Source organism: Variovorax sp. UMC13, assembly GCF_014170375.1.
Classification (GTDB): domain Bacteria; phylum Pseudomonadota; class Gammaproteobacteria; order Burkholderiales; family Burkholderiaceae_C; genus Variovorax.
Map to the genome: position 1 here is coordinate 67,501 of NZ_LZZW01000029.1, position 112,948 is coordinate 180,448.

At 68.8% G+C, this 112,948-nt stretch carries 100 protein-coding genes, 1 tRNA gene, 2 rRNA genes and 1 riboswitch (2 of these 104 running past the window's edge); of the genes, 59 read left to right on the plus strand and 44 right to left on the minus strand.

The genetic code is table 11. The features are described 5' to 3' along the window. Together A9977_RS22770 and rrf are read left to right on the plus strand one after the other, a co-directional pair. Nucleotides 1-1,691 (plus strand): 23S ribosomal RNA (locus A9977_RS22770); it begins 1,185 nt to the left of the window's first position. A gap of 146 nt (nt 1,692-1,837) precedes the next feature. Continuing rightward, nucleotides 1,838-1,950: ribosomal RNA gene (rrf, locus tag A9977_RS22775) — 5S ribosomal RNA — on the plus strand. A 129-nt stretch (nt 1,951-2,079) separates the two neighbouring features. On the opposite strand, the gene A9977_RS22780 is transcribed toward rrf, so the two are convergent. The 6 genes from A9977_RS22780 to A9977_RS22805 all read right to left on the minus strand — a co-directional run bounded on the left by A9977_RS22780 (nt 2,080) and on the right by A9977_RS22805 (nt 6,933). After that, on the minus strand, nt 2,080-2,835 hold the full coding sequence (locus A9977_RS22780) for a YafY family protein (RefSeq protein WP_183027125.1): 756 nt from the start codon (nt 2,833-2,835) through the stop codon (nt 2,080-2,082). A gap of 19 nt (nt 2,836-2,854) precedes the next feature. Beyond that, nucleotides 2,855-3,304 (minus strand): GyrI-like domain-containing protein, encoded by a 450-nt coding sequence (locus A9977_RS22785; protein ID WP_183027126.1) that lies wholly within the window; start codon nt 3,302-3,304, stop codon nt 2,855-2,857. 86 nt (nt 3,305-3,390) lie between these two features. Beyond that, a complete protein-coding gene (locus A9977_RS22790) occupies nt 3,391-3,768 on the minus strand; it encodes a VOC family protein (protein ID WP_183027127.1) in 378 nt (125 codons plus the stop codon). Between the two features lie 147 nt (nt 3,769-3,915). After that, nucleotides 3,916-5,742, minus strand: coding sequence for a PhoH family protein (locus tag A9977_RS22795; protein WP_183027128.1), 1,827 nt, complete (start codon nt 5,740-5,742; stop codon nt 3,916-3,918). 189 nt (nt 5,743-5,931) lie between these two features. Continuing rightward, a complete protein-coding gene (locus tag A9977_RS22800; RefSeq protein WP_183027129.1) occupies nt 5,932-6,408 on the minus strand; it encodes a peroxiredoxin in 477 nt (158 codons plus the stop codon). A gap of 138 nt (nt 6,409-6,546) precedes the next feature. Further along, nucleotides 6,547-6,933, minus strand: coding sequence for an Mth938-like domain-containing protein (locus A9977_RS22805; RefSeq protein WP_183027130.1), 387 nt, complete (start codon nt 6,931-6,933; stop codon nt 6,547-6,549). 67 nt (nt 6,934-7,000) lie between these two features. On the opposite strand from A9977_RS22805, the gene A9977_RS22810 reads away from it, so the two are divergent. The 6 genes from A9977_RS22810 to moaD are packed head-to-tail and all read left to right on the plus strand — an operon-like array spanning nt 7,001 to nt 13,063. Then, entirely contained in the window at nt 7,001-8,224 is a 1,224-nt protein-coding gene (locus tag A9977_RS22810) for a pyridoxal phosphate-dependent aminotransferase (protein ID WP_183027131.1), read from the plus strand. 52 nt (nt 8,225-8,276) lie between these two features. After that, nucleotides 8,277-9,602 carry a homoserine dehydrogenase gene (locus A9977_RS22815; RefSeq protein ID WP_183027132.1) on the plus strand — a complete coding sequence of 442 codons (1,326 nt, stop codon included), beginning with the start codon at nt 8,277-8,279 and terminating at the stop codon, nt 9,600-9,602. After that, complete coding sequence (thrC, locus tag A9977_RS22820) at nt 9,602-11,017, plus strand: threonine synthase (protein WP_183027133.1); 1,416 nt, start codon at nt 9,602-9,604, stop codon at nt 11,015-11,017. The genes A9977_RS22815 and thrC overlap by 1 nt, the downstream gene beginning before the upstream one ends. Nucleotides 11,018-11,021: 4 nt before the next feature. After that, nucleotides 11,022-11,579, plus strand: a complete 558-nt coding sequence (gene mobB, locus A9977_RS22825; protein WP_183027134.1) for a molybdopterin-guanine dinucleotide biosynthesis protein B — start codon at nt 11,022-11,024, stop codon at nt 11,577-11,579. Further along, on the plus strand, nt 11,560-12,807 hold the full coding sequence (gene glp, locus A9977_RS22830; protein ID WP_259652102.1) for a gephyrin-like molybdotransferase Glp: 1,248 nt from the start codon (nt 11,560-11,562) through the stop codon (nt 12,805-12,807). Before mobB ends, glp begins: the two co-directional genes overlap by 20 nt. Nucleotides 12,808-12,814: 7 nt before the next feature. After that, the gene (moaD, locus tag A9977_RS22835) at nt 12,815-13,063 is read left to right on the plus strand and encodes a molybdopterin converting factor subunit 1 (protein ID WP_183027136.1); all 249 of its coding nucleotides are present in this window, start codon (nt 12,815-12,817) and stop codon (nt 13,061-13,063) included. Here the strand turns inward: moaD and dapA are convergent. Next, the gene (gene dapA / locus A9977_RS22840) at nt 13,060-13,938 is read right to left on the minus strand and encodes a 4-hydroxy-tetrahydrodipicolinate synthase (RefSeq protein WP_310936182.1); all 879 of its coding nucleotides are present in this window, start codon (nt 13,936-13,938) and stop codon (nt 13,060-13,062) included. The genes moaD and dapA overlap by 4 nt on opposite strands. Before the next feature lie 254 nt (nt 13,939-14,192). Between dapA and A9977_RS22845 the strand changes: the two genes are divergently transcribed. Beyond that, nucleotides 14,193-14,663, plus strand: coding sequence for a molybdenum cofactor biosynthesis protein MoaE (locus A9977_RS22845; RefSeq protein ID WP_183027138.1), 471 nt, complete (start codon nt 14,193-14,195; stop codon nt 14,661-14,663). A gap of 135 nt (nt 14,664-14,798) precedes the next feature. Here the strand turns inward: A9977_RS22845 and A9977_RS22850 are convergent, their stop codons facing one another. Beyond that, nucleotides 14,799-15,788, minus strand: a complete 990-nt coding sequence (locus tag A9977_RS22850; RefSeq protein ID WP_183027139.1) for a Bug family tripartite tricarboxylate transporter substrate binding protein — start codon at nt 15,786-15,788, stop codon at nt 14,799-14,801. A 115-nt stretch (nt 15,789-15,903) separates the two neighbouring features. On the opposite strand from A9977_RS22850, the gene clpB reads away from it, so the two are divergent. Genes clpB through A9977_RS22865 form a run of 3 tightly spaced genes read left to right on the plus strand, consistent with a single transcriptional unit; the run spans nt 15,904 to nt 19,518 of the window. After that, nucleotides 15,904-18,525 carry an ATP-dependent chaperone ClpB gene (clpB, locus tag A9977_RS22855; protein ID WP_183027140.1) on the plus strand — a complete coding sequence of 874 codons (2,622 nt, stop codon included), beginning with the start codon at nt 15,904-15,906 and terminating at the stop codon, nt 18,523-18,525. A 5-nt stretch (nt 18,526-18,530) separates the two neighbouring features. Beyond that, entirely contained in the window at nt 18,531-18,863 is a 333-nt protein-coding gene (locus A9977_RS22860) for a hypothetical protein (RefSeq protein ID WP_183027141.1), read from the plus strand. A gap of 49 nt (nt 18,864-18,912) precedes the next feature. Continuing rightward, on the plus strand, nt 18,913-19,518 hold the full coding sequence (locus A9977_RS22865) for a class I SAM-dependent methyltransferase (RefSeq protein ID WP_183027142.1): 606 nt from the start codon (nt 18,913-18,915) through the stop codon (nt 19,516-19,518). A gap of 43 nt (nt 19,519-19,561) precedes the next feature. On the opposite strand, the gene A9977_RS22870 is transcribed toward A9977_RS22865, so the two are convergent. The 6 genes from A9977_RS22870 to A9977_RS22895 form a co-directional block, all read right to left on the minus strand. Beyond that, entirely contained in the window at nt 19,562-21,346 is a 1,785-nt protein-coding gene (locus A9977_RS22870) for a long-chain fatty acid--CoA ligase (RefSeq protein WP_183027264.1), read from the minus strand. Nucleotides 21,347-21,378: 32 nt separating this feature from the next. Continuing rightward, the gene (locus A9977_RS22875; RefSeq protein WP_259652104.1) at nt 21,379-22,206 is read right to left on the minus strand and encodes an ABC transporter ATP-binding protein; all 828 of its coding nucleotides are present in this window, start codon (nt 22,204-22,206) and stop codon (nt 21,379-21,381) included. Nucleotides 22,207-22,213: 7 nt separating this feature from the next. After that, a complete protein-coding gene (locus A9977_RS22880) occupies nt 22,214-23,401 on the minus strand; it encodes an ABC transporter substrate-binding protein (protein WP_183027143.1) in 1,188 nt (395 codons plus the stop codon). A 23-nt stretch (nt 23,402-23,424) separates the two neighbouring features. Continuing rightward, nucleotides 23,425-24,462: a branched-chain amino acid ABC transporter permease gene (locus tag A9977_RS22885; RefSeq protein WP_183027144.1), complete on the minus strand. Its 1,038-nt coding sequence runs from the start codon at nt 24,460-24,462 to the stop codon at nt 23,425-23,427. Between the two features lie 186 nt (nt 24,463-24,648). Then, on the minus strand, nt 24,649-25,527 hold the full coding sequence (locus A9977_RS22890; protein WP_183027145.1) for a branched-chain amino acid ABC transporter permease: 879 nt from the start codon (nt 25,525-25,527) through the stop codon (nt 24,649-24,651). Further along, nucleotides 25,527-26,381 carry an ABC transporter ATP-binding protein gene (locus tag A9977_RS22895; protein WP_183027146.1) on the minus strand — a complete coding sequence of 285 codons (855 nt, stop codon included), beginning with the start codon at nt 26,379-26,381 and terminating at the stop codon, nt 25,527-25,529. The genes A9977_RS22890 and A9977_RS22895 overlap by 1 nt, the downstream gene beginning before the upstream one ends. Before the next feature lie 149 nt (nt 26,382-26,530). Between A9977_RS22895 and A9977_RS22900 the strand changes: the two genes are divergently transcribed. From A9977_RS22900 to arfB, 4 genes are all read left to right on the plus strand, one after another. After that, complete coding sequence (locus A9977_RS22900) at nt 26,531-27,247, plus strand: TetR/AcrR family transcriptional regulator (protein WP_183027147.1); 717 nt, start codon at nt 26,531-26,533, stop codon at nt 27,245-27,247. Beyond that, nucleotides 27,244-28,026 carry an enoyl-CoA hydratase/isomerase family protein gene (locus A9977_RS22905; protein ID WP_183027148.1) on the plus strand — a complete coding sequence of 261 codons (783 nt, stop codon included), beginning with the start codon at nt 27,244-27,246 and terminating at the stop codon, nt 28,024-28,026. Before A9977_RS22900 ends, A9977_RS22905 begins: the two co-directional genes overlap by 4 nt. A 32-nt stretch (nt 28,027-28,058) precedes the next feature. Continuing rightward, nucleotides 28,059-29,243 carry an acetyl-CoA C-acyltransferase family protein gene (locus tag A9977_RS22910; RefSeq protein WP_183027149.1) on the plus strand — a complete coding sequence of 395 codons (1,185 nt, stop codon included), beginning with the start codon at nt 28,059-28,061 and terminating at the stop codon, nt 29,241-29,243. Nucleotides 29,244-29,352: 109 nt separating this feature from the next. Next, nucleotides 29,353-29,766 (plus strand): alternative ribosome rescue aminoacyl-tRNA hydrolase ArfB, encoded by a 414-nt coding sequence (gene arfB, locus A9977_RS22915; protein WP_259652105.1) that lies wholly within the window; start codon nt 29,353-29,355, stop codon nt 29,764-29,766. Nucleotides 29,767-29,772: 6 nt separating this feature from the next. Here the strand turns inward: arfB and A9977_RS22920 are convergent, their stop codons facing one another. Together A9977_RS22920 and A9977_RS22925 are read right to left on the minus strand one after the other, a co-directional pair. After that, nucleotides 29,773-31,449 carry a SulP family inorganic anion transporter gene (locus A9977_RS22920; protein WP_183027150.1) on the minus strand — a complete coding sequence of 559 codons (1,677 nt, stop codon included), beginning with the start codon at nt 31,447-31,449 and terminating at the stop codon, nt 29,773-29,775. An 88-nt stretch (nt 31,450-31,537) separates the two neighbouring features. Beyond that, the gene (locus tag A9977_RS22925; protein WP_183027151.1) at nt 31,538-32,365 is read right to left on the minus strand and encodes a helix-turn-helix domain-containing protein; all 828 of its coding nucleotides are present in this window, start codon (nt 32,363-32,365) and stop codon (nt 31,538-31,540) included. 84 nt (nt 32,366-32,449) lie between these two features. On the opposite strand from A9977_RS22925, the gene A9977_RS22930 reads away from it, so the two are divergent. Continuing rightward, a complete protein-coding gene (locus tag A9977_RS22930; protein WP_183027152.1) occupies nt 32,450-33,697 on the plus strand; it encodes an MFS transporter in 1,248 nt (415 codons plus the stop codon). Between the two features lie 37 nt (nt 33,698-33,734). Here the strand turns inward: A9977_RS22930 and A9977_RS22935 are convergent, their stop codons facing one another. The 11 genes from A9977_RS22935 to A9977_RS22985 form a co-directional block, all read right to left on the minus strand. Next, nucleotides 33,735-34,748 (minus strand): metal-dependent hydrolase, encoded by a 1,014-nt coding sequence (locus A9977_RS22935; protein ID WP_183027153.1) that lies wholly within the window; start codon nt 34,746-34,748, stop codon nt 33,735-33,737. An 88-nt stretch (nt 34,749-34,836) separates the two neighbouring features. Further along, entirely contained in the window at nt 34,837-35,349 is a 513-nt protein-coding gene (locus tag A9977_RS22940; protein WP_183027154.1) for a 6,7-dimethyl-8-ribityllumazine synthase, read from the minus strand. 93 nt (nt 35,350-35,442) lie between these two features. Then, a riboswitch (FMN riboswitch) is annotated at nt 35,443-35,601 on the minus strand. Nucleotides 35,602-35,708: 107 nt separating this feature from the next. Further along, complete coding sequence (locus A9977_RS22945; RefSeq protein ID WP_183027155.1) at nt 35,709-36,803, minus strand: DNA glycosylase AlkZ-like family protein; 1,095 nt, start codon at nt 36,801-36,803, stop codon at nt 35,709-35,711. A gap of 64 nt (nt 36,804-36,867) precedes the next feature. Beyond that, nucleotides 36,868-37,587, minus strand: a complete 720-nt coding sequence (locus tag A9977_RS22950; protein WP_183027156.1) for an aspartate/glutamate racemase family protein — start codon at nt 37,585-37,587, stop codon at nt 36,868-36,870. Beyond that, nucleotides 37,584-38,273 carry an aspartate/glutamate racemase family protein gene (locus A9977_RS22955; RefSeq protein ID WP_183027157.1) on the minus strand — a complete coding sequence of 230 codons (690 nt, stop codon included), beginning with the start codon at nt 38,271-38,273 and terminating at the stop codon, nt 37,584-37,586. The genes A9977_RS22950 and A9977_RS22955 overlap by 4 nt, the downstream gene beginning before the upstream one ends. Continuing rightward, nucleotides 38,270-39,781, minus strand: coding sequence for a dihydropyrimidinase (hydA, locus tag A9977_RS22960; protein WP_183027158.1), 1,512 nt, complete (start codon nt 39,779-39,781; stop codon nt 38,270-38,272). The genes A9977_RS22955 and hydA overlap by 4 nt, the downstream gene beginning before the upstream one ends. Before the next feature lie 20 nt (nt 39,782-39,801). Continuing rightward, nucleotides 39,802-40,737 (minus strand): N-carbamoyl-D-amino-acid hydrolase, encoded by a 936-nt coding sequence (locus tag A9977_RS22965; RefSeq protein ID WP_183027159.1) that lies wholly within the window; start codon nt 40,735-40,737, stop codon nt 39,802-39,804. Between the two features lie 51 nt (nt 40,738-40,788). Then, a complete protein-coding gene (locus A9977_RS22970) occupies nt 40,789-41,475 on the minus strand; it encodes an amino acid ABC transporter permease (protein WP_183027160.1) in 687 nt (228 codons plus the stop codon). A 24-nt stretch (nt 41,476-41,499) separates the two neighbouring features. Next, entirely contained in the window at nt 41,500-42,180 is a 681-nt protein-coding gene (locus tag A9977_RS22975) for an amino acid ABC transporter permease (RefSeq protein ID WP_183027161.1), read from the minus strand. 21 nt (nt 42,181-42,201) lie between these two features. Then, nucleotides 42,202-42,960 (minus strand): amino acid ABC transporter ATP-binding protein, encoded by a 759-nt coding sequence (locus A9977_RS22980; RefSeq protein ID WP_183027162.1) that lies wholly within the window; start codon nt 42,958-42,960, stop codon nt 42,202-42,204. 35 nt (nt 42,961-42,995) lie between these two features. After that, on the minus strand, nt 42,996-43,838 hold the full coding sequence (locus tag A9977_RS22985) for a transporter substrate-binding domain-containing protein (RefSeq protein WP_259652106.1): 843 nt from the start codon (nt 43,836-43,838) through the stop codon (nt 42,996-42,998). On the opposite strand from A9977_RS22985, the gene A9977_RS22990 reads away from it, so the two are divergent. Next, entirely contained in the window at nt 43,837-43,992 is a 156-nt protein-coding gene (locus tag A9977_RS22990) for a hypothetical protein (protein WP_183027164.1), read from the plus strand. The two genes, A9977_RS22985 and A9977_RS22990, sit on opposite strands and share 2 nt — an antisense overlap. Before the next feature lie 101 nt (nt 43,993-44,093). Here A9977_RS22990 and A9977_RS22995 read toward each other — a convergent pair whose 3' ends face one another. The 10 genes from A9977_RS22995 to A9977_RS23040 form a co-directional block, all read right to left on the minus strand. Then, the gene (locus tag A9977_RS22995; RefSeq protein WP_183027165.1) at nt 44,094-45,008 is read right to left on the minus strand and encodes a LysR family transcriptional regulator; all 915 of its coding nucleotides are present in this window, start codon (nt 45,006-45,008) and stop codon (nt 44,094-44,096) included. A gap of 61 nt (nt 45,009-45,069) precedes the next feature. After that, nucleotides 45,070-45,948, minus strand: coding sequence for a sugar phosphate isomerase/epimerase (locus A9977_RS23000; protein ID WP_183027267.1), 879 nt, complete (start codon nt 45,946-45,948; stop codon nt 45,070-45,072). A gap of 8 nt (nt 45,949-45,956) precedes the next feature. Then, nucleotides 45,957-47,141 carry a dihydrodipicolinate synthase family protein gene (locus A9977_RS23005; protein ID WP_183027166.1) on the minus strand — a complete coding sequence of 395 codons (1,185 nt, stop codon included), beginning with the start codon at nt 47,139-47,141 and terminating at the stop codon, nt 45,957-45,959. A gap of 10 nt (nt 47,142-47,151) precedes the next feature. Beyond that, nucleotides 47,152-48,315, minus strand: a complete 1,164-nt coding sequence (locus A9977_RS23010) for a Gfo/Idh/MocA family protein (protein WP_183027167.1) — start codon at nt 48,313-48,315, stop codon at nt 47,152-47,154. A gap of 47 nt (nt 48,316-48,362) precedes the next feature. Next, nucleotides 48,363-49,343 carry a tripartite tricarboxylate transporter substrate binding protein gene (locus tag A9977_RS23015; protein WP_183027168.1) on the minus strand — a complete coding sequence of 327 codons (981 nt, stop codon included), beginning with the start codon at nt 49,341-49,343 and terminating at the stop codon, nt 48,363-48,365. A gap of 164 nt (nt 49,344-49,507) precedes the next feature. Next, complete coding sequence (locus A9977_RS23020) at nt 49,508-50,935, minus strand: enolase C-terminal domain-like protein (protein ID WP_183027169.1); 1,428 nt, start codon at nt 50,933-50,935, stop codon at nt 49,508-49,510. Between the two features lie 54 nt (nt 50,936-50,989). Next, on the minus strand, nt 50,990-51,769 hold the full coding sequence (locus A9977_RS23025) for an ABC transporter ATP-binding protein (RefSeq protein ID WP_183027170.1): 780 nt from the start codon (nt 51,767-51,769) through the stop codon (nt 50,990-50,992). Nucleotides 51,770-51,905: 136 nt separating this feature from the next. Further along, nucleotides 51,906-52,913, minus strand: coding sequence for an ABC transporter substrate-binding protein (locus A9977_RS23030; RefSeq protein ID WP_220812019.1), 1,008 nt, complete (start codon nt 52,911-52,913; stop codon nt 51,906-51,908). 43 nt (nt 52,914-52,956) lie between these two features. Continuing rightward, a complete protein-coding gene (locus tag A9977_RS23035; RefSeq protein ID WP_183027171.1) occupies nt 52,957-53,730 on the minus strand; it encodes an ABC transporter permease in 774 nt (257 codons plus the stop codon). A 131-nt stretch (nt 53,731-53,861) separates the two neighbouring features. After that, a complete protein-coding gene (locus A9977_RS23040) occupies nt 53,862-54,521 on the minus strand; it encodes a TetR/AcrR family transcriptional regulator (protein ID WP_183027172.1) in 660 nt (219 codons plus the stop codon). Between the two features lie 121 nt (nt 54,522-54,642). Here A9977_RS23040 and A9977_RS23045 point away from each other — a divergent pair, with 121 nt between their 5' ends. Next, nucleotides 54,643-56,358, plus strand: a complete 1,716-nt coding sequence (locus tag A9977_RS23045; RefSeq protein ID WP_183027173.1) for a thiamine pyrophosphate-binding protein — start codon at nt 54,643-54,645, stop codon at nt 56,356-56,358. Nucleotides 56,359-56,429: 71 nt separating this feature from the next. On the opposite strand, the gene A9977_RS23050 is transcribed toward A9977_RS23045, so the two are convergent. Together A9977_RS23050 and A9977_RS23055 are read right to left on the minus strand one after the other, a co-directional pair. Beyond that, the gene (locus tag A9977_RS23050) at nt 56,430-56,873 is read right to left on the minus strand and encodes an SWIB/MDM2 domain-containing protein (protein WP_183027269.1); all 444 of its coding nucleotides are present in this window, start codon (nt 56,871-56,873) and stop codon (nt 56,430-56,432) included. 182 nt (nt 56,874-57,055) lie between these two features. After that, the gene (locus A9977_RS23055; protein WP_183027270.1) at nt 57,056-57,934 is read right to left on the minus strand and encodes a DMT family transporter; all 879 of its coding nucleotides are present in this window, start codon (nt 57,932-57,934) and stop codon (nt 57,056-57,058) included. A 102-nt stretch (nt 57,935-58,036) separates the two neighbouring features. Between A9977_RS23055 and A9977_RS23060 the strand changes: the two genes are divergently transcribed. The 18 genes from A9977_RS23060 to A9977_RS23145 all read left to right on the plus strand — a co-directional run bounded on the left by A9977_RS23060 (nt 58,037) and on the right by A9977_RS23145 (nt 84,961). Next, nucleotides 58,037-58,468, plus strand: coding sequence for a gamma-glutamylcyclotransferase (locus tag A9977_RS23060; RefSeq protein WP_183027174.1), 432 nt, complete (start codon nt 58,037-58,039; stop codon nt 58,466-58,468). A 215-nt stretch (nt 58,469-58,683) separates the two neighbouring features. Continuing rightward, nucleotides 58,684-60,015 carry an isocitrate lyase gene (gene aceA, locus A9977_RS23065; RefSeq protein ID WP_183027175.1) on the plus strand — a complete coding sequence of 444 codons (1,332 nt, stop codon included), beginning with the start codon at nt 58,684-58,686 and terminating at the stop codon, nt 60,013-60,015. Nucleotides 60,016-60,277: 262 nt separating this feature from the next. Next, the gene (gene thrS / locus A9977_RS23070; RefSeq protein WP_183027176.1) at nt 60,278-62,185 is read left to right on the plus strand and encodes a threonine--tRNA ligase; all 1,908 of its coding nucleotides are present in this window, start codon (nt 60,278-60,280) and stop codon (nt 62,183-62,185) included. A 76-nt stretch (nt 62,186-62,261) separates the two neighbouring features. Then, nucleotides 62,262-62,882, plus strand: a complete 621-nt coding sequence (gene infC, locus A9977_RS23075) for a translation initiation factor IF-3 (RefSeq protein ID WP_183027271.1) — start codon at nt 62,262-62,264, stop codon at nt 62,880-62,882. Nucleotides 62,883-63,019: 137 nt separating this feature from the next. Further along, nucleotides 63,020-63,223, plus strand: coding sequence for a 50S ribosomal protein L35 (gene rpmI, locus A9977_RS23080; protein WP_007832497.1), 204 nt, complete (start codon nt 63,020-63,022; stop codon nt 63,221-63,223). Between the two features lie 24 nt (nt 63,224-63,247). Further along, a complete protein-coding gene (gene rplT / locus A9977_RS23085; RefSeq protein WP_007832499.1) occupies nt 63,248-63,607 on the plus strand; it encodes a 50S ribosomal protein L20 in 360 nt (119 codons plus the stop codon). A 111-nt stretch (nt 63,608-63,718) separates the two neighbouring features. Next, on the plus strand, nt 63,719-64,795 hold the full coding sequence (pheS, locus tag A9977_RS23090; RefSeq protein ID WP_183027177.1) for a phenylalanine--tRNA ligase subunit alpha: 1,077 nt from the start codon (nt 63,719-63,721) through the stop codon (nt 64,793-64,795). 36 nt (nt 64,796-64,831) lie between these two features. Beyond that, nucleotides 64,832-67,252, plus strand: a complete 2,421-nt coding sequence (pheT, locus tag A9977_RS23095; RefSeq protein ID WP_183027178.1) for a phenylalanine--tRNA ligase subunit beta — start codon at nt 64,832-64,834, stop codon at nt 67,250-67,252. Between the two features lie 5 nt (nt 67,253-67,257). Continuing rightward, complete coding sequence (locus tag A9977_RS23100) at nt 67,258-67,641, plus strand: integration host factor subunit alpha (protein WP_183027179.1); 384 nt, start codon at nt 67,258-67,260, stop codon at nt 67,639-67,641. 65 nt (nt 67,642-67,706) lie between these two features. After that, nucleotides 67,707-68,189, plus strand: a complete 483-nt coding sequence (locus A9977_RS23105; protein WP_183027180.1) for a MerR family transcriptional regulator — start codon at nt 67,707-67,709, stop codon at nt 68,187-68,189. A 25-nt stretch (nt 68,190-68,214) separates the two neighbouring features. After that, nucleotides 68,215-68,291 (plus strand) — tRNA-Pro (locus tag A9977_RS23110). A 199-nt stretch (nt 68,292-68,490) separates the two neighbouring features. Next, on the plus strand, nt 68,491-69,531 hold the full coding sequence (locus A9977_RS23115; RefSeq protein ID WP_183027181.1) for an endonuclease/exonuclease/phosphatase family protein: 1,041 nt from the start codon (nt 68,491-68,493) through the stop codon (nt 69,529-69,531). Nucleotides 69,532-69,687: 156 nt separating this feature from the next. Continuing rightward, the gene (locus tag A9977_RS23120) at nt 69,688-70,182 is read left to right on the plus strand and encodes a protein tyrosine phosphatase (protein WP_183027182.1); all 495 of its coding nucleotides are present in this window, start codon (nt 69,688-69,690) and stop codon (nt 70,180-70,182) included. A gap of 297 nt (nt 70,183-70,479) precedes the next feature. Continuing rightward, nucleotides 70,480-71,250 (plus strand): TonB family protein, encoded by a 771-nt coding sequence (locus A9977_RS23125; protein ID WP_183027183.1) that lies wholly within the window; start codon nt 70,480-70,482, stop codon nt 71,248-71,250. Continuing rightward, on the plus strand, nt 71,243-71,755 hold the full coding sequence (locus tag A9977_RS23130; RefSeq protein ID WP_183027184.1) for an RNA polymerase sigma factor: 513 nt from the start codon (nt 71,243-71,245) through the stop codon (nt 71,753-71,755). The genes A9977_RS23125 and A9977_RS23130 overlap by 8 nt, the downstream gene beginning before the upstream one ends. Nucleotides 71,756-71,881: 126 nt before the next feature. Then, complete coding sequence (locus A9977_RS23135) at nt 71,882-72,886, plus strand: FecR domain-containing protein (protein ID WP_183027185.1); 1,005 nt, start codon at nt 71,882-71,884, stop codon at nt 72,884-72,886. Nucleotides 72,887-73,083: 197 nt separating this feature from the next. After that, entirely contained in the window at nt 73,084-84,258 is an 11,175-nt protein-coding gene (locus tag A9977_RS23140) for a filamentous haemagglutinin family protein (RefSeq protein WP_183027186.1), read from the plus strand. Between the two features lie 76 nt (nt 84,259-84,334). Continuing rightward, nucleotides 84,335-84,961, plus strand: a complete 627-nt coding sequence (locus A9977_RS23145; RefSeq protein ID WP_183027187.1) for an RNA polymerase sigma factor — start codon at nt 84,335-84,337, stop codon at nt 84,959-84,961. A 30-nt stretch (nt 84,962-84,991) separates the two neighbouring features. Here the strand turns inward: A9977_RS23145 and A9977_RS23150 are convergent, their stop codons facing one another. From A9977_RS23150 to A9977_RS23170, 5 genes are all read right to left on the minus strand, one after another. Then, nucleotides 84,992-85,768 (minus strand): DeoR/GlpR family DNA-binding transcription regulator, encoded by a 777-nt coding sequence (locus A9977_RS23150; protein WP_183027188.1) that lies wholly within the window; start codon nt 85,766-85,768, stop codon nt 84,992-84,994. Nucleotides 85,769-85,845: 77 nt separating this feature from the next. Continuing rightward, the gene (locus A9977_RS23155) at nt 85,846-86,208 is read right to left on the minus strand and encodes a DUF1937 family protein (protein ID WP_183027189.1); all 363 of its coding nucleotides are present in this window, start codon (nt 86,206-86,208) and stop codon (nt 85,846-85,848) included. Nucleotides 86,209-86,252: 44 nt separating this feature from the next. After that, nucleotides 86,253-87,647 carry an FGGY family carbohydrate kinase gene (locus A9977_RS23160; protein WP_183027190.1) on the minus strand — a complete coding sequence of 465 codons (1,395 nt, stop codon included), beginning with the start codon at nt 87,645-87,647 and terminating at the stop codon, nt 86,253-86,255. Then, complete coding sequence (locus A9977_RS23165; RefSeq protein WP_183027191.1) at nt 87,648-88,874, minus strand: NAD(P)/FAD-dependent oxidoreductase; 1,227 nt, start codon at nt 88,872-88,874, stop codon at nt 87,648-87,650. Next, entirely contained in the window at nt 88,871-90,316 is a 1,446-nt protein-coding gene (locus tag A9977_RS23170; RefSeq protein ID WP_183027192.1) for an NAD(P)/FAD-dependent oxidoreductase, read from the minus strand. Before A9977_RS23170 ends, A9977_RS23165 begins: the two co-directional genes overlap by 4 nt. A gap of 425 nt (nt 90,317-90,741) precedes the next feature. Between A9977_RS23170 and A9977_RS23175 the strand changes: the two genes are divergently transcribed. From A9977_RS23175 to A9977_RS23280, 22 genes are all read left to right on the plus strand, one after another. Next, nucleotides 90,742-92,178, plus strand: a complete 1,437-nt coding sequence (locus A9977_RS23175; RefSeq protein ID WP_183027193.1) for an amidase — start codon at nt 90,742-90,744, stop codon at nt 92,176-92,178. 17 nt (nt 92,179-92,195) lie between these two features. Then, the gene (locus A9977_RS23180) at nt 92,196-93,776 is read left to right on the plus strand and encodes an ABC transporter substrate-binding protein (protein WP_183027194.1); all 1,581 of its coding nucleotides are present in this window, start codon (nt 92,196-92,198) and stop codon (nt 93,774-93,776) included. A 15-nt stretch (nt 93,777-93,791) separates the two neighbouring features. Beyond that, nucleotides 93,792-94,733, plus strand: coding sequence for an ABC transporter permease (locus tag A9977_RS23185; protein WP_183027195.1), 942 nt, complete (start codon nt 93,792-93,794; stop codon nt 94,731-94,733). Further along, a complete protein-coding gene (locus A9977_RS23190; protein WP_183027196.1) occupies nt 94,730-95,548 on the plus strand; it encodes an ABC transporter permease in 819 nt (272 codons plus the stop codon). Before A9977_RS23185 ends, A9977_RS23190 begins: the two co-directional genes overlap by 4 nt. Beyond that, nucleotides 95,548-96,411 (plus strand): ABC transporter ATP-binding protein, encoded by an 864-nt coding sequence (locus tag A9977_RS23195; RefSeq protein WP_183027197.1) that lies wholly within the window; start codon nt 95,548-95,550, stop codon nt 96,409-96,411. The genes A9977_RS23190 and A9977_RS23195 overlap by 1 nt, the downstream gene beginning before the upstream one ends. Then, nucleotides 96,411-97,238, plus strand: a complete 828-nt coding sequence (locus A9977_RS23200) for an ATP-binding cassette domain-containing protein (protein WP_259652107.1) — start codon at nt 96,411-96,413, stop codon at nt 97,236-97,238. The genes A9977_RS23195 and A9977_RS23200 overlap by 1 nt, the downstream gene beginning before the upstream one ends. A 305-nt stretch (nt 97,239-97,543) precedes the next feature. Next, nucleotides 97,544-97,786 carry a hypothetical protein gene (locus A9977_RS23205; protein WP_183027198.1) on the plus strand — a complete coding sequence of 81 codons (243 nt, stop codon included), beginning with the start codon at nt 97,544-97,546 and terminating at the stop codon, nt 97,784-97,786. A 182-nt stretch (nt 97,787-97,968) separates the two neighbouring features. Next, the gene (locus A9977_RS23210; RefSeq protein ID WP_183027199.1) at nt 97,969-98,520 is read left to right on the plus strand and encodes an OsmC family protein; all 552 of its coding nucleotides are present in this window, start codon (nt 97,969-97,971) and stop codon (nt 98,518-98,520) included. 15 nt (nt 98,521-98,535) lie between these two features. Then, nucleotides 98,536-99,345: a VOC family protein gene (locus tag A9977_RS23215; protein ID WP_183027200.1), complete on the plus strand. Its 810-nt coding sequence runs from the start codon at nt 98,536-98,538 to the stop codon at nt 99,343-99,345. A gap of 220 nt (nt 99,346-99,565) precedes the next feature. Continuing rightward, nucleotides 99,566-101,191, plus strand: a complete 1,626-nt coding sequence (locus A9977_RS23220; protein WP_405054702.1) for a TIGR04028 family ABC transporter substrate-binding protein — start codon at nt 99,566-99,568, stop codon at nt 101,189-101,191. An 8-nt stretch (nt 101,192-101,199) separates the two neighbouring features. Then, a complete protein-coding gene (locus A9977_RS23225) occupies nt 101,200-102,138 on the plus strand; it encodes an ABC transporter permease (protein WP_183027202.1) in 939 nt (312 codons plus the stop codon). Between the two features lie 4 nt (nt 102,139-102,142). Further along, nucleotides 102,143-103,087, plus strand: coding sequence for an ABC transporter permease (locus A9977_RS23230; protein ID WP_183027203.1), 945 nt, complete (start codon nt 102,143-102,145; stop codon nt 103,085-103,087). An 8-nt stretch (nt 103,088-103,095) separates the two neighbouring features. Further along, entirely contained in the window at nt 103,096-104,757 is a 1,662-nt protein-coding gene (locus tag A9977_RS23235) for an ABC transporter ATP-binding protein (RefSeq protein ID WP_183027273.1), read from the plus strand. Then, nucleotides 104,711-105,760, plus strand: coding sequence for a putative FMN-dependent luciferase-like monooxygenase (locus A9977_RS23240; RefSeq protein WP_220812024.1), 1,050 nt, complete (start codon nt 104,711-104,713; stop codon nt 105,758-105,760). Before A9977_RS23235 ends, A9977_RS23240 begins: the two co-directional genes overlap by 47 nt. Further along, nucleotides 105,757-106,383: a CMD domain protein gene (locus tag A9977_RS23245; RefSeq protein ID WP_183027204.1), complete on the plus strand. Its 627-nt coding sequence runs from the start codon at nt 105,757-105,759 to the stop codon at nt 106,381-106,383. Before A9977_RS23240 ends, A9977_RS23245 begins: the two co-directional genes overlap by 4 nt. An 18-nt stretch (nt 106,384-106,401) precedes the next feature. After that, nucleotides 106,402-107,007 (plus strand): alkylhydroperoxidase domain protein, encoded by a 606-nt coding sequence (locus tag A9977_RS23250; protein ID WP_183027205.1) that lies wholly within the window; start codon nt 106,402-106,404, stop codon nt 107,005-107,007. A 164-nt stretch (nt 107,008-107,171) separates the two neighbouring features. Beyond that, on the plus strand, nt 107,172-107,972 hold the full coding sequence (locus A9977_RS23255; protein ID WP_183027206.1) for an IclR family transcriptional regulator: 801 nt from the start codon (nt 107,172-107,174) through the stop codon (nt 107,970-107,972). A 222-nt stretch (nt 107,973-108,194) separates the two neighbouring features. Next, nucleotides 108,195-109,037 carry an alpha/beta fold hydrolase gene (locus A9977_RS23260; RefSeq protein WP_183027207.1) on the plus strand — a complete coding sequence of 281 codons (843 nt, stop codon included), beginning with the start codon at nt 108,195-108,197 and terminating at the stop codon, nt 109,035-109,037. Nucleotides 109,038-109,042: 5 nt separating this feature from the next. Continuing rightward, entirely contained in the window at nt 109,043-110,407 is a 1,365-nt protein-coding gene (locus A9977_RS23265; protein WP_183027208.1) for an amidohydrolase family protein, read from the plus strand. A gap of 37 nt (nt 110,408-110,444) precedes the next feature. Beyond that, entirely contained in the window at nt 110,445-111,416 is a 972-nt protein-coding gene (locus A9977_RS23270; protein ID WP_183027209.1) for a tripartite tricarboxylate transporter substrate binding protein, read from the plus strand. Nucleotides 111,417-111,494: 78 nt separating this feature from the next. Next, the gene (locus A9977_RS23275) at nt 111,495-112,331 is read left to right on the plus strand and encodes a fumarylacetoacetate hydrolase family protein (RefSeq protein WP_183027210.1); all 837 of its coding nucleotides are present in this window, start codon (nt 111,495-111,497) and stop codon (nt 112,329-112,331) included. A gap of 8 nt (nt 112,332-112,339) precedes the next feature. Further along, nucleotides 112,340-112,948, plus strand: the 5' portion of a protein-coding gene (locus tag A9977_RS23280) for an SDR family oxidoreductase (protein ID WP_183027211.1). The gene runs 189 nt beyond the window's last position; only the first 609 of its 798 coding nucleotides appear in the window; the start codon lies at nt 112,340-112,342; its stop codon lies beyond the right edge, outside the window.

The window sequence follows — 112,948 nt, forward strand, 5'->3', positions numbered from 1 at the left end:
GTTCTGTAAGCCTGTGAAGGTGCGTTGTAAAGCGTGCTGGAGGTATCAGAAGTGCGAATGCTGACATGAGTAGCGTTAAAGGGGGTGAAAAGCCCCCTCGCCGTAAGCGCAAGGTTTTCTACGCAACGTTCATCGGCGTAGAGTGAGTCGGCCCCTAAGGCGAGGCAGAGATGCGTAGCTGATGGGAAACAGGTCAATATTCCTGTACCGATATATAGTGCGATGTGGGGACGGATCTTAATAGGTCATCCAGTTATTGGATTATTCTGGTTTAGTTGGATGTAGGCGTGCATTAGGCAAATCCGGTGCACATATACCGAGGCCAACGATCGAGCGGACTTGTCCGTGAAGTGACTGAACGAGGTTCCAGGAAAAGCCACTAAGCTTCAGCTATATACGACCGTACCGCAAACCGACACTGGTGCGCGAGATGAGTATTCTAAGGCGCTTGAGAGAACTCAGGAGAAGGAACTCGGCAAATTGACACCGTAACTTCGGAAGAAGGTGTGCCCTATTAGTGTGTAGTGAACAACGAAGCATGAATGGGTTGCAAAAAATCGGTGGCTGCGACTGTTTATTAAAAACACAGCACTCTGCAAACACGAAAGTGGACGTATAGGGTGTGACGCCTGCCCGGTGCTGGAAGATTAAATGATGGGGTGCAAGCTCTTGATTGAAGTCCCAGTAAACGGCGGCCGTAACTATAACGGTCCTAAGGTAGCGAAATTCCTTGTCGGGTAAGTTCCGACCTGCACGAATGGCGTAACGATGGCCACACTGTCTCCTCCTGAGACTCAGCGAAGTTGAAATGTTTGTGATGATGCAATCTCCCCGCGGAAAGACGGAAAGACCCCATGAACCTTTACTGTAGCTTTGTATTGGACTTTGAACAGATCTGTGTAGGATAGGTGGGAGGCTTTGAAGCAGGGTCGCTAGATCTTGTGGAGCCAACGTTGAAATACCACCCTGGTGTGTTTGAGGTTCTAACCTAGGTCCATTATCTGGATCGGGGACAGTGCATGGTAGGCAGTTTGACTGGGGCGGTCTCCTCCCAAAGCGTAACGGAGGAGTTCGAAGGTACGCTAGTTACGGTCGGACATCGTGACGATAGTGCAATGGCATAAGCGTGCTTAACTGCGAGACTGACAAGTCGAGCAGATGCGAAAGCAGGACATAGTGATCCGGTGGTTCTGTATGGAAGGGCCATCGCTCAACGGATAAAAGGTACTCTGGGGATAACAGGCTGATACCGCCCAAGAGTTCATATCGACGGCGGTGTTTGGCACCTCGATGTCGGCTCATCTCATCCTGGGGCTGTAGCCGGTCCCAAGGGTATGGCTGTTCGCCATTTAAAGAGGTACGTGAGCTGGGTTTAAAACGTCGTGAGACAGTTTGGTCCCTATCTTCCGTGGGCGCTGCAGATTTGAGGAAGCCTGCTCCTAGTACGAGAGGACCGGAGTGGACACACCTCTGGTGTATCGGTTGTCACGCCAGTGGCATTGCCGAGTAGCTAAGTGTGGAAGAGATAACCGCTGAAAGCATCTAAGCGGGAAACTCGTTTCAAGATGAGATCTGCCGGGGCCTTGAGCCCCCTGAAGAGTCGTTCGAGACCAGGACGTTGATAGGTCAGGTGTGGAAGCGCAGTAATGCGTTAAGCTAACTGATACTAATTGCTCGTGAGGCTTGACCCTATAACTTTGATCAGACCGAAAGGTCGCGAATACATGATCAAGGTGTTATGCCAAGTTGACGCATTCAAAATAATTCGCCAAAAGCTGATTCCAAACTCTATGAATTCGTTTGATTGATCGTGTGATCAGTCAGACAACAAGTTATGCCTGATGACCATAGCGACGTGGTACCACTCCTTCCCATCCCGAACAGGACAGTGAAACGCGTCAGCGCCGATGATAGTGCGGGTTCCCGTGTGAAAGTAGGTCATCGTCAGGCTCTTACAGCCCTAGACAAGCCCCAACCGACCGGTTGGGGCTTTTCTTTTTGGGGAAATGGAATCGCTCTGGATCCCGGGTTCCATTCGGATTCGATGGCGCGATGCATCAACCCCGAGATCCGGCGAATTCAGCCGGTACTCGTCTCGGCATTCACCCACGGAGGTGTATCGCCCGGCTGCTGCGGCACGATCTTTCCCTCGGCCTTTTTCGCCTTGAGCTGCCGCAGCATGTCGGCCAGCGTCTTGCCCGGTTCGTCGCGGAAACGCTCTGGCAGCACAGCGATGGCGTCCATCCGGTCCACGCGAAAGCCGCGGAAATCATCGCGCAGTTCGCACCAGGTCGACAGGGTCCAGACCTTGCCCCAATAGAAGCAGCCCAGCGGTCGCACGGTGCGTTCGCTGGCGTCGCCGGACACGTCGCGGTAGCTCAGCCGGAGCTTGTGGTGCGACTGCACGCTCTCGCGCAGGGTCTGCAGCCGCATGCGCAAGGTTTCGTCCAGGCCCATGGCGGGCGCATAAAGTGCCAGCGCCTCCGCGGAGACCCGCGCCGCCGGCGGCAGCACCGAGAGGATCTTGCCCAGGCTGCTCTCGATGTCGCGCGCCAGCGCCGGGTCGACCCAGCTCTGGGCCATCCGCGCTGCCGCCACCAGTGCAGAGGCTTCGTCCTGGGTGAACATCAGCGGGGGCAGCTCGAAGCCCGCGCCCAGCCGATAGCCGACGCCGGCCTCGCCCTCGATCGGCACGCCCTGGTGCTGCAGGTCCGCCACGTCGCGGTAGACGGTGCGTTCCGACACCTCGAGCCGTTGCGCGAGAAAGGCCGCCGTGGTGAGACGGCGGCCGCGGATGAGCTGCACCAGCTGGAAGAGGCGGTCGGCGCGGCGCATCGCTGTGTCTTCTTCAGGATCAGCGCACGCCGATGTGGATCGATACCTTGTCCGGTCCCTCATAGGCTTCGAAGTCGCTGCGGTAGCTGCGTGCGACTTCCGGGTGCGCCTCGAAGTACTGCCAGATATGCTGCCAGGTGGCGATCACCACTTGCGGCATCGGGCCCTGGGCAGTGAACACGAGGTAGTCGCCGGCTTCGATGGCCACGCTGTCCGCACCACCCGAGACGGCCACGCCGGCCGTCAGGTCGAAGGCGCCATGGGCGTCGGACGCGTAGCCCGAGTAGACGCCGAAGATCCGTGCGTCGCCGGTGCGCCGCGGTGTCGATGCCGCGATCTGTTCGCTGAAGAAGCGGTTCCACAGCGCGCCGATCCGGGCGTTGTCCGGCGACGCTTCGTCGCGGCTGGTGGTGCGGACCGCAATGCCTGCGACCCGGAAGGCGCCCTGCTGTTGGCGGGTGGGTTCCATCCTGTTCTCCTGCTCAAAGAAAGTGCGAACATTGTCGGTGCGGTTGATGTGGCCGCTGCGATGCAGCGGCGCCGAATCATTGCGGGTCAGGCCAAGGCGTGCAGGCCGACTTCGTTGCCCTCGGTGTCGCGCATGTGGGCGATGAAGCCCATGCCGGGCGGCAGGGCCGACTTGGGCGCGACGACCTGGCCGCCGGCCGGCTCGATGCGCGCGAGCACGGCGTCGATGCTGGGCGTGCAGTCCAGGTAGATGCGGATGCTGCTGCCGGTGCGTGCGGCGGCGCTGGCACCCGCCTGCAGGGCGCCGCCGGTGGCGGGCCTGTCATAGGGGAACACCGCCAGCGCGTCGCCGCCGAGGCTTTCGCGGCGCAGCTTGCGGGCCAGCACGGTCTCATAGAAGGCCTGGGCGCGGTCGAGGTCGGCGACCGGGATCTCGAACCAGCTGATGACGTTCTGTGTGGACATGGAGGGCTCTCTTTCGTGTCTGTTGAAGGAGCCTCGATGGTGCGGACCGCCTCCTGACAACGTCTTGTCAGGAGCCTGTCGCACCGGGCGAAAAAAAGCCCGCAGCTTCGAAAAGCATGCGGGCTTCATGGGGGGCGTGAACCTGGCTTAGAGCACTTCGCTCGCGAAGTCCGCCAGCCGCGAACGCTCGCCGCGCGCCAGCGTGATGTGCCCGCTGTGCGGCCAGCCCTTGAACTTGTCGACCGCGAAGGTCAGACCCGACGAGCCCTCCGTGAGGTAGGGCGTGTCGATCTGCGCCAGGTTGCCCATGCAGATGATCTTGGTGCCCGGGCCGGCCCGGGTAATCAGCGTCTTCATCTGCTTGGGCGTGAGGTTCTGCGCCTCGTCGATGATCACGTACTTGTTGAGGAAGGTCCGGCCGCGCATGAAGTTCATGCTCTTGATCTTGATGCGGCTACGGATCAGCTCGTTGGTGGCCGCGCGGCCCCATTCGCCGGCCCCGCCGCCATCGCCCTTGGCCAGGAACTCGAGGTTGTCGTCGAGCGCCCCCATCCACGGGCCCATCTTCTCTTCCTCGGTGCCGGGCAGGAAACCGATGTCCTCGCCCACGCTCACGGTGGCGCGGGTCATGATGATCTCGGTGTAGCGGCGGTCGTCGAGCACCTGCGTCAGGCCCGAGGCCAGCGCCATCAGCGTCTTGCCGGTGCCGGCGGTGCCGGTCAGCGTGACGAAGTCGATGTCCGGGTCCATCAGCAGGTTCATCGCGAAGTTCTGCTCGCGGTTGCGGGTGCTCACGCCCCACACGGCATTCTTGCCCGACGCGTAGTCCTTGAGCGTCTTGAGCACCGCGGTCTTGTCGCGGATCTCGGTCACGCGCGCGTACATGCTCGGCTCGCCGGGGGCCTCGAAGAAGACGAACTGGTTGATGTAGAGGTTCGGCACGATCGGCCCGCTGATGCGGTAGAAGGTGCTGCTGCCGCTCTGCCAGCTCTCGACGGTCTTGCTCTGGCGGGTCCAGAAGTCGGCCGGCAGCGCGTAGGAGCCGGCGTAGAGCAGGTCGCCGTCTTCCAGCGTCTTGTCGTTCTGGTAGTCGTCGGCCGCCAGGCCCAGCGCGCGCGCCTTGACGCGCATGTTGATGTCCTTGGACACCAGCACGACTTCCTGCTTGGGCTGACCCGGGCGGTCCTGCGCATACAGATTGCGCAGGGCCTGCACCACGCCCAGGATCTGGTTGTCGGCCTTGCCCTGGGGCAGGCTGGTGGGCAGCGTGTAGTCGAGCGGTGAGGTCTGGAAGAACAGCTTGCCGCCGGCCTCGCGATGGCCGGTGGTGTCGAGCTTCAAGCCCTTGGCAATGTCGGCGTCCTTGGCACCGGCCAGCGCATCCAGCGTGCGGCTGGTCTGGCGTCCGTTGCGCGCGACCTCGGTCGTGCCCTTCTTGTGGCCATCGAGTTCTTCCAGCACGATCATCGGCAGGAAGACGTCGTGCTCCTCGAAGCGGAACAGGCACATCGGGTCGTGCAGCAGCACGTTGGTGTCGAGCACGAACAACTTGGTCGGGCCGGTCGACTTGGCGCGCCGCGGGCGGGCGCTTTCCTGGGCGCCGTTGCGTGCGCGCGGCGCCGGGCTGGCCGCGACGGGCGCGGGTGCCGGCGGCGTCGTCGGCACGGGCGCGCGTTCCGGGGCGCGCTCGGCACGTGCCTGCGGCGCGGCGGGCGCCACCTCGGGTTGGGGGACCGGCCGCGGCTTGGTCTCGATCTGGCGGGCCACCTCGGGCGCGGGGGGCGTGGCCACGCGCGGGGCGGCGGCGCCCTGGCTGTGGTCGTCGAACAGTTCCAGTGCGCGGGGGCCGTTGCCGCGTGCGTTCTCCGTGGTCCGGCTGCCGCGGCGCGGCGCCTTGGTGGACGCGGCCGGTGCGTCGATCGCGTCAGGCGAGAGAAGGGCGGCGCGTTTCGTGGGAGCGGGAGGCAAGGGCATGGGGCAGTGTGCTCGCAAAAATGAAGCCGGAAAACGAAAAAGCCGCCTGAAGACCAGGGCGGCTTTGTTCGGGGGATGCGGTCGTGGAGCTCAACGGCATGAAGCCATTATGCACACCGTGCGTGCCGCATCGGTGTCACGTGGTGCGCCGCCAACAGGATCGCGGAAGACACACGTGACGAAGTGCAATCAAGCGGCCTTCTTGAGGGCCTTGACCGCCTTGAGGACGTCGTCGACATGGCCCGGCACCTTGAGGCCGCGCCATTCGGCCTTGAGGATGCCGTCGGCGCCGATCAGGAAGGTGCTGCGCTCGATGCCCTTGACCTTCTTGCCGTACATGATCTTGTTCTTGACCACGCCGAACATGTGGCACATCTTCTCTTCGGTGTCGGCGATGAGTTCGAAGGGCAGCTCGAGCTTGGCCTTGAATTCGTCGTGTGACTTCATGTTGTCACGCGAAACACCGAAAACAGTGGCGCCGGCCTTCACGAAATCCTTGTAGCGGTCCCGGAACTGCATGGCTTCGGTGGTGCAGCCTGGCGTGTTGTCCTTGGGATAGAAATACATCACCAGAACGTGCCCGAGGTGCGAGGTGTTCGACACCTTGAGCCCGCCGGTGGCATTGGACTCGAATTCGGGGATGGGTTTGTTGACAACGATCGCCATGAAACTTGTTTTCTCCGTTGGTTTCCATTCGTGCGGCTGCAAGGCCGAAAACGATGGAAGATTGGTCGTTGCTTGACTGAGAGGGGATCTGAGGGCGGATCGCCGTTCGCAACCCGGGATTTTAGCTCGAAATGCCCCCTAATTGCCAGCTTTTGGCTGCTCGACCAGCAGGGCCGCCACCACGTGGCGCCCCTCGCTCGCCAGGATGTTGTAGGTGCGGCAGGCGGCCGCGGTGTCCATGGTTTCGACGCCGGTGCGCTGCGCAATGAGCGCGCGAAGCCAGGCCGGTTGCGGAAAACGGATGCGCTGGCCGCTGCCGAAGATCACCAGCTCGGCGCCCAGGGCCGCGAGCTGGGCGAAGTGTTCCGGGCCCAGACCCTCGAAGTTCGCGCATTCCCAGGCGAAGCGCTCGCCGCGCGAGCCCAGCACCACGCTGTGCTCCACCCGCTCGTTGTTGATCGCCACCCAGCCCGGACCGTGTGCGGTGAGGGTCTGGGTGTCGGATTTGTCGGGTTGAAGCTTCATCTATAAGGCCGGGGAACTGTGGTCAAATTATAGGTTTTCCCCTGTGCAGGCACCCTCTGGAGGGACTTTGAAGCAGCTCAAGAAGTCGGCCAAACTGGCCAATGTTCTCTACGACGTCCGCGGCCCCATCGTCGATGCGGCGCGGCAGATGGAAGAGGATGGTCAGAAGATCATCAAGCTCAACATCGGCAACATGGCGCCGTTCGGCTTCGATGCGCCCGAAGAGATCCAGCAGGACATGATCCGCAACCTGCCGGATTCGGCGGGCTACTCGGACAGCAAGGGCATCTTCGCCGCGCGCAAGGCGGTGATGCACTACACGCAGCAGCAGGGCATCGAGGGTGTCACGCTCGACGACATCTACCTGGGCAACGGTGCCAGCGAGCTGATCGTGATGGCCACCAATGCGCTGCTGGACGACGGCGACGAGCTGCTGGTGCCCATGCCCGACTACCCGCTGTGGACCGCGGCCGTGTCGCTGTCCGGCGGCAAGCCGGTGCACTACCTGTGCGAGGAAGACAACCACTGGATGCCGAGCCTGGCCGACATCCGCGCCAAGATCACGCCGCGCACCCGCGGCATCGTGGTGATCAACCCCAACAACCCCACCGGCGTGCTCTATTCCGACGAGCTGCTGCGCGGCATGGTGGCGATCGCGCGCGAACACGGCCTGGTGCTGCTGGTCGACGAGGTCTACGACAAGGTGCTCTACGAGGACGCCAAACACACGGCCATGGCCAGCCTGTCGACCGACGTGCTGACGATCACCTTCAACTCGCTGTCCAAGGCCTACCGCTCCTGCGGCTACCGCGCCGGCTGGATGATCGTGTCGGGCCCGAAGGCCAACGCCACCGACTACATCGAAGGCCTGAACATGCTGGCCAACCTCAAGCTCGGCTCCAACGTGCCGGGCCAGTGGGCGATCCAGACCGCGCTCGGCGGCTACCAGAGCATCAAGGACCTGGTGAAGCCCGGTGGCCGCCTGCGCCGCCAGCGCGACCTGGCCTACGAACTGATCACGGCCATTCCCGGCGTGAGCTGCGTCAAGCCCGAGGCCGCGCTCTACATGTTCCCGAAGCTGGACCCGGTGATGTACCCGATCGCGGACGACCGCGAGTTCTTCATGCAGGTGCTGCGCGAGACGCGCGTGATGCTGGTGCAGGGATCGGGCTTCAACTTCCCGGACAACCAGCATTTCCGCATCGTGTTCCTGCCCCACGAGGAAGACCTGCGCGAGGCCATCAACCGCATCGCCAAGTTCCTCGAGCGCTACCGCGCCCGCTTCGCCTGAGTGCGCACCGCGCGGCCCTCCGTCCCCTTTCGTTTTGACTGAAGTTGTATCCATGAAACCCATCCAGGTCGGCCTGCTCGGCATCGGCACCGTCGGTAGCGGCACGTTCAACGTGCTCCAGCGCAATCAGGAAGAAATCAAGCGCCGCGCCGGCCGCGGCATCGAGATCACCATGGTGGCCGACCTCGACACCGACCGGGCCCGCGCGGCCGTCGGCGAAGGCGTGCAGGTGGTGGCCGACGCGCGCGCCGTGATCGCCAACCCGGACATCGACATCGTGATCGAGCTGATCGGCGGCTACGGCATCGCCAAGCAGCTGGTGCTCGAGGCCATCGCGGCCGGCAAGCATGTGGTCACGGCCAACAAGGCGCTGCTCGCGGTGCACGGCACCGAGATCTTCGCCGCGGCCCAGCAGAAGGGCGTGATGGTCGCGTTCGAAGCGGCCGTGGCCGGCGGCATCCCGATCATCAAGGCGCTGCGCGAAGGCCTGACCGCCAACAGCATCCAGTGGATCGCCGGCATCATCAACGGCACCACCAACTTCATCCTGTCCGAGATGCGCGACAAGGGCCTGGACTTCGCCACCGTGCTCAAGGAGGCGCAGCGCTTGGGCTACGCCGAAGCCGACCCGACCTTCGACATCGAAGGCGTGGATGCCGCGCACAAGGTCACGCTGATGAGCGCGATCGCCTTCGGCATCCCGGTGCAGTTCGACAAGGCGCACGTCGAGGGCATCACCAAGCTGGCCGCGCAGGACATCAAGTACGCCGAACAGCTGGGCTACCGCATCAAGCTCTTGGGCATCACGCGCCGCGCCGCCGGCGGCATCGAGCTGCGGGTGCACCCCAGCCTGGTGCCGGCCAAGCGCCTGCTGGCCAACGTCGAGGGCGCGATGAACGCGGTGGTGGTGCACGGCGACGCCGTGGGCACCACGCTCTACTACGGCAAGGGCGCGGGCAGCGAGCCCACCGCCAGCGCGGTCATCGCCGACCTGGTCGACATCACGCGCCTGCACACGGCCGACGCCGCGCAGCGCGTGCCGCACCTGGCCTTCCACCCCAACGCGATGAGCGACGACCTGAAGATCGTGCCCATGCGCGAGGTGGTCACCAGCTACTACCTGCGCCTGCGCGTGGCCGACGAGGCCGGCGTGCTGGCCAAGGTCACGGGCCTGCTGGCCAGCGCGGGCATCAGCATCGACGCGGTGCTGCAACGCGAAGCCGACGAAGTGGGCGGTGAGGGCTCGACCCAGACCGACCTGATCATCCTCACGCACGACACGCGCGAAGGCACGCTCGACGACGCGATGGTCGAGCTGCAGGCGTTGCCGACCGTGCTGGCGCCGATCGTGCGCCTGCGCAAGGAAGAGCTGTCCTGATGCGCTACCTCTCGACCCGCGGCGACGTCGAGCGCCGCCAGTTCTGCGACATCCTGCTCGAGGGCCTGGCGCCCGACGGCGGCCTGTACCTGCCCGAGCACTACCCGCAGGTCGATGCGGCCACGCTGGCGAAGTGGCGCGGGCTGCCCTATGCCGAGCTGGCCTACGAGATCCTCTCGCTCTACATCGACGACATCCCGGCCGAGGAACTGAAGGCGCTGTGCGCGAAGACGTACACGGCCGAGGTCTTCGGCTCCGAAGAGATCGTGCCGCTGCGCGAGCTCGAGGACGGCGTGTATCTCGAAGGTTTGTCCAATGGCCCCACGCTGGCCTTCAAGGACATGGCGATGCAGCTCCTGGGCAACCTGTTCGAGTACGAACTGGGCCGCCGCGGCGCGCAGCTCAACATCCTGGGCGCGACCAGCGGCGACACCGGCAGCGCGGCCGAGTACGCGATGCGCGGCAAGAAGGGCGTGCGCGTGTTCATGACCTCGCCCGACGGCCGCATGAGCCCCTTCCAGCAGGCCCAGATGTTCAGCCTGCAGGACGCGAACATCCACAACATCGCCATCGAAGGCGTGTTCGACGACTGCCAGGACATCGTCAAGGCCGTGTCGAACGACCTGGGCTTCAAGCGCAAGTACCGCATCGGCACCGTCAACTCGATCAACTGGGCGCGGCTGCTGGCGCAGGTCGTCTACTACTTCGCCGGCTACTTCCAGGCCACGGGCAGCGACGACAAGCCGGTGAGCTTCACCGTGCCCTCGGGCAACTTCGGCAATGTCTGCGCGGGCCATGTGGCGCGCATGATGGGCCTGCCGATCCGCACGCTGGTGGTCGCCACCAACGAGAACGACGTGCTCGACGAGTTCTTCCGCACCGGCGTCTACCGCGTGCGCGCGGCCGCCGACACGCACGAAACCTCGAGCCCCTCGATGGACATCTCCAAGGCCAGCAACTTCGAGCGCTTCGTGTTCGACCTGCTGGGCCGCGACGGCGCCAAGACCCGGGCGCTGTTCGAAGGCGAACTCGGCCGCACCGGCCGCTTCGACCTGAGCGCCGACCCGGTGTTCGCGCAGGCGGCCGAGCGCTTCGGCTTCGTCAGCAGCCGCAGCACGCATGCCGACCGGCTGGCCACGATCCGCGACACCGACAAGCGCTTCGCCGTGCTGATCGACACCCACACCGCCGACGGCGTGAAGGCCGCGCGCGAACACCTGACGCCCGGCGTGCCGATGATCATTCTCGAGACCGCGCTGCCGATCAAGTTCGCCGAGACCATCGTCGAGGCGCTGGGCCACGAGCCCGCGCGGCCGGCCCGCTTCGAGGGCATCGAGGACCTGCCCAAGCGCGTGGTCAAGCTGCCCGCCGACGCCGAGGCCGTGAAGGCCTACATCGCGGAACACTGCGACTAGCGGCATGCACGTCATCGGCTTCGCGGGGTACTCGGGCGCCGGCAAGACCACGCTGGTCGAGCGGCTGATCCCCGTGCTGAAGCGGCAGGGTCAGCGGGTGTCGGTGGTCAAGCATGCGCACCACAAGTTCGACGTCGACCATCCGGGCAAGGACAGCTACCGCCACCGCGAGGCCGGTGCCTTCGAGGTGGTGGTCGCCTCCGACCAGCGGCTCGCGCTGATGCGCGAGTTCGAGCAGCCCGCGCAGCTGTCGGTGCACCACCTGATCGCCGAGCTCTACGAGGGCGTCGACTGGGTGCTGGTCGAGGGCTTCAAGCACGCCGACCTGTGGAAGATCGAGGTGCTGCGCCAGAGCGGCCCCGACGAGGACGCACGGCCGGCGCAGTACCCCGACGACACCTTCGTGGCCGCGCTCGCCACCGACCGGCCCGACGCGCTGCCCGAGCCGACCCTGCGGCCGGTGTTCCATCTCGACGACGTCGAAGGCATCGCGCGGTGGTTGCTCGACAATGCGCATCGCTTCGACTACAAGGCCGAGAACCATGAGCTCTCCTTCCGCTGAACGCCCCCGGCTCACGCCCCTCGACGAAGCGCTGGCGAGCCTGCTCGCCCGGGCCCGTCCGCTGGAGGCGCAGAGCGTTTCGACCTTCGAGGCCGATGGCCGCGTGCTGGCGCAGGACGTGGTGTCCGGCCTCACGGTGCCGCCGCGCGACAACAGTTCAATGGACGGCTACGCGGTGCGCGCGGCCGACTGCACCAGTGCGGGCGCGGTGCTCACGGTCGCGCAGCGCATCCCGGCCGGCAGCGTGGGCACGCCGCTCGCGGCCGGCACCGCGGCGCGCATCTTCACCGGCGCGCAGATCCCCGAGGGCGCCGACGCGGTCGTGATGCAGGAAGAGGCTGCCGCGCTGCCCGAAGAGGGCACGCTGGGACGCGTGCGCATCGACACCGTGCCGGCCGCGGGCCAATGGATCCGCCGTGCCGGCGAGGACGTGGCGCGCGGCGACGTGGTGCTCGCGCGCGGCGCGCGGCTGGGCCCGGCGGCGCTGGGCCTGGCGGCCAGCGTGGGTTTCGACCGCCTGCAGGTCGCGCGGCGGCCGCGGGTGGCGCTGCTGTCGACCGGCGACGAACTCGTGATGCCCGGCGAGGTCGCGCCCGAGGCCATGAAGCCCGGCGCGATCTACAACTCCAACCGCTTCTTCATGCGTGCGCTGCTGCAGCGCCTGGGCTGCGAGGTGAGCGACCTGGGCCTGGTGCCCGACCGGCGCGACGCGACCATCGAGGCGCTGCGCAGCGCGGCCGAAGACAACGACCTGATCATCACCACCGGCGGCGTGTCGGTGGGCGAAGAGGACCACATCAAGGGCGCGGTCGAGGCGCTGGGCGAACTGCAGCTGTGGTCGCTGGCGATCAAGCCGGGCAAGCCCTTTGCCTATGGCCGCATCGGCCAGGCGCACCTCACGGGCCTGCCGGGCAACCCGGTCTCCAGCTTCATGACCTTCGTGCTGCTGGTGCGCCCCTTCCTGCTGGCGCTGCAGGACGCGACGCAGGTGGCGCCGCAGCCGGTGGCTCTGCGCGCCGACTTCGACTGGCCGCGCGCCGACCGCCGGCGCGAGTTCCTGCGCGCGCGCCGCAATGCAGAAGGCGGGCTCGACCTGTTCCCCAACCAGAGCTCGGGCGTGCTGACCTCCGCGGTGTGGGGCGACGGCGTGGTCGACAACCCGGCGGGTCAGTCGATCCACAGGGGCGACACGGTGCAGTTCATCTCCTTCGCCACGCTGCTGGGCTGAGGCGGCCATGAGGATCGCGATCCGCTATTTCGCCTCGGTGCGCGAGGCCCTGGGCGGCGGCGAAACCGTCGACACCCAGGCCGCCACGCTGGCCGAACTGCGCGACGAACTCATCGCACGCGGCGCGCCGCATGCCACGGCCCTGGCCCGAGGCAAGGCCGTGCGCATGGCGCTGGACCAGGCCATGAGCGTCGAATCGGCCTCGCTGCACGAGGGCTGCGAGGTCGCCTTCTTTCCGCCTGTGACGGGCGGCTAGCGCAAGGCGAGCAGCCGTTCGCGCAGCGCATCGCTGACCGGCGTCATCGGCGCGCGCAGGTGGTCGTCGCCGATCACGCCCGCATCGGCCAGCCAGGCCTTGAGCGGCGCCGGGTTGGGTTCGGCGAAGAGCAGCGCGATCAGCGGCTGCAGCGCCTGCCAGAGCGGCCGCGCCTCGGCCAGCCGGCCCTCGCCGACCAGCCGCAGCAGCTGCACGAACTTTTCCGTCTCCACATGCGTGCTGGCCGCGATCGCGCCGGCGCCGCCCTCGGCCACGGTCGAGAAGATCTGCGCGTCCTCGCCCGCCAGCACCTGCAGCGCGCCATCGGCGATCAGCGCGCGGGTCTTGGCCATGTCGCCGCCGCAGTCCTTGAGCGCCTGGATCTTCGGATGGGCCGCCAGCGTGCGCAGCGTGTCCAGCGACAGCGTGGCGCCGGTGCGGTAGGGGATGTCGTAGACGATCAGCGGCACGCTGCTCGCATCGGCGATCGCGCTGAACCAGCCGACCAGGCCCTGCTGCGAGGGGCGGATGTAGCTGGGCGCGGGCACCAGCAGCCCGTGGAGGCCATTGTCGGCAAGCCGGCGCACCCAGCCCAGCGTCTGGCCCAGGTGATAGCCGGAGATCCCCATCACGCGCGGCAGCGCGGGCGCCGCCGCAGCCACGGTGGCCAGCACCGCCAGCTGTTCGTCTTCGTCGAGCGCGGCGGCCTCGCCGGTCGAGCCGCAGACCACGAAGCCGGCGATGCCCTTGGGCGCGAGCCGGCGCACGAGCGCCGCGAGCGAGGGATGGTCGACCATGCCGTCGTGACGGAAGGGTGTGATCAGGGGAACCCAGAGGCCCGAGAAATCGGAGGGGGCGACAGAAGAAGAGGACACGCAATGCTCCTTGGTGCAGGAAGCGACCGATGGGAAAACCATCGTCGGTTGTGCGCGTGCCATGGGCTGCAGCCTGAGCCTTGCCGGTCCCGTCGCTCATCCGACGACGGAACCGCAGCTCCGGTCAGACGAGCTGTGGTTTTTTGGCTTTGCCGTTGCAGCGTGCGCACGCCCGGCCTTCGGACGAAGGCTGGTGGGGGTGCGCGGCGCGGCAGGGCATGGTGGCGAGTCTACCGCGATGCCACAATCCGCCGATGACCCGCGTTGCCATCCAGACCCATGATTTCGACCTGGCGCAGGAGATCGCGACGCTGCGTGCCGAAGATCCGCGTGTCGGCGCCGTCTGCAGCTTCGTCGGCACGGTGCGCGACCGGAACGATGGCAGTGCGGTCGCATCGATGGAACTCGAGCACTACCCCGGCATGACCGAGAAGGCCATCGAGGCCATGATCGACGCGGCGCAGCGCCGCTTCGACATCCTGGGCGCGCGCATCGTGCACCGCGTGGGCCTGCTGCAGCCGCTGGACCAGATCATGATGGTGGCGGTGGTGTCGGCCCACCGCGGCCAGAGCTTCCAGGCCTGCGAGTTCCTGATGGACTACCTCAAGACCCAGGCGCCGTTCTGGAAAAAGGAACAGACGCCCGAGGGCGCGCGCTGGGTCGATGCGCGCGTGGCGGACGATGAGGCGCTGGCGCGCTGGGGCATTCAGGCCCCCAACGCCTGATTCGTCCGGGCCCCGTTTTTTCCCTCTCCCTCCGGGAGAGGGCAGGGTGAGGGCGACGGCCGTCGTTTGACCACGCGCTTCAGCAAAGGCTGCATGCCCTCACCCCACCCTCTCACAGAGGGAGAGGGCAAGACCTCACTGGGGCTTGAAGCCGCTGGCTTTGATGATGCGTTCCCAAGTCTGCGTGTACGTCCGCACGCGCCCCGCGAACTGCCCCTGCGGCTCATAGGCCACGTTGAGGCCCATGGCCGTGAGCTTCTGCTTCACGTCCGGCATCGCCAGCACCTTCTGCAGCGCGGTGCCGAAGCGGTCGATCACCGGCTGCGGCGTGCCCACGGGCGCGAAGATGCCGTAGTAGGGGTAGTCGTCGAGGTTCGCGAAGCCCAGTTCGGTGAAGGTCGGCACCTGCGGCAGCAGCGGCTGGCGCTTGGCGCCGATCACGGCCACGATGCGCACCTTGCCGGCCTTGTGGTTCTCGATGAAGTCGGGCACCGAGGCGATGCCGGCAGTGATCTGGTTGCCCAGCATGTCGGCGGTCAGCGGCGCGCTGCCGCGGTAGGGCGCGGCCTGCAGGTCCAGCTTGTACTTGTCGGAGATCAGCTTGACCAGGAACTCGGGGATCGAGCCCGGCGCGGGCACGCCGATGGTCTCCTTGCCGTCCTTCTGGGTGCGCACCCACTTCACGTACTCGTCCATGGTCTTGGCCGGCGTGCCGCCCGAGACCGCCAGCACGTTGGCGAAGGTGGCGAAGCCGGCCACCGGCACGAAGTCGGCCGAGGGGTTGAAGCCCGGGTTCTTGACCACCTGCGGCAGGATGGAGATGCTGTGGTCGTGCGTGAGGAACAGCGTGTGGCCGTCGGCGGGGGCCGATTTCAGTGCTTGCGCCGCGATCTGGCCGCCCGCGCCCGCACGGTTCTCGACCACCACCGGGGCACCCAGCTCGTCCTTGAGTTTTTCGCCCAGAGCGCGTGCAATGGCATCGCTGCCGGCACCGGCGGGGAAGCCCACCAGCAGCCGGATCGGCGTCTGTGCCTGGGCCAGGCCCGACAGTCCCAGGGCCGCGGCGAAAAGGCCGAGCGTCAGCGCCCGGCGGGCCGGCTGAACACGCTGCGTTGAAAAAACCATGATCGACTCCAATCCATTGTGGTGAGAGGCTCCGGCAGCAATAGCCGTGCCTGAATTCGCCCGCGCTCTTGAATGGCGCGCGAACAGCCCTATTTTGAATGCAGGAAACACCACCATGCGCCAAGACAAACTCACCACCAAATTCCAGGAAGCGCTCGGCGATGCACAGTCGCTGGCGCTGGGCAACGACAACGCCTACATCGAACCGGTCCACCTGCTCGCGGCCATGCTGCGCCAGGACGACGGCCCGCGCGCGCTGCTCGAGCGCGCCGGCGTCAATGTGAGCGCGCTGGGCCAGGCCGCCGAGGCCGCGATCAAGAAGCTGCCGCAGGTGCAGGGCCACGATGCGGTGCAGGTCGGCCCCGAGCTCAACAAGCTGCTGCAGGCGACCGAGAAGGAAGCCCTCAAGCGCAACGACCAGTTCATCGCGGGCGAGCTCTTCCTGCTGGCGCTGGCCGACAGCAAGGCCGACGTCGGCCAGCTCGCGCGCAGCAACGGCCTGACGCGCAAGAGCCTGGAATCGGCCATCGATGCGGTGCGCGGCGGCCAGGGTGTGAACAGCGCCGACGCCGAAGGCCAGCGTGAAGCGCTCAAGAAATACTGCATGGACCTGACCGAGCGCGCACGCCTGGGCAAGCTCGATCCGGTCATCGGCCGCGACGAGGAGATCCGCCGCGCGATCCAGGTGCTGCAGCGCCGCACCAAGAACAACCCCGTGCTGATCGGCGAACCCGGCGTGGGCAAGACCGCCATCGTCGAAGGCCTGGCCCAGCGCATCGTCGCGGGCGAGGTGCCCGAATCGCTCAAGGGCAAGCGCGTGCTGTCGCTCGACATGGCCGCGCTCTTGGCCGGCGCCAAGTTCCGCGGCGAGTTCGAGGAACGCCTGAAGACCGTGCTCAACGAACTCGCGAAGGACGAAGGCCAGACCATCGTCTTCATCGACGAGCTGCACACCATGGTCGGTGCCGGCAAGGCCGAGGGCGCGATGGACGCGGGCAACATGCTCAAGCCCGCGCTCGCGCGCGGCGAACTGCATTGCGTGGGCGCGACCACGCTCGACGAGTACCGCAAGTACATCGAGAAAGATGCGGCTCTGGAGCGCCGCTTCCAGAAGATCATCGTTGGCGAACCCTCGGTCGAGGCCACCATCGCGATCCTGCGCGGGCTGCAGGAGAAGTACGAGGTGCACCACGGCGTCGACATCACCGACCCCGCGATCGTCGCGGCGGCCGAGCTGGCCGACCGCTACATCACCGACCGCTTCCTGCCCGACAAGGCCATCGACCTGATCGACGAGGCCGCGGCCAAGATCAAGATCGAGATGGACTCCAAGCCCGAGGTGATGGACCGCCTGGACCGCCGCCTGATCCAGCTGCAGATCGAGCGCGAAGCCGTGCGGCGCGAGAAGGACGAGTCCTCGCAGAAGCGCTTCGGCCTGATCGAGGACGAGATCGCCAAGCTGCAGAAGGAGATCGCCGACTACGACGAGATCTGGCAGGCCGAGAAGGCCCAGGCCCAGGGCAGCGCGACCGTGCGCGAGGACATCGACAAGATCAAGTTCCAGATCGAGGAGTGGAAGCGCAAGGGCGACTTCAACAAGGTCGCGGAGCTGCAGTACGGCCAGCTGCCGGCGCTCGAGAAGCGGCTCAAGGAAGCGCAGGAGAACGAGACCAGCAAGGGCAAGTCCAGCGCCCCCACGCTGCTGCGCACCCAGGTCGGCGCGGAAGAGATCGCCGAGGTCGTGGCGCGCGCCACCGGCATCCCGGTCGCCAAGCTGATGCAGGGCGAGCGCGACAAGCTGCTGGTGATGGAAGACAAGCTGCACGAACGCGTGGTCGGCCAGGACGAGGCCATCGGTGCGGTCGCCAACGCGATCCGCCGCTCGCGCTCGGGCCTGTCGGACCCGAACCGCCCTACGGGCTCCTTCCTGTTCCTCGGCCCCACGGGCGTGGGCAAGACCGAACTCTGCAAGGCGCTCGCGGGTTTCCTGTTCGACAGCGAAGACCACCTGATCCGCATCGACATGAGCGAGTTCATGGAGAAGCATTCGGTGGCCCGCCTGATCGGCGCGCCGCCGGGCTACGTGGGCTACGAGGAGGGCGGCTACCTGACCGAAGCCGTGCGCCGCAAGCCCTACAGCGTGGTGCTGCTCGACGAGGTGGAGAAGGCGCATCCGGACGTGTTCAACGTGCTGCTGCAGGTGCTCGACGACGGCCGCCTGACCGACGGCCAGGGCCGCACCGTGGACTTCAAGAACACCGTGATCGTGATGACCAGCAACATCGGCTCGCCGATCATCCAGGCGATGGTGGGCCGGCCCGGCGAGGAGATCAAGGACGCGGTCTGGGACGAGCTGAAGAACTACTTCCGGCCCGAGTTCCTGAACCGGATCGACGAGACGGTGGTGTTCCATGCGCTCGACGCGAAGAACATCGAATCGATCGCCGCCATCCAGCTCAAGGTGCTGCAGGCGCGGCTCGCGAAGATGGACCTGTTCCTCGACGTGTCGCACGCGGCGCTGGCCGAGATCGCCAAGGTCGGCTTCGACCCGGTGTTCGGCGCGCGGCCGCTCAAGCGGGCGATCCAGCAGCGCATCGAGAACCCCTTGTCGAAGCTGCTGCTCGACGGCAGCTTCGGGCCCAAGGACACGATCCGGGTCGAAACCGACCCGATCCAGTCCCCCGGGCAGTTCTCGTTCAGCCACGGTGGGGAACCATCGGCCGAGGCTCTGGCCTAATGGCGATGATGAATTTCGTCCTTCGCTTCATCCTCTTCTGCCTGGGCCTGATCTTCGCAGTCAGCCTGGCGGTGGCCGTGCTGCTGCTGGCGGCGGTCTGGGGCCTGCGCTACGGCTGGGCCCGGCTCACCGGCAAGCCCGTGACGCCCTGGGTCATGCGCTTCAACCCGCGCAGCGGCTTCGACCGCTTCCGCGCCGCGCAGGCGCCAGCCGAGCCCACCGCGGCCGACGTGGTGAGCGCGCGCGCCCGCGGCGAGTCGACGCGCAGCCCGATCGCCCTGGGCGACGCGGGCGAGGTGACCGACGTGTCGGCCCGGCCCGCGACGCGCGGCAACTAGCCCTCCGGCATCACCCAGGACGTGCGGCACGTACAGGTACGATCCGCGCATGGAATCCGCTGATGCCGCCCTCTTCGATGCGTCGTACTACGCGCGCTACTACTTCGACAAGAAGACCAAGGTGGCGGACCGGCAGCATGTCGAACGGCTGGGTGCCTTCGTCAGCTCCTACCTGAAGTACCTGCGCGTGCCCGTGCGGCGCGTCCTGGATGTCGGTTGCGGCATCGGGATCTGGCGCGACATCACGACGCAGCACTTTCCGCAGGCGACCTACCAGGGCGTCGAGATCAGCGAATACCTGTGCGGTCGTTACGGATGGGAGCACGGCTCGGTCGTGGACTACCGGGCCCGGGAGCCCTTCGACCTGGTCATCTGCCAGGGCGTTCTGGCCTACCTGAGCCCGACCGACCTCAAGCGTGCCCTGCGCAACCTCGGGGTGCTGAGCCAGGGCGCGCTCTACATCGAAGCCGTGACGCTCGAGGACTACGAGAACGACGTGGTGGACGAGGACCTCACCGATCCGCTGCTGTTCCGGCACCGCGCCGAGATGTACCGACGCGGACTGACGCGGAAGTTCAAGGAACTGGGCGGCGGGGTCTGGCTCAGCCGAAGCGCCGAGGTGCCGCTCTTCTCGCTGGAAAGCGCCGCGGAGTGAAGCCGCACCGGGTCGCGGTTGCGCGTCGCGAAAGATCCGGACCTCAACGGCTGTAGAGCCGCTCGATCTCGTTCGCGTAATTCTTGTAGATGCTCGAGCGCCGCACCTTCATGGTCGCGGTGACGTCGCCGTCGTCGTGGTCCAGTTCCTTGGCCAGCAGGTGGAACTGCCGGATCTGCGAGACCTGCGCCAGCCTTCCGTTGCCGCGCGCCACCTCGTCGCCGATCAGCCGCAGCACTTCGGGGTGCTCGGTGAGCGAGCGGAAGTTGGTGAAGGGGATGCGCTGCGCCTCGGCCCACTTGCCGACCGTCTCGTAGTCGATCTGGATCAGCGCGCCGACGAACTTGCGGCCCTCGGCCACGATCACGCATTCCTTGATGTAGGGGCTGCCCTTCATCGTGTTCTCGATCTCCGAGGGCGTGAGGTTCTTGCCGCCCGCGGTGATCATGATGTCCTTGAGCCGGTCGACGATGCGCAGCTGGCCGCCGGCCTCTTCGCGCACCACGTCGCCGGTGTGCAGCCAGCCGTCGCGGATCGACTGGGCCGTGGCCTCGTCGTTCTTGTAGTAGCCGGCGAACACCATCTCGCCCTTGAGCAGCAGCTCGCCGTTGTCGCCGATGCGGTGCGCCGTGCCCAGCGTGGGCGGGCCGACCGTGCCGGGCATCACCGCGTCGAGCCGGTGGCCCGTGACCATGCCGCTCGATTCGGTCAGGCCATAGACCTCGACCAGCGGCACGCCCAGCGTGCGGAAGAAGCGCACCACGTCGGGCGCGATCGGCGCGGCGCCGGTCAGCGCCACCCGCACGCGGCGCAGGCCGATGAAATTCTGCAGCGCGCGCAGCACCAGCCAGTAGCTCGCGGCATGGGCCAGGCGGTCGGCCACCGACCATTGCGCGCGCGGCTTTGCAAGCAGCGCCTCGCAGCGCGCCCAGGCGCGCGAGAACAGTGCGCGCTGCAGCCGGCCGGTCTCCTGCAGCTTGATGCTGATCGAGGCGTGCAGCTTCTCCCAGATGCGCGGCACGCCCAGGAAGATGCTGGGCGCCACCTCGCGCAGGTCTTCCTGCACCGTGCGTATCGATTCGCCGAAGTGCACCTGGGAGCCCAGGTAGGGCGGTGCGAAGGCGGTGAGCATCTGTTCGGCCACGTGGCACAGCGGCAGGTACGACAGGTGCGTGGTGTCGCCGTCGAGGCCCAGCCGGTCGACGATGCCCGGCACCACGCCGCGGATGTTGCGGTACGACAGCATCGCCCCCTTGGGCTTGCCGGTGGAGCCCGAGGTGTAGATCATCAGGCCGATGTGGTCGAGCGTCTGGGCGGCCAGCGCGGCGTCGACCACCGAGGCGCCGCCCTGCGCGGCCGATTCGGCGCCCAGGCGCTCGAGTTCGGCGAAGGTCGTGACCTTGTCGCGGTGCGCGGCGTCGAGGTTGCGCAGGCCCTTGGTCTCGATCACCACGATCCGGCGCAGCCGCGGCAGCAGGGCCAGCGATTCGATCACCTTGTCGGTCTGCTCCTGGTCCTCGCAGACGATCAGCTCGATGTCCGCATGGCCGACCACGTAGGCCACCTCGCTGGCCGGGCTGGTCGGGTAGACGCCGACCGTCACGCCGCCCACCATGCCCGTGCCCATCTGCGCCAGCACCCACTCGGTGCGGTTCTCCGACAGCACGCCCACGTGGCCGCCTGGCGTGAGGCCCAGCGCGCGCAGGCCCAGGCCCACATGCTCGGCGCGTTGCGCATAGGCCTGCCAGGTCAGCGGCTTCCAGATGCCGAAGTCTTTTTGCCGAAGCGCGACCTTGGCGGGCTGCAGGCGCGCCTGTTCGCGCAGCATCTGCGGCAGGGTGAGTTCGGGCAGCGTTGTGCTCACGAGAGCCACCTTTTCCTGCGCTTGTAGTGCTTGATGTCGCGGAAGCTGCGCGCCTCGCCGCTGCCGCCCACGCCGAGGTAGAACTCGCGCACGTCGGGGTCGGAGGCCAGGCGCTCGGCGCTGCCGTCGATCACGATCTTGCCGTTCTCCATGATGTAGCCGCGGTGCGCCACGGCCAGCGCCACCGTGGCGTTTTGCTCGACCAGCAGCATCGACACGCCGCGCTCGGCGTTGATGCGCGCGATGATGGTGAAGATGTCCTCGACCAGCTTGGGCGACAGGCCCAGCGAAGGCTCGTCGAGCAGGATCAATTGGGGCTGCGCGACCAGCGCGCGGCCGATGGCCAGCATCTGCTGCTCGCCGCCCGAGAGGTAGCCGGCCAGGCCCTTGCGGCGCTCGTGCAGCCGCGGGAAGTAGCTGTAGACCGCGTCGAAGTCAGGCCTGGCATCGGGGCGGCCGGTGAGCGCGTAGGTGGCGGCGACCAGGTTCTCCTCGATCGTCAGGTCCTCGAACACGCGTCGGCCCTCCATCACATGGCACAGGCCGTCGCGCACCAGCTGCTGCGGTGCGCGCTCGGCCGTGCCGTGGCCGTTGAACTCGATGCGGCCGGCCTCGAGCGCGCCGTCTTCCAGCGCGAGCAGGCCCGAGATGGCCTTGAGCGTGGTCGACTTGCCCGCGCCGTTGCTGCCCAGCAGCGCGACGATCTCGCCGCGCGGCACGGCCAGCGACAGGCCGCGCAGCACCTGCACCACCTTGTTGTAGACGACCTCGATGTTGTTGACATTCAGGACCGTCTCGCCCGCCATGACCGCGCCCGCTTGCATCGTCGGCTTACTTGCTCAAGGAGATCCAGTCGGACGCGGGCACCATCTTCTGCGCCTTCATGTCCGCCTTGTAGACGCGGCCCACCGGGATCGAGTTGCCGCTGATGGTGATCGGCGTGCCGATCAGGCCGCCGGTGTCGAAGTCCTTGATCGTGTTGAGCGCGGCCTTGAGGTTCTTGCCGTCGAGCGGCTTGCCGGCCTCGAGCGTGCGCTTGGCGGCTTCGGTGAACAGCATGGCCGTGAGGAAGCCCTGGGTGTAGGCCGTGCTCTGGTACTCGGGGCGCAGCGCGCGGATCTTGTCGAGCATCGGCGCCTTGGCCGAGGTGTCGTAGTAGTAGCGGTAGGGCATCACGCCCATGAAGCCGTCGGCGCCTTCGCCCATCTTCATGACGGTGGAGCTGTCCATGGTCCAGAAGGTGCCCATCCACTTGCTGGTCATGCCCATCTGCTTGCCCTGCTGCACGAACTCGGGAATGGGCGCGAGGATGTAGCCGTGGAAGATGGTGTAGTCGGGCGCGGCGCGGCGCAGCTTGATGACCTCGGTCGACACGTCGACGCTGCCGGCCGGTGTCATGAGCTTGACCGGCACCGTGAGGCCCAGCTTCTTCGCGGCGGCTTCGCTGGCCTCGATCGGGTCGCGGCCGAACTCGGAGTCGGAGTACACGAAGGCCACCTTGGCGCCCGGCTTCTCCTTGGCAATGTGCCTGAGCAGGATGCCGATCTGTTCGGTGTAGTCGGGCCCGACCAGGAACTGGTTGGGGAACTTGACGGGGTCGTTGAGTTCGGTCGCGAAGGAGGCGCCCGCCATCAGGATCTGGCCGCTGCGGTCGAGTTCGGGGTTGATGGTCTTGGCGAAGCCGGTCGAGTCGCCGTAGTAGAGATTCACCTTGTTCTGGCTGGTGATCTTCTTGTAGGCCGCGACCGAGACGTCGACCTTGTAGCCCGTGTCTTCGGGCACGTAGCGCAGCTTGCGGCCCTTGATGCCGCCTGCGTCGTTGACCATCTTCACGTAGTCGGCCATGCCGGCGTTGATGCCCACGCCCGCGAAGGCGAACACGCCGGTCATGGGGATCGAGCCGCCGATCACGATGTCCTCGTTGGACTGGGCCTGTGCCGCGAAGGGGGCGGCGAGCGCGGCCGAAGCGGCGAGCACGAGCGCACGGCGGCGCAGAGAGGGCTGAAGTGTCTTGTGCATGCTTGTCTCCTGTGAGGGGTGGCTCAATTCCTGAAAGGCCACAGATGGAAAAAGCGGCGCGTGCGCCGCCACACTTCTGCGAGCCCGTGCGGCTCGAACACCAGAAATCCGACGATCAGCAGGCCGAACACCACGGTGCGCACCGGCGAGAGGAACACCGTCATCTCGGTGCCGCCCGGCAGCAGGTCGACGATCAGCTTGAGCAGCTCGGGCACCATGGTCATGAAGATCGCGCCCAGGATGCCGCCGAGGATCGAGCCCATGCCGCCGACGATGATCGCGGCCAGGAAGAAGATCGACATCAGCAGCGGGAAGCTCTCGGGCGTGACCACGCGGAAGAAGTAGGCCCAGAGCCCGCCCGCCACGCCCGCATAGAAGGACGAGAGCCCGAAGGACAGCAGCTTGTAGCGCAGCAGCGGGATGCCCAGCACCTCGGCCGAGATGTCGCGGTCGCGGATCGCGATGAAGGCCCGGCCCACGCGGGTGCGGAACAGGTTGGCCGCGCCCAGCACCATCAGCAGCATCACCGGCACGATCACCCAATAGAGGCGGAAGGAGGTGTCGAGCGGCAGGCCGAAGAACTGCGCCGGCGGCACCGACAGGCCGGTGGTGCCGCCCGTGAGCTTGAGGTTGGCGAACAGGAAGTGGGTGATGAAGGAGGCCGCGATGGTCGCGATCGCCAGGTACAGGCCCTTCACCCGCAGCGACGGGATGCCGACGATCAGTCCCCCCAGCATCGCGACCGTGCCGCCGGCCAGCAGGTTCAGCAGGAAGTGCGTGCCCAGCCGCGTCTCGAGGATCGCGACCGTGTACGCACCCAGGCCCATGAACGCGGCCTGGCCCAGGCTCACCAGCCCGGTGTAGCCGGTGAGGATGTTGAGCCCGCTCGCGCTCGCCACGTTGATCGCGACCAGGCAGGCGAGGTAGAGCCAGTAGTCGCTGGCGATGAAGGGGAAGAGCAGCAGCAGCGCCGCGCCGATCGCGAGCCAGGTCTTCTGCGTGCGCGAGTCGAACAGCGCCGCATCGGCGATGTAGCTTTCCTTGAGGGTGCCTATGCGCATGGGACTGCTCTCTTGTTCTTGAGCGTCTGTTCGGGGCGCGTGCACAGGCCACCCTGCGCACGTGGATGCGCTGGGGTCGCTCCACCGCAGCCCCGTGCCAGGGATACCGCGGAACCGGCTTGGCCGGGCCGCTGGTATCGCCCCCTGGAGGGGGAGGCGCCGAAGGCGCATCGGGGGTGGGTCATCCTAGAGCCTCTCGATCTCGTGCGTGCCGAAGAGACCGTAGGGCCGCACCATCAGCACCAGCACGAGCACGATGAAGGTCGCGAGCAGCTTGTACTCGCCCCCGAGGAAGGTCCCGGCCAGCGCTTCGACCAGGCCGATGAACACCCCGCCGATCAAGGCCCCCAGCACGCTGTCGAGCCCGCCGACGATCACCACCACCAGCACCGACAGGCCGAACACGCCCATGGTCGACGAGATGCCGCCGATGGCGCCGACCATGATGCCGGCCACCGCGGCGATCATGGCCGAGGCGACCCAGGCCAGCGAGAACACGCGCGGCACGTTGATGCCCATGGAATAGGCGGCGGCCTGGTCCGAGGCCGTGGCGCGCAGGGCCACGCCGCCGCGCCAGAAGCGGAACACCAGCAGCACCGCGCCGATGAGGCCGGCCGCGATCAGCGCGCCGTAGGCCACCTTGGGCGCGAGAAAGGCCTCGCCGACCATGATCGGGGTGTTGGGCAGGAACTCGGGCAGCCGGCGCTGGTCCGCGGTCCAGATGATCTCGACCAGGCCCACCAGCACCGAGGCCAGGCCCACCGTCACCATGAAGACCGAGATCGGAGGCTCGCCCAGCAGCGGCCGGATCATGGTGCGCTCGACGATCGCGCCCAGCAGGCCGGTGCCGATCACCGCGCCGATCACCGCGGCCCAGATCGGCAGCGAGAAGGTCGCGGAGAAGGTGAAGAACAGGTAGGCGCCGATCATCAGCATCTCGCCGATCGCGATGTTGACCACCCGCGTGGCCTTGTAGACCAGCACGAAGGCCAGCGCGGCCAATGCATAGAGGCCGCCGCTGGCCACGCCGGTCAGGCTGATCTCGAACAGGTAGGCCCAATCCATCACGCGACTCCCGCGACCGTCTGTTCGCCGCGCAGCTTGCGCCGCAGGTCGCCCACGTCGCCCGCGCCCAGGTAGGCGCGGATCACCTCGGGGTCGGCTTGAACGTGCGCCGGCGCGCCCTGCGCGATGACCTGGCCGAAGTTGAGCACCACCACGTGGTCCGACAGGTCCATCACCATGCCCATGTCGTGCTCGACCATCAGCACCGTCATGCCCCATTCGTCGCGCACGTCGAGGATGAAGCGCGCCATGTCCTCGGTCTCTTCGCGGTTCATGCCCGCGACGGGTTCGTCGAGCATCAGCACCTTGGGCTGCATCGCCAGCGCGCGGGCCATCTCCACGCGCTTCTGCAGGCCGTAGGGCAGGGCGGACACCGGTGCGTGGCGGATGTGGTCGATCTCGAGGAAATCGATGATGCGCTCCTCCACATCGCGCCGCAGTTCGGCCTCTTCGCGCCGCGCGCGGCCCACATAGAACAGCGCCTCCAGCACGTTAGTCCTGAGGTGCGCGTGGCGGCCCAGCTTGATGTTGTCGAGCACCGTCATGCCGCGGAACAGCGCGATGTTCTGGAAGCTGCGCGCCAGGCCCAGTTTCGCGCGTTGCGGTGCCGGCGTGCGCGTGATGTCGGCGCCCTCGAACAGCACCCGGCCCGCCGACGGCCGGTAGAAGCCCGAGATGGTGTTGAACAGCGAGGTCTTGCCCGCGCCGTTGGGCCCGATCACCGCGGTGATCGAGCCCGGCTGCACGCTGAAGCCCACGCCCGTGAGCGCCTTGACGCCGCCGAAGGCCAGCGTCAAGGCCTCGACCTGCAGCACCGGGGCGGCAGGGGCGGGGACGGCGGCGGGCTGGGGCATGGTTTCCAAAAGAAAAAGAGGGGCCGGTCGACGAGGGTTTGCGTGCAAAGCGCGAAAATCTACTTGTCCGTAGAATTTCTACTCGTCGGTAATGTCGCTGTTGCTTACGCTTCACGGCATCCGGACTTTCCCGCGCTGACCTCCACACCATGGCTTCTTCCGCCCTTCGCTCCAAAGCCGCCGCCGCCTCCCCCTGGGAGCCCGCGAGCGCGCGCGCGCTGCAACGCGAGGTCAAGCGCAACGCCGTGCTGCAGACCGCCGCCCAGCTCTTCAACGAACGCGGCTTCCACGCCACCTCGCTCGACGACATCGCCGAGCGGCTGCACGTGAGCAAGCCCACGCTGTACTACTACGTCGAGGGCAAGGACCAGATCCTGCTGGAATGCGTGCGCATCGCGCTCGACCTGATGCACGAGGGCATCGAGGCGGTGCGCCGCGCGGGCGGCAGCGCCATCGACCAGCTGAAGGCCTGCATGCGCATCTACACCGGTGTGGTCACGCAGGACTTCGGCATGTGCGTGATCCGCATCGGCGAAGACCCGCTGCCCGAGCCGCTCAAGACCGAGCTGCGCCGGCTCAAGGCCGGCATCGACCACCAGTTCCGCCGCCTCATCGCCGACGGCGTGGCCGAGGGTTCGCTCGCGCCCTGCGACCCGAAGATGGCGGCCTTCATGCTGGCCGGTGCGCTGAGCTGGGTCGGCCGCTGGTACCGCGGCGACGGCGCGCTCACGCCCGAACAGATCGCCGACCAGGGCATCGCGCTGCTGCTCAACGGCGTGCTGCAGCGTCCCGCGCCCGCAGCGCCCGAGACCGCCTCCCCGCCCGCTGCCCAGCGGGCCCGCAAGAAGAAAGAAGGACAAGCATGAACAACGATTCCCCCCTGCTGGTGGGCCGCGACGGCGACATCGCCACGCTGCGCTTCAACCGGCCCTCGGCGCTGAACGCCATCGACGTGCCGATGGCCATCGCCTTCCTGGCCGCGGCGCGCGAACTCGCGGCCGACAGGAGCGTGCGCGCGGTGCTCCTGAGCGGCGTGGGCAAGGGCTTCATGGCCGGCGGCGACCTGGCCGTGCTGCAGGCCGACCCGGTGCAGGGCGCGGCCGACCTGATCGGTCCGCTGCACGAGGCGCTGACCGTGCTGGGCGGCATGGACGCGCCGCTGGTCGCGCAGGTGCACGGCGTGGCCGCGGGCGCGGGCCTGAGCCTGATGCTGCAGGCCGATTTCGTGCTGGCGGCCGAGGGCACGCGCTTCAACCTGGCCTACGTCAACATCGGCGCCAGCTGCGACGTCGGCGCCTCCTGGGCGCTGCCGCGGCTGGTGGGCCTGCGCCGCGCGCTCGAGATCGCGATGCTGGGCGAGATGTTCGACGCGGCCGCGGCCGAGCGCATGGGCCTGATCAACCGCGTGGTGCCGGCCGCCGCGCTCGAAGCCGAGGCGCTGGCCTTCGCGCGCCGCCTGGCCCAGGGACCGACGGTGGCGCTGGGGCGCCTGCGCCGGTTGATGCGCACCTCGTTCGAGCGCGACCTCGCGGGCCAGCTCGACGCCGAATCGGCCGCGTTTCGTGAATGCGCGAGCAGCGATGATTTCAAGATCGGCATCGACGCCTTCTTCGCCAAGACCAAGCCGGCCTTCAGCGGCCACTGACCCCTTTTCAACTTGCAGCAGGAGAACAGACCATGACTTCCCCCGACATCTTCGTCGTCGGCACCGCCCGCACCGCCATCGGCACCTTCGGCGGCGCGCTGAAGGACGTGCCCAACACCCAGCTCGCCACCACCGCGGTCAAGGCCGCGATCGAACGCAGCGGCGTCGCGGCCGATGCCATCGGCCATGTGGTGATGGGCAACGTGATCCCGACCGACGTCAAGGACGCCTACCTGAGCCGCGTGGCGGCCATCGACGCGGGCTGCCCGATCGAGACGCCGGCCTTCAACGTCAACCGCCTCTGCGGCTCGGGACTGCAGGCCATCGTGTCGGCGGCCCAGGCGATCGCGCTGGGCGACTGCGACATCGCGATCGGCGGCGGCTCGGAATCGATGAGCCGCGGCCCCTACTTCGACACCGCGGCCCGTTTCGGCGCGCGCATGGGCGACGCGGTGCTGGTCGACTACATGCTGGGCATCCTGCACGACCCGTGGGAGAAGATGCACATGGGCATCACGGCCGAGAACGTGGCCGCGCGCTACAAGATCTCGCGCGAGATGCAGGACGCGCTGGCCGCGCAGAGCCAGCAGCGTGCCGCCGCCGCCATCGCGGCCGGCCGCTTCAAGGAACAGATCGTCCCGGTCGAGGTCAAGACGCGCAAGGGCGTGGTGCTGTTCGACACCGACGAGCATGTGCGCGCCGACACCACGGTCGACACGCTGTCGAAGATGAAGCCGGCCTTCAAGAAGGACGGCCTGGTCACGGCCGGCAACGCCTCGGGCATCAACGACGGCGCGGCCGCGGTGGTGCTGGCCAACGGCGAGCGCGTGAAGGCGCTGGGCCTGAAGCCGCTGGCGCGGCTGGTGGGCTATGCGCATGCGGGCGTCGAGCCGGCCTACATGGGCATCGGTCCGGTGCCGGCCACGCGCAAGGTGCTGGAGCGCACCGGCCTCAAAGTGAGCGACCTCGACGTGATCGAATCCAACGAAGCCTTCGCGGCGCAGGCCTGCGCGGTGATCCAGGAGTTGGGCTTCGACCCGGCCAAGGTCAACCCCAACGGTTCGGGCATCTCGCTGGGCCACCCGGTGGGCGCGACCGGCGCGATCATCACCACCAAGGCGATCGCCGAACTGCACCGCACGGGCGGGCGCTATGCGCTGGTCACGATGTGCATCGGCGGCGGCCAGGGCATTGCCGCGATCTTCGAAAGAATCTGAGCTCTCCCCCATGGCTTGCGCACTTCGTGTCGCAGCGCCTACCCCCTTCCGGGGGCAACACCAGCGGCCCGGCATAGCCGGTTCCGCGGTGTTCCTGGACAATCGCCGGATGATGCCGCCTCGCCTTTCCATCCCCATCGACCCCGACGAGGTCGAACTGAGCGCGATCCGCGCGCAGGGCGCGGGCGGGCAGAACGTGAACAAGGTGTCGAGCGCGGTGCACCTGCGCTACGACATCCTTGCGAGCTCGCTGCCGCCCGACGTCAAGGAGCGGCTGCTGGCGCTGCGCGACAGCCGCATCACGCAGGAAGGCGTGCTGGTGCTCAAGGCCCAGCAGCATCGCACGCAGGAGATGAACCGCAACGACGCGCTGGCGCGGCTGCAGGCGGTGGTCGACAGCGTGGCCGCGCCGCCGCGCGTGCGCCGCGCGACCAAGCCCACCTACGGCTCGAAACAGCGGCGGCTCGAGGGCAAGAGCCAGCGCTCGGAAATCAAGAGCCTGCGCGGCCGCGTGCAGGACTGAGCGTCGTCAGGCCTCGGCGGCCGGCTCGGCCAGCGCCGCCAGCGCTTCGGCGTCCGTGCCGAACACCCGCAGCATCGGGCCCGGCGTCAGCAGCCCGGCCTTTTCCAGCACCGTCTGCGCGGGCAGCTTGAGCCCGATCACCCACAGCGAGAGGCCGCGCGTTTCCATCGACTGTCGGATGCTGCCGAACACCTCGGCACCGGTGATGTCGATGCGGTTGATCGGCTGCGCGAACAGGCACAGCGTGCCGATCGCCGGATGGGCCGCGAGCTGCTCGGCGACCGCGCGCTCGAGCGTGCTGGCCGAGGCGAAGTCGAGTTCGGCGTCCATGCGCAGCGCGCAGACGTCCTCGCGCAGCGGTGGCAGGTGCCACAGGTGGCGGTCGCGCAGCCGGCCGTCGGGGTGCAGGCCGACCTCGATGATGCGCGGGTGCAGGTGGCGGTACATGTAGTGGCTCAGGCTCATCGCCAGGCCGGCCAGCACGCCCCAGTAGATCGCGGGCGCGGTGGCGATGGTCAGCGCGAAGGTGGCGATCGCGGTGCCGGCCTCGATGCGCGAGACACGCCACAGCGCCACGAAGGCGGCCGGCCGCACCAGGCCCAGGATGGCCGTCACCACCAGCCCGGCCAGCACCGCCTGGGGCACGTGGTAAAGCAGCGGCATCAGCCACAGCAGCGCGACGCCGATCAGCACCACGCAGACGATGGTGGCCCAGCCGGTCTTGGCGCCGGCGTAGAGGTTGATCGCCGAGCGCGAGAAGGAGGAACTGGTGGCGAAGGCTCCGCACAGGCCCGAGGCGATCTTGGCCAGGCCCTGGCCGATCAGGTCCTGGTTCTCGTTCCAGAGCTTGCCCGAACGGCCGTTGTCGACCTTGGCGCTCGAGGCCGTCTCGAGGAAGCTGACCAGCGTGATCATCAGCGCCGGCAGCAGCAGCGCGCCGAAGGTCTGCAGCGAGATGGCGCCCGGCAGGTAGGGCGCGGGCAGGCCGGTGGGCAGCGCGCCGATCACCGCGCCGCCGCGCAGCGCATAGCCCAGCGCCGCGCTGACGACGGCGCCCAGGCCCACCACCAGCATCGCGGCCGGCAGCCGCGGCCAGCGCTGCTTGGCGGTCCAGAGGATGGCCATGGTGGCGAGGCCGAAGGCCATGGCCGTCCAGTCGGGCGGCGGGCCGGCCAGCCATTGCGCCATTGGCCGGCCGGTGAAGCCCAGCAGCGCGGGCAGCTGCGACAGGGCGATCAGCACCGAGGCGCCCTGCGTGAAGCCGATCAGCACCGGCGAGTTGACCAGCTTCAGCAGCCAGCCGAAGCGCATCACGCCCATCAGCAGCTGCAGCGCGCCCGACATCAGCGCCAGCCACACGGCCAGCGAGACCCAGTCGGCGCCGCCCGGCACCGCCAGCGGCCCGAGCGAGGCGCCGATCAGCAGGCTGGTGAGCGCGGTCGGCCCCACCGACAGCCGCGCCGAGGCGCTGAACAGCACGCCGACCAGCGCGGGAATGAAGGAGGCGTAGATGCCCGTGACCAGCGGCATGCCGGCCAGCGCCGCGTAGGCCACGCCCTGCGGCAGCACCAGCATCGCGACCGTGAGCCCGGCCATGATCTCGCCGCGCAGCGTGGCGCGGTCGGGGCGCGGCCAGCCCAGGAAGGGGAGCCAGGTGGCGAGCCGTGCGCGGTTCAGCGCCATGGCATGAAGGGCCTGCGGCGGCCGGGACCGGAAGAGAGGAAGTGCACCGGCCGATGATACGGAAAGCGGGTGGCGCGCCGGCGTCGGCTCAGGCGCGCCTGCGGTGCTGGAAGGCGGTGGGCGAGCGGCCGGTGGCGGCCTTGAACATGGCGCAGAAGGCGCTGTCGGTGGCATAGCCGCTGGCGGTCGCGACCTGGCTCACCGCCATGCCGCGGGCCAGCAGCGGCAGCGCATGGGCCATCACGGCCTGCTGGCGCCACTGCTGCCAGTTCATGCCCAGCTGGTCGCGGAACAGCCGCGCCACCGTGCGCTCGCTGGCGCCGATGGCCTGCGCGCGTTCGGCCAGCGTGGCGCGGTCGGCCGGGTTGCGCAGCAGCGCCTCGCAGAGCTGGCGCAGGCGCTTGTCGGCGGGCAGCGGCACGTCGATGCGGATCTGGGTGGCGCGCTCCATCTCGTCGATCAAAAGCGGGGCGATCATGCGTTCGCGCTGCGGCGCATGCGGGTCGGCGGGCGGCTGGCCGTCGGGCGTGGTGTCGAGCGCGAGCATCAGCGCGCGCAGCAGCGGGCTGATCTCGAGCACCTGCGGCCGCTCCCAGCCGGGGGCCAGCCAGGTATGGAGGTAGACGGTGCGCAGCTCGGCCTCCTCGATCAGCGTGACGCTGTGGGGCACGTTGGCCGGCACCCAGAGCGCGCGCGAGGGCGGCACGATGTAGCTGCCGTCCTGCGTGCTGAGCCGGACCACGCCGCGGGTCGAGAAGGTCAGCTGCGGCCAGGGGTGCACATGCAGTTCGACGAAGGTGTCGGCATGCAGGAACTGCTCCTTGGCGCGCAGCGGCCGCACCGCGTCGGGCGCATAGAGGTGCGGCGTGAGCGGCCCCACCACGGTGACCGGGTGGCCGGCTTTGGCGTCTGTCATTATTTCGACAAATGTTGTCCCAATATCGTCATTCTGCCGCGTTCGGCTGACCTACGATAGCCGGACCTCTTTTCCGCCCCTGCCATGTCCACCTCTTCCCCTGCCGGTGCGCCGCCCGCGACCACCCTGCGCACCGACGCCCAGCTGATCGGCCTGGTCGGCCTGGCGCATGCGATCAGCCATTTCAGCCAACTGATCCTGGCGCCGCTGTTCCCCTGGCTCAAGGACGCCTTCAACGTCAGCTACACCGAACTGGGCGCGGTGCTCACGGTCTTCTTCGTGGTCTCGTGCATCGTGCAGGCGGCCTCGGGCTTCATCGTCGACAAGCTCGGCCCGCGGCCGGTGCTGTTCGTCGGCCTCGGGCTGCTGGGCCTGGCCGGCTTCGGCTATGCGATGGCGCAGAGCTACTGGATGCTGCTGGCCAGCGCGGTGGTGGCGGGCGTGGGCAACGGCGTGTTCCATCCGGTCGACTACACGCTGTTCAACCGCAAGGTCGCGCCCACGCGCTTGGGCCATGCCTACAGCGTGCACGGCATCACCGGCAGCCTGGGCTGGGCGCTGGCGCCGGCCTTCGTGGTGCCGCTGGCCATGGCTTTCTCGTGGCGCATCGCGCTGGCCGCGGCCGGTGCGCTGGCGCTGGCGGTGCTGCTTGTGCTGTGGCTCTACCGCGGCGTGTTCACGCTCGACGTGAAGGCCGTGCAGAAGGCCACCGGCCAGGTGGCGGGCGCGGCCGGCCAGTTCGATTTTCTGCGCATCCCCGCGGTCTGGATGTGCTTCGGTTTCTTCTTCTTCTACGCCATGGTGATCAGCGTGGTGCAGACCTTCGCGCCCGTGGCCGCGGGCCACCTGCACGCGGTGCCGGTGACGCTGGTGGCGGTGTGCCTCACGGTCTACATGGTGGGCAGCGCGGCTGGCATGGTGATCGGCGGCTTCCTGGCCTCCGACCCCTCGCGCTGCGAGCGCATCGTGGGCGTGGGCTTCGGCATCGCGGCGGTGCTGGCGCTGGTGCTGGCCTTCGCCGACTTCGCGCCGGTGCTGGTGCCGGTGCTGTTCGGCGCCATGGGCTTCGCCTCGGGCATCGCCGGCCCCTCGCGCGACCTGCTGGTCAAGCGCTCGACGCCGGCCAACGCCACCGGCCGCGTCTACGGCGTGGTCTACGCCGGGCTCGACATCGGCCAGGCCGTGGCGCCGCTGGTCTTCGGCCGGCTGATGGACAACGGCCGCTACACCGCGGTGATCGTCGGCCTGGCGATCGTGCAGGGGGTGCTGATCGCCAGCGCCTTCAACGTGCGCCGCGTGCGGCGCGAGGCGCTGGTGCCGGCTTCGGCCTGAACGGCGCCCGGATCGGAAGCTCGGCCCGCGCCGAGGGTCAACGGGACGGTTCGGTCCAGATGCGCCGCCACAGCGCGCCGAGGCCATCGGTCGGCGCCTTCCACGCGAACTGCTTCGGCGCCACCGCCTGCCAGTGGCCGTCGACGCGGCGCGCGACTTCGAACTGGAAGCTGTAGCTTGGCTCCTGCCCCATGCGCAGGTCGGACAGCACCAACGCGCCCTCGGCATCGACCTGCGCCCGCATGAAGCCGCCGTTGAACCACTGCAGCCGCCGCACCGCGGGCAGCTCGCGTGCGTCGGCGAGCGCCTTCACGTCGGAGGCATGGGCGGTGAACACCATCGGCCCGCGGTCGGCCACCAGCGAGCGTTCGCCGACCAGGTAGCCGGTGGGTGTCATCGCGATCACGCGCCACAGCAGGATGTTGAAGGGGGTCGGCGTGGCGAGCCGCGGCGCATCGGCCAGGCCCATGCCGGCCAGCGTGCGCGCGGCGGCGCGCTCGACCTGCTGCTGGGCCAGCAGCGAGGCCCCGAGGTAGGCGCTGCTCAGCACCAGGCCGGCGACCAGGGCACGCTGGGCCGATGCTTTTTCGGCCAGGCACCAGGCGACGACGCAGGCCAGCAGCAGCCACAGCGTGTAGCCGAGGTCGATGATGAAGATGCTCGCCCAGGCCACCGGCGCGGAAGGCAGCGGCCACCACAGTTGCGTGCCGTAGACGGTGAAGGCATCGAGCAGCGGATGCGTGAGCAGCGCGGCCTGCATGGCCCAGAACCAGCGCGCGGGCGCATCTCTCGTCCGCCCTTGGCCAAAGCGCAGGAACAACCACCAGACCAATGCGCCGACGAAGGGCAGCACCAGCAGCGAATGGCTGAAGCTGCGGTGCATCGTCATCAGTGCCACCGGGTCGTCGGTGAACGGCCGCAGCAGGAAGCTGTCGAGATCGGGCAGCGTGCCGAGCGCGGCGCCCGCGAGCAGCGCCGCGCGGCGATGGCGCGCGGGCGCAATGGCCGCGGCGGCCGCGCCGCCTAGAAGTATCTGGGTGAGGGAATCCATGGCGCGATCCTAGTGACCGCGCAGGCCCACCCCCGGCGCATCGGGCCGCGACCCGGTGTGGGATCGCGCCCCGGGATCGGTTTCGTGCTCAGGCCGCCAGCAGCGCCTCGACCTGGCGCAGGCCATCGAGGGTCTTGAGGCAGGCGTCGGCGGCTTCGGTGCCCTTGACCGCGAAGTGCGCGTGGAAGTACTTGCGGTGCTCCACATGCTCATGGAAGTGGTGCGGCGTGAGCACGGCCGACAGCATCGGCACGTTGGTCTCCAGCTGCAGCGACATCAGCGTGCTGACGACGGTGTTGGCGACGAACTCGTGGCGGTAGATGCCGCCGTCGACCACCAGCGCGCAGCCCACGATGGCGGCATAGCGGCCCGACAGCGCAAGTCGCTTGGCATGCAGCGGGATCTCGAAGGCGCCAGGCACGTCGAGCACGTCGATGCGCTCGCGCGGGAAGCCCTGGCGCTGCATCTCGGCGAGGAAGGCGTCGCGCGCCTGATGCACGATGTCGGAGTGCCACTGCGCCTCGATGAAGGCGACGCGCTGCGCTTCGGAGTTGTCCGAGTTGCCGATGGCGGAGAGGGGAAGGTCGTTGATCTGACTCATGGTGTGCCCTTGAAAGCAGGTTTCCTGAATCAGGGCGCACGAAGCCGCAGCCGCGGCGCGCGCCAAAAAAAGACGCGCGGCCACGCCGACGGTTCGCGCTCTCTTTCATCCGGACTGTGACCGTCGGCCCCGGAATCACACCGGATCTGCTGACCCTGCCGCACACAGGGTGCACGGCAGGCGCTCGCGGGCTTGTGCGAACGAGTCGCCATCACCGCCGGTGGGGAATTGCACCCCGCCCTGAGAACGCTTGTCGCCCGGCGAACCGGACGACGCACCGATTCTAGAAGCCCGGCCGAGGGCGTTGTTGTCGCCCGCGCGCCAGACCTTCGGCCGCGGGGGATTTTTCGGGGGCGCGTTCAGCGCGGCACGAGGAACTGTGTCATGCGCTGCAGTTCGTCGTCGAGCGCCGCGCGAAAGGCCGCGCCGCGCGGTGGCGTGGCGGCATAGCCGAAGCTCGGCTGCAAGGGCCCGCCGGGCGCACTCACGTTGGCCCAGCCGATCACCTGTTCGTGCCACAGCATCGGCAATGCGTAGTAGCCGAAGCGGCGCTGCGGCGCGGGCGTGTAGGCCTCGAACTTGTAGGTCCAGCCCCAGAGCAGTTCGAAGCGGCGCCGGTCCCAGACCACCGGGTCGAAGGGCGCAAGCAGGCGCAGCGCATCGTCGGGCGCGTGGCGCTTGGAAGCCGGCTTCTCGTCGGCGGGCCAGTACCAGGTCGTGCCGTCGATGCGGCAGCTCGCGAGTTCTTCGTCGCGCGCGATGCGCAGCGCGGCCTGGGTCTGCGCGGCGAGGTGCGGCGCGCCGTAGCCCAGCAGCCGGACCAGGTAGCTCAGGCTCGCGGCCGGCAGCGGTGCGTACTTGCGCACCACCAGCGCGATCAGCGCCGCGGCGCGCTGCGCACGGCCCGCGGGACTGTCGTCGGCCGGCGCATGCGCCACGGCCGCGTAGACGCGGGTGCCGCTGTCGCGCCGCACCACGCGCAGCAGGCCGCGGTAGTGCAGGCCGTCGAGCAGCTGGGTGGAGGCATTGCTCGCGCCGCCCCAGTAGTTGGTCACGCGGCCGTGCGCGAAGTGCAGCTCGACCTGGCGCGGATGCACCGGGCCGTGGGCCTGCACATAGGCCAGCACCTCGGCCGCCTTGCGCTGGGTGTCGGCGTCCCAGGCGCGCCTGGCTTCGCGCGGGTGCATCAGCGCCAGGTGCTCGCGCGGCAGGAAGCCGTAGTTGACCAGGCAGTCCTCCTCGATCGCGAGCCGGCTGTAGCGGCTCTCGAGGTCGCCCGCGCGGTAGTCCTTCACGCGGTGGCGCAGGGTCAGGTCCTGCGCGCGCGCGGGCGCGCGGATCGGGTCGGCCTGCACGAAGCCCAGCCGGCGGATCGCGGCAGGCAGCGTGGTCGGGGTGAAGAGGGTGCGTGCCACCGCGTCGCGGCGCAGGTCGTCGAGGGTGGGCTCAGCCATGCGGTGCATTGCAGCACAGGCGGCGCGCGCCTGTCGTTCCCCCGCCGGATGTCCCGTGGGATCCCTAGGCCGTGCCGGGCCGCATCAGCGCGATGGCCTCGCGCGCCAGCGCATCGATCGAATCGGTGAGCACGATGCCGAGCTCGGCGCGCCGCCCCGGCGGCACGGCCAGCGGCAGTTCGGTGCAGCCGAGCACCACGGCCTTCGCACCGCGTTGTGCGAGCAGGCGGACACCCTCGGCGGCCGGTGCGAAGGCCGCGTCGATGCGGTTGGCCTTGACCGCCGCGATCGCGGGCACGCACAGGCGCTGCACTTCTTCGGCCGAGGGCTCGATGGGCTCGTAGCCGGCGGCGCGCAGGTAGCGCTGGTAGAGCCCCATGGCGATGGTGGCCGGCGTGCCCAGGATGCCGACCTTGCCTTCGGTCACGCCCTGGCGGCGCAGGTCGGCCACCACCGAGTCGACGATGTGCAGCAGCCGCGTGGGACTGGCCGCCTGCAGTTCGTCGAACCACAGGTGGGCGGTGTTGCAGGGAATCGCGATGCAGTCGGCGCCGCCGGCCACCAGGGTGTCGATGCCGCGCAGCATGGCCGGCAGGGGGCTCGGTCCGGTGCCCATGCAGGCCGAGGAGCGGTCGGGGATCGCAGGGTCGTTGCACAGCAGCACCGGGATGTGCTGCTGGTCGCTGTCGGCGGGTGTCAGCTGCACCATGCGCAGCGCGAAGGCGGCGCCGGCCAGCGGGCCCATGCCGCCGAGCACGCCCAGGCGCTGCGGCACCGCGTTCATGCTGCGGCGCCGTCGCGTTGCCGGCGCGCGAGACCCGCGGCCAGCTCGGCCGCGGCCTCGCAGGGGTCGATGACCGGCACGCCCACCGCGGCCTCGAGCGGTGCGCGCAGCTCGGCCATGCCGGCGCAGCCGAGCAGCACGACGTCGGCGCCGTCCGCGTCGACCAGCAGCCGGGCCGCCGCGATCATGGGTTCGAGTGCATGGGCGGCGTCGCCCGACAGGTGCACCGGCAGGTCGAGCGGACGCTCGGCCACCACGCGCTCGCGCACGCCCAGGATGTCCCAGTAGCGCAGGTGGCGCGGGATCGCGGCGCTGGCGATGGCGATCACGCCCACGCGCTGGCCGCGGGCCAGGGCCGCGTGCATGCCGGCCTCGCCCAGGCCGATCACCGGCTTGTCGCAGCGCGTGCGCGCCGCGGCGATGCCGGGATCGCTGAAGCAGGCCAGCACGAAGGCGTCGGCCTCGCTCGCATGCGCGGCCACGTCGTCGGCCGCGATGCGCGCGCCCCGCTCGAAGTCGGCCTGCGTCACGATGCCCGGCGGGCCGTCGTGCGCGGTGACGCAGTCGAAGTCGCACTGCGCGGGCGGCACGGTCGCGCGAAAGGCGCGCGCCACGGCATCGGTCACGCTGGCGCTGCTGTTGGGGTTCAGCACCCGAACGCGCGGGACGGTGGAAGGCGCACTCATGCCCGGTCCTCCCCGAGGCCGATCAGCGCCTTGAGCACGCGGCCGTGCGGGCGTTCCGCGCCGGCGGCCGGCGTGCGGCGCGGCAGGTCGGGCGCGCCGCGGCGCAGGTAGGCGCCGCTGCCGCGCTCGGCATGCAGCGCGTTGTCCTCGATCACCACCCGGCCGCGGCTCACCACCACCTCGGGCCAGCCCTGGATGGTGCGGCCCTCGTAGGGCGTGTAGCCCGCGTTGTCGTGCAGCATCGCGGCCGTGATGGTGGTCTCGCGCTCGGCGTTCCAGACCGCGATGTCGGCGTCGGCGCCCAGCGCGATCGCGCCCTTGCGTGGCGCCAGGCCGTAGAGCTTGGCGTGGTTGGTGGCGGTGAGCGCGACGAACTGGTGGATGTCGATGCGGCCCTTGAGGAAGCCTTCGCTGAACAGCAGCGGCATGCGCAGCTCGATGCCGGGCACGCCGTTGGCCATTTCCTTGAAGGTGGTGGCGTCGCCCTTGGGCAGCTTGCCGGTCTCGTCGAAGCGGTAGGGTGCGTGGTCCGACGAATAGGTGGCCAGCGTGCCGTCGATCAGGCCGCGCCAGATCGCTTCCTGCGCGTCGGCGTCGCGCGCGGGGGGCGAGCAGCAGAACATGGCGCCTTCCAGGCCGGGGCGGTCCATGTCGTCGGCGGTCAGGAACAGGTACTGCGGGCAGCTCTCGGCCAGCACGTTGGCGCCCAGCAGCTGGGCCTGGCGGATCACCTCGACGGTCTCGCCGCCGGCCACGTGCACCAGCAGCAGCGGCACGTCGACCAGGCGCGCCAGCGCGATCGCGCGGTAGGCGGCCTCGGTCTCGGCCAGCGGGTCGTGCGCCACGCCGTGGAACTTGGGCGCGGTGTGGCCGCGGTCGATCAGGCGCTGGGCGATCCAGCGGATCATGTCGTTGTTCTCGGCATGCACCATCACCAGCGCGCCCTCGGCACGGGCCAGCGCCAGCACGTCGAGCAGCTCGATGTCCTCGAGCTTCATGCGGTCGTAGGTCATGTAGACCTTGAGCGAGGTGATGCCGTCGCGGATGGCGGCCGGCAGGTCGGTCGAGAGCGTGGCGGCGTCGGGGTTCGCCAGGATCAGGTGGAAGCCGTAGTCGATCACCGCCTTCTCGGCCGCGCGCCGGCTGTAGTCGGCCAGCACCTCGGGCACCGACATGTCGCGGTGCTGGGCCGCGAAGGGCAGGATGGTGGTGGTGCCGCCAAAGGCGGCCGACACCGTGGCCGAGTAGAAGTCGTCGGCGCACATCATGCCCATGCCCGAGCGCTGCTCGACGTGGCAGTGGCTGTCGATGCCGCCCGGCAGCACCCAGCGGCCGGTGGCGTCGACGTCGCGCAGGCCCGGCGGCAGCGAGCCGCCGATGGCCGCGATGCGTCCGTCGCGCACGCCGAGGTCGCCCTCGATCACGCGGCCGTCGGTGACGATGCGGCCGCCGCGGATCGTCAGGTCGAAACGTTCTTCGCCGATCAGCGAAGCGATGGTGGTGTCCATGCGCGCTTCCGTGTGTGCGTTCAGACCAGCGGATCGCCGGCGCCGGTGCGCTCGACGATCAGGCCGTAGTGCTCGGGGCGGCGGTGCTTGGCGAAGTTGAAGACGTGCTGGCGGAAGTACTCGCCCAGCGACATGTCGGCCTTCACGCAGATCACCTCGTCTTCTTCGGTCAGCGAGCGCGCGACGATCTCGCCGGTGGGCGCCACGATGGCCGAGCTGCCGATCATGTGGTGGCCGTCTTCCGAGCCGCACTTGGCCGCGGCCGCCACCCAGATGCCGTTCTGGTAGGCATTGGCCTGCAGCGACACCAGGTGCGTGGTGGTGCGCAGGTGCACCGGCTCGTTCCAGTGGATGTTGAGCGAGGGCGTGTTGTAACCCAGCACCACCACCTCGGCGCTCTGCAGCGCCATCACGCGGTAGGTCTCGGGCCAGCGGCGGTCGTTGCACAGGCACATGCCGAAGCGCGTGCCCATGGTGTCGAACACGCGGAAGCCCAGGTCGCCCACTTCGAAGAACTTCTTCTCCAGATGCTGGAAGGGCGCCTCGGGCTTGTGGTCGGAATGGCCGGGCAGGTGGATCTTGCGGTACTTGCCGACGATGGCGCCGGTGCGGTCCACGATGATCGAGGTGTTGTAGCGCTGGCCCTCGGGCGTGCGCTCCGCGTAGCCGAGGTAGAAGCCCAGTTCGAGCTTCTTGGCCTCGTCGAACAGCGGCTGCACCTGGGCGTTGGGCATGCTCGCCTCAAAGAAGCGCGCTTCGGCCTCGGCTTCCTCCATCCAGTAGCGCGGGAAGAAGGTGGTGAGCGCGAGCTCGGGGAACACGACCATCTCGGCGCCGCGGCTCTTGGCGTCGCGCATCATCTCGACCAGGCGGCGGACGACCGCCTCGCGGGTGTCCGACAGGTGCACCGGGCCCATCTGGGCGACGGCCAGGCCCAATGTGCGTTTCGTTGTCATCATTGCTTCCTCAGTTAGCGTTGGTGGTTGTTCGGGGGCGGGCGGGCCGCGTCATGCGGCCCGGGGCTGGGCGCGGCGCTGGCGTTTTTCCAGGCGGCCCAGCAGCACGACCAGCGGCCACAGCAGCGCCAGGTAGATCAGCGCGGCCAGCACGATGGGCGTGGGGTTGTAGAGCATCGATTGCGCGGAGCGCGCGGCATAGAGCATCTCGGGCACCGACACCACGCTGGCGATGGTGGTGAGCTTCACCACCTCGATCATGTTGCTCACCAAGTCGGGGAACACGTTGCGCACCGCCTGCGGAATCTCGACGTACACCAGGCTGCCGACCCGGCCCATGCCGGTCGACAGCGCCGCCTCGCGCTGGCCGCGCGGCACCGATTCGAGCCCGGCGCGCAGGATCTCGCCGAAGTAGCTCGAGTTGTTCAGCATGAAGCCCAGCGCCACGCAGGCCATGGGCGAGAGCTCCAGGCCGAGGTAGGGCAGGCCGGTGTACAGGAAGATCAGCAGCACCAGCGGCGGAAAGGCGCGGAAGAAGTCGATGTACACCACCAGCAGCGCGCGCACCAGCCGGTTGCGGACCACGAAGCCGGTCACCGCCAGCACCATGCCGGCGCCGATCCCGAGCGGGATCACCCACACCGACAGCAGCAGCGTGTTGAGCAGGCCCTGCAGCACGTAGGGCGTGACCTCGCGCACCACGTCGAGGTTGAAGAAGTATTGGAGGATGAGTTCCATGAGGAGGGGCTCCGTTCGGCGGCTTCAGTGGCGACCCGCGCCGTAACGCCGTTCGATGTAGCGCCCGGCGATCACCACGGGCAGGAAGATCACGAGGTAGCCCAGCGCGCCCAGCATCAGCGGCGTGGGGTTGCCCGCGAAGCTGGTGGCCGAGGTGGCCTGGTTCAGGATCTCGTTGAGCCCGGCCACCGAGCCGTAGGCCGTGCCCTTGGTGATGGCGATCACGCGGTTGGTCAGCGGCGCCACCATCAGGCGGCAGGACTGCGGCAGCAGCACGTGCACCATGGCCTGCGTGTGGGTCATGCCGGTGGAGCGCGCGGCCTCCATCACGCCGCGCGGCTGGGATTCGATGCCGGCCCAGAACACCTCTTCGGAGAAGGCCGCGAGCACCAGCGTCAGCGCCAGCCAGGTCGATGCGAAGGCCCCCAGCGACAGCCCCAGGAAGGGCAGCGCGAAGTACAGCAGGATGATGAGCACCAGCGGCGGCAGCGCGCGGAAGATGTCGACCAGCGTCGACACCGCCAGCGGCAGCCCGCGCACCGGCAGGCTGCGCAGGTAGGCCAGCAGCAGGCCCAGCGCCAGGCCGGCGGCGATCACCGCCAGGCCCAGCTCGATGGTCACGCGCGCGCCGTCGAGGATCTGGGGCAGGTAGCGCGCGGCGATGTCGCCGTTGAAGAAGGTGAAGGCGAGCTTGTCGAACTGCATGCGGCGTTCCCGTTCGGGCGCTCAGAGCGCGCGGCTGCCGATGCTGGCGATGAAGGCCGCGGTGCGCGCATGCGTCGGCGCATCGAAGACCTGGGCCGGCGAGCCCTGCTCGACGATCGCGCCGCCGTCCATGAACACCACCCGGTCGGAGGCCGCCTTGGCGAAGCCCATCTCGTGCGTCACCACCACCATGGTCATGCCGTCGGTGCGCAGTTCGCGCATCACCTGCAGCACGCCGCCCACCATCTCCGGGTCGAGCGCGCTGGTCGGCTCGTCGAACAGCACCAGCGCCGGCTTCAGCGCGATCGAGCGCGCGATGCCCACGCGCTGCTGCTGGCCGCCCGAGAGCTGCGTCGGGCGCACGCGCGCCTTGTGCTCCATGCCGACGCGCGCGAGCGCTTCCATGGCGGTGTGCTCGGCGGCGTCGCGCGCCATCTTCTTCACCTTGCGCAGGGCCAGCGTCACGTTGCCCAGCACGTCGAGGTGCGGGTAGAGGTTGAAGGCCTGGAACACCATCCCGACGCGTTCGCGCAGGCGGTTCAGGTTGGCGCCGGGCGCATAGATGTCGTGCCCTTCGACGCGCACCTCACCGCGGGTCGCGTCCTCCATGCGGTTGCAGCAGCGCAGCAGCGTGCTCTTGCCCGAGCCCGAAGGACCGATCACCGAGACCAGCTCGCCCGCCTGCACATCGAGGTCGATGCCGTTGAGCACGGGGACGCTGCCATAGGATTTGTGCAGGTTGCGGACTTGCAGGAGCGAGGAAGACGTCACGGTGTTCATCGGTGGGGAATGGAGAGCAGGGTGGCGCGCGGCGCTTACTGGCAGACCGGCTTGGCGGTGGTGGCCTCGTAGCCGAACAGGCCCGGGATGCCGTGGCCGGCCGGCGAGACGACGGTGGCCGAGTCGGCGGCCGGCGCGGCGCCGAACCACTTGGCGTGCATCTTCTGCAGCGAGCCGTCGAGCTTCATGCACTTGAGCACGTTGCTCACCTGGTCACGCCCGGCCTTGTCGTCGAGGCGGAAGGGGATGGCCCAGACCGAACCGGTCTTGATCGTGAAGGTGGTCTTGATGGCCGGCGTGCTCTTGGCGGCCCAGGCCGAGGGCGTGACGCCGGCCAGGTTGGCGTCGCCGCGGCCGGAGATCACGGCCTGCACCGCATCGGCGTTGGTGCCGTAGACGGCGATCTCGTAGCCGTACTGCGCCTGGTTGTTGCGCGCCCATTCCTCGGGGCCCGAGCCCTTGTTGACGGCGATGGTCTTGCCCTTGAGGTCCTCGAGGCGCTGGATGTCGTTGCGGTCCTTCTTCATGACCAGCGTGAAGTTGTTCTCCAGGTAGCCCTCGGTGAACAGCACCGACTTCGCGCGCTCGGGCGACACGGTGGTGGGCGCCATCAGGAAGTCGAACTTGCCGGCGTTGAGCGCGGGGATCAGCGCCGAGTACTGCGCGCCTTCGATCTCGATCTTGCGTCCCAGGCGGCGCGCGATCTCCTCGCCCAGCTCGACGTTGAAGCCCTGGAAGCCGCCGCTCAGCTTCGGAAACGCATGGGGCGGGAAGTTGGGGTCGATGCCGGTGCGCAGCGGTGTGGTCTGGGCGACGGCGGTGCCGATGGCGCAAGCGAAGGCCAGGGGCGCGAGCAGGAACTTCAGGTGACGGGACATGAGCATTTCTCCAGAAAAAATCGCAGACCGGATGGCCGTTGGCCACAAGGCGACCGGCACCGGAGGGGTGTGCTCCGGCGATGCGATGAATTATTTCGAGGGAGAAAGGCCGCGTCGATTGATGCTTTGTGCAGCGTCGTTGCGCGTGCGTTAACACCTCGCGCCAGGGCGGTGCGGTGCGTAAAGAATGCCCATCCGAAGTGCGGCGTGCATGCTATTGGGGCATTCCCTTGGATGGGCGCCGATGGCGCGCGATCAGCTGTCCTGCGGCTTCGGCGCGGCCAGGCCACGCTGCATCAGCACGCTGCGCAAGGTGCGCACGAAGGCTTCGGCGGCCGGCGAGAGCGGGTCGGTGCGCAGGTGGACCAGATGCGCCACCAAGGGCTCCAGCCCCTCGACCGGCAGGATGCGAAAGCGCGCGTCGGGCCAGGCCTGCAGCGAGAACTCGTCGACCAGCGCGATGCCCGCGCCCAGGTGCGTGAGCGCACAGGCGTTCTGCGGCGAGCCGACTTCCAATGTCATGCGCGGCGCGTCGTCGAGTGGGGCGAAGAAGTTGCGCACCAGCTCGCCGAAGGGCGTGCCGCGCGGGTACGACATCAGGTCGTAGGGCAGCAGGTCTTCGGCGCCGACCGCGTTGCGCGCGGCCAGCGGATGCGTGCGGGGGCAGATGCAGACGATGCGGCAGCGTGCGATCGGCTGGGTGCTGAGGTTGGGATGGTCCACCGCTTCCAGTGAGATGCCCAGGTCGAAGTGCCGGCTCAGCAGGCGCTCGCGCAGCAGGTCCTGGTTGAGGCACTTGAAGTGCACACGGGTCTCGGGATTGGCCTGGTGGTATTGCGCGATGGCCATCGGCACCAGCATGTGACCGATGCCGGGGCTCGACACCACGCTGACCAGGCCCGAACGGCGCGCCATGAGCTCGTGCGTGAGGTCGCTGATGCGCTGCACGCCCTGGTAGACGTCCTCGACCTCGTGGTAGAGCCGGCGTGCCTCGGCGGTGGGAGAGAGCCGGCCCTTGATGCGGATGAACAGCGGGAAGTTGAGCTGGGTCTCGGTGTGCGAGAGCACGCGGCTGATGGCGGGCACCGACACGTGCAGCAACCGGGCCGCATCGCTGACCGAACCGGTGGCCATGATGGCCCGGAACACTTCGATTTGACGAAAATTCATGGAGGGGGACTTTAACGACCGCGCCTGCGCGGCGCGATCGCCGGCCTCCGGCCCGTCCCGCTCAGACCACGCTGCGGTGCCGCTCGATGCAGATGTCCAGTGTCTCGCTGCCCGGGCGCTGCCACCAGTCGAGGTTCGAGAAGATCTCGACCTCGCTGAAGCCCGCGAAGCCCGCGGCCTCGACCCAGCCGCGGATCTTCTTGAGCTCGATCACGCCGTCGCCCATCATCCCGCGGTCGCTCAGCAGATCGCGCGTGGGCAGGCGCCAGTCGCACACGTGGTAGGCCAGCAGGCGCTCGCGGCCGGCACGTTCAATCTGCTGCTGCAGCTTCGGGTCCCACCACACGTGGTAGACGTCGAGCGCCACGCCCAGCAGGCCGCTCCTGGCGGCGTCGAGTTCGTCGCAAAGGTCGAGCGCGTGTTCGAGCGTGTTGATGCAGGCGCGGTCGGCCGCCTGCATCGGGTGCAGCGGCTCGATGGCCAGCGGCATGCCGACCTCGCGCGCGTACTCGAGCGAAGCGGCGATGCCGTCGCGCACTTCGCCGCGCGCGCGGGCGAGGTCGGTGTAGGCCGGCTTGCCTTCGAGCGCGCCGGGCAGCGCGCCCACCACCAGCACCACGCAGGGCGAGCCCAGCGTCTTGGCTTCGTCGATGGCGCGCCGGTTGTCGTCGAGCGCGGCCTTCAGGCCCGCGGCGTCGGCGGCCGGGAAGAAGCCGCCGCGGCAGTAGCCCGAGAGGCTGATGTCGTGCGCCTTCAGCTGGCGCGCGACCTGGTCGAGGCCGACGGCCGCGACCTGGTCGCGCCAGGGGCTGATCGCGCGGATGCCGCGCTCGGCGCACTGGTCGATGATGCGGTCCAGCGGCACCTCGGTGCCCGACTGCTTGCGCACCGTGGCGGTGTTGATCGAGAGCCAGTCGTGGTTGGACGAGAAGTCGCGCATCGTCGTGCTCATTCCACGCCGTGCAGCGCCAGCAGCGTCTTCATGCGCCGCACCGCCAGCTCGGGCTGTTCCAGCACGCTGGCCGCGTCGGCCAGGCGGAACAGCTCGGCGAAGTGCTGCAGCGAGCGCGTGCTCTGCTGGCCGCCGACCATCGTGAAGTGCTTCTGGTGGCCGTTGAGCCAGGCCATGAACACCACGCCGGTCTTGTAGAAGCGGGTGGGCGCCGCGAAGATGTGGCGCGACAGCGGCACCGTGGGGCCCAGCAGCGCATGGAAGGTCTCGCTGTCGCCCTTGGCCAGCGCGCCCAGCGCGGTGCTCGCGGCGGGGGCGATGGCGTCGAAGATGCCCAGCAGCGCATCGCTCTTGCTGTGCGTCGCTTCGCTGCCGAAGCCATCGCCGGCGATCAGCTCGGCGTAGTTGAAGTCGTCGCCGGTGTACATGCGCACGCCCGAGGGCAGGCGGCGGCGCATCGAGATCTCCTTGTCCTTGTCGAGCAGGGAGATCTTGATGCCGTCGACCTTGTCCGGGTGCGCGGCGATGATGCCCAGCGCGGTGTCCATGGCCGCGTCGATGTCCTTCGTGCCCCAGTAGCCGGCCAGCGCCGGGTCGAACATGTCGCCCAGCCAATGCAGCACCACCGGTTGTTTCGCCTGACTCAGGATGCGGCCGTACACGCGCTCGTAGTCGGCCGGGCCGGTCGCCACGCGGGCCAGCGCGCGGCTGGCCATCACGATCAGCTTGCCGCCGAGCTTCTCGATGGCTTCCATCTGCGCTTCGTAGCCGCGGATCACGTCGTCGACGCTCTTCACCTCGTCGATGTTCAGGTGGTCGGTGCCACAGCCCGAGGCGACGAAGGCGCCGGGCACGTCCTTGGCGGCATCGAGCGAGCGGCGGATCAGTTCCAGCGAGGTGGGCCAGTCCAGGCCCATGCCGCGCTGCGCCGTGTCCATGGCCTCGGCCACGCCCAGGCCCAGCGAGAACAGGTGGCGGCGGTAGGCGATGGTGGTGTCCCAGTCGACCGCGGCCTGCAGCCACGGGTCGACCGCCGCGAGCGGATCGGCCACCACGTGCGCCGCCGAGTAGGCGATGCGGTTGAACTTCAGGCCCGCCTCGGGCTTGGCCAGCACCTGGCCGCGCAGGGCGTAGGGCGCCAGCGTGCCGCCGGCGGTGGGAAGGGTGATCGAGAGTGCCATGGCGCCGACCTCAGACCTTCAGCGCGGGCACGTCGACCCAGCGGCGGTCCTGCCACGATTCGAGCGCGGCCTCTACCAGCTGCACGCCCTTGGCGCCTTCGGGCAGCGTCCACTTGTAGGGCTCGTTCTCGACCACGTGGCGGATGAAGTGTTCCCACTGGATCTTGAAGCCGTTGTCGTAGACCTGCGAGTCCGGGATCTCCTGCCACTGGTCGAAGAAGTTCATGGTCTGCTTCTCGTCGGGGTTCCACACCGGGCGCGGCGTGGCCACGCGCGACTGGGCGCGGCAGCTCGACAGGCCGGCCACGGCCGAGCCGTCGGTGCCGTCGACATGGAAGGTCACGAGGTCGTCGCGGCGCACGCGCGTGGCCCAGCTCATGTTGAGCTGCGCGATCACGGGTTCGCCGTTGTGGCCGGTCAGTTCGCAGGTGGCGTAGGCCGCGTCGTCGGCCGTGGCCTGGTAGGGCTTGCCTTCTTCGTCCCAGCGGGTGGGGATGTGGGTGGCGCCGATGCACGACACCGACTTCACTTCGCCGAACAGGTTGTCCAGCACGTAGCGCCAGTGGCACATCATGTCCAGGATCATGCCGCCGCCGTCTTCCTTGCGGTAGTTCCAGCTCGGGCGCTGGATGGGCTGCAGGTCGCCTTCGAACACCCAGTAGCCGAACTCCAGGCGCACGCTCAGCATGCGGCCGAAGAAGCCGGCGCGGCGCAGCATGTCGAGCTTGCGCAGGCCGGGCAGGAACAGCTTGTCCTGCACCGCGCCGTGCTTGAGGCCCGAGCCTTCGGCCAGGCGGGCGATCTCGACGGCTTCGTTGAGGTTGGTCGCGATCGGCTTCTCGCAGTAGACGTGCTTGCCGGCGCGGATGGCCTTGGCCAGCAGCGTGGGGCGCATCTGGGTGGTGCCGGCGTCGAAGAAGATGGTGTCGTCGGGGTTCTCGAGTGCCTTGTCGAGGTCGGTGCCCCAGCGTGCGATGCCGTGCTTCTTGGCGAGCGCTTCCATCTTCTCGGCGTTGCGGCCGATCAGGATCGGGTCGGGCATCACCTTGTCGCCGTTGGAGAGCGTGACGCCGCCCTGGGCGCGGATCGCGCAGATGGAGCGGATCAGGTGCTGGTTCATGCCCATGCGTCCGGTGACGCCGTGCATGATGAGTCCGAGTCGTTGTGTAGCCATGGTTTTCTCTGCTTGCTTGCTTACTTGCGGGGTGGATCTGGGGGGGCTTATTGGGGCGACAGGCCGGCGGCCTTCACCAGCTTGGCGTTGCTGACGATTTCGTCCTTGATGTAGGCGTCGAATTGCTGGGGCGTGAGCGTCCAGGCGTCGGCGCCGAGCTTGAGGAAGCGTTCCTTGACCTCGGGGGTGGCGAGCGCCTTCACGACCTCGTCGTGCAGGCGGTTGACGATCTCGCGCGGCGTCTTGGCGGGCGCCATCATCCCGATCCAGAAGTTGAATTCCGAACCGGGCACGCCGGCCTCGGCGGTGGTCGGCACGTCGGGCAGCGCGGCCGCGCGCTTGGGCGAGCCCACGGCCAGTGCGATCAGGTGGCCTTCCTTGATCTGGCCGATCACCGGCGCGATGGGCGAGAAGTAGTAGTCGACGCGGCCCGACAGCACTTCGGTCACTGCATCGGCTGAGCCCTTGAACGGGATGTTGGTGGCGTCGATGGCGGCGGCCATCTTGAACTTCTCGGCGTTCAGGTGCGTGGCGCTGCCCTGGCCGGCCGAGGCGAAGTTGATGGTGCCGGGCTTGGCCTTGGCGGCGGCCACCAGCTCCTTGAGCGTCTTGATGTTCTTCGACGGCGAGATCACCAGCGCGTTGGGCAGCGTCGCGACCGGCGTGATGCCGGCGAAGTCGCCCAGCGTGTCGAAGGGCAGTTTGGCGAAGGTCGACGGGCTCACCGTGTGCGAGGACGAGTGCAACATGATCGTGTAGCCGTCGGGCGCGGCCGTGGCCACGGCCTGCTGGCCGATGGTGCCGCTGGCGCCGCCGCGGTTGTCCACCACCAGCGTCTGGCCCATGCTCTGGCCCATCTTGTCGGTGATGGCGCGCGCAATGATGTCGGTGGTGCTGCCGGCCGCGAAGGGCACGATCACGCGGATCGGCTTGTTCGGGTAGGCGCCCTGGGCGGCGGCGCCGGAAGCGGTCAGCACGGTGAGGCACGCCAGCGAGGCGGCCGCGGCGATGCGGGCGAAGGGGGTCATGAAAGTCTCCGTTGTGATGTCTCTGGCGCACCCGTCCGGGTGCTGGTGAACCGTCTAATTCACCAATTGGTGAATTGAGGGGAATTTTCCGGCTTGGCGGGCCGCGGGTCAATCCGCGCGTGCGGGGTCGGGATCAGGGATTACCCGAAGAACGGGCGGACCGCTCAGAGGCTGCGCATCGCGTCCCAGCGCACGCCGGCGCCCGCACGGCCGGTGCCGAAGCCGGGCGCGGCCAGCGAGGCCAGGTCGATTTCGCCGTCGACGATGCGCAGGCGCGCTGCGCCCTCGCTGTGCGCGTAGAGCGCCGGGTGCAGCGCCAGCAGCGTGGCCTGTTCGTCGCCGGGCAGCGCCGCCATGCCGTTCACGTAGTGGTGGCCGTTGCGCTCCACATGGTCGAGCCCGAGCCAGCCCACCAGCGCCAGGTCCTGCTGCAGCCCGATGCCGGCCTGCAGGGTCAGGTCTTCGCCCGACAGGAACAGCGGCTCGCCCCTGGCGCGGCCCTGCGCGCAGCGCGCGGCATTGACGATCGACTTGTAGAAGCCCTTGCAGCTCTTGCTCGAGACGCCGGTGTAGCCCAGCGCGCGCGCCTGCTGGAAGCTGTCGAGCGTGGCGTCGGATTCGTCGATCAGCAGCGGCATGCGCGCGACCGCCGCGTGCATGGCGTGCTCCAGCGCATGGGCACGCGCGATGGGCTGCTCGATGAAGACGGTGCGTTCGACCAGGCCGCGCAATGCGGGCGCGGCCAGGAAGGCGTCGAGGAAGTTGGCGAAGGCGGCCGCATCGGCGTACTGCTCGTTGCCGTCGAGCGTGACCAGTTCGGCGCGGCCCTCGATCACTTCGGCGATGCGGCCCAGCCGCTGCAGGTCGGCCGGCGTGTCGCCCGAGAGCTTGAGCTTGAAGTGCCGGTGGCCGTAGCGCGCGATGGCCGCCTCGAGCGAGGTCGGCAGGCCGTCGGCGGGCAGCTGGTCGGCGGGCAGGTCACCGTCGCGGATCGCATCGGCCAGGCCCACCGTGTGGCGCGCGGCGATGCGTGTGCGCGGGCGTTGCCGTGCGAGGAAGGCGGGCAGGTCGAAGTCCGCCAGGTCGGGCGCCAGGCCATGGCGCGCGAGGTCGATGCCCGCGGCGTTCATGGCCATCGCTTCGGCAAAACTGCAGCCCAGGTGCAGGCACAGCGCATCGAGCAGCGCGCGGTCGACCAGCGCCGGCCCGTAGCTGGCGACCAGCGGCAGCAGGCCCTGGCGCAGGCCCGTGGCCAGCACGTCGTCGTAGTGTTCGGCGAAGTGGTCCCAGGCGCTCTGCGCGGGGCCGGGCGCGGCGTAGGCCTCGCGTGCGTTGCGCAGCGCCTGGCGTAGCTGCTCGAAGTTCTGTGCGTTCGACAGCGCGGGGTTCTTGTCGAACCATTTGGGAATCATCATCTCGGCCGAACAGCCTTCGCTGGTGCGGCCGTCTTCGAAGCGGATGCGCGCGCGCACATGGACCTGCGGGCAGGCCGTGACCGTCACGGCGCCGAAGCGGAAGGGCAGCCGCAACGTCACGTCGCGCTCCGCGAAGGCAATGTGTTCGACGTGGAAGCGGGGCGCGGCGAGGGCCATGGTGTGTCTCCGGCGCCGGATGCGCCGCGGTGGCGGGCCGGCGGCCCGACCGGGTCAGTGGTCGAGGATGCCCTCGGAGAAGAAGTGCGCGCGGATGGTCTTGGCGTAGCCGCCGAACTCGGCCGAGCCCATGATGTCCAGCGGCCGTTCCCTGGGCAGGTCGATGTCGTAGACGGCCGCGATCGAGCCCGGGCGTTCGCTCATCACGATCACGCGGTCCGACAGGTACACCGCCTCGGGAATGCTGTGCGTGATCAGCATCACCGTCTTGCCCGAGGCGCCGACGATGCGGCGCAGTTCGAGGTTCATCTTCTCGCGCGTCATCGCGTCGAGCGCGCCGAAGGGCTCATCCATCAGCAGCACGCTGGGGTCGTGCAGCAGGGCGCGGCAGATCGATGCGCGCTGCTGCATGCCGCCCGACAGCTGCCATGGGTACTTGCCCTCGAAGCCCTTGAGCCCGGCCATGGCGATCAGCTCGGCCGCGCGTGCGCGCGCCGGGCCCATCGGCATGTGGCGCATCTCGGCCTGCAGCAGGATGTTGTCGAGCACGGTGCGCCAGGCCAGCAGCACCGCGCTCTGGAACACGATGCCCACGTCTTTCTGTGCGCCCTTGATCGGCTTGCCCGACAGCGTCAGCGTGCCTTCGGTGATGGGCAGCAGGCCCGCCACCATCTTGAGCAGCGTGCTCTTGCCGCAGCCCGAGGGGCCGACGACCGAGACGAACTCGCCCTTGCGGATGGCGAAGTCGAGCGGCTTCAGCGACTCGACCGGGCCGTCCTTGGTCTGGTAGACCTTGGTGACGCCGCGGGCTTCGATCAGGACTTCGGTTGGCATGGGGCGCAATGCAGAAAGAGGATAAGGAAGGTGCCAGTCCAGGGACACCGCGGATCCGGCTTTGCCGGGCCGCCGGTGTCGCCCCCGGTCGGGGGAGGGAGAAGCGACACGAAGTGCGCGGAGCCTGGGGGCGAGCCTATTGCGGGAGGTAGTCGAGGGTCACGTAGTCCTCGGGCTTGCCGCGCGTGGACGCGTCCATGCCGCCGTACTGCACCAGCAGGTCGAGCGAGTCGTTGACGTTCTTCATGGTCACGCGGAAGGGCCGCTGGTTGGCCGTTTCCTTGGTGTGATAGAGCGCCACGCTCTGCTTCATGCCCACGATCAGCGTGTCGCGCACGCCGGCCTTGGGGTTGGCCTTGAGCATCGCGTCGACCGCGGCCTCGGGGCTCTTCTCGGCGGCTTCGGCGGCCTTGGTGGAGGCGCGCATGAAGCGCTTCACCAGGTCGCCGTTCTCGGCCAGGAAGGCCTTGTTGGTGATGATGCCGGAGCTGATCTGGTTCACGCCCGAATCGGCGAAGCGGATCGGCGTGACCGGCTTGCCGGTGGCGTCCTGCAGCTTGATGGCCTGGTCCATCACGTAGCCCAGCAGCAGGTCGGCCTGGCCGTTCATCACCGCGTTGAGCTTGGTCTGGCCGTCGCCCGAGACGATCTTCACCTGGTCGGCCTTGATGTCGTTCATCTTGAGGAACAGCGGCCACATCTGCGACATCGAGTCGCCCGGCGTGACGGCCACGGTCTTGCCGATGATGTCCTTGGGCGTCTTGATGTTCTTCTCGGTGAAGCCCATCACCGACATCGGGCTGACCTGGAACAGCACGCCGGTGGACTTCAGCGGCGCGCCCTTGGCGGCGGCCTTGATCATGGTCGTGACGTCGATGTAGCCGAAGGTGGCCGACTTGGCGGCCACCGCCTGCGCGGTCACGGCGGAGCCGCGGCCTTCCTGGATCTCGAGGTCGATGCCTTCCTCGGCGTAGAAGCCCTTCTCCTTGCCCAGGAAGAAGGGCGCGTGCTCGCTGTAGAGGTACCAGTTGAGCATCAGGGTCACCTTCTCGGGTGCCTTGGTCTGGGCCTGCGCGGGCGCCACGGCCATCAGCACCGCCGCGGCGGTGGCGATCATCAATGCGGGGAAGCGGGTGTTCTTCATGGTGTTGTCTCCGTTGGGTCTGTCTGTCGTTGTACCGGGGAAATCACTGCACGATGCGTTGCGATGCGTGCCAGGGAATCATCAGGCGCTCGACCAGGTCGACCGCCACGAACAGGATCACGCCGATGCTCGACAGCACCACCAGGGCCGCGAACATCAGCGGCAGGTCGAAGTTGCCGTTGGCCACCTGCAGCACGTAGCCGATGCCCGAGTTGGAACCGACGAACTCGCCCACCACCGCGCCGACCACGGCCAATGTGACCGAGACCTTGAGGCCGCTGAAGATCGCAGGCAGGGCCTGCGGCAGGCTGATCTTGAAGAAGGTCTGCAGGCGGCTCGCGCCCATCGAGCGCGCCAGGTCGAGCATGTCGGGCTCGACCGATTTGAAGCCCATCACCGTCGACACCACCACCGGGAAGAAGCCCAGCAGGAAGGCCGAGATGACCTTGGGAAAGATGCCGAAGCCGAACCACACCACGAACAGCGGCGCGATCGCCACCTTGGGAATGCTCTGCGAGAACACCAGCAGCGGATAGACGTACGACTCGACCAGCCGCGAGTAGGCGATGACCATCGCCATCGGGATGCCGATCACGATCGTGAGCCCGAAGCCGCCCAGCGTGGCCAGCGTAGTCTTCCAGCTCTCGGCCAGCAGGCGCGGCCATTCGGCGATCAGCTGCTTCACCACTTCCAGCGGCGGCGGCACCAGGTAGGCCGGGATCCTGAACAGCCGGATGGCGAGGTCCCACAGCACCAGCAGCACGATGATCAGGAAGAACGGGCGCAGGGCCGGTAGCAGAAGAAGCCTGCGAATCATCGAGCGAAGTCTCCGGGAGTGACGCGCGCGTCAACCCGACCGCGCAGCTAAGTAACCAAGCGGTGAATTGTTTGCGCGTGGACCTCCGGTGTCAACGACACCGAGGGTAAGCACGGAGAGTCAGGCGCCGGTCAGCGCAGCACGTAGCCCAGCACCAGTTCGGTCATGTGCGAGAGGCGCTGCGCGAGCGCCTTGGGGGCGCGCAGGTCGCGTCCGAAGATGGCCGACAGCGTGGCGTTGTTCGACAGGTAGAAGTAGCAGATCGAGGCGATCGAGATGTAGAGCTGGATCGGGTCCACGCCGTCGCGGAACAGCGCGTCGCGCCGGCCGCGCTCGAGCACGTCGGCCAGCATCTGGACCAGCGGCGAGTTCATCTCCTGGATCCGCGCCGATTGCTTGAGGTGCACGGCCTGGTGCAGGTTCTCGCTGTTGAGCAGGGTGATGAACTCGGGGTGCTCGAGGTAGTAGTGCCAGGTGAAGGACACCAGCTGGCGCACCGCCTCGACCGGGTCCATCGCGTCCAGGTGCAGCGCCTGCTCGGCCGAACGGATGTCGGCGTAGGTGCGCTCGAGCACGGCCAGGAACAGGTCGTCCTTGTTGCCGAAGTAGTAGTAGATCAGCCGCTTGTTGACGCCGGCCTGCTCGGCGATCCGGTCGACCCGCGCCCCGGCGAAGCCGCTCTGCGCAAACTCCTCCAGCGCGGCGGTCAGGATCGAGAGTTGCGACTTGTCGGCGTCGCGCGCGCGCGGCGCCGCGACGGGCTTGGCGGGCTTGGGAGGGGAGGAGGCCATGTGCTGCTGTGTGTTCGAACTAACCGAGCGGGGAATTATGGTGGCGCGGCGGCTGCGGCCGGTTGCACGCGCTTCCGTCACGATAAGCTGGTGCCCCTTCTTCCTTCGCATCGAACCTCCCATGAGTGAACAGCAGGCCGGCCGCTTGATCGTTGAATGTCTGGTGGCGCAGGGCGTCGAACACGCCTTCGGCGTGCCGGGCGAGAGCTACCTCGCGGTGCTCGAGGGCTTCCATGCGCACCGCGAGCGCATCCGCTTCATCGTCAACCGGCAGGAGGGCGGCGCGGCCTTCATGGCCGAGGCGCAGGGCAAGCTCACGGGCCGGCCCGGCATCTGCTTCGTCACGCGCGGGCCGGGCGCGACCAACGCTTCGATCGGCGTGCACAACGCCTTCCAGGACTCGACGCCGATGATCCTGTTCGTGGGCGACGTCGGCAGCGACTTCCGCGACCGCGAGGCCTTCCAGGAGGTCGACTACGGCAGCTTCTTCGGCCCGAGCACCAAGGGCTTCGCCAAGCGGGTGGAGCGCATCGACGACGCCGACCGCATCCCCGAGTACATCGCGCGGGCCTTCGCGACCGCGATGAACGGCCGCCCCGGGCCGGTGGTGCTGGTGCTGCCCGAGGACATGCTGCGCACCATGACCGCGGCCCGCCCGCTGGCGCGCGTCGAGGCGGTCGAGCCCTGGAGCGATCCCGGCGCGCTGCGCACCCTGCGCCAGCTGCTGATGCAGGCCAAGCGCCCCTTCGTGATCGCGGGCGGCGGCGGCTGGACGCCGCAGGCCGCGCAGGCGCTGCAGCGCTTCGCCGAGAACTGGCGGCTGCCGGTGGGCAATGCCTTCCGCTACCAGGACACTTTCGACAACCACCATCCGCTCTACGCGGGCGACGTCGGCATCGCGATCAACCCCAAGCTCGCGGCGCGGGTGAAGGCGGCCGATCTCGTCATCGCCATCGGCCCGCGGCTGGGCGAGATGACCACCAGCGGCTACACGCTGCTGGAAGCGCCGCGGCCCAAGCAGGTGCTGGTCCACATCCATGCGAGCGCGGAAGAGCTCAACCGCGTCTACCAGGCCGACCTGGCGATCAACGCCGGCATGAGCGCCGCCGCGCGCAGCCTCGAGGTGCTGAGCGCGCCGCCCGAGCTGCCGTGGGAGGACTGGACCGCGGCCGCGCATGCCGACTACCTCGCCAACCTCGTGCCGCAGCCGTTGCCCGGCCTGCCGGCCGATGCGCCGCGCGGCGCGGTCGACATGGCGGCGGTGGTGGCGCTGCTGCAGAAGCACCTGCCGGCCGATGCGGCGATCACCAACGGCGCGGGCAACTTCGCCAGCTGGGTGCACCGCTTCTTCCGCTACCACGGCCTGGCCAAGGGCCACAAGACGCAACTGGCGCCCACCAGCGGCGCGATGGGCTACGGCGTGCCGGCCGGCATCGCCTGCAACCTCACGACCGGCCGCGTGGCGTTCACGATCGCGGGCGACGGCGACTTCCTGATGAACGGGCAGGAACTGGCCACGGCCGCGCAGCATGGCGGCAAGAGCATCATCGTGCTGCTCGACAACGGCATGTTCGGCACCATCCGCATGCACCAGGAGCGCGACTACCCGGCGCACGTGAGCGGCACCGCGCTGCGCAACCCCGACTTCTGCGCGCTGGCCCGCGCCTACGGCTACGCGGCCGAGCGCGTGACCGCCACCGATCAATTCGAGGCCGCGCTGCTGCGGGCGCTGGCGGCCGACACCGGCACGCTGATCGAGATCCCCTTCGACCCCGAGGTGATCACCACGCGCGTCACGCTGAGCGCGATCACGCAGGCGGCGCAGGCCAAGGCCTGAGGAGGCCGCGCAGGCCAAAAAAAAGCCGGCGCGAGCCGGCTTTTTGCTTCAGCGCACGAGGCGCCGACAACTCACTTGACGTGCTTGCCGATCAGCGCTGCCAGTTCGAACATCGAGACCTGTGGCTTGCCGAAGATTTCCTTCAGCTTGGCATCGGCGTTGATGTTGCGCTTGTTGGCCTTGTCTTGAAGATTGTTCTTCTTGATGTAGTCCCACAGCTTGCTCACCACGGCGGTGCGCGGCAGCGGCGTGGCGCCGACGACGGCGGCCAGTGCCGGGCTGGGGGTCAGGGCCTTCATGAACGCGGCGTTGGGCGTGCGCTTCTTGGCGGGAGCGGCTGCCTTCTTCGCGGGTGCTGCCTTCTTTGCAGGCGCAGCCTTCTTCGCGGGTGCAGCGGCCTTCTTCGCCGGCGCAGCAGCCTTCTTCGCGGGTGCAGCGGCCTTCTTTGCCGGAGCAGCGGGTGCGGCCTTCTTTGCGGGCGCTTTCTTGGCCGGAGCCTTCTTTGCAGTTGCCATGGTTGATTTCCTTTTTTGGTTGGACATTTCACCAATGAAAAGCTCGTCTCCACTGGCAGATCGCATGCTAATGGAGAAGAAACGCGTTTCCAAGGGGAAAAGGGACTTTTTCATTGGGCGCTGTTGTTTTTTCAGAGGGGAGCGCGCGTGCGGTCGCCATGCGATGCGCTCCAGCGCTCGCCTCAATGGACCGAAGGCGTGCCGCGGCGTGCCGGCCAGGTGGCCAGAACCACCCCCGCCAGCGCCGCGGCGAAGGCCAGGATCTGCGCGCCGCCGAGCGATTCGCCGAGCACCAGCACACCCACCAGCGCCGCGCTCACGGGCAGCATCACGCTGAACACGCCGGCCTGCGCCGCGGGCACGTGCTTGAGCCCGGTCATCCAGAGCCACACGGTCCAGATGCTCGCGGCCAGCGCATAGAGCACCAGCAGGCCCCAGGTGCCGGCGCCCACCGAAGCGAAGTCGAACTTCCATGCGAACCAGAGGCCGAAGGGCGTCGAGAGCACGAAGCCCCAGAGGTTGATCAGCGAGGAGATGCGCTTGGGCCCGAGGCGCCCGGTCAGCGACTTGCCGATCACCGCATAGGCGGCCTCGCAGAGCACGGCGCAGAAGACCAGCAGGTTGCCGAGCCAGGGCATCGCGCCGCGCGGTGCGTCGGCGGGTGCCGCGGCATGCGCGGGCGACAGCGCCAGCAGGCCGATGCCGACGGCCGCGCAGCCGATCGCCAGGCCGATGCGCCAGCCGATGCGTTCGCGCAGGAACATCCAGCTGGCGACCGCGACCACGGCCGGGATCGACGCCATGATCACGCCGGCCGAGACCGCGCTGGTCATGCTCACGCCGAACAGCATGCAGACCGAGAACAGGAAGTTGCCGAGGAAGGATTCGAGGAACACCAGCCCGCGCGTGCGGCGCGTCATCGGCGGCTCGTCGGCCGGGCGCTGGAGCCAGTGCGGCATCGCCAGCGCGGCGATGCCAAAGCGCAGCCAGGCCAGCAGCAGCACCGGGAAAGCCGCGACCAGCGGTTTGGACAGGGCCACATAGGTGCCCACGAGCGTCATGCTGAGCGCGAGGCAGCCATAGGCGACCAGGCGGCGCGGGTCGGGGGCGGTGTGGTTCACTGGCGGGCGATCGAATCGAGGATGACGAGATTGAATTCAATGATGCCCCATCGCCATGAACCGCCCCCGCTGACCCCTGTCTTCGTCTACGGCACGCTGCGCCGGGGCGGCTCCAACGACATCGCGCGCTACCGGCCCGCGCCGCGCTTCGTGGGCGAGGCCTTCATCGCGGCAACGCTCCTCGACCTGGACACCTATCCGGGCGCGGTGCTCGGCGGCACGGCGCGGCTGCGCGGCGAGGTCTACCGCATCACGCCCGAAGTCGAGGCGGCGCTCGACCTGCTCGAGGACGTGCGGGCCGACGGCACGGATGAGTACCTGCGGCGCAAAGTGGATGTCGAGGTGGATGGCGTGCGCCTGCCGTGCCTGGTCTACGAACTGCATCCCGCGCGCGTGGCGGGGCGGCCGGTGATCGCCTCCGGCGACTGGTTCGACGCGCCCGGCGCGCGGCGCGATTTCATCCGTAGAAACTGATTCCGTCATGCGAAATCACTGCTTGCTGCAGCGCAGTATTTTTTCTCGATATGAGAAAACAAATTCCGCATCGAGAAAATAAATGGATAAGTGGTTGATTTTGTTGATGAAAAAATATGTCTTATATAAGACATAAGACAGAGGTGCGGCGACTACAGTGGATGCCAAGGCCCCGCGCCGAACGATTCACTTCAACCCCACCTCCGGAGTCACTCATGCCCCAGAATTTCACCGAACAGCTCAGCCGTGAACAGCAGATCGCCGCCCTCGAGAAGGACTGGGCGAGCAACCCGCGCTGGAAGGGCGTCAAGCGCGGCTACAGCGCCGCCGACGTGGTGCGCCTGCGCGGCTCGCTGCCCATCGAGCACACGCTGGCCAAGCGCGGCGCAGAGAAGCTCTGGGACAAGATCAACGGCGGCGCCAAGAAGGGCTACGTGAACGCCTTCGGCGCGATCTCCGCCGGCCAGGCGATGCAGCAGGCCAAGGCCGGCCTCGAAGCCGTGTACCTGTCGGGCTGGCAGGTCGCCGCCGACGGCAACACCTCGGAAACGATGTACCCCGACCAGTCGCTCTACGCCTACGACTCGGTGCCGACCATGGTCCGCCGCATCAACAACACCTTCAAGCGCGCCGACGAAATCCAGTGGGGCCGCGGCGTCAACCCGGGCGACAAGGAGTTCATCGACTACTTCCTGCCGATCGTGGCCGACGCCGAAGCCGGTTTCGGCGGCGTGCTGAACGCCTTCGAACTGATGAAGAACATGATCGCCTCCGGCGCGGCCGGCGTGCACTTCGAAGACCAGCTGGCGGCCGTGAAGAAGTGCGGCCACATGGGCGGCAAGGTGCTGGTGCCCACGCAGGAAGCCTGCGAGAAACTGATCTCGGCGCGTTTCGCCGCCGACGTGATGGGCGTGCCCACCATCGTGCTGGCCCGTACCGATGCCGAGGCCGCGAACCTGATCACCTCCGACCATGATGCGAACGACAAGCGCTTCCTGACCGGCGAGCGCACGCCGGAAGGCTTCTACCGCGTCAAGAACGGCCTGGAGCAGGCCATCAGCCGCGGCGTGGCCTACGCCCCCTACGCCGACCTGGTGTGGTGCGAAACCGGCGTGCCGGACATCGGCTTCGCCCGCGAGTTCGCACAGGCCGTGCATGCCGCCTGCCCGGGCAAGCTGCTGTCGTACAACTGCTCGCCGTCCTTCAACTGGAAGAAGAACCTCGACGACAAGCAGATCGCCTCGTTCCAGGAAGACCTGTCCGAGCTGGGCTACAAGTACCAGTTCATCACCCTGGCCGGCATCCACATCAACTGGTACAACACCTTCCAGTTCGCCCACGCCTACGCCAACGGCGAAGGCATGAAGCACTACGTGAACATGGTGCAGGAACCCGAATTCGCCGCGCGCGACAAGGGCTACACCTTCGTGTCGCACCAGCAGGAAGTCGGCGCCGGCTACTTCGACGACGTGACCACCGTGATCCAGGGCGGCTCGTCCAGCGTCAAGGCGCTGACCGGCTCGACCGAGGAAGAGCAGTTCCACTGACCGGCCCCTGCGCCGCACCGAGAGCCCGGCCCCGTGCCGGGCTTTTTTTGCGTCCGCTGTTAAACTCGGCCCTCTCTGCTCCTCACAAGAACGGGAAAGGCATTCTGGTTATGACACCGCGAACTACGTCCGACGCATTCCACGGCGCTTCCATCTTCGAAGGAACGCGCCGGTAATCCGCGCACGCTGGTCCCACCAGCCGTTAACCAGAGCAAAGCGCGGTCACCACCGCGCTTTTTTGTTTTTCCGCCCAAGGTTTTTCATGATCCAGATCACGCTCCCTGACAACTCGCAGCGCGAGTACCCCGGCCCGGTTTCGGTGGCCGATGTGGCCCGTTCCATCGGCCCCGGCCTGGCGAAGATGACGGTCGCCGGCAAGGTCGACGGCAAGCTGGTCGATGCCAGCGACATCATCGACCACGACGCCAAGCTGCAGATCATCACGCCCAAGGACGACGAAGGGCTGGAGATCATCCGCCACTCGACGGCCCACCTGGTCGGCCACGCCGTCAAGCAGCTCTATCCGACGGCCAAGATGGTCATCGGCCCGGTGATCGACGAAGGCTTCTACTACGACATCTCCTACGAGCGCCCCTTCACGCCCGAGGACGTGGCGGCGATCGAGGCGCGCATGCGCGAGCTGATCGCGCAGGACTACGACGTGGTCAAGAAGGTCACGCCGCGCGCCGAGGTGATCGAGGTCTTCACGTCGCGCGGCGAGGACTACAAGCTGCGCCTGGTCGAGGACATGCCCGACGAGCAGGCCATGGGCCTGTACTACCACCAGGAATACGTCGACATGTGCCGCGGCCCGCACGTGCCGAACACGCGTTTCCTCAAGGTCTTCAAGCTCACGAAGCTGGCCGGCGCCTACTGGCGCGGCGACGCCAAGAACGAACAGCTGCAGCGCATCTACGGCACGGCCTGGGCCGACAAGAAGCAGCTCGAGCAGTACATCCAGCGCATCGAGGAAGCCGAGAAGCGCGACCACCGCAAGCTGGGCAAGGAACTCGACCTGTTCCACATCGACGAAGTGGCGCCAGGCGTGGTGTTCTGGCACCCCAAGGGCTGGGCCGTGTGGCAGCAGGTCGAGCAGTACATGCGCGCCATCTACCGCGACACGGGCTACTGGGAAGTCAAGGGCCCGCAGATCCTCGACAAGAGCCTGTGGGAGAAGACGGGCCACTGGCAGAACTACCGCGACAACATGTTCACGACGGAGTCGGAGAAGCGCGAGTACGCGCTGAAGCCGATGAACTGCCCGGGCCATGTGCTGATCTTCAAGAGCGACCTGCGCAGCTACCGCGACCTGCCGCTGCGCTACGGCGAGTTCGGCCAGTGCCACCGCAACGAGCCCAGCGGCGCGCTGCACGGCATCATGCGCGTGCGCGGCTTCACGCAGGACGACGGCCACGTCTTCTGCACGGAAGACCAGATCCTCGACGAATGCGTGGCCTACACGGCGCAGCTGCAGAAGGTGTATGCCGACTTCGGCTTCACGGACATTCTCTACAAGGTCGCGACGCGGCCCGACAACCGCGTCGGCTCCGACGAGCTGTGGGACAAGGCCGAGCATGCGGTCATGGAGGCGCTGCGCCGCTCGGGCGTGGACTTCATCATCTCGCCCGGCGACGGTGCCTTCTACGGCCCGAAGATCGAGTACACGCTCAAGGACGCGCTGGGCCGCCAGTGGCAGTGCGGCACGATGCAGGTCGACTTCAACACGGCCGAGCGCCTGGGCGGCGAGTACGTGACGGAAACGAGCGGCCGCGCCCACCCCGTGATGCTGCACCGCGCGATCGTCGGCAGCCTCGAGCGCTTCATCGGCATGCTGATCGAACACCATGCCGGCGCACTGCCCGCATGGCTCGCGCCGGTGCAGGTGGCGGTGCTCAATATCAGCGAAGGCCAGGCGGACTACGCGGCATCCGTGGCGAAAACGCTGCAGAATCAAGGGCTTAGAGTTCAGCTCGATCTGCACAACGAGAAGATTACGTATAAAATACGCAAGCATTCGTTGCAAAAGCTTCCCTACATCCTCGTCGTGGGCGACAAGGAGAAGGAAGCAGGTGCCGTCGCAGTGCGCGCCCGAGGCAATGTTGACCTCGGTGCCATGTCGGTCGAGGCGTTCTCCCAAAAGATCGCCGACGACATTCAACACAAACGCTGATTTTTCGGAACAGGCCGGTTGTGGCGCGTGGATGCGACGGTGTTAGCTACAGTTTCTGTAGCAAGTTGTTTGAAGGATTCTGACCATCGCTACTGCATTTCGCGACCGCCGCCACCGCGAGGAACGCCAACACCGCCTGAACCGGGAAATCATGGCCCCGGAAGTCCGCCTTGTAGGCCCGGAAAACGAGCCATTGGGTGTCATGAGTATTTCCGAGGCTCTGCGTCTGGCCGGTGAGGCCGATGTGGACCTGGTGGAGGTTGTCGCCGCGGCGAATCCGCCGGTGTGTCGCCTGATCGAGTACGGGAAGTTCAAGTACCACGAGCAGAAGAAGGCCGCCGAAGCGAAGTCGAAGCAGAAGGTCATCGAGGTCAAGGAAATCAAGTTCCGGCCCGGTACCGACGACGGCGACTACAACATCAAGATGCGCAACATCAAGCGCTTCCTTGAGGACGGCGACAAATGCAAGATCACGCTGCGCTTCCGCGGCCGCGAGATCACGCACCAGGAACTCGGCCTGGCCCTGCTGCAGCGCATCCGCGACGAGCTGGGCGACACCATCCTGGTCGAGCAGTTCCCCAAGCTGGAAGGCCGCCAGATGATCATGATGATCGCGCCTGGCCGCAAGAAGCCGGGTGGCGCGCCGAAGCCGGCCGCCGCCGCAGAGGGTGCGGCACCCGCAACGGCTTCGGCCTGAGCGACGAGAGCAGAAAAGTTTTTGAAGGGATTTCGCCGGCGCTGCAAAGCGACGGCGAGATGAAGAAGTGTCTCGGGGCCAACAAGTCTGCGGAGTTTCCGTGGCGCCTCACGAGCACAAATTAAAGGAGCATTCACATGCCCAAAATGAAGACCAAGAGCAGCGCGAAAAAACGTTTCCGCGTTCGTCCCGGTGGCACCGTCAAGCGCGGTCAAGCCTTCAAGCGTCACATCTTGACGAAGAAGACCACCAAGAACAAGCGTCACCTCCGTGGTGCAGTCGCAGTGCATGAGACCAACATGGTTTCTGTCGCCGCCATGCTGCCCGGCCGTGGCATTTAACCCAGACGAACAAGGAGTACTCACATGCCTCGCGTCAAACGTGGTGTAACGGCTCGCGCCCGCCACAAGAAAGTTCTCGCACTCGCCAAGGGTTTCCGCGGTCGCCGCGGCAATGTCTTCCGCGTCGCCAAACAGGCGGTGATGAAGGCAGGCCAATACGCCTACCGTGATCGCCGCACCAAGAAGCGCGTCTTCCGTCAACTGTGGATCGCGCGTATCAACGCCGCCTCGCGTGAACTGGGCCTGACCTACAGCCAGTTCGCCAATGGCATCCGCAAGGCCGGCATCGAGATCGACCGCAAGATGCTTGCGGACATCGCCGTGCATGACAAGGCCGCTTTTGCCGGCATCGTGGAGCAGGTCAAGGCCAAGCTGGCTGCTTGATCCCGCACAGCAGACGGCAGCCCTTTCGGGGGCGTCCGTTTGCGCCCACGGCACAAGGGCTGGCGCTTGAAAGAGCACCAGCCCTTTTTTATTTTTTCCCGAAGAAATCCCATGAACGAGTTGGACTCTCTGGTCGCCACCGCCAGCGCCGCCTTCGCCCAGGCGACGGCTCCCGCGGAGCTTGAAAACGCCAAGGCGCTGTTTCTCGGCAAGGCCGGCCGCATCACCGAGCTGATGAAGGGCATGGCCCAACTGCCGGTCGACGAGAAGAAGTCGCGCGGCGCCGCCATCAACGTGGCCAAGCAGGCCATCGAGGCCGCGCTGAACGAGCGCCGCCAGCAACTCGCCGACGAGGAACTCGCGGTGCAACTGCGCGCCGAGGCGCTCGACGTGACCCTGCCGGGCCGCAAGCACGCCGGCGGTGGCCTGCACCCGGTGAGCCGCACGCTGGAACGCATCGAGGCGATCTTCTCCAGCATGGGCTTCGACGTGGCCGACGGCCCGGAGATCGAGAGCGACTGGCACAGCTTCACCTCGCTCAACAACCCGCCGAACCATCCGGCGCGTTCGATGCAGGACACCTTCTACGTCGACATCAACGGCGACGACGGCGTGCCCTACAACCTGCGCCCGCACACCAGCCCGATGCAGGTGCGCTACGCCCACCAACACATCAAGAAGCACGCCGCCGCCTTCGAGGCCGCGGCCGCCGACGCCACCGGCACGCTCAAGGCGCCCGAGATCCGCGTGATCGCGCCGGGCCGCACCTACCGCGTGGACAGCGACGCCACGCACTCGCCGATGTTCCACCAGTGCGAAGGCCTGTGGCTGGGCGAGAACGTGAGCTTCAAGGACCTGAAGGTGGTGTTCACCGACTTCTGCCGTACCTTCTTCGAGAGCGACGACCTGGTGCTGCGCTTCCGCCCCAGCTTCTTCCCGTTCACCGAGCCCAGCGCCGAGATCGACATCCAGTTCCAGAGCGGCCCGCTGGCCGGCCGCTGGCTCGAGGTCGCGGGCTCCGGCCAGGTGCACCCCAACGTCGTGCGCAACATGGGGCTGGACCCCGAGCGCTACATCGGCTTCGCCTTCGGCATGGGCCCGGACCGGCTCACCATGCTGCGCTATGGCGTGAGCGACCTCCGGCTGTTCTTCGACGGCGATCTGCGTTTCCTCTCGCAATTCCGCTGATCCAGCCCCGACAACGCCCCGAACGAGAACGAGAAGATGCAATTCCCCGAATCCTGGTTGCGCGAGTTCTGCAACCCGCCGCTGTCCAGCGCCGACCTGGCCGAGACGCTCACCATGGGCGGCTTCGAAGTCGAAGAGCGCCGTCCCGTCGCGCCGCCCTTCAGCAAGATCGTGGTCGGCGAGATCAAGGAAGCCGAGCAGCACCCCAATGCCGATCGACTGCGCGTGTGCCAGGTCGACGTGGGCAAGGGCGCCCTGCTCAACATCGTCTGCGGCGCGCCCAATGCGCGCGTGGGCATCAAGGTGCCGTGCGCGCTGGTCGGCGCCGAGCTGCCCCCCGGTGAAGACGGCAAGCCTTTCCTGATCAAGCTGGGCAAGCTGCGCGGCGTCGAGAGCCAGGGCATGCTGTGCTCGGCGCGCGAGCTCAAGCTCAGCGAAGACCACGGCGGCCTGCTCGAGCTGGCGGCCGATGCGCCCGTCGGCGCCGATGTGCGTGAGGTGCTCAAGCTCGACGACGCGCTGCTCACCTTGAAGCTCACGCCCAACCTGGCGCACGGCCTCAGCGTCTACGGCATCGCGCGCGAACTCTCGGCGCTGACCGGCGCGCCGCTGACCACGCCCCCGATCGCCTCGGTAGCCGCGGCCCATGCCGACCGGCTGCCGGTGAAGGTCGAGGCGCCCGAACTGTGCGGCCGTTTCTCGGGCCGCATCGTGCGCAACGTCGACACCCGCGCCGCCACGCCGGCCTGGCTGGTCGAACGCCTCGCGCGCTGCGGCCAGCGCAGCGTCTCGCCGCTGGTCGACATCTCGAACTACGTGATGTTCGAGTACGGCCAGCCGACCCACATCTTCGACCTCGACAAGATCCACGGCGGCCTCACGGTGCGCTGGGGCAAGGCCGGCGAACAGCTCAAGCTGCTCAACGGCAATACCGTGACCGTCGATGAAAAGGTCGGCGTGATCGCGGACGAGCGCGAGGTCGAATCGCTGGCCGGCATCATGGGCGGCGATGCGACCGCGGTGTCGGACGACACGAAGAACATTTACGTCGAAGCCGCCTTCTGGTGGCCCGAGTCCATCCAGGGCCGTTCGCGCCGCTTCAACTTCTCGACCGATGCGGGGCACCGCTTCGAGCGCGGCGTCGACCCGAGCCGGACCATCGAGATCATCGAACGCATCACGCAACTGATCGTCGAGGTCTGCGGCGGCGCCGCCGGCCCCATCGACGACCAGACCCTGCGCCTGCCCGAAGCCAAGCCCGTCACGCTGCGCGTGGCCCGCGCGGCGCGCGTGATCGGCATGCCGGTCACGCAGGCGCAGTGCGTCGATGCGCTCAAGCGCCTGGGCCTGCCGATCGAGGAAGGCGAGGGCGTCGTGATCGTCACGCCGGCCCCGCACCGCTTCGACCTGCAGATCGAGGAAGACCTGATCGAGGAGGTGGCGCGCCTGATCGGCTACAACAACCTGCCGACCACGCCGCCGCTCGCGCCCATCACCGCCCGCCTGCGCCCCGAAGCGCAGCGCAGCCGCTTCGCGGTGCGCCATCGCGTGGCCGCGCTGGGCTACCAGGAAACCATCAACTTCAGCTTCGTCGAAGCGCACTGGGAGAGCGATCTCGCCGGCAACGCCAACCCGATCAAGCTGCTGAACCCCATCGCCAGCCCGATGAGCGTGATGCGCTCGTCGCTGATCGGCTCGCTGCTGCAGGTGCTCAAGTTCAACCTCGACCGCAAGGCGCCGCGCGTGCGCGTGTTCGAGGCCGGCCGCGTGTTCCTGCGCGACGACACGGTCGCCACCACCGACAGCACCGTCAAGGGCATCCATCAGCCGATGCGCCTGGCCGGCCTGGCCTTCGGCGATGCGGCCGAGGCGCGCTGGGACGGCAAGCCCCAGCGCGTGGACTTCTACGACGTGAAGGGCGATGTCGAAGCCCTGCTCGCGCCGCTGGTGCCCACCTTCGAGGCCACCGAGCATCCCGCGCTGCACCCCGGGCGCGCGGCCCGCGTGCTGATCGACGGCAAGGCCATCGGCGTGGTCGGCGAACTGCACCCGCGCTGGCGCCAGAAGTGGGACTTCGCGCACGCGCCCATCGTGTTCGAACTCGCGCTCGACGCCGTGACCGCGCGCCCTGTGCCCCTGGCCCAGCCGGTGCCCAAGCACCAGGCCGTGGAGCGCGACATCGCGGTCGTGGTGACAGAGAGCGTCACGCACGATGCGCTGCTGCAGGCCATCAACGGCGCGCCGACCGACGGCCTGCTGCGCGATGCGGCGCTGTTCGACATCTACCGTCCGCAGCCGGGCCGCGACGGCGGGCTGGCGGCCGGCGAGAAGAGCATGGCGGTGCGCCTGAGCTTCCACAGCGACAGCGCCACGCTGACCGATGAACAGGTCGATCCGGCCGTGCGTGCGATCCTCGATCGCCTCGCGGAACGGCTCGGCGCACGCCTGCGAGGATAAACGCCATGGATTTCACGCTCGAAGCCCTCGAAACGCCCGCGCTCACCAAGGCGCACTTGGCCGAACTGCTGTTCGAGCAGATCGGTCTGAACAAGCGCGAATCGAAGGACATGGTCGAGGCCTTCTTCGAACTGGTGTCCAGTGGCCTGATCGAAGGCACCGACGTCAAGATCTCGGGCTTCGGCAATTTCCAGATCCGTGTGAAGGCGCCGCGGCCGGGTCGCAACCCGCGCACCGGCGAGGCCATTCCCATCGGCGCGCGCCGTGTCGCGACCTTCCATGCCAGCGCCAAGCTCAAGGAGCAGATCCAGGGCGGATTGGTCGTCGAGGCGGCCGAAGATGCCGGCGAAACAACGTCCGCCGAAGTCTGGCGCGTCGGTACGGAATAAGTGCTTGGTCGGGCGCGCGTGCCTGGAGTAACCTATGAGGTTTCGCGCGCACGATCTTGATTTCAATGGAGAAAACCCTCCCACCGATTCCTGTCAAACGCTACTTCACGATCGGTGAAGTGGGCGAGCTCTGCGGTGTGAAGCCGCACGTGCTTCGCTATTGGGAGCAGGAATTCACCCAGCTGCGGCCGATGAAGCGGCGCGGCAACCGTCGTTACTACCAGCACCACGAGGTGCTGATGATCCGGCGCATCCGCGACCTGCTCTACGACCAGGGCTTCACCATCAGCGGCGCCCGCAACAAGCTGCAGGAACTCACGCAGTCCGAGCGCGAACGCCGCAAGGCGGGCGGCTTGGCCGAAGAGGTGCATCTCGACGGCGTCGAGGCCACCGACATCGAGCCGGAGGAGTGGGAAGCGGCGACGCATCACGCGCAGCCCGCCGAACAGGGCGCCGTTGCGACGCCGCACGCCGTCGATCCGGTGCCCTGGCAGCAATTGCGACGCGAGTTGTTTGAAATTCGTGAGCTGTTGACGTCGGGACACTGATCTCACCGGCTATAATCACAGGCTTCGGTGTGTGGCGCAGCCTGGTAGCGCACTTGCATGGGGTGCAAGGGGTCGAAGGTTCGAATCCTTTCACACCGACCATAAACGTCAGATAGATCAACGGGTCACGCTCACAAGGCGTGACCCGTTTTTCTTTGTCTTCGACCAACCCGCTCATGCGGTTCCCGCAAGTCTTGGACGCCTCCTGCCCGTACGGCTTGCCCGGCGTGGCGAAGAACAGATACCGTCGTCCTTCTGTCATGAGGCAGGGCTAGCGTCCAGGAACCTCCAGGAGCGCACGATGAAACTGTCCCGACTCGGCATCGCCACGTTCAACCTGTTCAATCTCAATCTGCCTGGGCTTCGGATGTACGCGAACCAGGCGGGGTGGAGCCAGGCGCAGTACGACAGCAAGATCGGCTGGACGGCCCGGCAACTGCAATTGCTCGATGCCGATGTGGTCGGTTTCCAGGAGCTCTGGCATGGGGATGCGATGACGGCGGTGCTCGATGCCGCCGGCTTGACCGACCAATACGAGCTGCTGGTGCAGGGCGATGCCAAGGGCACGAAGATCGTGTGCGCAGGCATCGTGCGCAAGGGCCTGTTGAGCAGCGCGCCGGACTGGATCAACGACTTTCCCGAGGCCTTCGTGCTGCGCTCGAGGGGCGACGACCCGCAGACGCCGCTGATCGAGGTCAACATCCGCGGCTTCTCGCGCCCGGTGCTGCACTTCACGATCCAGCCGCGCGAAGACGGCCCGGACGTACATGTCTACGTCTGCCACTTCAAGTCCAAGGCCCCCACGAAGGTCTTCAACGAGGACTGGTACCAGGCCGACAAGGACACCTACGGCAAGCACGGCGACGGCCTGGGCGCCGCGCTGTCCACCATCCGCCGCACCGCCGAGGCGGCCGCACTGCGCTTCCTGCTGAGCGAGTCGATGAAGGGCAACGACACGCCCGTGATCGTGCTGGGCGACATCAACGACGGCCAGCACAGCAACACCGCCAACATCCTCACCGACCAGCCGCGCTACCTGGTGGGCGATTCGAAGGGCGGCGGCGACACCGCGCTCTACACGGCACAGACGCTGCAGGAGTACCGCGACACGCGCGACGTCTACTACACGCACATCCACCAGGACATCCGGGAATCGCTGGACCATGTGCTGGTGAGCCAGGAGTTCTACGACAACAGCCGCAAGCGCCTGTGGATGTTCGATGGCCTGATCATCAACAACGACCACCTGAATTTCGACGACCACAAGGGCCTGGGCACCAACGACCACGGCATCGTCCGCGCCACCTTCCAGTACAAGCCGATCACGAAGAGCGGTGTCTGAAGCCGGGGGCGGCGGGCCTTGAGCGAGGCACAGAAAGCGGTGCTGACGCCCGCCGAACGACGCCACTGGCGGCTCTGAATCCACCGTGTCGCGCCGGTGTCGACGCGCCTCCCGTGCGCGCTGGCGCGGGCGTTCCGCCGCGCCTATAGTGAACCCATGAGTGAGCGTTTGCGCATTGTTTTCATCTCACGCAGGAACTCCCTGCGCAGTGTCCTGGCCGAGGCCTGTCTCTCACATCTGAACGCCACCAAGTTCGTGGTTTCGTCGGGTGGCCAGCCAGGTCAGGTGGCCGCGCAGTTCCATCCGGCGGCGATCGGCGCCTTGAACAGCGCCGGCATCGCGCTGCCCGCGGGCCGTCCGAAAGCGTGGGATGCGGTGCTGCGGCGTGGCGCGCCCTTCGCAGACTTCGTGATCACGCTCGATGCCGAGTTGCCGCAATCGGCACCGCGCTGGCCGGGCCAACCCGAAGTGGCGACCTGGCCCTTCCCGGACATCGCCGTCGGCATGGACGCGGAGGAAACGGCCGTCGCCGCGATCCGGATGCTTTACGCGTTGCGCCGCAGGCTCGAACTGTTGTCGAGCCTGCCCTTGCGTGGCGCGGATCGCAGCGCCGTGCGAGGCGATGTGCGAGACCTCGCGCACTGGCACTAGCGCGACGCGTCGCTACCGGCCCGAGGGGCCAGCCCGTGCCGCGCACGGCGCTCGATCCGAGATGGACGCTGGCAAGGCTGAAAGCCGTACCTCGTTCCACAGGCAGGCATTCCCTCTCGCCCGGCCCGTGCGCGCGCACGACCGTAACAAAGAAGACATATCCCGGCACGATGATGGAATTTTGCGCAATGGGCCTCATCGCTTGTCAATCCGATTCGCCTCATCGTTCGGCTGGCCGCATCGTCGCGGCACCCGGGCGTGCCTTCGTGCCTGTGCGGGTTGCAGAGGTCGTCGCAGGTGTGCGCGTACGCCGGCCGCCTGAACCGTAGCCAGGCGCTCGCGTGGGCCTTCTGCGGGTTCGCCGTCTCCGCGTCGGCCTCGGAAATCGATGGCGACGGTGCGCGGGTCGGGGCCGATGCGCAACGGCCGGCGTCGGACCGGGCCTTCGCCGTGCGCGTTCAACGCTTCGACATTCCGGCACAGCCCCTGGCCGCCGCCCTGCATCGCTATGCCTCGGTCTCGGGCTGGCCGATCCTGTTCCATGGAACGATGGTGGCGGGGCGCACCTCGTCTCCCTTGCAGGGCGATTACGAGCCCGGTGCCGCGCTGCACCGCCTGCTCGACGGCACGGGGCTGGTGCCCGCCAAGGTGGATGCAGGGCCCGCGGATACCTATACCTTGAAGGCCGCGGACGCGCGCCAGCCCGACGCGGGCCTGGACGCGCCAGGGGTCGACTTCGCGTACGGCGGATGGGTGCAGGCGCGGATCTGGGAAACCCTTTGCGCGGACGCCCGGACCGCGCCGGGCCGCTGGCGCTCGCTGTTGCGTTTCCGGGTGGATGCGGACGGCCATGTCAACGCCGCGCGAATGCTCAGCTCGACCGGCACGGCGGCGCGCGACGGGGCGGTCATCGCCGCCCTGCAGCGTGTGCGCATGGAGCGCGCCCCGCCGCCGGAGATGCCGCAACCGTTGACCCTGCTCATCCTGCCCGTCGCGCAGGGCGGTGGGCCACGCTGCGCGGGCACGCCGGCAGGGACGGAGCGCGGAAGTGCGTCGGCACATGACTGAGGATGCGCGACTCGCCCTGACGGACTACCTGGCCAAGCACTACGCCCACCTCCGTCGTCGCCTGACCCAGGTGCTGGGCAACAGCGAGCTCGCGGGCGATGCCCTGCAGGACACCTGGGTGCGGCTGCATGGCAAGGAGGAAGAGAGCCCGGTCCAGAGCCCCACGGGCTACCTGGTGCGCATGGCCGTCAACATCGCGGTGGACATCCAGCGCCGCCAGAGCCGCTCCGTGTCTTTCGAGGAGGTCAACGCCCTGATGGAGCTGGCCGATCCGGCGCCCGGCCCGGCGCAGGCGGCCGAGACCCGGTCCGAGCTCGACAAGGTGGTCAAGCTCATGGAGCGGCTGCCGGAGCGGCGCCGGACCATCCTCATGCTGGTGCGGCTCGAACACCTGCCGCAGAAGGAAGTGGCGCGGCGGCTGGGCATTTCGACCAGCGCCGTCGAGCACGAATTGAGACGCGCGCACGACTTTCTGGACGCGCACATGAACCATGAAAAAAAATAGTTGGAGGTTTGGCGTGCCGTCGTTCGTCCTAGGGGATGAGAAGCCTCGTCGCCCCTCCCGCGTGCACCCGTTCGCCCGGCCCCGTGCCGGCGTCGGCGGCCGCGTGCCTGCCGGGTGCCTGACACGATGAACCCGCGCGTCGACGAAGCGATCGATGACGGCGATGCGCTGCGCACGCAGGCGCGCGTCTGGCTGCGCCTGCTCACGTCCACGCAGGTGAAGGCCTACGACACCGACGGTTTCCAGCGTTGGCTGCAGGCCAGCCCGGCCCACAAGGAAGCCTTCCGCGAGGCCAGGAGGCACTGGGACGCACTGGAGCCGGCATCGCGGGCCTTTCTGCAAACGCATCCCGGCGCGGCCGAGGCGCACCGGCGTGCGCTGCACGGCACGCGCCCTGACCGCCGCGCATTCCTCGGTGCCGCGGTGGGTGCGGCGGCCGTCGCGGGGGTGGCCGGCATGGCGGTGGCCTATCCGCCGGCGCGGCTCTGGCGCGCACCGGCCGAATGGGGTGCCGACGATCGCACGGCCACGGGCGAGCAGCGCACGCTGGTCCTGGCCGATCGGGTCCAGGTGATGCTGAACACCCAGACCAGCGTGCGCCGCGGGGCCGGTGGCGACAACAACGCGGCGAGCCTCGAGCTGATCACGGGCGAGGCTGCCATCGACCTTCCGGCCGGTGGCACCTCCTTTGCCGTCACCGCGGGGGCCGGACGCAGCAGCGCCGATGCCGGGCGCTTCGAGGTCCGCAATCTCGACGGCAAGGTCTGCGTGACCTGCGTCGCGGGCGCCGTGCAGGTGGTGCACCCGGCGGGAACGCGAACGCTGAAGACGCGCCAGCAGGCGGTCTACGACGCGCATGCGCTGAGCGGCGTGGCGAGCGTCGACCCGGCGTCGATGTCGGCCTGGCGGCGCGGAGAGCTCGTGTTCAACGAGGCCCGCCTGAGCGAGGTGATCGCCGAGATCAACCGCTACCGCGCGGGACGCGTCGTGCTCCTGCGGCGCTCCGCGCAGGACAGCCGGATCAGCGGTCGCTTCCTCATCGCATCCCTGGACGCCGTGTTCGCGCAGTTGCAGCAGATGTTCGCGTTGCGCGTCCGCACGCTGCCCGGCGGCCTGGTGCTGCTGGGCTGAAGCCGAGGCCGCAAAAGGGCCGCTCGAAAAAGAAAGTTGGAGGTTGTCGCAGCTTCCGTTCGTCCTAGCGTATCGGGATCCTGTCCGTGATGCGCCCGCGATCGGCTGCAGGCGATGGTCGGAATTCCGTGACCGTGACCGGCTGCATGGCGCAGGCGGCACGGTGATCCTTGCATCACTACGGGCTGGAATTTCACATGAGCACAGGCGGACACAAGAGCGCAGCAACGAAGACGACCACCAGGGGCGCCACGGCGGGCCGCACGGCCCTGCGCGGGCGGGGCTTCCGCATGGCACCGACGGCGCGCGTCGTCGCCATGATGCTGGCGGCCGGTGGCGTGCTCGCCGATGCCCACGCGCAACGCGCGCTGGGCGCGGCCTGGCTGGCGCAGAAGAACGTGATCCAGGGCACGGCGCAGGCCACGGGCCGGCTGCCCAACGGCCAGCCGGTGTCGAGCCTCACGAACCCCACGCAGCAGCGCGACAGCGCGCAGATGCAGCGCTCGCTCGACAACCTCAACCTCGCGGCGCGCGGCATCGCGGCGCAGCAGGCGGCCCAGGAAGCGGCGCGGCTGGCCGCGCTCAACGCCGATGCCACGGTGCCCGATGGCCTGGTGGACGGTGGCCTGAAGGTCGACACCCACAGCCTCACAGCCGGCTGGCTCAACGCCAAGGCGCCGGTGCAGAGCGCCGCGGGCGGGCGCACGGTGGTGGGCATCGAGCAGACCGACGAGAAGGCGATCCTCAACTGGGAGAGCTTCAACGTGGGCCGGAACACCACGGTGAAGTTCGACCAGAAGGGCGGCACGAAAGCCGACGGCACCAACGGCTGGATCGCGCTCAACCGCATCAACGACCCCAGCGGCAAGCCCAGCCAGATCGCGGGCCAGATCCAGGCCGACGGGTCGGTCTACATCGTCAACCGCAACGGCATCGTCTTCAACGGCAGCGCGCAGGTCGACACGCGCACGCTGATTGCCTCGTCGCTGGCCCTGTCCGACGCGCAGTTCATGCGGGGCATCAACAACCCGACGAGCATGGCGCACGTCTGGGCGGGCGACACGCTGCTGCCGGCCTTCGGCGACCACGCGCCGACGGTGACGCCGAACTTCGATCGCGCCGACGCCTGGGCGCCGACGGCCCCGACGCCCGGCACCGTGAGCGTGCAGGCCGGCGCGCGGATCCAGGTGGAAAAGGGCGACAAGCTGATGCTGCTGGGCACGCAGGTGAGCAACGCGGGCCGGCTCCAAGCGAGGGACGGCCAGGTCATCCTGGCCGCCGGCGAACAGGTGTGGCTGTCCGAGGACGTCAACGGCGTGCGCGGGCTCGACGTGGCGGTGTCGGGGCCGATGCCCTACCTCACGCTGTACTCGAACATCAACCAGGCCGTGACCCAGGGGCCCATCTATGCGTTCCATGACTTCCAGGCGCGGCTGGCGGCCGAGATCCTGCCAGCGCTGGACGCCCGCGCAGCGGCACTCGACTACAACGTGCTGAACACCGGCACCATCCAGTCGGACCGCGGCAACATCACCCTGCAGGCGCGCGACGTGCGCCAGATGGGCGTGCTCACGGCCAGCACCGCGCTCAACAACCGCGACGGCAGCATCCGCCTGCGGGCATGGGCGCAAGGCCAGCTGTTCGGCGGCGCGGGCATCTTCGAGGGCTTCAACTACGGCTCCGCGAGCTGGTCGGCCGGCACGCTGACCATGGGCGAAGGCAGCGTCACGCGGGTCCGGCCCGACGCCGAGGACACCAGCCAGATCGAGGCCACCGACCTGGCCATGCGCTACACGCCCGGCTCCATCAGCCTGTACGGCAAGCTGATCGACCTGCGTCCCGGCAGCCTGACGATGGCGCCCTCGGGCCTGGTCGACATCGTGGCGGCCACGGTGCCCTATGTCGTCGGCAACAAGCAGGTCATCACGCCGGGCTTCGGTGCCCGCGCCAACGACACGAGCCGCATCTACATCGACAGCGGTGCGGTGGTCAGCACGGCAGGCCTGCAGGAGGTGGCGGTGCCGATCGAGCGCAACTTCATCGAGGTCGACCTGCGCATCAACGAGTTGCGCGATTCGCCGCTGCTGCGCGACAGCTGGCTGCGCGGGCAGAAGCTCGTCGTCGACCGGCGCGCGAGCGGCGTGTTCGCGCACGGCCCGATGTCGGGCGTGCTGTGGGGCGGCGACGCCGGTGCCTGGCAAGGCACGCCGCTGGCCGACGTGTCGGGGTGGATCGGCGTCGGCAAGACCGACCTGCAGGAACTCTCCGCCACCGGCGGCAGCATCAACCTCAAGTCCGGCGGCGACCTGATCGCCCGCCCGGGCTCGCTGCTGGACATCTCGGGCGGCTCGGTGCGCTACGCCGGCGGCTGGAACACCACCAGCAAGATCCGCAGCCTGGACGGCCGCCTGCACACCATGGCCAACGCCTCGCCGGACCTGGTGTACGACGGCATCGCCGGGCGCTTCATCAGCGAGCACGCGCGCTGGAACGTCAGCGAGACCTTCCTGTCGCCCCTGCTGTCGGGCAAGGCCTTCGAGGCCGGCTACACCGAGGGCCGTGGGGCCGGTGCGATGCTGATGTACGTGGGGCAGGGCGTGGTGCTCGAGGGCGAGCTGGCCGGCGGCACGGTGGTCGGCGAGCGCCAGCAGGGCGACGCGGGCACGGCCAAGGCCGGCCGCTGGACCTTCGGCGGCGGCAGCAACCTCGAGTGGCCCTGGAACCTGGGCGCGCTCACCATCTCCGATGCGCCCGAGCAGCTGGGCAGCGACTTCACCCGCGCCAGCGCGCTCGACACGCGCTGGCGGCAGGCCGACGGCAGCACCGCCAGCTGGTTCGATGCCGGCATGCTGGAGCGCAGCGGCCTGGGCAGCATCCAACTCGCCGTGGGCGGCAATTTCACGCTGGCCCAGGATACGGAACTGAGGCTGGCGCCCAGGACCGCGTTCGCCATCATCGCCAGCGCGGGCAACACCTCGAGGCTCGACTTCCGGATCGACGGCACGCTGCGAAGCGCGGGCGGCTCCGTCGTGCTGGCGAACCAGGACCCCACCGGCGGCAGCGTGACGCTGGGCGCTGGCGCACGCATCGACGTCGGCGGGCAATGGCACAACGAGACCTTGAACGGCCGGGCGGTGGACGTGCTCGCCAAGGACGGCGGCACGATCTCGCTCGAGGCCGCCAAGCTGCATGTCGAAGGCCCCGCGACCCTCGTCGTCTCCGGCGGTGGCCGGGGCTGGCGCGAGGGCAGCAAGAAGAAGCTGGACATGGGCGATGCCGGCAGCATCCGCCTCGACGGCGTGGCCGGCAAGGACCTCGACCGGCTGGACCTCCAGGCCTTCGCGGCCGGCTCGGGCGGCTCGCTCGCGCTGGTGCTGGCGCAAGACCAGCTGAGCATCGGCGGCCCGCCGCTGGCCGACGCGTGGCGCCTGCCGACCACGCTCTATGGCGACCGCGGCTTCCGCGCCGTGTCGCTGGAAGTGCCGGGCCCGGTGGACATCGCCGACGGCACGCGGATCGGGCTCGTGCCGCTCGGTTGGGACATGGTCGGCGTCGACCACGAGGCGATCGCCAGCGGCAGCCGCCTGGGCGAGCTGCTGACGGCCTCGCTGCTGCGGCCCGAGCAACGGCTGGCGCGCGCGCCGGCGTCGTTGAGCCTCTCGACCATGGGCCAGGGCGACCTGCGGGTGGGTCGGGACGCGAGCATCCGGGTCGACACCGGCGGCACCTTGTCGCTCAACGGTACCGCCGTCGATGTCCGGGGCACGGTCGTGGCGCCGGCCGGCGCGATCAGCGTGAGCGCGGCCACCACCCTGACCCTGGCCGAGGGCGCGAGCCTGCTGGCGCGCGGCGCGGCGGTGGTCCATGACGACGCCCGGGGGCGGCGCGTCGGCCGCGTGCTCGACGGCGGGCGCGTCACGCTTCGGGCCGCCGACCTGGCGCTGGAGACGGGCTCGCTGATCGATGTCTCGGGCACGCAGGCCGTGCTCGACGGCGCGCCGTCCGCATGGCATGAAAGCACCGGCCTGGAGGTGGCCAGCCATGGCGGCAGCATCGCGGTCACCGGCAAGGGCCTGATCGCAGGCCGCCTGGTCGCGCGGGCCGGCGGCGCCGGCGCGCATGGTGGTTCGCTGTCGCTCACCCACTCGGACCCCTCGGTGCAGGGCGACCCGGGCCAGCTGCTGGTGCGGCAGTTCTGCGGCATCGTCGGCTTCTGCGATCCGTCGCAGGTGATCGGCGTCGATTTCTCGAAGGTGCTGGAAGACTACGGCATGCCCGGTTTCCCGCGCATGGTGCTGACGCAGGCCTTCATCGACGCGCTCAGCAACTCGCTGCGCGCGGGCCTGTCGGTCACCGACGCGGCCTTGCAGGCCGGCGGGGGCACGATCGACTTCGCGGCCTACGGACTGGATGACGCCGCGCTGGATGGTTTCCGCGACGGCGTCGGCATCGACCTGCGCGCCATCCAGCCGACGCGTTCGCTGCTCACCGTGCGTCCCGGCGCGATGGCGTCGGGCGGGTTCGCGGACCTCGCGCTGAAGGCCAGCGGACGGGTGGAGCTGGGCGACGTGCACCTGAGCGCCGGCCGTTCGATCACGGTGGACGGCATGCTCGCCCGTGCGCCCGGCGAGTCGGCCGGCGCCAGCCTGGTGGCGCCCTACATCGTGCTGCAGCGCACCGGCTCCAACGCCAAGGCCGCGCCCGCGGACGAACTCGCGGGTCAGCTGCGGCTGCAGGCCGATACCGTCGATGTGTACGGCGGCCGCAACGCGGGCGCCATCCACGGCCCGGCGAGCCTGCGCGGCTTCGCGCAGACCACGGTGACGGCGGACGAACTGCGCTTCACGGTGGTCACGCCCGGCAGCGGGGCCGAGCCCACCGGCGCGCGCGAGGCCACGCTCGACGTCGACGGCAGCTTGCGCATCGAGGCGGGCCAGGTGTACCCGTCGACCGGTGTCGACGCGAAGATCGTCGCCAGCCGTTCGATCGAGGTCCATGGGAACGGCGCCATGCCGGACGCACCGTTGTCCGCCGGTGGCGCGCTCACCCTGACGGCCCCGGTGATCGAGCAGCACGGCGTGTTGCGCGCGCCCTTCGGGCAGCTCACGCTCGCCGCCGGCGAGCGGCTGGTGCTCGGCGCCGGCAGCCTCACGTCGGTCTCCGGCGACGGCCTGCTGGTGCCCTACGGCGCGCTCCTCAACAACGAGTACTGGACCGGCCCCTTCAAGCTGGAGGGCGAACGCGGCATGTCCGCACCGCCGGAAAAACGCATCGTGCTGCAGGGAGCGTCGGTCGACGTGGCCGCTGGCTCGGTGATCGACATCCGCGGCGGCGGCGACATGGTCGCGCGTGAATTCGTGCCGGGCAGCGGCGGCTCGCACGACATCCTGACGCTGCCGGGCGCCTACGCGGTGGTGCCCGGCCATGCCTCGGCGGTGGCGCCCGGCCTGCCCGCGCGCGCGGGCCACAGCCTCTGGCTGGCGGGCGGCAACGGCCTCGCGGCCGGCTGGTACACGCTGCTGCCGGCCAGCTACGCGGCGCTGCCGGGGGCCTTCCTGGTGCTGCCCACCGGCGCACCGGCCACGCTCGGCACCCCGCCGGCTGGCACGGCAATACGGGCGGACGGCTCGGTGGTGATGGCCGGCCGCGAAGGCAATGCGCTGGCCGGTTCGGCCGATGCCCGCAGCGGCTGGTGGCAGGTGATGAACGGCGCCCAGTTGCGCCAGTACAGCCAATACCACGAGGCCCAGGCCAACACCTTCTTCGCCTCCGAGGCCTTCAAGCTCACGCAGTACCGGCTGACCGGCATCGACATCGTCACGCCGCGGCTGCCGATGGATGCGGGGGCGGTGGTGCTGCGCGCCTCGCAGCAGCTGCAGCTTGGCGGCACCCTGCAGGCGCGGGGCGGCAGCGGGCCGGACGGCGAGACCGGCCGCGGTGGCCTGGTCGACATCGTGGCCGACAAGATCGCCATCGTCGGCGCCGGGCAGGACCCGTCGGCGCTGCGCGCGGAGGGCTTCCTGGTGCTGGCCTCGGACATGCTGTCGAACTTCGGCGCGGGCAGCCTGCTGGTCGGCGGCACCCGCTCCGGCGATGCGCTCGGGCTGGCGCTGGACATCGAGGCCAGCGAGATCCTGGTGCGCAACGACGCCGGCAGCGCCCTCGGCGGGCCCGAGATCATCCTGGCCGCGACCGATGCGGTGAAGGTCGCGGACGGCAGCGTCATCCGCGCCGTCGGAAAGGCGGATGGCCGCGGCACCAACCTCATCGTCAAGCCGCGGCAGAAGGCGGTCTATGCGGACCCCGACGGCCAGCTCGACGACAACCGCGACGGCGTGATCGACCAGCTCGACGCGGCGGACGACGTGCTGGTCTCGCCGTCGCGCGACTGGGGCGCCTTGCTGCGGCTGTCGAACGCGGGAACGGCGCAGGTGCTGCGCTCGGCGGTCGACGCGACGCAGGGCGGCATGATGCAGATCGGCGCCGGCGCCACGCTGGCCGGCGGCGCGTCGCTGCTGATCGACGCCACGCGCACCACCCTGCTGGCGCCGAGTGCCCGGCTGTCCGGCGAGGCGCTGTCGGTGGCCTCCGGGCGCATCGGGCTGGGCGGTGGCAGCGAGGGCCTGGTGCTCGGTGCCGGGTCGTTGGCACAACTGGCCGACACGCGCGAACTCACCTTGCGCAGCTACGGCAGCATCGACTTCCACGGCAACGTGGACTTCGGCGGCGCCGGTCTTCGCAGCGTGGTGCTCGATGCGCAGCGCCTGTCGGGGCAGGGCGGCGACGTGGTGGTAGACGCCGCCCTGCTGACGCTCAGCAACAGCAGCGGTGCGTCCGTGGGCGGCAACGGCACCGGCCTCGGCAGCCTGCGCCTCACGGCCGACGAACTGCGACTGGGCAGCGGCGAGAAACGGGTCGACGGCTTTGCATCGATCGAATTCGGCGGCCGCCAGCGCGTGCTGGCCGTCGGCAGCGGCAGCCTGGATGCGGGGGCGATCGACCTCGTGCTGCGCACCCCCGTGCTCACCGGCCAGCGCGGCGCGCGCCAGGCCGTGACCACCACCGGTGCATTGACGCTCGCGCATGCGCCTGGTGCCGCATCGGCGGCCGAAGCGGAGGACAGCCTGGGCACCTCGCTGTCGCTCACCGGCGGCTCGGTCGGCGTCGATGGCCGCATCGTGGCGCTCGGCGGCAGCGTGTCGCTCCAGGCCTTGACCGGCGACCTGCAACTGGCGGCAGGCTCGCGCATCGATGTCGGCGGCTTCGCCAAGCGTTTCTTCGACGTGGCCGCCTACGCCGATGCAGGCCGCATCACGCTGCAGGCCGGCCAGGGCCACATCGTGCAGGCGGCCGGCTCGACCCTGGCCCTGGCGGCCCATGCCGATGGCGGCAATGCCGGCACGCTGAGCGTCGAGACCGCGGGCGCGGGCACGGTGTCCCTGGACGGTGAACTGCTCGCCCAGGCGGGCGCCGGCGGCCAGGGCGGGAGCTTTGCGTTGAACATCGCCGCACTGCCCGGCTTCGGCGCGCTCGCTGCGCGCCTCAATGCGGCGGGCTTCGACGCCGCGCGCGATTTCCGCGTGCGCAGCGGCGACGTGACCGTCGACGGCCGCACGCAGGTGGCGGACTTCCGGCTCAGCGCCGACCAGGGCCGGGTGACGCTGGCCGGCGCCATCGATGCGCGTTCGACCTATGGCGGCCGCATCGCGGTCGCCGGCGGCGGCGGCGTGACCATGACCAACGCCGCTTCGCTGCGGGCCGGTGCCACCGACGCCGAGCTGGGCTCGGGCCGGATCACGCTCGAAGCGAGTGGCGGACAACTGGACCTGCAGGGGGGCGTGATCGACGTCGGCGGCGGCGAGGGCGGACGCGTGCGCCTGCGCGCGCGCCAGAACGCAGGCCACGACGAGGTCGCGGTGACGGCCTTGAACGCCACCGTCACCGGCGCACGCTCGGCGGTGCTCGAAGGCGTGACGGTGTACGACAGCCCATCGGTCGATGCCGTCAAGGCCCAGGCCGTGGCCGACGCGCAGCGGTTCGCATCCCACGCCGGTGCCGTGGCCCGGCGCCTCGGGCTGGGCCCGGTGAGCGTGATGCCGGGCATCGAGATCCGCAGCGACGGCGACCTGACCCTCGGCACCGACTGGAACCTCTACGGCAGCTTCGGAACCGGCCTGCGCGAAGGCGGGCTGACGTTGCGGGCGGCCGGCAACCTGTTGATCGGCGCCAACCTGAGCGACGGCTTCGACGCCGCGGGCCGCAGCGGCGTGCTGCAGGACGCCGCCTCGTGGGACCTGCGGCTGGTGGCCGGTGCCGACCTGTCGGCGGCGAACGCGCTGTCGGTGCGCCAGGCTACGCAACTCGCGGCGGGCAGTGGCAACGTGGTGGTCGGCACCGCCACGGCCGGCTCCCTGGTGCGCACCGGCACGGGCGACCTGCAGCTGGCCGCGGGTCGCGACCTCGACCTGGCCCACCAGGCGTCGGTCATCTACACGGCGGGGCGCAGCGACAGCACGGTGTGGGCCGATTTCACGACGCTGCCTTCGTCGATCGAGCTGCAGGGGCCGAGCTGGGACCCGAGCATCGGGACGGTGGCCCTGCCCACGGCGGCCTATGGCGTGCAGGGCGGCAACCTCGAGCTGCGCACGGGCGGCGACATCCGCTCGGTGGCGGTGGCCGGTGCCGAGGCCCAGTTCTTCGGCGAATGGCTGCGGCGCCTGGGGCGCAAGGAGCCGACCCTCTCGGGGACCCCGGGGGTGGTCACGGTCGACATGCCGTTCCAGCCCGGCGAGCAGGCGACCTGGTTCGTGGACTACGCGAAGTTCAACCAGGGCGTGGGCGCACTGGGCGGCGGCAACGTGACGGTGCAGGCCGGCGGCGGCATAGACGACCTGCTGGTGGCGCAGCCGACCCATGGCCGGGTGCGCGGTGGGCGCACCGCGGGCGAAGCGATGACGCTGGTGCTCGGCAACGGCGGCGCGATGAAGGTGACGGCCGAGGGTGCCATCCGCGGCGGCCAGTACTACATCGGCCGCGGCGAGGGCCACATCACGGCCGGCGAAATGACGGCGGGCGCCCGCGCGCAGGCACCGGTCCTGGCCATCGGCGACAGCGTGCTGGGCGTCACCACGCGTGGCGACCTGAACGTGAGCACGGTGGCCGATCCGTTGATGACCGACCAGCGCTACACCAACGCCTACCAGGGCAGCAGCACGATCTACGGCGGCTTCATGAGCGGCTACACCGCGCGCAGCGCGGTGGACCTTCGCTCGGTGGGCGGCGACCTGGTGCTCGGCACGGCGGACATCGGCAGCCTGAAGGGGCAGGACACCTATCCGTCGAAGCTCGCGCTGACCGCGCTCAGCGGTTCGGTGAGCAACGAGACCGGCTCGTACAACCCGATGCAGTCCGACGACCAGATGTACTACGTGCCGCGCACCGGCCTGCTGTTCATGATGCCCTCGGCGCAGACCGAACTGCGGGTGCTGGCCGACCGGGACGTGCGGCTGGGCGAGATCGTCATGTCGCGGAGTGCGCCCGACATGCTGCCCCGGCCCTTCAATCCGATGCGCGACTGGGTGTCGGCCCTGCGCCGGTGGATGATCGATCCCACGGGCGGCCTCGTCGGCACCCCGCAGAGCAGCACCCCTGAGTTGAACTGGCTGGCCGACGATCATGCGCCGAGCCGGATCTACGCGCGCTCGGGCGACATCGTGCGCCGCGTCTCGAGCAAGCTGGTGGCCAGCGAGCAGCTCTGGCTGCGCGCCGGCGAGGACATCCGCGGTCTGCGGCTGGACCTGCGCAACAACCATGCGGACGAGGTCTCGATGCTGGCGGCGGGCAAGGACGTCATCGGCCTCATCGCCGACCCGCAGCTGATGAACAACCCGAACACCACGGCCACCATCGGCATCCAGGGCCCGGGGGGCCTGCTGGTGTCGGCGGGCCGCGATGTCTACAACGTCAACGCGATCAGCCAGGGCAACATCCAGCGCTGGGACGCCAACAACTTCCCCGAGGAAAGCAGCCGGGTGCAGCACCTGCCCGACGAGGGCGCGTCGATCACCGTCATGGCCGGCCTGCAGGGCAAGGACCCGGACTACGCCGCCTTCGTGGCCGCCTACCTCGACCCGACCCGGGTGGCCGCGATGCCGGCGCATCTGGTGAGCACGCTGGCCGACGGCACACGGGTGCCGCGCTACCTGCTCGATGCGCAGGAAACGCGCGCCGGCGGGCAGGAGAAGACCGTGCAGCGCGGACTCGTTTCCTACATGAAGGAGATGACCGGCGAATCCTTCGATCCGCTGGCGGCCTGGGCCCGTTTCCGCGCGCTGCCGGCCTTGGCCCAGGAGGTGTTCGCGCGCCGCGTGTTCCAGCAGGAGCTGCGCGAAGCCGGGCGCAACCAGAACACGCCCGACGCCAAGGGCGAGCCGGTGCATGGCGGCTACAACCGCGGCTACGCCGCCATCGAGACCCTTTTCCCGGGCAGCGACTGGAAGGGCAGCGTGCTGGCCGACAGCATGACGCTGCGCACCATGCGCGGCGGCGACATCGACGTCCTGGCGCCGGGCGGCCACCTGCAGGCGGCATCGCTCACGCGCATCCCGGCGGCCGGCGAGGGCCTCGTGACCCTGGCCGGTGGCCACATCGGCCTGTTCGCCGACGACAGCGTGGTCGTCAACCGCTCGCGCATCCTGGCCTTCGTCCCCGAGGCGACCCAGCGCGGCAGCGACATGATCATCTGGTCGAGCAACGGCGACGTGGACGCGGGGCGCGGCGCCAAGACCGTGCGCGTGCCCTCCAGGCCGATCGTCAAGACCGACGTCGACGGCATGACCCGGGTGACGGAGCGCTCCGACATGAGCGGCAGCGGCATCGGCACCGTGGGCGACGGCGACGTCGACCTGATGGCGCCCAAGGGCACGATCAACGCCGGCGATGCCGGCATCCGCTTCGCCGGCAACCTCAACCTGGCCGCCCTGCACGTGCTCAACGCCGACAACATCCAGGGCGAAGGCGACGTCACCGGCTTGCCGGTGGTCGCCGCGGTGGACATCGGCGCGCTGACCAACGCCAGCGCCGCGACCGCGCAGGCCACGGCGGCGGCGCAGGAGGTGCTGCAGCGCGAACGTGCGGCGGCGCGCCAGGCGCTGCCCTCGGTGTTCACGGTGCGGGTGCTGGGCTTCGGCAGCGAGGCGCCCGAGCGTGGCGGCGCGGCCCTTCAGCCCGCGCCCTCGGCGGCCGCGGCGACCGCCCCGCGCTACGACGCCACGAGTCCCGTGCGGCTGGTGGGCAACGGCCAGAACTTCGAGAGCCGGGGCTGGGCCCTGCTGACCGAGCCCGAGCGCCGTCAACTGCGCCAGGAGCGCTGAGCCGCGTCGTTCCGTACGCCCCATCCTGCGGCGGCAGGGTGGGGCGCCATCGCCCTTCACACGAGGCAGAGCCACCATGGCATTCGACACCCCCGGTGATCTCGCGGCGGCGTGCGGCGACGAGATCGCCTGCGCTCCGCCGGCCGATGCACGGCACGGCCAGGCCTTGCGCGGCTTCCTGGTGACGCACTACGACCAGCTGCAACGCAAGCTGATGCGCCATCTCGGCTGCGCCGACATGGCCAGCGAATGCCTGCACGATGCGTGGCTGCGCCTGGGCCGATCGGCGATCAGCGATCCGGTCCAGAGTCCCGAGGCCTACATCTACCGCATGGCGTGCAACGTCGCGACCGATCGCGCGCGCAGCAACCGGGCATGGCAGGGCGCGGGCGACGCCGACGAGGCGCTCGCCCACTTTGTCGATGAAGCACCGGGCCCCGACGACATCGCGGCCGGGCGCGCCGACCTGGCCGCGGTGGAGCGTGCGCTGCAGGACCTGCCGCGCCGCCACCGCGCGGTGCTGATCGCGCTGCGCATCGACGAGATGGCGCGCCAGGAGGTGGCCAGCCGTCATGCCCTGTCGTTGCGCCGCCTGGACACCGTGCTGCGCCAGGCGCTGCGGCACTGCGCCGAGAAGGCGAGGCCGCAGGCGCTCCAGGGCGGGCGTGCGTTCGATCCACCGTGCCCGGCGCCCGAGCCCTGAAGACGGCCGCGCGCCCCGGGAGCGGCCGCCTCAGAGGCCGGCGTCGTCGGCCAGGATGACTTCGACGCGCGCCACGCCCAGCGCGTTGGTCAGCGCCGAGCCCTCGGGCAGCTGGTCCGTGACCAGGCGGTCGAGGCCGGCCAGCGGGCTCCAGGGGAACAGGGCTTCGCGACCCAGCTTGGACGAATCCGCGAGCACCGTGACCGACCGCGCATGCGCCACCATGGCGCGCGCCACGTCCGATTCCTCGAGTGCGAAATCCATCGCGCCGAACTGGGAAATGGCGCCCACCGTCAGCACCGCGTGGTCGGCACGGAAGCGCGAGATCTGCTCGAGCACGAAGCTCCCCAGGTTCTGGCTCGACTCCTCGCGGTACTCGCCGCCGAGCAGGAAAACCTTGTTCTTGCCGCGTCCCTGGCCCATCACGCGCGCGATGGAGGCCGAGTTGGTGATCACGGTCAGGCCCGTGGACTCGGCGAGCGCCTCGGCGAACATCAGCGTGGTGGTGCCGGTGTCGATGAACAGGGATTCGCCGGGCTTGAACAGTTGCGCGGCGCGCTTGGCGATGCGCTTCTTGTGCGGCGCGCTCTCGTTCATCCGGATGTCGAAGGAGTTCTCGCTCGAGGCCTCGGGCAGGACCGCGCTGCCGTGCACCTTGCGGATGCGCCCCTCTTCGGCCAGGCCGGAGAGATCGCGCCGGACGGTTTCCTTGGACGCGCCCAGCATCACGGCCAAATCCTCGACGGAAACGCGGCTGTTCTCGCGCACCAGTCGCACAATCTGCTCTCGACGTTCCAGTGGTTTCATTCTTGCGGGCAGGCCCTGGTCATTTGCTCTCACAAGTCTATTCCATGTCTTTTGGCGAGCCGGGCCGCGCGCGGGCCTCAGCTCGGCGCGAAGCCGGCTTCCACCACGCTCCACAGATGCACAGGGCAGCCGCGGTCCTGGAAGATCCGCATCTCGCGGGCCACGCCGGAGCTTTCCTTCCAGCCCGGCGCATCGATCACGATGAGCTCTTCCATCGCATCCATGAAGACCTGGTCCACCGGCGCCCAGAGCCTGCCAATGGCCGCCTTGTCCAGGCCCGCGAGTTCGCCATTGATCGGGTGCGACATCGAGACCTGACTGAAGACGGCGCAGCCGGCCCTCACGATCCTGGCGGCGACTTGGTTGGACAGTCGGAAGCGCTGCGCCACCACCTCCTTGTCGTCGTGGCCGTAGGGACAGGCCAGAAAAATCTTGCGCATTGCTTTACCTCTGCTGGTTGAAAAATTCGGGGATGTCGGGATGCTCACTGGCGCCAGTGCCGCGCGCGCTGCAGCGCCGAGGCGAAGCGCCGGCGGTCCGCGTCGGCCACCCGACCGTCGGGATCAAAGCGGCTCAGCGTGCCCCGCAGCGCGCTCACGTCGGCACCGCAGAGGCCGGCCAGGCCCAGGGCGCTCAGTTCGTACATCGACGGCACCGTGACCGTCCGTTCGCAGGCCGAGGCCAGGAAGCGCGCGAAGTAGGGGCTCTGCGAGAGCCCGCCATCGATGGAGAGGGTGTCGCCCGGCGCGCGGGTCGGGGTGGCGGCGGCGTCCACCAGGCCGGCGCTCAGCATGGCGACGCCCTCGAGCACCGTGCGCACCAGGTCGCGGCGGTCGGTGGCGTGGTCCATGCCGATGAACAGCGGCGCGGCGCTGCGGTCCCAGTGCGGGGCCGCCAGGCCCGACAGCGCGGGCACGAAGACGATGCCCCGGCTCAGCGCGGAAGGGCCTTCGAAGTGCTGCAACTCCTCCATCGTGTCGAAGAGGCCGAGGCTGCGCGCCCATTCCAGCGCGGCGCCCGCGTCGTAGACGCCGCCCTCGACGGCATGGACCGGCGGCGCGCCCTTCAGCTGCCAGGCGATGGTCGGCAGCAGCGCGCTCGGCGCCGGGCGCCGCGGCCCGGTGATCGCGAGGAAGAAGGCGCCGGTGCCGAAGGTGATCTTGCTGTCGCCCGGCACCCTGCAACCGTGGCCGTACAGCGCGGCCTGCTGGTCGACGATGGCGGCCCGCACCGGCACGCCCTCGATGCTGCCGAAGCCTTCGTCGACCGGCACGATGCGCGGCAGGCATTCGATGGGCACGCCATGGAATTCGCACATCTCAGGGCTCCATGCCAGCCGCTGCAGGTCCATCAGGCCGGTGCGCGAGGCGGTGGCCACGTCGGTCAGGCATTGGCCCGTGAGGCGCTGCAGGAAGAAGGCGTCGGTTGTGCCCAGCCGCAGGCGCCCGGCGCGCAGCGCCTGCGCCACCGCGGGCAGGTGAGTCACCAGCCAGGCCAGCTTGCTGGCGGAGAAGTAGGGGTCCAGCGGCAGGCCGGTGATCGCGCGCGAACGCCGGTCGGCGGCGTCGCCCAGGGCTTTCAGCGCGTCCTCGGTGCGCGCGTCCTGCCAGACGATGACCGGCGACAGCGCCTGGCCGGTGAGCGCATCCCAGGCCAGGCAGCTCTCGCCCTGGTTGGCCAGGCCGATCGCATCGACCGCGCCCGCGCTGTCGAGCACCGCGCGCACGTTCGCCAGCAGTTCCTCGGGGTCGTGTTCGACCCATCCCGGCGCGGGGTGGTGCCGTGCATGGCGCCGCGAAGCGGCCAGCCTCACGCCCTGCGCTTCCACCACCAGGCAGCGGGTGGAGGTCGTTCCCTGGTCGATCGCTGCAATCCGCATTCAGGCGTTCTCCTCGAAGACAAATGAAATCCGGCCGGCCTCCGGCGCACCGGGCGGCATCGGCACCAGGATGCGCCGTTCGGGCAGCCAGTGGCCGCTGTGGCGCCAGGCCGGGATGCCGTCGAGCAGCAAAGTGATGCGTCCGACCGCCGCGCGCGTCATGCGCAGCTGGAAGTGCCGGAAGGCGTGGACCGCCAGGCGGTCGCCGCTGCGCAGCAGGCCCGGCACGACCAGCTTGATCGGCGCGTCGAAGTGCACCCGCACGGGCTCGCGCGTCGCGGTCGGCCGCGCCAGGTCGTCGGCCACGGCCCGGCCGACCGAGCGCCCCTCGCGGAAGGCCCAACCGCCGGTCTCGACGGCCCGCAGCACGTTGCCGGCCGCGAAGTAGAGCGGATTCTGCAGCCGGCCGTGCTGGTCCACGAGCGGCGCGCCGCTGCCGGCGGCCACGCCCAGCTCGCCCAGCAGGTGCAGCGACGCCTCGGGCGTGAAGCGGCCGGTGAACAGCACGCCGTCGCATTCGATCTCGCTCAGGCGGTCGCCGTGCCGGAGCGTGACCGACTCGACCCGCTGGCGGCCCCGGATGTCGACGATCTCCGCGCTGCGGTGGAAGGGGATGCCCAGCACCGTCGGCAGCCAGGTCAGCGGTTGTCTGGCCGTTGCGCGCGCATTGGCCTCGACCATCGCCACCGGCCGGGCGCCATGGCCGATGCAGGTCAGGACCGCCGACAGGGACACCAGTTCGGAGCCGACGATCAGCGGCCGGCGAAAGGGCATGAGCCCGTGGAAGGCCACATAGGACTGGAGGGCGCCGGTGGTCAGCACGCCCAGCGGCCGGTCGCCCGACACCAGCCGCGCCGAGCGCGGGGTTTCGCGGGCGCCGGTGGAGGTGACGATGCGGCGCCCCCGCAGGCTGGAGACGCCGTGGGGGCTGCTCACCAGCAGTTCGCCGTCGTCGCCCAGGCGCACCACCGAGTGCGAGGTGCGCACGTCGACGCCCGCGGCCAGGGCCTCCTGCTGCAGCCGGCGCCCGTAGCTCGCGCCGAGGTAGACGCGATGGAACTCCCGCATGCCGAAGGGCGAGTGGCTGCAATGGCGCGTGGCGCCGCCGAGCTCGGTCTCGCGGTCGAGCAGCACCACGTCCCTGACGCCGCGCCGCCGCAACTCCACGGCCGCCGCGACGCCAGAGGGGCCGCCGCCCACGACGATCACATCATGGGTCGCGCTCATCGGGCCGCGTCCCCGGCCTTGACGGCCAGCGGCACCGGCCACAGGTCCTGCGTCATGTCGGCCAGCCTGGCGTTGCAGTAGAAGCCCTGGCAGCGGCCCATGCCGGCCCGCGTGCGCCGGCGCAGCCCGCCGAAGTCGCCCGGGGGCACGGGGCTGTTCAGCGCGGCGACGATCTCGCGTTTCGTCACCAGCTCGCAGTGGCAGACGATCTCGCCGTGCTCGGGCGCCTGCCAGTCGCGCCGGCGGCATTCCGCGAGGTTGGGCATGCGCACCATCGGCACGGCCGGTGCCGCGTGCGCGACGGCGCCGAAGCCCGCATGCAGCTGCAGCGCATGCTGGGCCAGGCCCAGGGCGGCGCTCAGGCCGGTCGAGCGGATCCCGCCCAGCGTGATGGCGCGCTGCTCGGCGCGCACGAAGACCCGGTAGGCCTTGTCCTCGGTCGCGGGGCGCAGGCCCGCATACACCGCGGTCACCGGGATGGCCGCGAGCGCGGGCACGATCTCGGCCGCCTTGCGCAGCAGCATCTCCAGCGTGGCCTGCTCGACCGTGGCCCGGTCCCGGTCCTCCTGCTCCTCGGCGGTCGGGCCGACGAGCACGTTCCCGAAGGCCGTGGGGCACACCACGATGCCCTTGGTGATCTCGGTGGGCACGGGCAGGACGATGCGCGGCACGTAGCGCGCGGCGGCCTTGTCGAGCACCACGAACTGGCCCTTGCGCGGCCGGATCTGGAACGCGCGCGGCAGGCCCAGTCGTTCGTCGACGAGGTCGCCGAACAGTCCCGCGGCGTTGACGACCGACGCGGCCTCGACCCGGCCCGCGGTGGTCTGCAGCTGCCAGCCGCCGTCGAAGCTGCCTCGCACGACTTCGGCATGGCGCAGGAACACCGCGCCCAGCGCCACGGCCTGGGTCAGGTAGGCGAGCGGGGCCGACCAGGGGTCGATCACGTGCTCGTCGACCACCTCCAGCGCCTGCACCAGCCGCTCGGACAGGTGCGGCATGGACTGCCGCGCTTCCTTCGCGCCGAGCAGGCGGAGCTTCTGCACCCCGTTGCGCCGGCCCTGCGCCTCGATGGCGGCCAGCTTGTCGGCCTGCTGCGCGTCCCAGGCGCACACCAGCGCGCCGGTCTGCACCAGCGGCAGGTTGAGCCCGTCGGCGATCTCCAGGTATTCCTCCCGGCCCGCCTGGACCAGGGCGTGCTCCAGGCTGTCCTGCGGCGCATCGAAGCCGGTGTGGAGGATCGCGCTGTTCGCCTTGGAGGCGCCCGACAGCAGGTCGGCCCCCTTCTCGATCAACACCACCCGCGCGCCGGCCAGCGCGAAGCGGCGGGCCACGGCACATCCCACCACGCCCGCGCCGATGACGGCCACGTCGAACCGCCCCTCGGCGGCCCTGGCCTTCTGCTGCGCGCCAGCCTGCGCTTCATGTCCAACACATTCGGTCATTATTTATGCCACTTTTCGGCGTTTTGTGGCCGAATCATAGTATCTTTCTGCCCGAACGTACACATCGGGACAACCCTTTGAACACGAACGGTCAGTGGATGCTGGCCGCCCCAGCCGGCGTGCGGTGGATGCGGGATCGGCGAGTTCCTCCAATGAGGATCGCAGGAGATTGCGGACCTTGAGCGGTGTTCTCAGACCATGAGATGGCTGCACCGAATCGGGCGCCGTCCGCGCACCAGCACTGTGCTTCGTCGCACCTGGTCAGTGATTTGACGGAGATTTAGACCATTCGGTAGATGTAAATGACCATTCGGGTAACTACGATGTGACGCGTGACCGTTACGGTCTGAAAATTGCAAAGACTGTGGAGTCGTTTTTTCCAACAACGCCCGAACGGGCATCACGAGGTAACTATGGATAGAAAGTTGAGCGAACTGGATGCTGTGGCTTGCGCGGAACTGGTCGCCAGCGGCGAGGTCAGCGCGGTCGAGATGGTCGAGGCGGCCATCGACCGCATCGAGCAGGTCAATGGCGATGTGCATGCGGTCATCCATCCGCGCTACGAGCGTGCGCTCGAAGAAGCCCGGAACGCGCAGAACGGCACGGCCCGCTTCCGCGGCGTCCCGATCCTCGTGAAGGACCTCGACGGCACGCTGGCCGGCGAGCCCTACCACGGCGGCATGAAGTTCCTGAAGGAACTGGGCTGGAAGGAGACCGAGGACTCGACCCTGTTCCGTCGCCTCAAGGAGGCCGGCTTCATCGTGGTGGGCAAGACCAACACGCCCGAACTCGGCACCATGACGACCACCGAGCCGCTGGCGCACGGCCCGACCCGCAACCCCTACAACCTCGAACACTCGACCGGCGGCTCCAGCGGCGGCTCGGCCGCGGCGGTCGCGGCCCGCATGGTGCCGCTGGCCCACGCGGGTGACGGCGGCGGCTCCATCCGCGTGCCGGCCAGCGAATGCGGCCTGGTCGGCCTGAAGCCCTCGCGCGGCCGCGTCTCCCTCGGGCCGGTCGAGAGCGAAGGCTGGGCCGGCATGGTGAGCCGCCACGTCGTCACCCGGACCGTGCGCGACAGCGCCGCGGTGCTGGACATCCTGGGCCAGCCGATGCCCGGCGACCCCTACGGCCCGCTGCAGGCGGCGCCTGCCGGTGGCTATGAAAGCATCCACCGGATCGCGCCGCCGCGGCTGCGCGCGGGCCTGATGCTGCAGACGCCCGGCAACGAGTACCCGATGGACCCCGAAGTGATCGAAGCCACCCGGCTGTGCGGCCGGCTGCTGGAAGGCATGGGCCACGCGGTCGACGAATCGCATCCGCGCGCGCTCGACAACGACGTGATGATGAGCAACGTCGGCGTGATCATCCGCACCTGGACCGCCGCCTCGCTGGAAGCCTGGGGCGAGCGCATCGGCCGGCAGATCGTCGAATCGGACGTCGAGCCGCTGAACTGGGTCTACCTCAAGGACGGCCAGACCTACAACGCGGTGCAGTACGTGCGCGCGCTGGAGCGCCTGCATGCCTGGTCGCGCGATGTCGAGAGCTGGTGGAACGACTACGACATCCTGGTCACGCCCACGGTCTGCGAGCTGCCGCCCCCGCTGGGCGCGTTCCGCACGACCGACGACCCCTGGGCCCCCTTCCACAAGGGCAAGGTGATCTCCGCCATGGCGCGCCCCTTCAACGTCACCGGCCAGCCCGCCATCTCGGTGCCGCTGACCGTGTCGAAGTCCGGACTGCCGATCGGCATCCAGATCGTCGCCAGCGAAGGCCGTGAAGACCTGCTGCTGCAGATCGCGGCGCAGCTGGAAACGCAGCTGCAGTGGCAAGACCGCCGCCCCACCCATTCCGCCCGTTGACCGTTGGAGTATCGAAGATGAGCCCCGTTCTTTCCCGCCTCACCCGGACCCTGCAACTGAGCGCCGTCGCCGCGCTCCTCGGCGTCACCGCCGTCCATGCCCAACTGCACGACAAGAAGACGCTGACCGCCGTGCTGGAGGCGGACGTGCGGGTGCTCGACCCGTCCTTCACCACCGTCTACATCACCCGCACTTTCGGCTTCATGGTGTTCGACACGTTGTTCTCGCAGGCCGAGGACGGCTCGGTCAAGCCGCAGATGCTCGAGAGCTTCGACGTGAGCCCCGACAAGATGGTCTACAAGTTCGTCCTGCGCGACGGCCTCAGGTTCCACGACGGCAGCAAGGTCACCTCGGCCGACGTGGTGGCCTCGCTGCAGCGCTGGGGCCAGAAGGACGCCCTGGGCAAGGCCCTCACGGCGGCCACCAAGAGCCTCGTCGCGGCCGACGAGAAGACCATCGTGCTGACGCTGGGCAAGCCCTACGGCCAGGTGCTGCAGACGCTGGGCAAGCCCTCGGCGATGGTGCCCTTCATCATGCCGGCGCGCCTGGCCAAGACGCCGCTGAGCGAGCAGGTGCCCGAGATCATCGGCTCGGGTCCCTTCGTCTTCAAGCGCAGCGAATGGAAGCCCGGCAGCCAGATGACCTTCGAGCGCTTCAAGGACTACGTGCCGCGCAAGGAGGCCGCGGACTTCCTGGCGGGCGGCAAGGTGGCCAAGGTGGACCGGGTGATCTGGAAGGTGATCCCCGACGCGAACACCGCCATCTCGGCGCTGCAGGCCGGCGAGGTCGACTACGTGCAGTACCCGAGCTTCGACATGCTCAAGCCGCTGCAGAAGGACCCGAGCGTCCGGCTCGTGAGCGCCAAGGGCGCGGGCATGTTCATGGGCCACTTCCGCCTGAACCACCTCGAGAAGCCCTTCGACGACCCGGCGATCCGGCGCGTCGTCAACATGGCCGTCGACTCGTCCAAGTTCATGGCCGCGCTGGGCGTGCCGCCCGAGTTCGCGGTCACGAACTGCCTGGCCTACTTCAGCTGCGGCGGCACCTACGAAAGCAATGCGGGCAGCGAACTCGTCGCACCGCGCACCGTCGCCGCCGCCAAGGCGGCCCTGGCCAAGACCAAGTACAAGGGCGAGAAGATCACCATCCTGCAAGGCACGGACATCGAAGCGCCGCGCGTGTCGGGCGAGGTGCTCGCGCAGACGCTGCGCGAGGTCGGCTTCAACGTCGACCTCCAGAGCATGGACTGGGGCAGCGTGGTGTCCAAGCGCGCCTCGAAAACGGGATGGCATCTGTTCTCGGTGCACAACGCGGGCTACGACATGGCCAACCCGCTCACCAACCTCTACATCGGCAACAACTGCGCCGACTACCCGGGCTGGTCCTGCGACGAGCGCATGACGAAGAAGCTCGCCGAGTTCCGCGAGACCGCGGACCTGGCCAAGCAGAAGGAACTGGCGGCCGACATCCAGAAGCTGGCCTACGAGACCACGCCGTCGGTGGTCTGGGGCCAGTTCGCGCAGCCCGCGGCGCTCAGCAAGGAGCTCAAGGGAATGATCAACTCGTCGATTCCAGTCTTCTGGAACGTCTCGAAGTAACGCGCAGCGCACGTCATGCCAAGGCTGATTCTTTCCCGGCTGATGGCGACCATTCCGGTGGTCGCCATCGTGGCCCTCTTCATTTTCCTGATGCTGCGACTCAGCCCTGGCGACCCGGCCATCATCATGGCCGGCGACAACGCCACGCCGGCCGAGCTGGCCGCCATCCGCGCCCAGCTCGGCCTCGACCAGCCGCTGATCCTGAGCTTCCTGCGCTGGGCGGGCCAGGTGCTCCAGGGCGACCTGGGCATGTCGCTGTTCGCGCACATCCCGGTGACCGAGCTCATCGGCCAGCGGCTGGAACCCACGCTGATGCTGACCCTGTGCGCCACCCTGTTCTCGGTCACGGTCGCCGTGCCGCTGGGCGTGGTGGCGGGCATCCACCAGGGCAAGCTCATCGACCGCCTCGTGATGGTGATGGTGGTGCTGGGCTTCTCGCTGCCGGTGTTCCTCATCGGCTACGGGCTGGTCCGGGAGCTGTCGATCCAGGCCGGCTTCTTTCCGGTCCAGGGCTACGTCTCGATCTTCGACGACCCGCTGCGGTCGCTGCACCATCTGGTGCTGCCGACCGTCACCGTGGGGCTGGCCTATGCGTCGCTGGTGGCGCGCATGACGCGCTCCTCGATCATCGAGGTGATGAAGCAGGACTACATCCGCACGGCGCGGGCGAAGGGGCTCCGGCCGCTGGTGGTGCTGGGCATCCATGCGCTCAAGAACGCCTCGCCGCCGATCATCACCACCATCGGCGCCGGTGTGGCGGTGCTGCTCGGCGGCGTGGTCGTCACCGAGAGCGTGTTCGCCATTCCCGGCCTGGGCCGGCTCACGGTCGACGTGGTGCTGCGCCGCGACTACCCGGTGATCCAGGGGCTGCTGCTGCTCTTCTCGGGTCTCTACTTCCTGGTCAACCTGGTCGTTGACATCCTCTACGTGATGGTCGATCCACGGGTGCGCACATGAAACTGCTCAGAACCCGCAACATCCTCGCGCTGGTCTGCGCGACCTACCTGCTGCTGCTGGTCTTGTCGACCCTGTTCGCCGCGCAGATCACCAGCTTCGATCCCAAGGCGATGGCGCCGCTGCAGCGCCTGCAGGCGCCGTCGATGGCCCACTGGTTCGGTACCGATTCCTTCGGCCGCGACGTCTTCACCCGCACCCTCTACGGCGGCCAGGTCAGCCTGGTGGTGGGCGTGGCCGTGACGCTGCTGGCGCTGCTCATCGGCACCACCATCGGCCTGGTCAGCGGCTACTTCAGCGCGCTGGACAAGATCCTGATGCGCATCATGGACGGCATCATGTCGATGCCCGGCATCGTGCTGGCCGTGGCGCTGATGGCGCTCTTCAACGCCGACATCAAGACGGTGGTGATCGCCATCACCATCCCCGAGATCCCGCGGGTGGCGCGGCTCGTGCGCTCGGTGGTGCTGACCATCCGCGAGCAGGAGTTCGTGCAGGCCGCCATCGTGACCGGCTGCACGGTGCCGCAGATCCTGTACCGCCACATCCTGCCCAACGCGGCCGGTCCGCTGGCGGTGCAGGCCACCTTCGTCTGCGCCTCGGCGATCCTGCTCGAGGCCTACCTCAGCTTCCTGGGCGTCGGCCTGCCGCAGGAGACGCCGACCTGGGGCAACATCATGAGCGGCGGCCGGCTTTCGGTGCAGGTCGCCTTCTGGGCCATCCTCTATCCCGGCATCGTGCTCGCGCTCACCATCCTCTCGGTCAACGTGCTGGGCGACAGCATCCGCGACCTGTTCGACCCCAAAGGAAAAAAGTGATGAGCACCAACGTTCTGGAGGTCAGGGGGCTGTCGATCGCGGTCGGCGGCGAGGAGGGCGACAGCTCGCTGGTGCGCGACGTCAGCTTCTCGCTGCCCGAGGGGAAGACCGTCGGCATCGTCGGTGAGAGCGGCAGCGGCAAGACGCTGACCTCGCTCGCGCTCATGGGCCTCTTGAGCCCGCCGCTGAAGGTCACGGCCGGCAGCATCCGGCTCGCCGGCGAGGAGCTGGTGGGCGCGCCGGAGCAGCGGCTGCGCGCACTGCGCGGCAACCGGATGGCGATGGTCTTCCAGGAGCCGATGACCTCGCTCAACCCGGTGCTGAGCATCGGCTACCAGCTCTCGGAAGCCCTGATGGTGCACAGCGGCTGCAGCCGCAAGGAGGCACTGGCCAAGGCCGTGCAATTGCTCGACCGCGTGCGGATCCCCAAGGCCAGGGAGCGGCTCAAGAGCTATCCGCACGAGCTTTCGGGCGGGATGCGCCAGCGCGTGATGATCGCGATGGCCATGATGTGCGACCCGAAGGTGATCGTGGCCGACGAGCCCACCACGGCGCTGGACGTCACGGTGCAGGCCGAGGTGCTGATGCTGCTCAAGGACCTGCAGCGCGAATACCGCACGGCCGTGGTGTTCATCTCGCACGACCTGGGCGTGATCGGCGACGTCTGCGACGAGGTCATGGTCATGTACCGCGGCGACGTCGTCGAGACCGGCGTGGTCGCAGAGGTGCTGCAGCGGCCCCGCCATTCCTACACCGCCGCGCTGCTGGCCGCCCGGCCGGCCTTCCATCGGGGCGCGCATGCGCTTCGACTGGACAAGAGGACGCGGCTGGCGGACCTGAACTCAATGATGGAGGCCACCTGATGCCCAACACCGCAGCAATGCCGGCACCCCGTGCCGGTGCCCACGTTCTCGAGGCCCGCAACCTCGTCAAGGACTACAAGACAAAGAAGAACGAGGACGGCAGCAAGACCTTCCGCGCCGTCGACGGCGTCTCCTTCAACCTGGCGCGCGGCCAGACCCTGAGCATCGTGGGCGAGAGCGGCAGCGGCAAGTCGACGGTGGCGCGGATGGTCATGCGGCTGATCGAACCAACGAGCGGCCAGGTGGACATCGACGGGCGCGACTGGCTGGCGCTCAAGGGCTCGGCGCTGCGCGCCGCGCGCCGCAAGCTCCAGCTGGTGTTCCAGGACCCGTACTCCTCGATCAACCCGCGCATGAAGGTCCACCAGATCGTCTCGGAACCGCTGCGGAATTTCGGCCTCTGCCCGGCTTCGCAACTGAAGGACCGCGCGGCCGAACTGCTCGAGAAGGTGGGGCTGCCGACCGCCGCGCTGGAGCGCTATCCGCACCAGTTCTCCGGCGGGCAGCGCCAGCGCATCGTGATCGCGCGCGCGCTGGCCTCGGAACCGGAGATCATCATCTGCGACGAGGCGGTGTCGGCGCTCGACGTCTCGATCCAGGCCCAGATCCTGAACCTGCTGCGCGACATCCAGGCCAAGACCGACGTGGCCTTCCTGTTCATCTCGCACGACCTGGCCGTGGTGCAGCACATCAGCGACGAGGTGCTGGTCATGCGCAAGGGCCAGGTCGTCGAGCGGGGAGACGTGCGCAGCCTCTTCTCGGCGCCGAAGCACGAGTACACCGTCAAGCTGCTGGATTCGGTGCCGGGGCAGCGGGTCTTTTCCTAGGCGCTGGAAAGCGCCGCGCACCTTCACCGCGTGGCGCGTCCGCGCGATGCCGGTCCGCCCTCCGGCGCCGCCTGGGCCACGGCGGCCGGCCGACGATCGCACGGGGGCAAGTATCATATTGTCACAATTGCTTTCGAGGCCGCCGGCGAGCGCTTCGCCTGTCTTCGCCTGTCCGGAGCAACCCACCGCCTTGACGGCCTTCAGAGGAATGCATGGAGATCTACGGGTCAGCTCGCCGCGTCCGAACGAAGCTGCCAAGGCCTGCCCGGCAACGACAGTCCAACCCACGCCCTATGTCGATCTCCATGCTCCAGTCCCTCTCCGAGACGAACTTTCCCGTGACGATCAAGGGCGGCGAGGACGTCGATGCGATCCACATCCTGGTGATCGCGGGCCATGTGGAAGCCGACATCGCGAAGGCGGTTCGCACGCCCGCCGGCTGGATGAACCCCACCGCCACCGTGACCTCCATCACGCGCACAGGCCTCCAGATGCTGCGGCTCTTTCCCAGGAGGTCCAGCGCGCGCAAGCGACTGAACGCCGGCTGAAGGGCCGGCGCGGCGCAGCGCGCCGGGCCGATATGCGGATTCCGAGCAAGCCAGCTTCTTTTTCTTCGTTCCCTGTCGCGCCGCCGGCGCGAAGAATCCCGGGCTTCCGCTGCCCCGGAACCAGGGCGCATGCGTCCCGGCAGGTCCGCCGGGCGTCGTCCCTGGAACGAAGAAAGAACACCATGAGCCATCTCAACGACTACCTGGCCGAGAAGCGCGCGGCCGTGCTGGCGCGCAGCGCCGCCATCGAGGCCGGCACCGCGCAGCCGGCGCAATTGAAGGCCACCGTGCGGGCCGAAGGCCGCAGCGGCGTGCGCCGCCTGCGCATCCGCGACCATCAGGTGATCAGCGACAGCCCGCCCGACTTCGCGGGCTACAACCTGGGCCCGAGTTCGCCCGAGCTGCAGCTCGGCGTGCTGGGCACCTGCGTGACCCACATCTTCCTGATCCAGGCGGCCGAACGGCAGGTGCCGCTGGAGAGCCTCGAGGTCGAGGTGACCGGCATCATCGATCCGCGCGGCGGCAAACCCGGCCATGAAGAGACGCCGATCTGGCCGCACCAGATCGCCTACACCGTGCACATCGATTCGCCGGCCAGCCGCGCCGACATCGACGCGCTGTTCGAGGCGGTCGAGCGCAACTGCCCGATCCTCAACCTGCTGCGCAACCCGCAGACCATCCGGGCCGAGGTCAAGCTCACCAACTCGCTGGCTGACACCCGCGTCGCGGCCTGAACAGGAGCGCCCGCCATGTCCCTCACGCTCGACCACATCGTCATCGCCGTCCACGACCTCGACACCACCATCGCCGACTACACGGCGCTGGGCTTCAACGTACAGCGCGGCGGCGACCATCCCGGCCGCTCGACGCACAACGCCCTGGTGGTGTTCGCCGACGGCAGCTATTTCGAACTCATCGCCTGGAAGCAGCCGGCGCCCCAGGAGCGCTGGTGGCAACTGCTGCAGCGCCAGGGCGAAGGCATCATCGACTTCGCCCTGCTGCCGCGCAGCGTCGCCGACACCGTGGCCCAGGCCGGCCAGCGCGGCCTGGTGCTCGACGGACCGCTCGAAGGCGGGCGCCTGCGCCCCGACGGCGAACGCCTGCACTGGCAGACCGCACGGCCGCCGTCGACCGATCTGCCCTTCCTGTGCGGCGACGTCACGCCGCGCGCCTTGCGCGTGCCCGAGGGCGGCGCGCGCGTGCATCCCAACGGCGCGCTCGGCGTGGCCAGCCTGGCGGTCGCGGTGCACGACCTCGACGCCACGCTGGCGCGCTACCGCGCGCTGTTCGGCAATGGCGCCCATGTCGCGATCGGCCAGCCCGTGCCGCTGCCGGGGCAGGGCCTGCGGCTGGCGGTGATCGCCTTCGGCAGCAGTGCGCTGGTGCTGTCCACGGCGCGTGAACCGGCCGAGGGGCAGGTCGAAGGCCCCTATGCGCTGGTGCTGCGCACCGCCGATGCCACACAGCCGCTCGGTGCGGTGGACCGGGTGCGCAGCCATGGCGCGCGCATCGAGTTCGAGCGTGCGGGCACCTCGGCGCCGGCCGTGAACCGCGACTGAATTCCGCACCGCGGTTCAGGCAGCGATGCGGGCATCGCTTATTTGGTGGCCGCATAACGATGCTACTTAATCGGTGCCCAAAGCACAGGCGCCTGACTACGATTTCCCAGGCCGGCGAGGCGCTTGCGAGCGCCGCCGGGCCGTTCTTCCTCTCCATCGAAAGTACTTCGTGATCGTGTTTTCCAGAAGGTTTGAGCGCGCGGCTGCGGCCGCTGCCGTCGTGGCTTTGTTGGCGCTGGTCGCCGCCTGCTCCAAGACCGCCGACGCGCCGGCCGCCTCTGCGGCCGCGAATCCCTCGGCCCCCGTGACCGGCGGCACGCTGGTCTACCTGGAGCAGCAGGCGCACACCAACCTGTACCCACCTGCGGGCGGCTTCTATCCCAACGGCGGCATCCTCAACCAGATCACCGACAAGCTGACCTACCAGGACCCGAAGACGCTCAAGGTCGAGCCCTGGATCGCGGAATCGTGGACGGTCAACGACGCGGTCACCGAGTACACCTTCAAGCTGCGCGAAGGCGTGAGCTTCTCCGACGGCACGCCGCTGGACGCGGCCGCGGTGGCGAAGAATTTCGACACCTTCGGCAAGGGCAACAAGGAACTCAAGCAGCCGGTGTCCGAGGCGATCAACAACTACGACCGCAGCGAAGTGATCGATGCACGCACGGTCAAGTTCTATTTCAAGAAACCGTCGCCGGGCTTCCTGCAGGGCACCTCGGTGATCGGTTCGGGCCTGGTGTCGCTGGGCACGCTGGCCCGCCCCTTCGAGGAACTGGGCGACGCGACCAGGATCATCGGCTCCGGCCCCTTCGTCGTGACCAGCGAAACGCTGGGCAAGGAGCTGGTGCTGTCGGTGCGCAAGGACTACGCCTGGGGCCCGAGCACGCTCGCGCACCAGGGCCGCGCGCGGCTCGACGAGATCAAGCTCATCGTGACGCCGGAAGACAGCGTGCGCATCGGTGCGCTGGTGGCCGGCCAGGCCGGCTTCATCCGCCAGGTGCAGGCCTACGACGAGAAGCGCGTGAAGGACCAGGGCTTCGCGATCTACGCGCCCCCGACGCGCGGCGTGAACAACAGCATCAACTTCCGCCCGGACAACCCGCTGGTGGCCGACGTGCGCGTGCGCCAGGCGCTGCTGCATGCAACGAACACCAAGGAGATCGTCGAGACCCTGTTCTCGTCGAACTACCCGCAAGCCACCTCGGTGATCGCCGCCACCGCGGCCGGCTACGTGGACCTGTCGGCCAAGCTGGGCTACGACGAAGCCAAGGCCAGGCAGCTGCTCGACGAGGCCGGCTGGACCGTCGGCGCCAACGGCACGCGGAGCAAGGACGGCCAGGAACTGGCACTGCGTGCCTACGAGGCGCTGCCCCAGCCGCAGAACAAGGCGACGCTGCAACTGGTGGCGCAGCAGTGGGCCAAGATCGGCGTCAAGCTCAACGTGCTCACCGGCGACGCGGGCACCACGACCCTCGACAACCTCGACCCGGCCAAGACGGCGGTGCTGCCGACCATGGTGGGCCGCGCCGATCCCGACGTGATCAAGAGCCAGTACTACCCGACCAACCGCAACGTGCTGTTGCAGAAGGGCGGCGTGAGCGACAAGGTCAAGGGCTTCGTGGACGCCAAGCTCAACGGGTTGCTCGAAGGCATCGCCAGCGAGGTCGATCCGGCCAAGCGGCTGGCGCTGGTCGGCGAGGTGCAGAACTACCTGATCGACCAGGCCTACGTGATCCCGATCTTCGAAGAGCCGCAGGCCTTCGCGGGCGCGCCGTGGGTCAGGGACGTGGGCTACGAAGCCGTCGGCCGGCCGAGCTTCTACGCCGCCTGGCTGGCCGCCCACTGAGCCGCTGAATGAGCAAGTACCTCTGGAGCCGCATCGCGCAGGCCTTGGTGGTGCTGTGGGCCGCGTTCACCGCGTCCTTCGTGCTGCTGCAGGCCCTGCCCGGGGATGCGGTGCTGATCAAGTTCCTCAACCCCGAACTGGGGCTGGGGCCGACGGAGATCGCCGATATCCGCGCCGCCTACGGCGCCGACAGCCCGGTGTGGGAGCGCTATTTCCACACCCTGTGGAATTTCCTGGGCGGCAACTTCGGCTACTCGATGCAGGCTGGCGTGCCGGTGAGCCAGGGCCTGGCGGTCAACCTGCCGCCCACGCTGCGGCTCGCGAGCTTCGGCTTCGGCGTGGCGCTGCTGCTGGCGGTGGGCCTGGCCTTCCTGTCGAACCTCACGCGCTTCGCCTGGCTGCGCGCGGCAATCCAGTCGCTGCCCTCGCTGTTCATCTCGGTGCCGGTGTTCTGGCTGGGCATCATGCTGATCCAGGTCTTCTCGTTCCGGCTCGGCCTGATCCCGGTGATCAACCCGGGCAAGTGGGAAGGGCTGGTGCTGCCGACGCTCACGCTGGCCATCCCGATCTCCGCGCCGCTGGCGCAGATCCTCATGCGCAACATCGACCAGGTGCTCACGCAGCCCTTCGTGACCGTGGCGCGGGCCAAGGGCGCGACGCGCAACTGGGTGCTGTGGAAGCACGTGGCGCGCAACGCCGTTCTGCCGACGCTGACCATCGCGGGCATCCTGTTCGGCGAACTGCTGGCCGGCGCGGTGGTGACCGAGGCGGTGTTCGGGCTCAACGGCCTGGGCAGCCTCACGCAGCAGGCGGTGGGCAACCAGGACACGGCGGTGCTGCAGGCCATCGTGGTGATCTCCGCCGCGGCCTTCGTTCTCATCAATCTCGTGGTCGACCTGTTGTATCCGGTGCTCGACCCGCGCCTGCGCGTCCAACTGGGCCACTGACACCATGAGCCTCACTCTCGAGATCGATTCGCTGGCGCCCACGGGCGCGGCCCGCACCGCGGTCGCGAACCCGGTGGCCGCCAGCCCGGCGGCCGTTCCGGCGAAGGCCACGCCCGCATGGCGCAAGGGCCTGCACAAGGCGTGGAAGGCCGTGCGCCGCGCGCAACCCGGTCTGCTGCTCGCCTGGCTGGTGATCGCCACCGTCACGCTGTGGGCCATCGCGCCGGGCCTGTTCTCGGGCTACAACCCGGTGCAGGGCACCTCGGGCCAGCACCTGCTGGCACCGAGCGCCACCCACCTGCTGGGCACCGACGGCCTGGGCCGCGACCTCTATGCGCGCGTGGTGCACGGCGCGGTGCATTCGCTGTCGGGCGCTTTCCTGGCCGTGACCGTCGGCCTGCTGCTGGGCACCACCATCGGCGTGCTCGCGGGCTCGGTCGGCGGGCTGGTGGAAGACGCGCTGATGCGCGTGGTCGACGTGTTGCTGGCCGTGCCCTCGCTGCTGCTGTCGCTGAGCATCATCATCATCCTGGGCTTCGGCACGCTGAACGCCGCGCTCGCGGTCGGCATCGCCTCGGTGGCGGGCTTCGCGCGGCTGGTGCGCTCGGAGGTGGTGCGGGTGCGCCGCGCCGAATACGTCGAGGCGGCCTTCGGCAGCGGCGGCAGCTTTCGCAGCGTGCTCTGGCGCCATGTGCTGCCCAACTCGCTGACCTCGGTGGTGGCCATGGCCGCGCTGCAGTTCGGCAGCGCCATCCTCTCGATCTCGACCCTGGGCTTCCTGGGCTACGGCGCGCCGCCGCCCACGCCCGAATGGGGCCTGCTGATCGCCGAAGGCCGCAACTACATCTCGACCGGCTGGTGGCTCACCACCGTGCCCGGCCTGGTCGTGGTGGCCGTGGTGCTGTCGGCCAACCGCATCAGCGTGGCGGTGTCGAAGGGGCGCCGGTGAGCGCGGCCATGCCGCCGGTGCTCGAGGTCGAAGGCCTCTCCATCGGCTACCGCGACAAGGACACGCTGCACCGTGTGGTGCACGACGTGTCCTTCACCATCCACCCGGGCGAGATCGTCGCGCTGGTGGGTGAATCGGGCTCGGGCAAGACCACCACCGCACAGGCGGTGATCGGCCTGCTGCCCGAGAACGGCCAGCGCGAGGCCGGCGCGATCCGGCTCAACGGCGTCGACGTCGCGAACTGGTCGCAGAAGCGCTTCGACGGCATCCGCGGCTCGGTCGTCAGCCTGATCCCGCAGGACCCGACCAGCTCGCTGAACCCGGTGCGCACCGTGGGCGAGCAGGTGGCCGAGATCCTGCGCATCCACCGCCGCGTCGAGCGGCGCGAGGTCAACGCCCGCGTGGTCGAGCTGCTGGCCCGCGTCGGGCTCTCGCAGCCCGAGCTGCGCGCGCGCCAGTACCCGCACGAACTCTCGGGCGGCATGAAGCAGCGCGTGCTGATCGCGATCGCGATCGCGTTGCAGCCCGCGCTGATCATTGCCGACGAACCCACCAGCGCGCTCGACGTGACGGTGCAAAAGCGCATCCTCGACCTGATCGACGAACTGCGCCTGGCCTACGGCACGGCCGTGCTGCTGGTGACGCACGACCTGGGCGTGGCCACCGATCGCGCGAGCCGCATCGTGGTGCTGCAGGGCGGCCGCATCCAGGAGCAGGGCCCCACGGCCGAACTGCTGGGCAAGCCGAGCAGCCCCTACACGCGCCAGCTGCTGGCCGATGCGCCCTCGCTCGCGATGGCGGACTTCCGGCCGGAGCGCGCGCCGACGGCAACCGCGGAAGACGACTTCGCCATCGTGGTCGAGCACCTGGTGCACGACTTCGCGGTCGGCGGCAAAGGGGGCACGGCCTTCCGCGCGGTCGACGACGTGTCCTTCCGCGTGCGGCGCGGCACCACCCATGCGATCGTGGGCGAGTCGGGCTCGGGCAAGACCACCACCATCCGCGACGTGGTGGGCTTTCGCCAGCCGACCAGCGGCCGCATCCTGATCGAGGGCACCGAGCTCACGACCCTGCGCGGCGAGGCGCTGCGCCAGTTCCGCCGCAAGATCCAGCTGGTCCACCAGAACCCCTTCAGCTCGCTCGACCCACGCCAGACCATCTTCCAGATCATCGAGGAGCCCCTGCGCAACTTCGAGCCGCTAAGCGCCGACGAGCGCCAACGCCGCGTCGAGCACATCCTCGCGCGCGTCGGGCTGCCGCCCGCGGTGCTGCAGCGCCGGCCGCATGCGCTGTCGGGCGGGCAGCGCCAGCGCGTGGCCATTGCGCGCGCGCTGGTGCTCGAGCCGCGGGTGCTGGTGCTGGACGAGGCCGTGTCCGCGCTCGACGTGACCGTGCAGGCGCAGATCCTGCGGCTGCTCGACCAACTGCAGGCCGAACTCGGCCTGACCTATCTCTTCATTTCGCACGACCTCGCGGTGGTGCGCCAGATCGCGGACACCGTGTCGGTGCTGCAGAACGGGCGGCAGGTCGATGCCGGCCGCGTGGAAGACGTCTTCCTCTGGCCGCACAGCGCCTACACGCGCGAACTCATCGACGCCATCCCCGGCAAAAGGAATTCCGATCTTGTTTCCCAACATCCAGCGCCTGGGCTTCTTCAGCCGGCTTCTTGACGACGCCACCGCCGCCGAGCGCTACCGCCTCGTCACCGAACAGATCCTGCACGCCGAAGCCCTGGGCTTCGATTCGGCCTGGGTCGCGCAGCACCACTTCCACGAGGCCGAGGGCGGGCTGCCGTCGCCGCTGGTCTTTCTTGCTTCGGTGGCGGCGCGCACCCAGCGCATCCGGCTCGGCACCGGCATCGTCACGCTGCCACTGGAGAACCCGGTGCGCGTGGCCGAGGATGCGGTGGTGCTCGACTTGATCGCGGGCGGGCGGCTGGAGTTCGGCGTGGGCACCGGCGGCACGCCTTCGTCGTTCACGGCCTTCGGCCAGCAGAGCGAACAGCGCGCGGCGGTGTTCGCCAGCCACCTCGCACAGGTGCGCGAGGCCTGGGCCGGCCGGCCGCTGCAAGGCGGCGATCGCCTGTACCCGGTCTCGGCGCAGTTGCCCGACCGCGTCTGGCAGGCCAGCTTCTCGGTCGCCGGCGGCGCGCGCGCGGGCCTGGCCGGCGACGGCCTGATGCTCTCGCGCACCCAGCCCCGGCCGGCCGATGCGCCGCAGGCCACGCTGGCCGAGATCCAGCTGCCGATCATCGAGGCCTACCTGGCCGCGCTGCCCGCGGGCCGCGCGCCGCGCATCGTGGGCTCGCGCTCGGTCTTCGTGGCCGACGATCGCGCGCTCGCGCGCCGGCTGGCAGAGGAGGGCCTGCGCCGCAGCCTGGCGCGCCAGAGCGATCCGGCGCTCGCGGGCCTGCCCTTCACGCTCGACCAGCTGATCGCGCGCCAGGACGTGCACGTGGGCACGCCCGACGAGGTGATCGCCTCGCTGCGCGCCGACCGCACCTTGGCCCAGGTGACCGACCTGGTGTGCCAGGTGCACTCGGTGGACCCGCCGCACCGCCACATCCTGCGCTCGATCGAGCTCATCGCCACCGAGGTCGCGCCCGCGCTCGGCTGGGCCGGGGCGTCGACCAAAAACATTTCTTCCCACGCACCTCTCCAGGCCATCGCATGACTGTCTCCTCCCTTCCGGACGTGATCGACCAACTGGTCGGCATCCAGCCCGGCGACGCGCTCGACGCGATCCGCGCCCAGCGCCAGCAGGCCCGCCTGCACGCGCAGCAAAGCCACATCGCGCTGTTCGAGCCCGCCGATCTCGCGGGCTCGACCTTCACCGCCGCCGAGCGCCATGCGCTGGCGGTCTTCGTGGCCGGGCTGCACGGCCAGGTCGAGTTGGGGGCCTTCCATGCGAGCGCGCTGCTGCTGGCGGGCGCGCCCACCGCGCTGTTCGATGCCGTGAGCGCCGAGGCCGAAGCCGGCGCGGGCCGTGGCCCCTACGGCAGCTACCCGGTGGGCCCGCTGAGCGCCGAGAACGCGCCCGGTCCGCTGTACGCTGCAAGCGCCGCCCGTCGCGCCGTGCTCGGCACGCGGCTCGCCGCCGCATTGGCGCATGCGCACCGGCTGGTGTTCCATCCGCGCGATGCCGAGGCCGCCTGGCTGCAGGCGCTGCTGGACGCAGGCTGGTCGACCACCGAGATCGTCACGCTGTCGCAGCTGGTGTCCTTCCTGAGCTTCCAGATCCGCGTGATCGCGGGCCTGCGCGCACTGGCCGCGCAAGCTTCCCTGGCCATCGCCTGAACAGACTCCTTCCTTCCCATGAGCACCCAGACACTCTCGCATCCCGGCAACGTGCCGCCCAACGCCTTCACGCAGGCGCAGCTCGAATGGCTGCCCTGGCTCGAACCGCTGCCGCAGGAGGAACTGACCGATCGCCACCTGGCGGGCCTGGTCGATGCCTCGCGCGCCAAGTCGCCGTACTTCATGCTGCTGGCGCGCGACCCGGACATCCTCGGCGCGCGCACCCGCACCGACAAGGACATCTTCTACAACCCCGAGGCCGGGCTGCCGCGCGCCGAGCGCGAACTGGCGGCCGCGGCCACCTCGCGCTACAACGGCTGCATCTACTGCGCCTCGGTGCACGCGCGCTTCGCCACGCATTTCTCGCCCCGCTCGGCCGACATCCAGCGCCTGCTCGACGAAGGCGTGGTCGCGGCGCTGGACCCGCGCTGGGACGCGATCGTGGCCGCGTCGGTGGCGCTGTCGGCGACGCCCGTCGCCTTCGACGCAACCCACGTCGAGGCGCTGCGGGCCGTGGGGCTGGACGACCTCGCGGTCTCCGACGTGATCCACGGCGCCGCCTTCTTCAACTGGGCCAACCGCTTGATGCTGTCGCTGGGCGAGCCCCAGGCACCGGCCGCCTGAGGCCGAACGCGCGCCCTTCACGCGCACCGCATCCGACCCGCCGCGCCGGCGCTATGCTCGCAGCACCCTCGCGGTCTGCGGCCCGTGTCCGGCGGACGTTTCCGTCCGCGCCGCCGAGGGCAGGGCAGCGAACGCACGGAATCTGTGGAGAGCGAGAGTCAAGGATGAGTGAAGGTACGAAGGAGCAGAAGGGCCAGCCGCTGGTGACGGGCCTGCTGCGGGGGCTCGAGGTGCTGCGCTGTTTCGACCTCGGGCGCGAACGCCTCGGCAGCTCGGACATCGCACGCATGACGGGCCTGCCCCAGCCCACCGTCTGGCGGCTGTGCAAGACGCTCGAGCACGGCGGCTACCTGATCGCCGACCGCGACGGCTCGCGCTTCCGCCCGGGCCTGTCGATCCTCACGCTGGGCTATGCGGCCCTCGACACGCTCGAGCTGGCCGAGCTCGCGCGCCCACTGCTGCAGGACGTGGCCACGCGCTTCCATGGCGGCGCCAGCCTGTCGACGCGCGAGCGCACCTCGATGCTCTACCTGCAGCGCTACGAGGCGCCGAACGCGGTGCTCAACGTCAACGTGCGGGTCGGCTCCGAGGTGCCGATCATGAACAGTGGCACCGGCTGGGCCTACCTGGCCGGACTCGACGACGCGGCGCGCGCGCAGGCACTGCACGAGTGCAAGGCGGCCGACGCCGCGCTCTACAGGAAGCACGAGAAGGGCGCGCTGAAGGCGATTGCCGACTACCGCAAGATCGGCTTCATCACCAACATCGACGTCTTCTTCCCGGGCCTGAGCACGGTGGCGGTGCCGCTGCCGAGCGCGCCGGGCGGCACGCCCTACGTGCTCAACTGCACCTCGCCCTCGGCCGCGCTGGCCGACCCCGAGGTGCGCCATGAAGCGGGCCTCGCGCTGATGCACGCGGTGGAGCAGCTGCGCCGCGCGGCGGCGCGGCTCGACACGGCCGGCTAGGCACGGGCCGCCCTGCGCGCCCACTGGTTGCGCAGGCTCTTGTTTCTTCTTCCTGATCTTCTGGCGACCCTGACGCCGGCGCGCGTTCGCGCGTCTCGCGGCCTGCCCCGGTCCTAGGTGAACTCCCTGATGCAGCCGCCGGCCGTTGGCTCGTACGATTAGTGAATAGATTATTCATTAGATGAATAAATTGTCTTCAAGTCCACTTTTCAAGGAAGCAACGTGATCAGTTATCCCTTCTCCGTCCAAGGCATCCACACCCGCGTCCTGGAGGCCGGCCAGGGCGAGCGCGCGGTGGTCTTCGTGCACGGCACCGGCGGCCGTGCCGACCGCTGGGTGCGCAACATCGACGCCATCGCCGCCGCCGGCTACCACGTGTACGCGCTGGACCTGCCGGGCCACGGCTATGCATCGAAGGGCGCCGAGGTCGCCTGCTCGGTGCCCGCCTACCGCGACTTCCTGGGCCAATTCCTCGACGCGCAGAAGATCGATCGCGCGACCATCGTCGGCACCTCGCTGGGCGGCCATGTGGTGGCGGCGTACGCGGTGGCCCACCCGGCGCGCATCGACGGCATCGCGCTGGTGGGCAGCATGGGCCTGGTGCCGATCGGTGACGAGGCGCGTGGCCGCATCCAGGCCGGTGCCAACAACCAGACGCGCGACGGCGTGGCGACCAAGCTGGCGCGCGTGATCCACGACCAGGCGCTGGTCACGGCCGAGATGCAGGAAGAGGAATGGCGCATCAACAACTCGGCCGGCGCCGCCGAGTCCTTCGCCACGCTGGGCCGCTACATCGCCGCCGACCTGGACCGCGACGTGGTGGGCGAGCCGCTGGCCGGCACCGACTTCCCGGTGCTGCTGGTCTGGGGCGAGGAAGACAAGACCGTGCCGCCCGCGGTCGGCGAGAAGGCCCGCGCCATGCTGCCGCGCAGCCGCTTGGCCCTGCTGGCCGGCGCGGCCCACACCGCCTACTACGAGAAGCCCGAGCTGTTCAACCGCGTGCTGCTGGACTTCCTCGCGGGGCAGGGCGCCACGCACCAGGCCGCCGGGCTGCAGTGGAAGTGAATGCCGTGACGGGCTCCGCAGACACCAAGCGCTACCTGACCGGCGGCCGGCTGATCGACGGCACGGGCGACGCGCCGCAGCCGCTGCACTGGATGGAACTCAGTGGCGAGCGCATCACCGACATCGAGGCCGGCGAAGGCCCGGGCCGGCCGCTGCCGCCGGGTGCGGTGATCGCCTTCGATGCCGCCGGCAAGACCGTGATGCCGGGCCTGATCGACGCCCACTGCCACATCAGCTACGGCGTGGCGCGCGGCATCGAGGAGCAGGACCTGTTCGGCTCGGCCGAGTACCGCTCGATCCGCGCCATGTACCACGCACAGACCGTGCTGCAGGCGGGCGTCACCTCGTGCAGCGACCCGGGCGGCGGCTGGTACGTGGCGGTCGCGGTGCGCGACGCGGTCAAGGCCGGGCTGTTCCCGGGGCCGCGCATCTCGGCCGCCGCGCGCTACCTGAGCACGCATGCCGCGCTGACCGACTACTTCCCCTCGTGGGTGGGCTCGCCGCGCTCGGGCGTGGGCGTGCTCACCGAAAGCGCGAGCCACATGGTCAACGAGGTGCGCGAGCAGATCAAGAACGGCGTCGACTTCATCAAGATCGCGGCCAGCGGCGAATCCGCCACGCTCACGCCGGGCGGCGGCAGCGTGCCGGCCTTCCGCGCGGAAGAGCTCAAGGTGATCGTCGACGAGGCGCACCGCCTCGGCCGCCGCGTGACCGCGCATGCGCGCAGCGGCCAGTCGGTGGAGGACTGCGTGGACGCGGGCATCGACTGGATCATGCATGCCGACTTCATGGACCGGCGCCAGGCCGACAAACTGGCCGCAAGCGGCATCCCCTGCTGCCCCACGCTGACCTTCGTGGCCAACGTGGCGCAATGGGGGCACATCGCGGGCTGTTCGCAGGGCCGCCTCGACCGCTTCCGGCGCGACCTCGACCTGGCCGTGACCAACCTCGACTACGCCTGGCGCAACGGCGTGCAGATGATGTGCGGCACCGACACCGGCTTCGCCGTCACGCCGTATGGCGAATGGCATGCGCGCGAGCTCGAGCTCTTCGTCGACCTGCTGGGCATGAGCCCGCTGCAGGCCATCACCTGCGCCACGCGCAATGCGGCGGTCACGGTCGATGCGGCCAACCTCGGCACGCTGCAGAAGGGCCGGCTGGCCGACTTCCTGGTGGTCGACGGCGACCCGCTGGCCGACATCCGCATCCTTCAGGACAAGACCCGCTTCAGCGCGATCTTCCAGGGCGGCCGGCCGGTCGACCTGACGCCGCAGAAACCCATCCACCGCTGGCCCTGGGAGCGTTCGCTGCAGATCTCCGAACGCGAGCTCTACCAGTCCACCGTGACCCAGGCGCTTGCGCACCCCTGACAGAGATTCCCCACAAGAACCACAGGAGACAAGACCCATGTTGAAGAAGATCCACCGCCGCGCCTGCCTGGCCCTCGCCGGGCTCGCGGGCCTCGTGCTCGCCGGCAGCGCCCTGGCCGCCGACCCCAGCCGCGTCACCATCGTCGTGCCCTATCCGCCGGGCGGCCTGGCCGACATCGTCGCGCGCCTCACCGGCAAGGTGCTGGCGCAGAACATGGGCGTGCCGGTCATCGTCGAGAACAAGCCCGGCGCCAACGGCGTGCTGGGCCTGCAGGCGATCGCCCATGCCACGCCCGACGGCGCCACCATCGGCCTGGTGCCGGCCAGCGTGCTCACCGTCAATCCCTGGCTCTACAAGGACATGAAGGTCGACACGCTCAAGGACGTGCTGCCGCTCACCCTGGCCGTGACGCTGCCCAACGTGCTGGTGGTGAACCGCGACCTGCCGGTGAAGAACCTCGACGACCTGGTGGCCTACCTGAGGAAGACGCCCAACGTGAACTTCGGCTCCATGGGCACGGGCTCGAGCGCGCACCTCAACGGCGAGATGCTCCAGCGCAGCACCGGCGTCACGCTGACCCACGTGCCCTACAAGGGCAGCGGGGCGGTGATGCAGGACCTGATGGGCGGCAACATCCAGATGGCCTTCGAGAACCTGCCGCTGGCGCTGCCGCTGATCCAGTCGGGCAAGCTGCGCGCCATCGGCGTCACCAGCGCGGCCGTGTCGCCACAGGCCCCCGAGATCCCGCCGATCAGCACTGCCGTGCCCGGCATGGTCGACCAGATCTGGTTCGGCTTCATCGCGCCGCGCGGCCTGCCCAAGGACGTGGCGAGCAGATTGCACGACCAGCTGGTGCGCGCGCTGCAGTCCGACGAGGTCGGCGTGCCGATCCGCGAGCGCGGCGCCAACATCACGCCGAGCACGCCCGAAGCCATGCAGAAGGTGATCGTCGACGAGCGCGGCCATTGGCAGAAGCTGATCGCCGAACGCAACATTTCCATCAACTGAAGAAGGCCGCAGCCCGGCACGCGGCGGCCCGGGGCCGCCGCCTCTCGTTTTCTTTTTTCCCACCCCTGAGCATCACCCATGAAATTCGCAAGTTATGAACTCGACGGCCGCGCCAGCTGGGGCGCGGTGGTCGGCGACACCATCGTCCCGCTGGCCACGCCGGCCCTGCCCACGCTCAAGGATGCGATCGCCGCCGATGCCCTGCCGCAGAGCGAAGCCGGCCTCGTGCTGCAGGCCGGCGTGCCGCTTGCGGCCGTGACCTGGCTGCCGGTGATTCCCGAGCCCGGCAAGATCTTCTGCATCGGCGTCAACTACGAGGAGCACCGCGTCGAGATGAAGCGCGAGCGCGTCGGCCACCCGACGGTGTTCATGCGCGTGGCCGATTCGCAGATCGGCCACGGCCAGCCCATGCTGCGGCCGCCCGAATCGGAACAGCTCGATTACGAAGGCGAGATCGCGATCGTGATCGGCCGCGGCGGACGCCGCATCGCCGAGGCCGATGCCTGGACCCACATCGCGGGCTACGCGCCCTACAACGACGGCTCGGTCCGCGCCTGGCAGCGCCACACCACGCAGTGGACGCCGGGCAAGAATTTCAGCGGCACCGGCGGTTTCGGCCCCTGGATGGTCACGCGCGGCGAGATCGCCGACGGCGAGGTGCTGACGCTGCAGACGCGCCTCAACGGCAAGGTCATGCAGCACGCCACCACCGACATGCTGCTGTTCGACATCCCCTCGCAGATCGCCTACATCTCGAGCTTCACCACGCTGCGGCCCGGCGACGTGATCGTCACCGGCACGCCGGGCGGCGTGGGCGCGCGCCACGAGCCGCCGATCTGGATGAAGCCCGGCGACCGCATCGAGGTCGAGGTCTCGAAGGTGGGCACGCTGGTCAACCTGGTCGCGCAGGAATAGGCCGGGCGATGGATCTGGGCATCCAGGGCCGCTGGGCGTTGGTCTGCGGCGGCAGCCAGGGCCTGGGGCTGGCCTGCGCGGGCGCGCTGGCGCGCGAGGGCGTGCACGTGCTGCTGGTGGCGCGCGGCGCCGAGGCCCTGGCCGCGGCGGCCGCGGCACTGGCGCAAGACCCGCGGCTGCCGACCGACACCTGCGTCCAGACCTTCGCCGCCGACATCGGCACCGAGGCGGGCCGCGAGGCCTTGCGGGCGGTGCGCGGCGAGGTCGACATCCTGGTCAACAACGGCGGCGGGCCGCCGCCCGGCGACTTCCGGGCCTGGTCCCGCGACGACTGGATCGGCGCGCTCGAGGCCAACATGCTGGCGCCGATCGCGCTGATGCGTGCCTACGTCGACGGCATGGTGGCGCGGGGCTTCGGGCGCATCGTCAACATCACCTCCAGCGCGGTCAAGGCGCCGATCGAGGTGCTGGGCCTGTCCAACGGCGCACGCAGCGGGCTCACGGGTTTCGTGGGCGGGCTGGCGCGCTCGAGCGAACTGGCGGCGGCCAACGTGACGGTCAACAACCTGCTGCCGGGCCTGTTCGACACCGCTCGCATGGCCCGGCTCGCGCACGCG

What these genes read in the sequence shown, in the direction of transcription:
- A9977_RS22780 (WP_183027125.1), bottom strand. Translation starts at nt 2,835, where the DNA reads ATGCGCCGCGCCGACCGCCTCTTCCAGCTGGTGCAGCTCATCCGCGGC.
- A9977_RS22785 (WP_183027126.1), bottom strand. Translation starts at nt 3,304, where the DNA reads ATGGAACCCACCCGCCAACAGCAGGGCGCCTTCCGGGTCGCAGGCATT.
- A9977_RS22790 (WP_183027127.1), bottom strand. Translation starts at nt 3,768, where the DNA reads ATGTCCACACAGAACGTCATCAGCTGGTTCGAGATCCCGGTCGCCGAC.
- A9977_RS22795 (WP_183027128.1), bottom strand. Translation starts at nt 5,742, where the DNA reads ATGCCCTTGCCTCCCGCTCCCACGAAACGCGCCGCCCTTCTCTCGCCT.
- A9977_RS22800 (WP_183027129.1), bottom strand. Translation starts at nt 6,408, where the DNA reads ATGGCGATCGTTGTCAACAAACCCATCCCCGAATTCGAGTCCAATGCC.
- A9977_RS22805 (WP_183027130.1), bottom strand. Translation starts at nt 6,933, where the DNA reads ATGAAGCTTCAACCCGACAAATCCGACACCCAGACCCTCACCGCACAC.
- A9977_RS22815 (WP_183027132.1), top strand. Translation starts at nt 8,277, where the DNA reads ATGAAACCCATCCAGGTCGGCCTGCTCGGCATCGGCACCGTCGGTAGC.
- thrC (WP_183027133.1), top strand. Translation starts at nt 9,602, where the DNA reads ATGCGCTACCTCTCGACCCGCGGCGACGTCGAGCGCCGCCAGTTCTGC.
- mobB (WP_183027134.1), top strand. Translation starts at nt 11,022, where the DNA reads ATGCACGTCATCGGCTTCGCGGGGTACTCGGGCGCCGGCAAGACCACG.
- glp (WP_259652102.1), top strand. Translation starts at nt 11,560, where the DNA reads ATGAGCTCTCCTTCCGCTGAACGCCCCCGGCTCACGCCCCTCGACGAA.
- moaD (WP_183027136.1), top strand. Translation starts at nt 12,815, where the DNA reads ATGAGGATCGCGATCCGCTATTTCGCCTCGGTGCGCGAGGCCCTGGGC.
- A9977_RS22845 (WP_183027138.1), top strand. Translation starts at nt 14,193, where the DNA reads ATGACCCGCGTTGCCATCCAGACCCATGATTTCGACCTGGCGCAGGAG.
- A9977_RS22850 (WP_183027139.1), bottom strand. Translation starts at nt 15,788, where the DNA reads ATGGTTTTTTCAACGCAGCGTGTTCAGCCGGCCCGCCGGGCGCTGACG.
- clpB (WP_183027140.1), top strand. Translation starts at nt 15,904, where the DNA reads ATGCGCCAAGACAAACTCACCACCAAATTCCAGGAAGCGCTCGGCGAT.
- A9977_RS22860 (WP_183027141.1), top strand. Translation starts at nt 18,531, where the DNA reads ATGATGAATTTCGTCCTTCGCTTCATCCTCTTCTGCCTGGGCCTGATC.
- A9977_RS22865 (WP_183027142.1), top strand. Translation starts at nt 18,913, where the DNA reads ATGGAATCCGCTGATGCCGCCCTCTTCGATGCGTCGTACTACGCGCGC.
- A9977_RS22870 (WP_183027264.1), bottom strand. Translation starts at nt 21,346, where the DNA reads ATGCTGCGCGAACAGGCGCGCCTGCAGCCCGCCAAGGTCGCGCTTCGG.
- A9977_RS22875 (WP_259652104.1), bottom strand. Translation starts at nt 22,206, where the DNA reads ATGCAAGCGGGCGCGGTCATGGCGGGCGAGACGGTCCTGAATGTCAAC.
- A9977_RS22880 (WP_183027143.1), bottom strand. Translation starts at nt 23,401, where the DNA reads ATGCACAAGACACTTCAGCCCTCTCTGCGCCGCCGTGCGCTCGTGCTC.
- A9977_RS22885 (WP_183027144.1), bottom strand. Translation starts at nt 24,462, where the DNA reads ATGCGCATAGGCACCCTCAAGGAAAGCTACATCGCCGATGCGGCGCTG.
- A9977_RS22890 (WP_183027145.1), bottom strand. Translation starts at nt 25,527, where the DNA reads ATGGATTGGGCCTACCTGTTCGAGATCAGCCTGACCGGCGTGGCCAGC.
- A9977_RS22895 (WP_183027146.1), bottom strand. Translation starts at nt 26,381, where the DNA reads ATGCCCCAGCCCGCCGCCGTCCCCGCCCCTGCCGCCCCGGTGCTGCAG.
- A9977_RS22900 (WP_183027147.1), top strand. Translation starts at nt 26,531, where the DNA reads ATGGCTTCTTCCGCCCTTCGCTCCAAAGCCGCCGCCGCCTCCCCCTGG.
- A9977_RS22905 (WP_183027148.1), top strand. Translation starts at nt 27,244, where the DNA reads ATGAACAACGATTCCCCCCTGCTGGTGGGCCGCGACGGCGACATCGCC.
- A9977_RS22910 (WP_183027149.1), top strand. Translation starts at nt 28,059, where the DNA reads ATGACTTCCCCCGACATCTTCGTCGTCGGCACCGCCCGCACCGCCATC.
- arfB (WP_259652105.1), top strand. Translation starts at nt 29,353, where the DNA reads ATGATGCCGCCTCGCCTTTCCATCCCCATCGACCCCGACGAGGTCGAA.
- A9977_RS22920 (WP_183027150.1), bottom strand. Translation starts at nt 31,449, where the DNA reads ATGGCGCTGAACCGCGCACGGCTCGCCACCTGGCTCCCCTTCCTGGGC.
- A9977_RS22925 (WP_183027151.1), bottom strand. Translation starts at nt 32,365, where the DNA reads ATGACAGACGCCAAAGCCGGCCACCCGGTCACCGTGGTGGGGCCGCTC.
- A9977_RS22930 (WP_183027152.1), top strand. Translation starts at nt 32,450, where the DNA reads ATGTCCACCTCTTCCCCTGCCGGTGCGCCGCCCGCGACCACCCTGCGC.
- A9977_RS22935 (WP_183027153.1), bottom strand. Translation starts at nt 34,748, where the DNA reads ATGGATTCCCTCACCCAGATACTTCTAGGCGGCGCGGCCGCCGCGGCC.
- A9977_RS22940 (WP_183027154.1), bottom strand. Translation starts at nt 35,349, where the DNA reads ATGAGTCAGATCAACGACCTTCCCCTCTCCGCCATCGGCAACTCGGAC.
- A9977_RS22945 (WP_183027155.1), bottom strand. Translation starts at nt 36,803, where the DNA reads ATGGCTGAGCCCACCCTCGACGACCTGCGCCGCGACGCGGTGGCACGC.
- A9977_RS22950 (WP_183027156.1), bottom strand. Translation starts at nt 37,587, where the DNA reads ATGAACGCGGTGCCGCAGCGCCTGGGCGTGCTCGGCGGCATGGGCCCG.
- A9977_RS22955 (WP_183027157.1), bottom strand. Translation starts at nt 38,273, where the DNA reads ATGAGTGCGCCTTCCACCGTCCCGCGCGTTCGGGTGCTGAACCCCAAC.
- hydA (WP_183027158.1), bottom strand. Translation starts at nt 39,781, where the DNA reads ATGGACACCACCATCGCTTCGCTGATCGGCGAAGAACGTTTCGACCTG.
- A9977_RS22965 (WP_183027159.1), bottom strand. Translation starts at nt 40,737, where the DNA reads ATGACAACGAAACGCACATTGGGCCTGGCCGTCGCCCAGATGGGCCCG.
- A9977_RS22970 (WP_183027160.1), bottom strand. Translation starts at nt 41,475, where the DNA reads ATGGAACTCATCCTCCAATACTTCTTCAACCTCGACGTGGTGCGCGAG.
- A9977_RS22975 (WP_183027161.1), bottom strand. Translation starts at nt 42,180, where the DNA reads ATGCAGTTCGACAAGCTCGCCTTCACCTTCTTCAACGGCGACATCGCC.
- A9977_RS22980 (WP_183027162.1), bottom strand. Translation starts at nt 42,960, where the DNA reads ATGAACACCGTGACGTCTTCCTCGCTCCTGCAAGTCCGCAACCTGCAC.
- A9977_RS22990 (WP_183027164.1), top strand. Translation starts at nt 43,837, where the DNA reads ATGAGCATTTCTCCAGAAAAAATCGCAGACCGGATGGCCGTTGGCCAC.
- A9977_RS22985 (WP_259652106.1), bottom strand. Translation starts at nt 43,838, where the DNA reads ATGTCCCGTCACCTGAAGTTCCTGCTCGCGCCCCTGGCCTTCGCTTGC.
- A9977_RS22995 (WP_183027165.1), bottom strand. Translation starts at nt 45,008, where the DNA reads ATGAATTTTCGTCAAATCGAAGTGTTCCGGGCCATCATGGCCACCGGT.
- A9977_RS23000 (WP_183027267.1), bottom strand. Translation starts at nt 45,948, where the DNA reads ATGCGCGACTTCTCGTCCAACCACGACTGGCTCTCGATCAACACCGCC.
- A9977_RS23005 (WP_183027166.1), bottom strand. Translation starts at nt 47,141, where the DNA reads ATGGCACTCTCGATCACCCTTCCCACCGCCGGCGGCACGCTGGCGCCC.
- A9977_RS23010 (WP_183027167.1), bottom strand. Translation starts at nt 48,315, where the DNA reads ATGGCTACACAACGACTCGGACTCATCATGCACGGCGTCACCGGACGC.
- A9977_RS23015 (WP_183027168.1), bottom strand. Translation starts at nt 49,343, where the DNA reads ATGACCCCCTTCGCCCGCATCGCCGCGGCCGCCTCGCTGGCGTGCCTC.
- A9977_RS23020 (WP_183027169.1), bottom strand. Translation starts at nt 50,935, where the DNA reads ATGGCCCTCGCCGCGCCCCGCTTCCACGTCGAACACATTGCCTTCGCG.
- A9977_RS23025 (WP_183027170.1), bottom strand. Translation starts at nt 51,769, where the DNA reads ATGCCAACCGAAGTCCTGATCGAAGCCCGCGGCGTCACCAAGGTCTAC.
- A9977_RS23030 (WP_220812019.1), bottom strand. Translation starts at nt 52,913, where the DNA reads ATGAAGAACACCCGCTTCCCCGCATTGATGATCGCCACCGCCGCGGCG.
- A9977_RS23035 (WP_183027171.1), bottom strand. Translation starts at nt 53,730, where the DNA reads ATGATTCGCAGGCTTCTTCTGCTACCGGCCCTGCGCCCGTTCTTCCTG.
- A9977_RS23040 (WP_183027172.1), bottom strand. Translation starts at nt 54,521, where the DNA reads ATGGCCTCCTCCCCTCCCAAGCCCGCCAAGCCCGTCGCGGCGCCGCGC.
- A9977_RS23045 (WP_183027173.1), top strand. Translation starts at nt 54,643, where the DNA reads ATGAGTGAACAGCAGGCCGGCCGCTTGATCGTTGAATGTCTGGTGGCG.
- A9977_RS23050 (WP_183027269.1), bottom strand. Translation starts at nt 56,873, where the DNA reads ATGGCAACTGCAAAGAAGGCTCCGGCCAAGAAAGCGCCCGCAAAGAAG.
- A9977_RS23055 (WP_183027270.1), bottom strand. Translation starts at nt 57,934, where the DNA reads ATGACGCTCGTGGGCACCTATGTGGCCCTGTCCAAACCGCTGGTCGCG.
- A9977_RS23060 (WP_183027174.1), top strand. Translation starts at nt 58,037, where the DNA reads ATGCCCCATCGCCATGAACCGCCCCCGCTGACCCCTGTCTTCGTCTAC.
- aceA (WP_183027175.1), top strand. Translation starts at nt 58,684, where the DNA reads ATGCCCCAGAATTTCACCGAACAGCTCAGCCGTGAACAGCAGATCGCC.
- thrS (WP_183027176.1), top strand. Translation starts at nt 60,278, where the DNA reads ATGATCCAGATCACGCTCCCTGACAACTCGCAGCGCGAGTACCCCGGC.
- rpmI (WP_007832497.1), top strand. Translation starts at nt 63,020, where the DNA reads ATGCCCAAAATGAAGACCAAGAGCAGCGCGAAAAAACGTTTCCGCGTT.
- rplT (WP_007832499.1), top strand. Translation starts at nt 63,248, where the DNA reads ATGCCTCGCGTCAAACGTGGTGTAACGGCTCGCGCCCGCCACAAGAAA.
- pheS (WP_183027177.1), top strand. Translation starts at nt 63,719, where the DNA reads ATGAACGAGTTGGACTCTCTGGTCGCCACCGCCAGCGCCGCCTTCGCC.
- pheT (WP_183027178.1), top strand. Translation starts at nt 64,832, where the DNA reads ATGCAATTCCCCGAATCCTGGTTGCGCGAGTTCTGCAACCCGCCGCTG.
- A9977_RS23100 (WP_183027179.1), top strand. Translation starts at nt 67,258, where the DNA reads ATGGATTTCACGCTCGAAGCCCTCGAAACGCCCGCGCTCACCAAGGCG.
- A9977_RS23105 (WP_183027180.1), top strand. Translation starts at nt 67,707, where the DNA reads ATGGAGAAAACCCTCCCACCGATTCCTGTCAAACGCTACTTCACGATC.
- A9977_RS23115 (WP_183027181.1), top strand. Translation starts at nt 68,491, where the DNA reads ATGAAACTGTCCCGACTCGGCATCGCCACGTTCAACCTGTTCAATCTC.
- A9977_RS23120 (WP_183027182.1), top strand. Translation starts at nt 69,688, where the DNA reads ATGAGTGAGCGTTTGCGCATTGTTTTCATCTCACGCAGGAACTCCCTG.
- A9977_RS23130 (WP_183027184.1), top strand. Translation starts at nt 71,243, where the DNA reads ATGACTGAGGATGCGCGACTCGCCCTGACGGACTACCTGGCCAAGCAC.
- A9977_RS23135 (WP_183027185.1), top strand. Translation starts at nt 71,882, where the DNA reads ATGAACCCGCGCGTCGACGAAGCGATCGATGACGGCGATGCGCTGCGC.
- A9977_RS23140 (WP_183027186.1), top strand. Translation starts at nt 73,084, where the DNA reads ATGAGCACAGGCGGACACAAGAGCGCAGCAACGAAGACGACCACCAGG.
- A9977_RS23145 (WP_183027187.1), top strand. Translation starts at nt 84,335, where the DNA reads ATGGCATTCGACACCCCCGGTGATCTCGCGGCGGCGTGCGGCGACGAG.
- A9977_RS23150 (WP_183027188.1), bottom strand. Translation starts at nt 85,768, where the DNA reads ATGAAACCACTGGAACGTCGAGAGCAGATTGTGCGACTGGTGCGCGAG.
- A9977_RS23155 (WP_183027189.1), bottom strand. Translation starts at nt 86,208, where the DNA reads ATGCGCAAGATTTTTCTGGCCTGTCCCTACGGCCACGACGACAAGGAG.
- A9977_RS23160 (WP_183027190.1), bottom strand. Translation starts at nt 87,647, where the DNA reads ATGCGGATTGCAGCGATCGACCAGGGAACGACCTCCACCCGCTGCCTG.
- A9977_RS23165 (WP_183027191.1), bottom strand. Translation starts at nt 88,874, where the DNA reads ATGAGCGCGACCCATGATGTGATCGTCGTGGGCGGCGGCCCCTCTGGC.
- A9977_RS23170 (WP_183027192.1), bottom strand. Translation starts at nt 90,316, where the DNA reads ATGACCGAATGTGTTGGACATGAAGCGCAGGCTGGCGCGCAGCAGAAG.
- A9977_RS23180 (WP_183027194.1), top strand. Translation starts at nt 92,196, where the DNA reads ATGAGCCCCGTTCTTTCCCGCCTCACCCGGACCCTGCAACTGAGCGCC.
- A9977_RS23185 (WP_183027195.1), top strand. Translation starts at nt 93,792, where the DNA reads ATGCCAAGGCTGATTCTTTCCCGGCTGATGGCGACCATTCCGGTGGTC.
- A9977_RS23190 (WP_183027196.1), top strand. Translation starts at nt 94,730, where the DNA reads ATGAAACTGCTCAGAACCCGCAACATCCTCGCGCTGGTCTGCGCGACC.
- A9977_RS23195 (WP_183027197.1), top strand. Translation starts at nt 95,548, where the DNA reads ATGAGCACCAACGTTCTGGAGGTCAGGGGGCTGTCGATCGCGGTCGGC.
- A9977_RS23200 (WP_259652107.1), top strand. Translation starts at nt 96,411, where the DNA reads ATGCCCAACACCGCAGCAATGCCGGCACCCCGTGCCGGTGCCCACGTT.
- A9977_RS23205 (WP_183027198.1), top strand. Translation starts at nt 97,544, where the DNA reads ATGCTCCAGTCCCTCTCCGAGACGAACTTTCCCGTGACGATCAAGGGC.
- A9977_RS23210 (WP_183027199.1), top strand. Translation starts at nt 97,969, where the DNA reads ATGAGCCATCTCAACGACTACCTGGCCGAGAAGCGCGCGGCCGTGCTG.
- A9977_RS23215 (WP_183027200.1), top strand. Translation starts at nt 98,536, where the DNA reads ATGTCCCTCACGCTCGACCACATCGTCATCGCCGTCCACGACCTCGAC.
- A9977_RS23225 (WP_183027202.1), top strand. Translation starts at nt 101,200, where the DNA reads ATGAGCAAGTACCTCTGGAGCCGCATCGCGCAGGCCTTGGTGGTGCTG.
- A9977_RS23230 (WP_183027203.1), top strand. Translation starts at nt 102,143, where the DNA reads ATGAGCCTCACTCTCGAGATCGATTCGCTGGCGCCCACGGGCGCGGCC.
- A9977_RS23235 (WP_183027273.1), top strand. Translation starts at nt 103,096, where the DNA reads ATGCCGCCGGTGCTCGAGGTCGAAGGCCTCTCCATCGGCTACCGCGAC.
- A9977_RS23245 (WP_183027204.1), top strand. Translation starts at nt 105,757, where the DNA reads ATGACTGTCTCCTCCCTTCCGGACGTGATCGACCAACTGGTCGGCATC.
- A9977_RS23250 (WP_183027205.1), top strand. Translation starts at nt 106,402, where the DNA reads ATGAGCACCCAGACACTCTCGCATCCCGGCAACGTGCCGCCCAACGCC.
- A9977_RS23255 (WP_183027206.1), top strand. Translation starts at nt 107,172, where the DNA reads ATGAGTGAAGGTACGAAGGAGCAGAAGGGCCAGCCGCTGGTGACGGGC.
- A9977_RS23270 (WP_183027209.1), top strand. Translation starts at nt 110,445, where the DNA reads ATGTTGAAGAAGATCCACCGCCGCGCCTGCCTGGCCCTCGCCGGGCTC.
- A9977_RS23275 (WP_183027210.1), top strand. Translation starts at nt 111,495, where the DNA reads ATGAAATTCGCAAGTTATGAACTCGACGGCCGCGCCAGCTGGGGCGCG.